This window comes from Streptomyces melanosporofaciens, from assembly GCF_900105695.1.
Classification (GTDB): Bacteria; Actinomycetota; Actinomycetes; order Streptomycetales; family Streptomycetaceae; genus Streptomyces; species Streptomyces antimycoticus.
In genome coordinates this window covers 3485460-3599937 of sequence record NZ_FNST01000002.1, presented here as the reverse complement: position 1 = coordinate 3599937, position 114478 = coordinate 3485460, and the positions used below count along the sequence as shown (strand labels likewise).

The window sequence follows — 114478 nt, the reverse complement described above, 5'->3', positions numbered from 1 at the left end:
GCTGAAGCGGTGCAGATAGGTGCGGCCGAGCCGGCGGTCCCGCAGCAGGGCGCTGACATCCGCATGCCGCGGGATCAGCCACTGGCGGGAGGGCTCGAACCAGTGCGCGCGGCCGCGCTCGCGCAGCGCGGCGTACGCCGGATACGGGTCCGCGACGAACGACGGCTGCCACGGGTCGAAGGCGGGGGCTTCCGCGCTGCTGCTGCTCATCCCCGGACGGTACCGCCGGGCCCGCCCTGCCTCCAGGGCACGCTCGGCCTCCAGGGCACGCTCGGCCTCCAGGGCACGCTCGGCCTCCAGGGCACGCTCGGCCTCCGGGGACGCCCCAGCGCCCGCTCAGCCTCCAGGGGTGACCAGGCGGGCCTCGTACGCGAACACCGCCGCCTGGGTGCGGTCGCGCAGCCCCAGCTTCACCAGGATCCGGCTGACATGCGTCTTCACCGTCGACTCGGCGACGATCAGCCGCTCGGCGATCTCGGCGTTGGAGCAGCCCTGGGCGACCAGCACCAGAACCTCGTTCTCCCGCTCGGTCAGCTCGGCCAGCCGCCCCTGCGGGGAGGGAAGCGGGCCGCCGAGCCCGGCGGCCTCCCCGATCCGCGAGAACGTGGTGATCAGACGCTTGGTGATGGTCGGCGCGAGCAGTGCCTCGCCCGCCGCGACGACGCGTACCGCATCGCCGAGCTGACGGGCGGAGGCGTCCTTGAGCAGGAAGCCGCTCGCTCCGGACCGCAACGCCTGGTAGACGTACTCGTCCAGGTCGAAGGTGGTCAGGACGAGCACCTTGGCGTCCGCGTCCGCCGCGACGATCTCCCGGGTGGCCTCGAGGCCGTTGACCTCCGGCATCCGGATGTCCATCAGGACGACGTCGGGGCGCAGGGCGGCGACCTGGGCGATGGCCTGGCGCCCGTCGATCGCCTCGCCGACGACCTCGATATCGGGCTGGGCGTTCAGCAGCACGGAGAAGCCCTCGCGGACCATCACCTGGTCGTCGGCGATCAGCACGCGGATGGAAGCGGTGACATCGGTCGTCATGGCTTCATCGTCCCTGCTTCCGGGGCGGGCCCCTGCCGCGGGGGCGTCGCGGTGTCCGGAGTGGAGGCGTCCGCCTCGGGGACCGCGGCGGCCGGGATGAAGACCGCGACCTCGTAGCCGCCGTCCTCCGCCACCGCTCCCGCCGTCATCTCCCCGTTCAGCATCGCCACGCGCTCCCGCATCCCGAGCAGCCCATGGCCCATGCCCGGCGAGGGGCGTACGGGCTGGGTGGGCGGGCCGTTGACGATCCGCAGGCCCAGACCGCCGAGGACGTACGCGATCTCGACGCGGGCGGTGGATCCGGGGGCGTGGCGCAGTGCGTTGGACAGCGCCTCCTGGATGATCCGGTAGGCCGACAGCTCCACACCGGAGGGCAGCGGGCGTACGGCGCCGGTGATGACGTGCTCGACGGTCAGCCCGGCCGCCCGGACCCCCGCGAAGAGCGTGTCGAGCGTGGCGAGGGTCGGCTGGGGCGCCTCGGGGTCGGCGTCGGCGTAGGCATCGGGGTCGTCGGCGCGGACGACGCCGAGGACGCGGCGGAGTTCGGTGAGCGCGGCGACCGCGTTCTCCCGGATGGTCGCGAAGCTGGTGGCCAGCTCCTCCGGCGGGTTCGCCACCCGGTAGGGCGCCGCCTCCGCCTGGATGGCGATCACGGACATGTGGTGCGCGACGACATCGTGCAACTCACGGGCGATGGTGGCGCGCTCCTCCAGCAGGGTGCGGCGGGAGCGCTCCTCGTAGGTGGCCGACTGCTGCACGGCGACCTGCTGCTTGGTCTCGCGCAGACTGCGCCGGGCGACGACGGCGCCCACGATGCCGCAGGAGGCGACCACCATGGGGAAGGCGTTCGTGTGCCCCCCATCGGCGCTGAAATCGCAGGCGATCCCCAACGCTGCCGTGAGCAGCAGCATCTGCCCGGCCACCCGCGGGCGGTTCTGGCTCGCGACGATCATCATCACCGCGATGTGCGAGGCGAAGAGGGTCGCCGGCCAGGGCCACATGCTGCTCGCGACCGGTTCGGGGACGCCCAGGCCCCAGAAGACGCTCGCCGCGAAGGACAGCCACCAGGCGCCGATCGGCCGGTAGAGCGCCACCAGCAGGGGTACGGCGCTGAGCAGGGCCAGCCCCATGCTCTCGGTCTCACTCGCCACGGCCATGAGATAGAAGGCGCCGACCACGATCGCGGCATGCGGCAACCACGGCGCGTACGGCCGCACCGTCCGGGGCATGTGGCGCACCAGCAGATGCGTGGCGGCCAGCGGCGGCACCGGGCGGAGGGCGAAGGCACCGGTGATCAAATCCTTCCGCAGATCGGAGAACGCCTGGCGGATGGTGCGGAGTTCGGTGTGCGGAATCGTCTGGGTCACGCCGCCCACGGTAGAGAGCGCCTGCGGCGCCGTCGTCCCCGGGAATGTGGATTGCGCGGCGTCCGACTCAAGTACTACGCGGCGGGGCGCGCGCTGCGGTGGGGCGTGGCCGGGTGCGCTGCGGTCGGGCCTGGTCGGGTGCGCTGCGGTGGGGCGTGGCCGGGTGCGCTGCGGTGGGGCCTGGTCGGGTGCGCTGCGGCGCTACGGGGTGTCCGGCGGGCCTTTCCCCTCCCCGCCCCTTCCCGTAACCAGGGGCTTCGCCCCTGGACCCCAGGGGTTTGGCGGAGCCCCACCACGCGCGTCCAGCGCCAGGTTGTGCCGCGGGTTGCGCGGCCGGGCGCGGGCCGGTAGCAGGGCGCCGAGTGCGCCGCGGTGCTGCGCGGTCGGGAGCGCTACGGCCGACGGCGCCCCGACTACCTTGCCGGGCCTGTCCCGGCCACGTGGGCGATCTCGTCCGCGACGGTGTGGGCGACGGGCATGGTGGGGTCGATGGGCGGGAAGTGTCCGCCCTCCGTCCTGACCAGCCGTACGTCCTGTCCGGCGCGGGTCGCGGCCGCCGCGAAGGCGTCCGCGACCGCCGGTGGCACGTCGATGTCGGTGCCGCCCTGCACGATGGTGGTGGGGATCGCGGTGGGCAGCAGTGCGGCGGGGTCGGCGAGGGCGAGCCGGGCCGTCAGTTCATCGCCGTCGCCGCGCACTTCACCGAGGAGTTCGCCGACGGCGCCGGAGCACACGTCCAGAGCGCGGGCCGTGGCGAGGTCCGCGATGGGGGCGAGGGCGACGACACCGCGGAGCGGGGAGGAGGAGGGCAGATGCCAGGGAGTGCCGGACGGCAGCCGATGCCGGGCCGCCGCCCACAGCACGGCGTGCCCGCCCGCGGAGTGCCCGGTGAGCACCACGCGGTCCGGGTCCGCCCCGGGGAGCCCGAGTTCCCGGGCGAGGCCCGGCACCGTATCCACGGCGGCCGCGATGTCGTCGAACGTCTCCGGCCACCGCCCCGCCCGCGCGGGGTCCGCCCCGCCGCGGCGGTATTCGACCGACGCCACCGCGAACCCCCGCCCCGCCAGGAAGGCGGCGAAGGGGGACACATGACGGCGGTCGTAGGGGGCGCGCCAGGCGCCGCCGTGGAAGAGGAGGACCAGCGGGGCGGGGCGGACGGCCCCGCGCGGCCTGGACGGAAGGTAGAAGTCCGCCACCTGGTCCGGGTGTTCGCCGTATGCTGCGGTCCGGTCCGGAGCCACGGGTGCGAGCCCCAGGACGGACGTCTCCTCGGCCGCTGCCCCGCCCATCGGTCAGCCCTCCTTCGGCAGCACGTCGGCCAGCACCCGCGCCGCCCGCTCCACCTCGGCGAAGCCCGTGTACAGCGGGGTGAAGCCGAAGCGCAGCACATCGGGGCGGCGGAAGTCGCCCACGACACCGCGCCGCGTCAGCTCCGCCATCACCTCCCCCGCGTCCGCGCACCGCAGCGCCACCTGGCTGCCGCGCTCGGCGTGTGCGGCGGGGGTGAGGGACTGCACGCGGCCGGCCGGGACATAGTCCTCGACGCAGCGGAGGAAGAAGTCCGTCAGGGCCAGGCTCTTGGCCCTGACGTCCTCGATCGTCACGTCGTCCCACACCTCGAGGGCGGCCTCCAGCGCCAGCATCGAGAGGATGTCCGGGGTGCCGACGCGGCCGCGGGCCGAACCGTCGGCCGGGGTGTAGGCGGAGGCCATGCCGAACGGGTCGGCATGCGAGTTCCAGCCGGGCAGCGGCGAGTCGAAGCGGGGCTGATGCGCACGGGCGACGTACAGATACGCGGGCGCGCCGGGCCCGCCGTTGAGGTACTTGTACGTGCAGCCGACCGCGAGGTCGACCCCGTGGGCGTCCAGCCCGACCGGCAGGGCGCCCGCGCTGTGGCACAGGTCCCAGACGACGAGCCCGCCCGCCGCGTGTACGGCGGCCGTGGTCCCGGGCAGGTCGTGGAGGCGGCCGGTGCGGTAGTCCACGTGGTTGACGAGCGCGACGGCGGTACGCGCGCCCACGGCGGTGGGCATGTCGCCCGCCGCCACCTGCCGCAGGGTGCAGCCGGTCATCCGGGCGGCGGACTCGGCGATATAGCCGTCGGTGGGAAAGGTGGTCTCGTCGACCAGGATCTGATCGCGGTGGGCGCCGCGCTCCTGGGCGATCCGTACGGCCGCGACGACCGCCTTGAAGACGTTCACGCTCGTCGAGTCGCCCACCACGACCTGGCCGGGGGCGGCGCCGACGAGCCGGCCGACGCGGTCACCGATCCGCTCCGGCGCGGTCCACCAGCCGCTCTCCTCCCAGGAGCGGATGCGCAGCTCGCCCCATTCGCGGGCGACCACCTCGGCCAGCCGGTGCGGGACGGCACGCGGGAGCGCGCCCAGCGAGTTGCCGTCGAGGTAGATCACGTCGTCGAGGGTGAAGGCGTCGCGCTTGGCGCGCAGTCGGTCCGCCGCGTCAAGTGTGGTGGCCTCGTCGCTCAGCGCGGTCCGGGGCGGACGGGGCTCGGCCGCCCCGGACTCGGCCGCACCAGGCGCGGCTGGACCGCGCTCGGCCGCCCCGGTCTCGGCCAGACCGTGCTCGGCACCGGTCGGCTCGGCCCCAGTGCCGGTCGGTTCAGCCCCCGTGCCGGTCGGTTCAGCCCCCGTCGCCCCGGACTCGGCACTCCTCGGCGCGGCGCCCGCCGACTCCGTCGGGATCGTCGCGTCAGACATGGCTGCGCGCCGTCCACAGCTCGGGGAAGACCGTCTTGCCCGCGCGCTTCTCCAGCCAGGCGACCCCGGCCGAGCCGCCGGTGCCGGTCTTGGCGCCCATCGCCCGCCGGGTCGCCACCAGGTGGTCGTTGCGCCAGCGCCACACCAGCTCGGCGACCTCGGTGAGCGCCTCACCGAGCCGGACCAGCTCATCCTCGCGCGGGCCGGAGTAGATCTCCTCCCAGACCCGCTCCACCCCCGGGTCGGGTTCATAGCGCAGGGCGGGATCGCGGTCCAGCACGGCGGCCGGGACGGCGAGGCCGCGGCGGGCGAGATAGCGGAGCACCTCGTCGTAGAGGCTGGGCTCGGTCAGCGCCTTCTCCAGCTCGGCGTGGACCCGCGGCGCGCCCCGGTGCGGGACGAGCATGGACGCGGACTTCTCGCCGAGCAGGAACTCCAGCCGCCGGTACATCGCCGACTGGAAGCCGGAGCCCTCGCCGAGTGCGGAGCGGTATGCGTTGAACTGGCCGGGGGTGAGATGGGCCAGCGGCTTCCAGGAGGCGTTGAGCGACTCCAGCTCGTAGGCCGAGCGCTGGAGCGCGGCCATCGCCGTGGGCAGATCGTCCTCGCGCAGCGCCTGCGCGGCGGTGTGCCACTCATGGACGATCACGGTGAACCACAGCTCCATGACCTGGGTGGTCACCAGGAACACCATCTCGCCGGGGTCGTCGGAGAGGGGACGCTGGAGGTGGGTGAGCACGGACGCCTGGACGTAGTCCTCGTACGGGGTGGTGCCGTCGAAGTCCAGATGGGGGGCCTCGAGCTCGGCCCCGCCCGGTGCGGTCCGGCTTGATGTGGTCCCGCTCGGCGTGGTCCCGCCCGGGGCGGTCCGGCCTCGAGGGGTCCCGCCTGAGGTGGCCTGGGCCGGGGCGGCGTGGTCAGGGACAGGTTGCTGCGGCATCGCATCTCCTGAGTACTGCTCGCTACCGGGTAGCGGTCCGCCCCATCCTTTCGGTCTCGGAGCCCCGGTCCCCTCGGGGCCCACAGCCGAAGGGGCCCCGCACCGCATCATCCGCGCCGCACGGACGATCGGCAAGTACGGAAGGGGCCCGTGGGGCGTACGACACCCCACAGGCCCGGTACGCCTCGTTACGTCTCGTTGCGTCTCAGGAGAGCGTGTCCGCCGCGGTCGGGGAGCTCTCGCGCAGGAAGGTCGAGCAGCGCTCGTACTCCTCCTGCTCGCCGATGGACTGCGCGGCGCGCGCGAGCGCGTACAGGGCGCGCAGGAAGCCACGGTTGGGCTCATGCTCGAAGGGCACGGGACCGTGGCCCTTCCAGCCGCTGCGGCGCAGGGCGTCGAGTCCACGGTGGTAGCCGGTGCGGGCGTACGCGTAGGACTCGACCACCCGGCCGGCCTCGAACGCCTCGTCGGCGAGCTGGGCCCAGGCGAGCGAGGAGGCCGGGTACTTCGCGGCGACCTCGGACGGGGCCGCGCCGGAGGCGAGCAGCTCCCGTGGCTCCGGGTCGTCGGGCAGATGGGTCGGGGGCGGTCCCCCGAGCAGGTTCTCGTGAATGGCCATGGGTTCCAGTCTGCCTGGTCCGGGGCCCCACCCGACACGCTCAAGCCACGTGGTCCGCAGATCGAGGGGCACGTCCAGGGGCGCGTCCGGCGCGGAGAAGGGTGAAGAGGGCGTGGGTCAGGTCCCGGAGCGTCGCTCGTCCGGGTCCAGGGGCGGTGGCGCTGACAGGTCGCCCGGGTCCAGGGGCGGCGCCGCCACACCGCAGTGGTACGCGCACTCAGGGCGGCACAGCAGCCCCTCCGGCCGTACGGCGCCCTCGGCACGTTCCGCCGGCACGGCGGCCTCGCCTCGCTCCGTGCGCGCCGCGGCCTCGGCCCCCGCCGGCGCGCCCGCCGCGGCCTCCGCCCCCACCTCCTCGCCCACCTGCTCCAGGGCGTCCGAGCGCACCGTGTACCAGGCGAGGATCGCCCCCAGCACCAGCACCCCGGCACAGATCGGCATCGCCCGCCGGAAGGTGTCCCCGAACGCGTCCGCCGACCGGTATGCCTCCGGGCCCATCCCCGCGAGCAGCGGCAGCGCCGCCACCGCGATCAGGCCCGCCGCACGGGCCGCCGCGTTGTTGACGCCGCTGGCCAGACCCGCGCGGGCCACGTCCACCGAGGCCAGGACGGTCGCGGTGAGCGGGGCGACCACCACCACCATGCCCATGCCCAGCACCAGCAGCGCGGGCAGGATGTCCCGCCAGTAGACCGCCCCCACCCCGGCGCGGGTCATCAGCAGCATCCCCGCCGCGCACAGCAGCGGGCCCACGGTCAGCGGGATCCGCGGGCCGATGCGCTTGCCCAGCTCTCCCGAACGGGCCGACAGCAGCAGCATCAGCGTGGTCGTGGGCAGCAGCGCGGTACCGGCGGCGAGCGCGGAGTAGCCCACGACCACCTGAAGGTCGAGCACCGAGAGGAAGAAGAAGCCGCCGAAGGCCGCGTAGACGCACAGGGTCACCGCGTTGACGGCGCTGAACTGGTGGGAGGAGAAGATGGAGAGCGGCAGCATCGGCTCGCGCCGCCTGCGCTCCACGAGGACGAAGACCACCCCCAGCGCCAGCCCGGCGACGGCCGGGACCACCACGGCGGGCGAGGCGCCCTTCTGCGGCGCGGCGATCAGCGCATAGGTGATCAGGCCGAGGGCCGCCGCCCCCAGCAGGGCACCGAGGACGTCGAACCGGCCGTGCGCCCGTGGATTGCTGGTCTCCGGTACATGGCGCAAAGCGACCGGCACACACACCGCGGCCAGCGGCACATTGATGAAGAACACCCAGCGCCAGCCGGGCCCGTCCACCAGCCAGCCGCCGAGGAACGGCCCGATCGCCGCCCCGACGCCGCCGAAGCCGGACCACAGCCCGATCGCCCGCGCCCGGTCGTCGTGGTGGATCACCGACTGGATCAGCGCGAGCGACCCGGGGGTGAGCAGCGCCCCGCCGATGCCCTGCAGCGCCCGCGCGGCGATGAGCACCCCGGCGTTCGGCGCCAGTCCGCACGCCAGTGAGGCCAGCGAGAACCACACCACCCCGGTGACGAACACCCGCCGCCGCCCGAACCGGTCCCCGAGTGCCCCGCCGAGCAGGATCAGCCCGGCGAGGGTGAGCATGTAGGCGTTGACGGTCCACTGCAGTACGGGGAGATCGGCACCCAGGTCGAGCCCGATGCGCGGCAGGGCGACATTGACGACGGTGCTGTCGAGCAGGGCCATGGCGGAGCCCAGCACGGTGGTGAACACCAGCCACCGCCCGGCCGGCACGGAGAGCCGCACACCTGCCATACCTGGATCATGCCTCGGGGCGGCCCGGCAGGGCCAGCCCCGGAACGCAAACGGGCCCGGCGACTCGCCGCAAGGCGAGCGCCGGGCCCGTGAGAGCGAGCCGGAGAACGAACTACTTCAGCTTCGTCCCCGTGGACCGAAGGTGCGAACAGGCCGCGGTGACCCGCTCTGACATCCCCTTCTCGGCCAGCTTGCCCCAGCTCCGCGGGTCGTACTGCTTCTTGTTGCCGACCTCGCCGTCGACCTTCAGCACCCCGTCGTAGTTGCGGAACATGTGGTCCGCGATCGGGCGGGTGAAGGCGTACTGGGTGTCCGTGTCGAGGTTCATCTTCACCACACCGTTCTCCAGCGCGGTGCGGATCTCCTCCTCCGTGGAGCCGGAGCCGCCGTGGAAGACGAAGAAGAACGGGTCCTGCTTGCCGTACTTCGCGGCGACACCGTCCTGGAGCTCACGCAGCAGCTCCGGGCGGAGGACCACATTGCCCGGCTTGTAGACGCCGTGGACGTTGCCGAACGAGGCGGCCAGCAGGTAGCGGCCCTTGTCGCCCAGGCCGATGGCCTCGGCGGTGCGCAGGGCGTCGTCGACCGTCGTGTACAGCTTGTCGTTGATCTCGTGGGTGACGCCGTCCTCCTCGCCACCGGTCGGGGTGATCTCGACCTCGAGGATGATCTTCGCCTTGACCGCCTCGGCGAGCAGCTCCCGCGCGATGCGGAGGTTGTCGTCGAGCGTCTCGGCGGAGCCGTCCCACATGTGGGACTGGAACAGCGGGTTCTGACCGTTGGCGACGCGCTCCTGGGAGATCTTGAGCAGCGGACGGACATAGCCGTCCAGCTTGTCCTTCGGGCAGTGGTCGGTGTGGAGGGCGATGTTCACCGGGTACTTCTCGGCGACGACATGCGCGAACTCGGCGAGACCGACGGCACCGGTCACCATGTCCTTGCTGTACTGGCCACCCAGGAACTCGGCACCGCCGGTGGAGATCTGGACGATGCCGTCGCTCTCCGCCTCGGCGAAGCCGCGGAGGGCGGCGTGCAGAGTCTGCGTCGAGGTCACGTTGATCGCGGGGTAGGCGAACTTGCCTGCCTTCGCCCGGTCGAGCATCTCGTTGTAGATCTCAGGGGATGCGATGGGCATCTGACCGCTCCTTGTATGTGCGGGTTAGTCGTACTCGGCCCTGACCTAGGGGCGACGTCATCGTCGGGGCCATAATCCCAGACTCCGTCGATTGCTCCACACGGCGCACGCGGAGACCACACGGACGGGGGTGGGTGGTTTCACGTGAAACGTCCGACCGCCCCACCCGCCACGATTCAGCTCAGCTCGAGGTCGGCAAGCGAGTACGCCGGGAGGTACGGCAGCCCGGCGTCCGCGATCGCCGGAGCGGCGCCGCGCTCGACGATCGTCGCGACCGCGACGACCTCGGCACCCGCCTCGCGCGCCGCCTCCACCGCGGTCAGCGGCGAACCGCCGGTGGTGGAGGTGTCCTCGACCACCAGCACCCGGCGGCCCGCGATGTCCGGGCCCTCGATCCGCCGCTGCATCCCGTGCGTCTTCTGGGCCTTGCGGACCACGAAGGCGTCGAGCCGACGGCCGCGCGCGGCGGCCGCGTGCAGCATGGACGTGGCCACCGGGTCGGCGCCCAGCGTCAGACCGCCCACCGCGTCGTACTCCAGATCGGCCGTGGCCTCGAGCATGACCTGCCCGACCAGCGGCGCGGCCTCGGCGTCCAGGGTGATCCGGCGCAGGTCGATGTAGTAGTCGGCCTCACGCCCGGAGGAGAGGGTCACCTTGCCGTGGACCACGGCCTTGTCCTTGATCTGCTGCAGCAGGGCGTCACGCGCATCGCTCATGCGCATGAGCTTAGGCGGTGGCCCTCGGAACCCCTCAAGGCACTCCGTTCCCTCAGGCCGAGCCGCCCCGCTCGCCGCCAGGCCAAGCGCTCCACTCCCTCAGGCCAGCGTGCGCCAGCTCCAGGTCATGGAGAGCTCCAGCGGATCGATGGGGGTGACCAGGCGCGGCAAGAGGTTGAGGCCGTTGGGCGGACCGGACTGCGGTTCGACGCACACCGCCTCCGCCTGCTCGTCGTAGACGACCACCCACTCCGTGCGGCTGGTGACCTTCAGCTCGAGTTGGCCGGGCCAGGTGAGCGTGACGTCCACCCCCTGCGGCATGCCGAAGCAGTCGTCCCAGGGGCCGGGCTTCGGCGCGATCCGGCGGCCGGTGGGGAGGTGGTCCTCCCCGCGCTCCTCCTGCCATGCGGCGTCGAAGGCGATCTCGGCATCGGCGCCGCCGTCGCCCAGGTTCCGCAGGAACCACGGATGCCAACCCGCCTGCGCCGGGAAGGAATCGCCCTCGGTCTCCACGCTCATGGTGACGGTCGCGCTGTCCGGGGAGAGCTCGAAGGTCTGGGTGACCCGGCCCTCGTACGGCCAGGGGTCGGCGAGGTCGTAGGTGAAGGCCGCGCTGGACTGGCCGGTCCGGACCGGGCTCCAGGCGACGTTCCGGCCGGTCCCGTGGATCGCGTGCGGCGGGGAGTTGATGGGCAGTTGGTGGGTCTGCCCGCCGTTGCGGAACCGGCCCAGCCCGGTCCGGCCGCACCACGGCACCATCGGGAACGCCCCGAACCGCGGGCCCTGTCGCAGCAGCTCCGTACCGCCGATGCGCAGTGAACCGATACGGCAGCCGTTCTCGGGTGAGACGGTCAGCTCGGCGTCCCCGGCGGTCAGCCGTACGCCCTTGGTCTCCGGTGTCTCTTCGGTGGTCACAGCTACCGACCCTATGCGCACACGGTCATCGGCGGCGGCGAAGTACGCGACGGCCCACGACGACGACGGAGGCGATCACCACCGCCGCGGCGGGCGCGGCCCAGCGCAGGGTGGCGCTGGTGGAGACGGTCTCGGGCGCGGGGACGGGGGCGTAGCGACCGCGCGGCGGGGCGTGGTCGACCTCCTCCGTCGAGCGGCCGATCATCGTGCGGCGGGCGTGGGCGGCCTCGGCCGGGGGCTCGTCGTCCAGGTCGTCGAGATCGGCGAGGTCGCCGAAGCCGACGGGCTCCTCGACGGCGTCCGCGTCGTCGACGTCCTCGAGGTCGCCGACGTCGTCGATGTCCATGTCGTCGGCCGAGAGCGGAAGCTCGGCCTCGGTCGGCAGCCCGGACTCCTCCGCGGCGGCGCCCTTACCTGCGTCAGTGGCCTCGTCGCCGGCCTCGTCCTCGGTGGCCTCGTCCTCAGTGGCCTGGTCAGTGGGCCCCTCGGTGGGCCTGCCGGGGGCCTCGTCCTCGGTGACCGCGGTGATCGGGGACTTCTGCAGCCCGGCGGTGAGCGCCGAGGCGAACCGGTCCAGCATGCGGCGGGCCACGGTCGTGGACGCCTCGTCGTCGAACTCGGCCAGCCGCCCCTCGCTGTGGACCGTCCCGGCGCAGATCAGCCGCGTACCGCCCTCGACGGGCTTGGGCGTCACGGTCAGCGCCAGCTTCACCGAGCCGCTGCCGCGGGCCTCGGTGCCCTCGCCCTCGATCTCGAAGGCATCGGCGCGCCGACCGACGCGCAGCACGCCGCGGTAGGTGATGGTGGACCCGCCGATGCGCAGCCGCAGCCGACCGGAGAGCGGCCCGGCGGCCTCATCGGCGTCCCGCTGGAGCCCGGGAACGCAACGTGCGACGCGATCGGGCTCCGCGAGCGCCAGCCGGACGGTGTCGACGGGAAACGGAACGAACACCTCATGCTCCATAGCTCAAGACACTACCCATCGCTCGTTACCTGAGACCCGTTCCCGGTCAACTTTCCGCACCGGGCGCGCCGCCCACGGACTGGCTAACGGCGGCCTTGGCCTCGCAGCCCTGCCCCCTGCGAGGGCCTGCCGCGGCTGACGGCGCGCACCCCACCAGGCACGCGCCGACGACGCACGCCCCCGGCGTACGGACGGGCACTCGCGCCGGGCCCGGAGGCCCAGTGCGGGGCGTCTCACTCCCCGTACCGCGGACGCATCAACGTGGAGGGCGGCAGCCCCGCCTCCCGATGCCGCTCGGCAGCGCGGCGGGCCGCCCGTAGCCCCTCCTCCGTCAGCGAGCGCGGCCGCGGATCGTGCGGGGCCAGCCGCACCCCCACCGGGGAGCGCGCCGCCAGCACAAAGCCCCAGTCGTGCGGGGAGCCACGGCCGGGACGCGGGGAGCCACGGCCCGGGCGCGGGGTGTCGATCACGTAGGGCGCGGTCCGCAGCCCGACCGAGCGCATCGTCGCGTCCACCGTCCAGAACGCCCGTGGCTCGGGCCGCAGCGGCCCGGCGTGCACCACCAGCCGGCCGCCGGGCGCCAGCGCCCGCTCGGCCAGGCCGTAGAACTCCTGCGAGTAGTACTTGGTGCTCGGGGTGAGCTCGGGGGCGGGCAGATCGCAGACCACCACGTCGTACGCCATGGACCGGCGCAACCAGTCGAAGGCGTCCGCCGTCACCGCCCGCACCCGCGGATCGCGGTAGGCGCCGCCATTGAGCGCGGACAGGCCCGGATCGCGGCGGGCCAGCCGCACCACCTCCGCGTCGCGCTCCACGACCGTCACCGACCGGACCCCCGGGTACCGCAGGACCTCGCGCACCGCGAGCCCGTCGCCCCCGCCCAGCACCAGGACCCGGCCGTGCGGTCCGGCGGCCATCGCCGGATGGATCAGCGCCTCGTGGTAGCGGACCTCGTCGCGCCCGCTGACCCGCAGCCGCCCGTTGACGAAGAGGGCCAGCGGCCGCCCGCTCGCCCCGCCGCCCACGAGCACGATCTCCTGCTCACCGGTGCGCAGCGCGACCCGCACCCCCGGTCCGTAGACGGCCTGCCGGGCGGCCCGCTCGAAGGAGGGGGTCAGCACGGCACCGGCGGTCAGCGCGGCGAGCACCAGCCCATTGGCGACGATCAGCGTCCACCGCGCCCGTACGCTCAGGTCGCGGCGGAAGAGCCAGAGCACCAGCGCCCCGCCCGCGACCGCGTTGACCGCGCCGGTGACCAGCGCGCCGGTCAGCTGCCCGAACGCGGGCAGCAGCAGAAAGGGAAAGGCGAGCCCGCCGACCAGCGCGCCCACATAGTCCGCCGCGAACAGATCGGCCACGGCGCCGCCCGCGTCCTGCCGGCGCACCCGCTGGATGAGGGTCATCAGCAGCGGCACCTCGGCCCCGATGAGCACCCCGATCGCGAACGAGAAGCCGACGAGCGCGGAGCGCGAGTGACCGCCCCATGCGAAGCACGCGTACAGCGCCATCGCCGAGCAGCCGCCGACGAGCGCGAGCACCGCCTCGACCGCGCCGAAGCCGACGGCGGCCCGGCAGCGCAGCCGCTTGGCCAGCAGCGAGCCGACGCCCATGGCGAAGACCATCACGGACAGCACCACGGATGCCTGAGTGACCGAGTCACCCGCCAAGTACGCGGCCAGCGCGACGAGTTCGAGCTCGTAGACGAGACCGCAGGCGGCGCAGACGAAGACGGCGCCGAGAACGAGGAAGCGGCCGAGCGTCGCCCTCACGGGCAGCCGCGCCGGAGGGCCGGACTCCGGCGACGGCGGCACATCCGAGACGGCGGACATCGGCGAATCGATCACAAAGGGAACGCTACGTTACATATCGCTTACGCCTCGTCCCCCACACGAGTGCATTGCCGTTCACGCATCGGGCATCGATGGCCTCGCGAACGCACTGGAACCCTTTAGGCACACGGCACTTGGGGCGACCGCCCATCGGGCAGGCCACCTATCTCGAGGCCGCCCGCGCCCGGCGGCCGGAGCGCGGCCGGCACCCGGGCCCCCACACAGGTGCGGGTGGTGACCAACCGCCCCTCCTGGGGGTAGGCATGCCAGGTCCGCCAGCCCACCGTGCCCTCGTGCCACTGCGCGAGCAGCGCGGTGAACGCGTTCGGACTGCCGGGAAAGGTGCCGGCCAGCCCGTGCGGGTGGTCGGCCACCAGCGCGAGCAGCTCCTGCGCGCGCCCGGCGAAGGCACCTTGTGACAACTCCTCGACGCGCGCCGCGAATTCGTATTCGCGGCCGTCGACGAGCGTGGAAACCCCCAGCGGAAGCGCGGTGCTGTTGCCGGACATACAGGCCACGGTCTCCGAGCAACGGCTGCCCTCCCCTTCGAGGAGGACCTGATGCGAGGCTCCCAGGAGCCTCAACTGAACGTCGAAACCATGAAGTTGAAGATCAAGCACGGCGAGGGCGGGAAGCGGTTCCCGTCCCAGGCCCCAGGCGAGGTCGGCGGCGCGGGTATCGGTGTAGGCAGTCTTGAGGGTCGTGAGCATGGATCGGCTCCGCAAGCACGCAATGGAAAAAAGATGGGCCGACTCGCCCCGCGGTGAACCAGGGGCATGCGCATACGCCGGCTCGTGCCCACGTGGGGCCGTAAGGTCGATGGTGGTATACGGAATCATGAAATGCTGGGCGCCACATCGTTTTTACCCATCTTCGCCGGGTTTCCACCCCCTAGGGCGCCTTCTAGGTCAAGTGTTCAACAAGCCCGCGCCCGGCGCACGTTGGCGCGCCGGGCGCGGGCTCATTGCTTCACAGCCGTAAGGACGGCATAGCGACCGTAAGGACGGCGTGACCATAAGGACGGCGTGGCGACCGTAAGGGCACCCTGACCGCACGAGCGGCATGGCGACCGTAAGGACGCGTGGTGGCCAGGGGTCAGGCGCCCCCTCCGCAGCCACCGCCGCCACCACCGCCGCCGCCACCGCAGCCACCGCCGCCACCGCAGCCGCTTCCGCCGCCGCAGCCACCGCCGCCGTGGTGGCCACCCCCGTGATGGCCACCACCGCCGTCGCCACCGGCCCACCAGCTGCCACCGGCCGCCCCGCCGGACCCGGCGCTCCAGGACCGCCTGCGCCGCCCGCTGTTCCCCTTCGACCGACCGGCGCCCAGCGCGGCGAGCGCCGCGAACGTGAACGCCACCACGACCAAGATGACAACAGGACCCATGGTCCTCACTCTCCTTCCCATCCCCCGTAGCGAGGTACCGCTTCGTACCTGTCGTCTCCCCTGCCCGACCTCACCCGGGTCGAAAGCGAAGTTGAGGAAGTCCAGAGGTTCGGCGCGGCGCGACTGGCCGTGGGCTCAGCGGGGTAATTTGCCGTGCATGCACAGGAGCCGTGTGTACGCCGTTTTGATCGACGCGCCCCAAGCCGAGGCCGCCCGGGCGACCGCCTTCTGGTCCGCGGCCCTCGGCGTCACCGCCGAGCCGTTTGCGCCGGAGCCACAGTTCACCACGCTCCATGAGGCTCTACCGGGGCTGGTCACCGCCGTCCAGGCGGTGGACGACGCGCCTCGTATCCACCTGGACTTCGAGACCGACGACGTCGAGGCGGAAACCGCGCGCCTGCTCGCCCTCGGTGCTGAGCAGATCGCGCAGTGGCAGGAGTGCCGGGTGCTCCGCGTTCCCGGCGGCCATGTGATGTGCGTACTGCCCCTGGAGACCGACCCCGAGACCTTCCGCGCACAGGCCAACGTCTGGCCCTGACACTGCTGCGGCAGGGCGTGCCGCTAGCGGTGCTCCCAGTGATGCGGGTCGGCTTCCAGGACCGCGCGATCCCAGTCGGCCAGTTCGGCGGCCGCCTCGTAGGTGCTGTGCAGGAATTCGGTCAGCATCCGGTCCGGATCGGCCGCGGTGGCGACCGTCTCGTAGGGCAGCACGAACTCACCGACGTCCCGCCGGTACGAGGCCACCGCGGGCTGGACCGGCTGGTCGGCGAAACCGGCGGGCTCGGGATAGGCGTAGGAGTAGAAGCCGCCCTCCTCGCCGCCGCCGGGCCAGAAGCCGCAGCTGGAGAGCTCGACGGAGTACGCCTCCTGGGTCACCCGGTCCGGCAGATTCGGCACCCCGCCGGGGGGATGCGGCGGTGCGGTGCGGCCGGAGAAGCGGGTGACGGCCAGGTCCATCGCTCCCCAGAAGAAGTGCACGGGGCTGGCCTTGCCGACGAAATGCGACCGGAATTCTCCGAACACCCGGTGTGCGCTCAGCAATTGACCCCAGAAGAGCCGGGTGGCGTGTGGGTCGTACACCGCGTGCCGGTGATCCTCCGGGAAGGGGATCGACACGGGCACCTCGTTCGGGCGCGGGTACACCCGGGTCTGGATGCCCAGGTCTCCCAGCACACCCATGATCTCGGAGTAGAACTGGGACACCGGTTTGGACTCCAGCGCCAGCTCGCGCCGGCTCCCGTCACTGACCCGAATCCCCAGCCGCTGATCAACAAAGTCGAACTCGATATCGAACGCCCCGCTCCGATACGGAATCGTGGACGTGCTCAGCCCGCGCGGGGTGACATACAAGGTCACCTGCCACCACTGGTTGGCCGGTGGCGCATGATCCAGCCGGATCTTGCCGACGATCTGGGTCCACATATGCAGCGTGTCCCGCGCCTCGGCCCAGTCCTCCAGCCGAAGCCGCGGCCAGGCCCCCGCCTGCTGTGTCTCGCGCATGGCCATCTCGCCTCCCGCGGGGCCTCACGACTCCGGCAAAACGCGCAATCGATCACATTACATACATTCCGACCCGGCCGGGTACCCGCGTATCGCGCCGATGAAAACGACGACAGGTCGACGACAGCCCGGCATGGGAGAGATCCATCGCCTGGAGCGCTGTACCAGCAGGTCGCCATCCGCAACGGCATCGCTATACACGAGTACAAGCCGGTGCCCCGCTCACCTCAGAAACCCAGCTCATCGAGCACTACATGGTTAGCCAAACCAACCATCCGCAAGACCATCACCGTACTCCGCACGGAAGGACTCATCGAGGTCGCCGAGCAGCTGGCCGAGGCTCCGGACACCGAGCCGGAACAGATCTACGCGATCCTCACCGCCACCGGGAACAAGCACACCCGGCACGAGACCGTCAGCGCCCGTATGCCTTGCCCGACGAACGCAGCGCCCTGGAGATCCCCGACGAGACCACGCCCCTCCACACCCACCCGTGTCACCCACGGCACGGATGAACGGCCGCTGATCCTCGAAGAATTCCGCACACCAGCGCCAACCACGCCCAACTCGCCTGCCGCAGCACCACCGACAGCCCCGGCCAGCCACGAACCGTATAAACCCGACCGGCGAACTGTCGAAATCTGTCTTCACTTACTCAAGGCGACTCGCTCCGCTCACCGCACGCCGCCCAGCCCCGCCGGCCCTGCGCCCCTGTCTCCGCCCCGCTCCACCCCGACCGGCGTCCATGCCGCGCGCACAGCGATCAGCCGCCCAGCGTTAGAGAAGGGGATACTCGTGGCTGGGACGGTCGGCTCCACGGCTTTCGGCAGCCGCTTCGGGGCGAGCCTCGAAGATCATGGCCCCAACGTCGTGCCTTAGCGGGCAGGTCCGCAGACTGCCCGACGCACCGCAAAGCTTACGAGGCCATGATCACTCGACCCAAAGCTGCTCCGCCGATCTAGTCGTACCTCCTTGCACCTAAAGGTTGTGCCGCAATTGGGCTGCGCACGATCGGTGGCTCACCTCCGGCCGCCGGTCGCTGGGTGCGTCAGTTAGGTTCTTGGTCCGTAGCGGCGCGCGAATGGGGGAGAAGCCATGGCCCAGCTCTTGGGACCTCTGGAGCTGACGGGGGACAGGTGGGTGCTCGGGGACCCGATGCGGAAGGACGGCCTGTGTGTCGTGCTCACCACCGAGGGTCTGGAGCACCGGCGGCACGGGGAGGCGGCACCCCAGCTCACTGTCCAGTGGTCCCGGTTCGTCGAGCTGAACGTGCGGGCCGCTTACCGGAAGTGGCAGGCCGCCCCCGGCCTCCCTTCTCGGCCCGGTGCCGACATGGGCCGCGACGGCTGCTCCCTGCGCGGCATCGTGCGCCATCCGTACGATCTGTGGAGTGTGCGGTACACGCATCACAAGCGCCGCTATACGGGCGGCCACATCATCATGCTGAAGGCCCTGTTCGGCCAGCTCACCCAGGCGAAAGCGCTGGACCGGCTCGGTGATTCCGAGTGGCTGGGTGCGGTGGTCGCTCAGCTTTCGGCCTACTCCTCGTGGAACGCCATCAAGGGGAACCAGCTGGTGGAAGCGACCATCCAGAGCCTTGGCACTTGACCAGCCCACTCGCGCCCGACCAGCCCGCCGGGGCGCGGCCTGGCAACGCGCGCGCTCCTCAGTGATTACGGGACAACCCTTAGCTTATTTTCTCGACATTGCAATAAATGCCTGCCATAGTCATGTCTCATGGATAATTTTCCAGGCCCTTCTTTGGAATGATCGCAGAATATTTCCCCGATTACGAAATTGGCGACTTTATTGCGCTTGTTCGACAATGCGGCTACATGACTGCTGGACTCCTCGACCAGTGGGCGGAGAGGTGCTAGGGATCCAATGTCGATCCGCCGACCGCATGAGCATTGGAAGGTGAGTTCGGGGGAAACGCAGCCGCATTCCGGCTGTCTCCACGCCGACGAGCCTCAGTGCCTCGCCCAGCTAGGCCGCGGCATGATCGATCCCCAGCCGGACCACCCCGGTGTCCAGGTGGAGGGGTAGTCCGGCATTGGGGTTTGCGTGAGTCATGCCCGAGCTGACCTCAGTACCGCTGTCGGCCGCCGGAGTAGCGGATCGGCTTACGACACTCGGGGCGCCCACGGGTGGGGCTTCTTGACCAAGCGCGAAGCACAGGCCCGCGTGCAGTTGCTCCGCCTCGTCCACCGTCAGCACAAGAGGCGCCAGAGCTACAGGCTCTCCGAGGCGGGTGATTCGAAGTGTCACCGTGAGTCGATCGTCTCCCTCTCGGTGTACGCGCAGGCCCGCCGAGGTAGCTTCGATCTTCCACTCCGAGATGGACCGCCGGTTCGTGCTCATTCGCGCGCCCCGCTCGATTGATCCGGTCCGTCGTCGTCGGACATGGGAAGACGCCTGCCGCGACTCTCCGCGATCCGGAGCGCGTCTTGTAGCGCCTCGATCAGGCGGCCCGAGAGGTAGCGGAGCTCTCGCACGTCCGCCTTCCGGTCGCCGAGCAGTAGACGGGCGTGACCGATGATTTCAGCGCCCATCTGGAGCTGAATCGCTTCCATCTCGTCAGCCAGTCGCGACAAGTACCCCTCACCGTCCGCGTCCGACACCAGATAGCACGGCTGCCCGGCAAGGCCGGGCCACGGCAGCAATCGTGGTTGTGTACTCACCTGACCACCACCATCCCGTGCGGCGCGCACAGCAGTTCCACACGGGGCACGTCCTTCCGACGCTCATGCGTCACCGGATACGGCCGGACAAGCCGCACGTCCTCACCACGCAGCAGTGGACGTTCCGACATCCGGTGCACTTGATGTACGCGCGGGAGGCGTAGCGTCGACGTGTCCGCACAGGTCACCGAAGTGCTTGTCCCGCCAGCGCGATGACGACCGGCGCCGGGCAGCAGTGGTCGCAACAGCCACCGTACGAATCGGGGGATATGGTTTTGCACGTTGACGCTCCTACACAGCGTTGACCACGCCCCCGGGCCGTTCGCATCGGTCGCGGGGGTCTCTTGTGTCTGCCAACTGTGCTGCGGGGAAATGGCGGTGGCTTCCCGTCCCTGGCTACCCCCATCATGGGTAGGCTTTCGGTCACGACTGTGCGACACACTGTCACCAGCAGGCGCAACGGGGCACACCATGACCGCTTACCAACCGCCGACCGCACTACCGCGAGAACTTCTCAACCACCCAGAGATGCGCGCCGCGATCGTGACTCACGACTTCGGCGCCGTCTTCTCCCTTGCCCGTGACTTAGCCAAGATCAGCTATTCGAAGATTGCCGCCGAGTGTGACATCAAGCCCGAACGAGTCGGCACTCTGGCTCGTGGCCAGGGCCGCATCACGTCGTTCGAGAAGATCGCGACGATCGCCGACGCCTTACGTATCCCCGGACATCTCCTCGGCCTGCCTCGCACCCCGCGACTGGGAAGCGGCCACCGCGCCCGGTCACGCCCCTACCGCCTCAGCACGCACCACACCCACGACCCGAGAGGGAAGCGAAACAGTGCTGCGCAGGGAATTCTTCCGAGCCACCGCCGGGACAGGCTTGGTCCTCGGCCTGCCCGAGCTGGCCCAGATCAACACGGGCCGCCGGATCGATCGAGACGTGCCCCACCAGTTACGGCAGCGCACAGCGCGACTACGACGGCTCGATGACGTGCTCGGCGGAGGAGACACCTACCGCGTCTACCTCGGCGAGTGCCAAGCGACGAAGACGATGCTCCGAGAGGGAAGCTACGCCGAGGAGACCGGCCGCGCGCTGCTGTCGGTCCTCTCCGAGCAGGCGCAGCAAGCAGGTTGGGCCGCATTCGACGCGGGCAAGCACGCCGATGCCCGAGGCCTCTACGAGGACAGCCACAAGGCCGCCGTCGAGGCGAAAGACGCCGCCCTGGCCGGGAACGCCCTCGCCTTCCTCGCCTATCAGGAGATCAACACGGACCGCTCCGCCGGGATAGAGACCGCCCGCCAGGCCTGCCGCACGGCAGGCCCCGACGCCCCGCCCAGCGTGCGCGCACTGCTGCATGAACGACTCGCGTGGGCTTACGCCGTAGCCGGAAACCCCAACGAGACCGAACGCGCGCTGAGCATCGCGGAAGCCGCCCTCAGCGAGAGCGACGGAAGCCCCCAACCCGACTGGTCAGCATGGGTCGACCGAAACGAACTCCAGATCATGACCGGCCGCTGCTGGACCGAACTGCGCCGACCGTTGCGCGCCGTCCCTGTCCTGGAAGACGTACTCACCCGCTACGACGACACCCACGCCCGCGACAAGAGCCTCTACCTGTCCTGGCTCGCCGACTCCTACCTCACCGCCGGAGAGGTCGAGCAGGCCACAGCCATCACCAGCCGCGCCCTCGAACTTTCCGCCGGAGTGGCATCCGTCCGCCCACGCCAGCGCCTCGCGCCGATCCTCCACCAGCTCAAGGCCCACAAGGAGCTTCCGGCCGTGGCCGACGTCCTGGAGAAGGCCAGGGCCTAAGAGGTCAGCTCCCAGGCTCCGGCTCAATGGTCCGCTCCACCCACCGCAGATAGGCATCCGAGCCCGCGACGATCGGCACGGCCGACACTTCGGGGTTCTTCCACGGGTGGTGCTGCAAAAGGTGCGTTTCAAGCTCGGCGTAACGGTCGGCCCGGGTCTTGAACAACAACTGCCACTCTTCCCCCGTCCCGAACTCGCCCCGGTGCCAGAAGACCGAAACCACCGGCCCCACGATCTGCGCCCCGGCCGCGAGCCGCGCCGTCACCACCGACCCCGCAAGCTTCTCGGCTTCCTCACGGCTCTCCGTCGCCGTCGCCACCTGAAGGAAATCAGTCATAGCGCGAGCGTAGCCCTGAGCCCGAAACCGTCAGTGCCCGCCAGAGTTGATGAAGGCCGGCGCTTCGGCGGAGTATGGGCGCCATGGGACGACCGCCGCTCAATCGCCGACTGGCCGCCTTCGGGACCACGATCTTCGCCGAGATGTCCGCCCTCGCCGTGCGCACCGGCGCGATCAATCTGGGCCAGGGCTTCCCGGACACCGACGGGCCCGAGGGGGTGCGCGAGGCCGCCGTCCGGGCGCTGCGGGACGGGCGGGGTAATCAGTACCCGCCCGGGCCGGGGGTGCCGGAGCTGCGTACCGCCGTCGCCGAGCACCAGCGGCGCTGGTACGGGCTGGGCTTCGATCCCGATACCGAGGTGCTGATCACCGCGGGTGCCACCGAGGCCATCGCGGCGTCGCTGCTGGCGCTGGTGGAGCCGGGGGACGAGGTGGTCGCGCTGGAGCCGTACTACGACTCGTACGCCGCCTGCATCGCCATGGCGGGCGGGGTCCGCGTCCCGGTCACCCTCCGCCCGGACGGGGACACCTTCCGGCTGGATCTGGACGAGCTGCGCGCCGCCGTCACCGATCGCACCCGGCTCATCCTGCTCAACACCCCGCACAACCCCACCGGCACCGTGCTCACCCACGATGAGCTGGCCGCGGTCGCCGAGCTCGCCGTCGAGCGCGATCTGCTGGTGGTCACCGACGAGGTCTACGAGCATCTCGTCTTCGGCACCGCGCACACCCCGCTCGTCTCGTTCCCCGGGATGCGCGAGCGGACCGTCACCATCAGCAGCAGTGGCAAGACGTTTTCGTTCACGGGCTGGAAGGTCGGGTGGGTGACCGGCGCTCCCGAGCTGGTCACGGCGGTGCGCTCGGCCAAGCAGTACCTCACCTATGTCTCGGCGGGTCCCTTCCAGTACGCGGTCGCCGAGGCGCTGCGGCTGCCCGACGCCTATTTCCACGGCATCCGCGAGGATCTGCGCGCCAAGCGCGATCTGCTGGCCGATGGTCTGACCGACGCGGGCTTCCAGGTCTTCCGCCCCTCGGGCACGTACTTCATCACCACCGACATCCGGCCCCTCGGCGAGACCGACGGCTTCGCCTTCTGCCGCTCCCTCCCCGAGCGGTGCGGTGTGGTCGCCGTCCCGAACGCGGTCTTCTACGACCACCAGGACCAGGGCTCCCCGTTCGTCCGCTTCGCCTTCTGCAAGCGCGATGAGGTCCTTACGGACGCCGTCGGCCGCCTGAAGACGCTCGGCGCCGGCTGACGCGGCGCCTCCGGTCACCTGGGTAGGTCCGGCGGGCCTCCCCCGGATGGGCCTTCCGGGTCGCGGGCGTCCGCGGTCCGGCGGATGGTCGATGTGTCCGCCGAGCCCCCTGGTCCGTCCCCTCCCGGGGGCTCGGCGCATGTCCGTCGGGTGCCCGTACCGGAGGTTTCCGTGTCCGCCGACACCACCGCGTCCACCCGGGCCCCCGAACCCCCAGGACGACCGGCCACCCGGCGGGGGGTGCGGGCGTCGCTGGAGCGGGCGTGGCTCGCGCTGGCGGTGTACGCGACGGTGCGGGCCGCCGGGATCGGGTGTGTGGCGGTGGGGGCCTGGCGGACCGGGAAGCATCCGCGGACGCAGCTCGGGCACTACTGGGACAGCCTCTGGTACGTGGGCATCGCCCAGCACGGCTACGGCACCAGCCGGCCCTCCGTCACCCACCCGAGCCTGGCCTTCAGCGATCTCGCGTTCTTCCCGCTCTACCCGGCGCTGATCAGGGCCGTCACCAGCGTCGTGCCGCTGAGCGCGGTGACGGCGGGGCTGCTGATCACCTGGGTCACGGCCGGGCTGGCGGCCTGGGGCATCCACGCGGTCGGGGAGCGGCTGTACGGGCGGCGGGCGGCCCTGATGCTGGTGGCGCTGTGGGGGCTGCTGCCGCATGCGGTCGTGGAGTCCATGGGGTACACGGAGTCGCTGCTGACGGCGCTGGCGGCCTGGTCGCTGTACGCGCTGCTCACCCGGCGCTGGCTGTGGGCCGGGGCGCTCGCCCTGTGCGCGGGGGCCACGCGGCCCAACGGGATCGCGGTCGCGGCGGCGGTGTGCGCGTACGCGGCCGCCGAGGTCTGGCGGCGCCGTGGGCGTGTGTCCTGGCGGGTGTGGGCGGGCGCGGCGCTGTCACCGCTGGGCTGGCTCGGCTACACCGGCTGGGTGGCGGTGCGGCGCGGCACCTGGCGCGGCTATCTGGACGTCCAGGACCGCTGGGGCACCTCTTTCGATCTCGGTGCGAGCGGCTTCCGTACCGCCCGCGGCCTGATCATGGGGAGCGGCTCGCTGACGCACTACATGTCCCTGATCGTCATCGGCGCCTCGCTGATCTCGCTGGTCTGGCTCGCGCTGCGCCCGCCGCCGCTGCCGCTGGTCGTCTACACCCTGGTCCTGGTGGCCATCGCGCTCACCGGCTCGAACTACTTCGCGTCCAAGCCGCGCTTTCTGCTGCCCGCCTTCCCGCTGCTGTTCCCGGCGGCGCTGGCGATGGCAAGAGCCCGGCCCCGCACCGCCGTCCTGGTGGGCGGCGCGCTGGCCGGGCTCTCCTGTCTCTATGGGGCGTATCTGCTCACCGCGGCAACCAGCCCGGCCTGATCAGCGCTCCGGGCTTGGGGCCGACCGCGCACCAAGCCCTGGGCCCGCCGCGAGTCGCCTCGATCCAGCTCGATACGGCCGGCTCGATCCAGCTCGATACGGCCGGCTCGATCCAGCTCGATACGGCCGGCTCGATCCAGCTCAATACGTCCAGCTCAATACGGCTCCCGGCTCAATACGGCTCCCGGCTCAGGCCTGGCCGTCGCCGTCGTCCGGCTTGTCGTCGCCGTCGGACTCGATGTCGGCCTCCAGACCGAGCTGTTCGACCAGCCAGCGGTCGAACTCGATCGAAGCCCGCACCCAGCTGACCGTGCTGGATACGAAGTGCTCAAGGCTGACGCCGGTGCCGATCAGCATCTGCGCCTCACCGATCAACCGGACCGTGCCGTCGTCATTGGTGTGGGTGTAGACCTTCGGCCACAACGTGCGGCGGTTCCAGTCGTCGAGCGCCTCGAGCAGCCGCGGCTTCTCATCGATGCCATGCGGCCGGTCGTAGAACGTACGGACGGAGAAGACCTGCTGCTCCTCCTCCCCACGGAACATGAAATAGGTGCGGAACTGCTCCCACGGCGCGGCGAGGTCCCCCTCCTCGTCGACGACGTACTTCAGCTCCATCTGCTCCAGCAGCTGCTTGACCAGATCCTGGTCGGGCAGCACGGGGCCGCTCGGACCCGTCGGTTCGGGCTCGGGCTGACCCCCGAAATTCGGAATCGAGGACGGGTCGATGCTCACCGTGGATTTCCCTTCGTATGGAATACCGCCATCCTCCCTCACACCCGCCCCCGCCGTGCAACCCCGGCCGTACATTGCCCGATCCGGCCGAACAAGGACCGGCGGGACTATTGCCGGGGCGTGCCGGGACCCATTGCCAGGACCTGCCCGGGCCTATTGCGCGGGGCCCACCAGGAGCTCGTCGCCGACCCGGTCCACCCGGACCTTGTCGCCGTCGCGGATCTCCCCGGCGAGGATCTCCTTGGCGAGCTGGTCGCCGATCGCGGTCTGGATCAGCCGGCGCAGCGGGCGCGCCCCGTACGCCGGGTCGTTGCCCTCCTCGGCCAGCCATTCCAGCGCGGCCGGGGTGACGTCGAGGGTCAGCCTGCGGTCGGCGAGGCGGCGGGCCAGCCGGGCGATCTGGAGCTCCGCGATCCGGGCCAGCTCCGGCCCGCTGAGCGCGGAGAAGACCACGAGGTCATCCAGGCGGTTGAGGAATTCCGGCTTGAAGGAGGCCCTTACGGTCTCCAGGACGCTCTGCTTCTTCTCCTCCTCGCCGAGCAGCGGATCCATCAGGTACTGGCTGCCCAGGTTGGAGGTGAGCACCAGGATGGTGTTGCGGAAGTCCACCGTCCGGCCCTGGCCGTCGGTGAGCCGCCCGTCGTCCAGGACCTGGAGCAGGACGTCGAAGACCTCGGGGTGGGCCTTCTCCACCTCGTCCAGCAGCACCACGCTGTACGGGCGGCGGCGCACCGCCTCGGTCAGCTGGCCGCCCTCCTCGTAGCCGACGTACCCGGGCGGGGCGCCGACCAGCCGGGCCACGCTGTGCTTCTCGCCGTACTCGCTCATGTCGATGCGGACCATGGCCCGCTCGTCGTCGAAGAGGAAGTCGGCGAGCGCCTTGGCCAGCTCGGTCTTGCCGACGCCGGTGGGGCCGAGGAAGAGGAACGAGCCGGTGGGCCGGTCCGGGTCGGCGATGCCCGCGCGGGTCCTGCGCACGGCGTCCGATACCGCCCTTACGGCTTCCATCTGGCCGATCAGCCGCTTGCCCAGCTCCTCCTCCATGCGCAGCAGCTTCTTGGTCTCGCCCTCCAGCAGCCGGCCGGCCGGGATGCCGGTCCAGGAGGCGACCACATCGGCCACGTCGTCCGGGCCCACCTCCTCCTTGACCATGGTGGGGCGGTCCTGCTGGACCTCGGCCTCGGCCTCCGACGCCTCGGCCAGCTCCCGCTCGACGGCCGGGATCTCCCCGTACAGCAGCTTGGAGGCGGTGTCGAAGTCGCCGTCGCGCTGGGCGCGCTCGGCCTGGCCGCGCAGCTCGTCCAGCCGCTCCTTGAGCTCACCGACGCGGTTGAGGCCCTGCTTCTCCTTCTCCCAGCGGGCGGTGAGCCCGCGCAGCTCCTCCTCCTTGTCGGCGAGGTCGCGGCGCAGCTTGTCCAGCCGCAGCTTGCTGGCCTCGTCGGTCTCCCGGGCCAGCGCCATCTCCTCCATCCGCATCCGGTCCACCGACCGCTGGAGCTCGTCGATCTCCACGGGGGAGGAGTCGATCTCCATCCGGAGCCGGGAGGCCGCCTCGTCGACCAGGTCGATGGCCTTGTCGGGCAGGAAGCGGGAGGTGATGTACCGGTCGGAGAGGGCCGCGGCGGCCACCAGCGCGCCGTCGGCGATCTGCACCTTGTGGTGGGCCTCGTAGCGGCCCTTGAGCCCGCGCAGGATGGCGACGGTGTCCTCGACGGTCGGCTCGGCGACCAGCACCTGCTGGAAGCGGCGCTCGAGCGCGGCGTCCTTCTCGATCCGCTCGCGGTATTCGTCGAGGGTGGTGGCGCCGACCATGCGCAGCTCACCGCGGGCCAGCATCGGCTTGAGCATATTGCCCGCGTCCATCGCGGAGTCGCCGCCGGCGCCCGCGCCGACCACGGTGTGCAGCTCGTCGATGAAGGTGATGATCTGGCCGTCGCTGGACTTGATCTCGGCCAGAACGGTCTTCAGTCGCTCCTCGAACTCACCGCGGTACTTCGCGCCCGCGACCATCGCACCGAGGTCGAGGGCGACCAGGCGCTTGTCGCGCAGGCTCTCGGGGACGTCGCCCTTGACGATCCGCTGGGCGAGCCCCTCGACGACGGCCGTCTTACCGACGCCCGGATCGCCGATCAGCACCGGGTTGTTCTTGGTGCGCCGGGAGAGCACCTGCACCACCCGGCGGATCTCCTGGTCCCGGCCGATGACCGGGTCCAGCTTGCCCTCGCGCGCGGCGGCGGTGAAGTCCGTGCCGAACTTCTCCAGGGCCTTGTACGTGCCCTCCGGATCGGGCGTCGTCACCCGCTGTCCACCCCTGACCTTCTCGAACGCGGCGAGCAGCTTCTTGGCGCCCGCCCCCTGCTGGTCGAGCAGCTCCCCGGCCTGGCCGCCCTTGGCTGCGATGCCGATGAGCACATGCTCGGTGGAGACATAGTCGTCCCCCAGTTCCCTGGCCCGCTGGGTGGCGTCCGCGATGACGGCGAGCAGATCGCGGCTGGCCTGCGGCGGGGCCACGGTGGAGCCCTGGACGCTGGGCAGGGCGGCGAGCAGCCGCTCGGCGCCGCTGCGCACGAGGGCCGCGTCGGCCTCGACGGCTGCCAGCAGATCCATGACGTTCTCGTTGTCCTGGCCCTCCAGCAGGGCGAGCAGGAGATGCGCGGGCGTCATATCCGCGTGCCCGGAGGACACCGCCCGGTCATTGGCGGCGCTCAGCGCCGCCCGGCTCTTGTTGGTCAGCTCGGCATCCACGTCCCTGTGCTCCTCCTCGCTGCGGTCTTCCCATCCTGCCCTACCCAACCTCCGCAAAGTTGAGTCTATTCCACTCAACCTCGCTCACGCCACTCCCCTGGCCTGAGGTTCCGGGCCCTGTCTGTAGGTTCTGGGCCATGTCTGTCGATCCCCACAACCCCGATCCCGGGTACCTCGATTTCTGGCGCGAACGCCATCTGTGCACCCTGACCACGCCGCGCCCGGACGGCACCCCGCATGTCGTCCCGGTCGGCGTCACCTACGACCCCGAGGCCGGGCTCGCCCGCGTCATCGCGAACCGCCACAGCCGTAAGGTCGCCCATGTCCGGGCGGCGGGCGAGGACGGTGCGCGGGTCGCGGTCTGCCAGATGGCGGGCAAGCGGTGGGCCACGCTGGAGGGGCTCGCGGTCGTCCGCGAGGACCCCGAGCTGATCGCGGAGGCGGTGCGCCGCTACGCCGAGCGCTACGAGCGCACCCCGCGCCCCAACCCCGACCGCGTCCTCATCGAAATCACCCTCACCCGCGCCATGGGCAGGGGCTGAGGCCGCGCCCTGCGCAAGGGCTGAGGCCGCGCCCTGCGCGAGGGCTGAACCCGGGCCCGGTCACTCCTCGTCCTCCTCCCGGTGGCCCGCCCCCGCCCAGGGGTGGCGCAGCCGGATCCAGACGTCGCGGGCGTGCCGCCCGGCCTCCGTACGGCTCTCGGCCACCGTCGTCCGCGCCTCCTCCTCGGTCTCCACCATGGGCCCCGAACCGCGCAGCGGCTTCCCCGCCGTCTCGTGCAGGAACAGCGTGGCGATCAGCCCGATCACACCCGCCGCTATCAGGTAGAAGGCGGGCACCAGCGTGTTGTGGGTGGTGGCCACCAGCCACGAGGCCAGCAGCGGCGTCGTGCCGCCGAACAGCGACACGGAGAGGTTGTACGAGATCGACAGCGCGCCGTAGCGCAGCCGGGTCGGGAACAGCGCGGGAAGCGTGGCGGCGCTCGTCCCCGCGAAGGTGACCAGCATCGCGCCCAGGAGCAGACAGCCGATCGCGGGCATCAGCACGCCGCCCGCTCGGATCAGCAGCACCGCCGGAATGGCCAGCGCCACCAGGCCCAGACTGCCGAACAGGAACAGCGGCCGCCGCCCCCAGCGGTCGGAACCACGCCCGACCACCGTGATCGCCAGCACCACGAACAGCATGGTGCCCAGCACCAGCACCTGGGCCGTGGTGGCGTCCTGGCCGAGCGTGGAGGTCATGTACGTCGGCAGATACGACGTCACCATGTAGTTGGTGACGTTGTACATCAGCACCAGGCCCATGCAGATCAGCATCGCCTCCCAGTGCCGGGTGAAGATCTCCTTCAGCCGCCCCCGTCCGGACTGGCGGGCCGCCTCGACCGGCACGGTGTCGCCGTGCGCCTCCGCCGCCTCCGCCGCCTCGGCCGCCCGCTCGGCCTCCTGCTGGAACGCCGGGGTCTCCTCCAGCCGCAGCCGCATATACAGACCGATCAGCCCCAGCGGCCCCGCCACCAGGAACGGCACCCGCCAGCCCCACTCCACCATCCCGGTCTCGCCGATCGCGGCGGTGAGCACGGTGACCAGACCGGAGCCCAGCGAATAGCCGATGAAGGTGCCGAAGTCGAGCCAGCTGCCGAGGAAGCCACGGCGCTGATCGGGCGCGAACTCGGCGATGTAGGTGGTCGCCCCCGCGTACTCACCGCCGGTCGAGAAGCCCTGCACCACCCGGCAGGCCAGGAGCAGCAGCGGGGCGGCGAAGCCGATCTCGGAATAGCCGGGCAGCAGACCCACCGCGAAGGTGCCGGCCGCCATCATGATCATGGTGGTGGACAGCACCCGCCGCCGCCCGATCCGGTCGCCCAGCGGCCCGAACACCAGCCCGCCCAGCGGCCGCACCAGGAACGCCACGGCGAAGGTGGCGAACGTGGAGACCACCTGGGTGGCGGGGTCGTCGGCGGGGAAGAAGACCCTGCCGAGGGTGACCGCGACATAGGCGTAGACACCGAAGTCGAACCACTCCATGGTGTTGCCGATCGCGGTCGCGGCGACCGCGCGGCGCATCCCGGGCTTGTCGACGACGGTGACGTCCTCGATCGCCAGCGGCTCCTTACGGCGCCGCAGCAGCGTCCGGATCAGCTGGTCGGTACGGGCACTCCCGCGCGGCCCCCGGCGGGGTCCACGCGGTGGTATCCGACCGGTACTCATCTCGTCCCCTGCCGACGGCTGAACCGCTACAGGACGCCGCTGTCGCCCCCCGCGTCAGGCCCCGGCCTCACTCGACTTCGCATACGTCAACGCCATCTGCCCGGCGACGTCGTACACCACGACCTGCTCATCGCCGACGACCCACGCGTCATGGCCGGGCGCCACCACATACACATCCCCGGGCCCCACCTCGGCCTCCGCGCCATCGGCCGTGCGCAGCCGCATCCGGCCCCGGACCACGACCCCGCTGTGGTGGACCTCGCACAGATCGGTCCCCACGATCGGCCGCACCGACTCCCGCCAGCGCCATCCGGGCTCGAAGGTGCCTACGGCGAAATCCAGCCCGGTCAGATGCAGGGCTTCGATATGGCCTCCGGGAAAGTCACGCCGTTCATCCGGCTTCTCGATCGTCTTGACTTCCACCATGGCGATACCTCCTCCCATATCTCCATGGTGCGCCCGGGACGCCCCATCGGCGCGCCCGGCCGGGAGCCCCAGCGGGCAAGCACCGGGCAGGCGCTGGAAGGCACCGGGCAGGCACCGGGCAGGCACTGAGAAGGCACCGGGCACGCTTCGGGCGCGCGAAAGGCCCGGTGGCCGTAAGGACGGTCACCGGGCCTGCGATCAGCGGCGCGCCGGGCGCTACTCCGGGCGCTTGGGGCGCCAGACCACCAGGGCGCTGCTCTGCTGGACGTCCTGGTAGCGGACCAGGTCGCGGCGGTAGGAGGCGTGGACCTGGGCCTCGCGCTGCTGCATGGCGGTCGCGGCGCCCTCGACCGCGGCCTGGAGCTCGGCGACACGGGACTGGAGAGCCGCGACCTGGTTCTCCAGTTCGATGATGCGCTTGATCCCCGCGAGGTTGATGCCTTCGTCCTGGGACAGCTGCTGGACCTGGCGGAGCAGCTGGATGTCGCGCGCGGAGTACCGCCGACCACGGCCGGCGGTACGGTCGGGGGAAACCAGGCCGAGGCGGTCGTACTGACGCAGGGTCTGCGGGTGCAGTCCGGAGAGCTGAGCCGCCACCGAGATGACGTACACCGGCGAATCCTCGGTCAGCTCATAAGGGTTACGGGGCCGGCCGGCGCCCCTGCCTCCGATGCCTCCTCGGCCGTGCGACTCCATTGGGGTCACGCTCCCTTCGCGGCCTTGAACAGCTCCGCCCGTGGGTCCTCTCCCACGGTCGCCTCGCGATACGACTCCAGCGCGTCCCGCGCCGTGTCGCTCAGCTCCTGCGGCACCGTGACCTCGACGGTGACCAGCAGATCTCCGCGCGTACCGTCCTTACGGACCGCACCCTTGCCACGGGCGCGCATCGTCCGTCCGTTGGGCGTGCCGGGCGGCAGCTTCAGGGTGACCGGCGGGCCGCCCAGGGTCGGGACCTTGATCTCGCCGCCGAGCGCCGCCTCCGGAAGGGTGACGGGCACGGTGACGGTCAGGTTGTCGCCCTTACGGCCGAAGACCGGATGCGCGTCCACGTGCACGACCACATACAGATCGCCGGCCGGGCCGCCGGTCTCGCCCGGGGCGCCCTTGCCGCGCAGCCGGATCCGCTGGCTGTCGCTGACGCCCGCGGGGATCCGGACCTGCATGGTGCGGGCGGAACGGGCCCGTCCGCTGCCCTTGCAGGTCTCGCACGGGTTCTGAGCGATCAGGCCGCGGCCACGGCACTCCACACACGGGTCGGTGAGCGAGAAGCCGCCCCCGCCGCCCCGGCTGACCTGGCCGGTGCCGACACAGGTCGGGCAGACCCGCGGGGTGCCGTCCCGGTCGCCGGTGCCCGAGCACGCCTTGCACGGGGCCTGGCTGGACATCCGCAGCGGGACCGTGGCCCCCTCGACGGCCTCGGTGAAGCTGAGCGTCACCTCGGACTCGATGTCCTGGCCCCGGCGCGGCTGGGCGCGGGTGGCGCCGCCGCGGCCGAACAGCCCGCCGAAGACATCCCCGAGCCCGCCGCCGAAGCCGCCGGCGCCACCGCCACCGGCACCGCCCTGGGCGCCGCCGAAGAGGTCGCCCAGGTCGAAGTTGAAGCTCCCGGTGCCGCCCGGACCGCCGGGACCGGGACGGAAGCCGCCGTTCCCGAAGAGCGAGCGGGCCTCGTCGTACTCCTTGCGCCGCTTGGGATCGCCGAGGATGTCATTGGCCTCGGAGATCTCCTTGAAGCGGTCCTCCGCCTTGGCGTCGCCCTTGTTGGCGTCCGGGTGGTACTCGCGGGCGAGCTTCCGGTACGCCTTCTTGATCTCCGCCTCGGTCGCGTCCTTGGGGACGCCGAGGACTTTGTAGTAGTCCTTCTCCACGAAGTCCTTGGTGCTCATCCTCGACGTCCCTCCTCTCCTGCTGCTCCCGCGATCACCGTCACGTCAGCCCTCTTCCGGGCCACCGCTCTCCTCGTCCGGCGCCGCGGCCTCGCCTTCGCCGCCCTTTGCGGGGGTGGCTCCCGGCTGGGGCTCGGCGACCGCGACCCGCGCCGGGCGGATCGTGCGCTCGCCGATTCGATACCCCGGCTGCAGAATCTGCACGCACGTGGTCTCGGTGACATCCGGCGCGTACGAATGCATCAGGGCCTCGTGCACCAGCGGGTCGAAGGGCTCGCCCTCCTTGCCGAACTGCTGCAGACCCAGCTTCGCCGACACCGCCTCCACCGATTCGCCGACCGACTTGAAGCCGCCGACGAGCTCGCCGTGCTCACGGGCGCGGCCGATGTCGTCGAGCACGGGCAGCAGCTCGGACAGGAGGCTCGCCACGGCGATCTCCTTGACCGTCACCCGGTCCCGCTCGACCCGGCGCCGATAGTTCTGGTACTCCGCCTGGAGCCGCTGGAGGTCGGCCGTCCGCTCATTGAGGGCGGTGCGAACCTGGTCCAGCTGTGCCTGAAGGGCTACCTGCTCGAGGTCCCCGGCCGGGGCTGCCGGGCCCGCCTTGTCGGCGGACCCGGCGCCCTTCGCCGCGTCGTCGGGGGTCTGCGCGGCCTCGGAGGGGACGTCGGGCTGCTCCTCGAAGCCCGGGGTCTCCTCCGTCACGCGGCACCACCCTGGCCCTTGTCGGCCTTGTCGTCGTCGACGATCTCGGCGTCCACCACATCGTCATCGGCCTTGGCCTGGCCCGCGCCGCCGGCGTCACCGGCGGCGGCACCGGCCGCGTCCGCGCCGTCCGCCTGGGTGTTGGCGTACATGGCCTGGCCCAGCTTCTGGCTGACCGCGGCGACCTTCTCGGTCGCGGTGCGGATCTCGGCGGTGTCCTCACCCTTGAGCTTCTCCTTCAGCTCGGTGAGGGCCTCCTCGACCTCGGTCTTGACCTCGCCCGGGACCTTGTCCTCGTTGTCCTTGAGGAACTTGTCCGTCTGGTAGACGAGCTGCTCGGCCTGGTTGCGGGTCTCGGCGGCCTCGCGGCGCTTGTGGTCCTCCTCCGCGTACTGCTCGGCCTCGCGCATCATGCGGTCGATGTCGTCCTTCGGCAGCGCGGAGCCGCCGGTGACGGTCATCTTCTGCTCCTTGCCGGTGCCGAGGTCCTTCGCACCGACGTGCATGATGCCGTTGGCGTCGATGTCGAAGGTGACCTCGATCTGCGGCACGCCGCGCGGGGCCGGCGGAAGGCCGGTCAGCTCGAACATCCCGAGCTTCTTGTTGTACGCCGCGATCTCGCGCTCGCCCTGGTAGACCTGGATCTGCACGGACGGCTGGTTGTCCTCGGCCGTGGTGAAGATCTCCGAGCGCTTGGTCGGAATGGTCGTGTTGCGCTCGATCAGCTTGGTCATGATGCCGCCCTTGGTCTCGATGCCGAGGGACAGCGGGGTGACGTCGAGCAGCAGGACGTCCTTGACCTCGCCCTTGAGGACACCGGCCTGGAGCGAGGCGCCGATGGCGACGACCTCGTCCGGGTTGACGCCCTTGTTGGCCTCCTTGCCGCCGGTCAGCTCCTTGACGAGCTCGGCGACGGCGGGCATACGGGTCGAGCCACCGACCAGGACCACGTGGTCGATCTCGGACAGCGAGATGCCCGCGTCCTTGATGACGTTGTGGAACGGGGTCTTGCAGCGCTCCAGCAGGTCGGAGGTGAGCTGCTGGAACTGGGCGCGGGTGAGCTTCTCGTCCAGGTGCAGCGGGCCCTCGGCGGACGCCGTGATGTAGGGCAGGTTGATGGTGGTCTCGGACGAGCTGGAGAGCTCGATCTTCGCCTTCTCAGCGGCCTCGCGGAGGCGCTGCAGGGCCATCTTGTCCTTGGACAGGTCGACGCCGTGGCCATTGTTGAACTGCTTGACCAGGTAGTCGACGACGCGCTGGTCCCAGTCGTCACCACCGAGGTGGTTGTCACCGTTGGTGGCCTTGACCTCCACCACGCCGTCGCCGATCTCCAGCAGCGAGACGTCGAAGGTGCCGCCACCGAGGTCGAAGACCAGGATGGTCTGGTCGTCCTTCTCCAGCCCGTAGGCGAGCGCGGCGGCGGTAGGCTCGTTGACGATACGCAGGACGTTGAGGCCCGCGATCTCACCGGCTTCCTTGGTCGCCTGGCGCTCGGCGTCGTTGAAGTACGCCGGGACGGTGATGACCGCGTCCGTGACCTTCTCGCCGAGGTACGACTCCGCATCCCGCTTCAGCTTCTGCAGGATGAAGGCGCTCATCTGCTGCGGGTTGAAGTCCTTGCCGTCGAGGTTGATCTTCCAGTCGGTGCCCATGTGGCGCTTGACCGAGCGGACGGTGCGGTCCACGTTGGTCACCGCCTGGCGCTTGGCCACCTCGCCGACCAGCACCTCGCCGTTCTTCGCGAACGCCACAACGGACGGCGTGGTCCTGGCGCCCTCGGCGTTGGTGATGACGGTGGGCTCACCGCCCTCGAGAACACTGACGACGGAGTTCGTCGTACCCAGGTCGATGCCGACCGCACGTGCCATTTCGGGATCCTCCAGCTACAGCATTGAGTGGAACAGGCTCAAGCGTGCATCAGCCCGATCGCCGCTGTCAACAGACCTGAGTCGCCAGGGCTCAAGTTTTATATGAGGCTTATGCCCAACCAAGCGTGGAAGAGGTGGAGGAGGGCCAAGTGAGCGACACAGATCACCGGCTCGTCGACTACATGCGCCCCCGTCCGGGCGGGTAATCTCGGTCAAGCCACATTAAGTTACTGCTTAGTAATCCAGCTCGCAGGTTCGAGGAGCCCCATATGCAACTCGCCGCGATCATCGTGTCGCTGGTTCTCACCGCGGTCGGCGTTGCCCTGCTCGGCCGGGCCGTCGCGCAGTTCGTGCGCTTCTTCAAGCTCGGCGCGCCGGTCCCAGCGGGGGCCAGGATCGACAACCCATACCAGCGCAGCGTGACCCTGGCCCGGGAGTTCCTCGCGCACACCCGCATGAACAAGTGGGGCGTGATCGGCGTCGCCCACTGGTTCGTGGCGATCGGCTTCCTGACCCTGCCGCCGACCATCATCAACGCCTACGGCCAGCTCTTCCAGGCGGACTGGACGCTGCCGATCCTCGGCGGCTTCCTCCCCTACGAGCTGTACATCGAGTTCATCGGCACGATGACCACCCTGGGCATCCTGACGCTGATGGCGATCCGGCTGCTCAACCTGCCCAGCCGGGCCGGCCGCAAGTCGCGGTTCACCGGCTCCACCGCCTGGCAGGCGTACTTCGTCGAGTACGTCATCCTCATCATCGGCGTCGCGATCATGGCCCTGCGCGGCACCGAGGGCGCACTGCACCACGTCGACCACTACGAGCCCGCGTACTTCGCCTCGTATCCGCTGGTCCAGCTCTTCGACGGACTCAGCGTGGACACGGTGCAGAACCTGACCTACCTGTTCGCGATGATCAAGCTCGGTACGACCATGATCTGGATGATCACGGTCAGCACCAACCTCGACATGAGCATCGCCTGGCACCGCTTCCTCGCCTTCCCGAACATCTGGTTCAAGCGCAACGCGGACGGCGACGTGGCCCTCGGCGCGCTGCAGCCGATGGTGAGCGAGGGCAAGCCGATCGACTTCGAGGACCCGGACGAGGACGCCCAGTTCGGCGTCTCGCAGATCGAGCACTTCTCCTGGAAGGGCATCCTCGACTTCTCCACCTGCACCGAATGCGGCCGCTGCCAGTCGCAGTGCCCCGCCTGGAACACCGGCAAGCCGCTGTCGCCCAAGCTGCTGATCATGGCGCTGCGCGACCATTCGCACGCCAAGGCGCCGTATCTGCTCGCCGGTGGCGGCAAGACGGTGGAGGGCGAGGAGAAGGCCGGCGAGGCGCAGTTGGCGGACGTGCCCGCGTCGGCGCTGGCGGAGGCCGAGCGCCCGCTGATCGGCACCCTGGAAGAGAATGGCGTCATCGACCCGGACGTGCTGTGGTCCTGCACCACCTGCGGTGCGTGCGTCGAGCAGTGCCCGGTGGACATCGAGCACGTCGACCACATCGTGGACATGCGCCGCTACCAGGTGATGATCGAGTCCTCGTTCCCGTCCGAGGCGGGCACGATGCTCAAGAACCTGGAGAAGAAGGGCAACCCCTGGGGGCTGGCCAAGAAGCAGCGCCTCGCGTGGACCAAGGAAGTCGACTTCGAGGTGCCGGTCGTCGGCAAGGACATCGAGGACCTCACCGAGGTCGACTACCTGTACTGGGTCGGCTGCGCGGGCGCCCTGGAGGACCGGGCGAAGAAGACCACCAAGGCCTTCGCGGAGCTGCTGCACATCGCGGGCGTCAAGTTCGCGATCATGGGCGGCGACGAGGCGTGCACCGGTGACTCCGCCCGCCGCCTGGGCAACGAGTTCCTCTTCCAGCAGCTCGGCCAGCAGAACGTCGAGATGCTGAACATGGCCTTCGGCGAGGACGATGAGGACGAGTCGTCGAAGAAGCCGAAGTCGGCGAAGAAAATCGTCGCGACCTGCCCGCACTGCTTCAACACCATCGCGAACGAGTACCCGCAGCTCGGCGGCGAGTTCGAGGTCATCCACCACACCCAGCTGCTGCAGCACCTCATCGACGAGGGCAAGCTGATCCCGGTCACCCCGGTCGAGGGTCTGATCACCTACCACGACCCCTGCTACCTGGGCCGCCACAACAAGGTCTACACCCCGCCGCGCGAGATCATCGCCAAGGTGCCGGGGCTGCGGAACGAGGAGATGCACCGCCACAAGGAGCGCGGCTTCTGCTGTGGCGCCGGCGGCGCCCGGATGTGGATGGAGGAGCGGATCGGCAAGCGCATCAACAACGAGCGTGTGGACGAGGCGCTGTCCCTCAACCCGGACATCGTCTCCACCGCCTGCCCGTTCTGCCTGGTGATGCTGACCGACTCCGTCAACGGCAAGAAGAATGACGGGAAGGCGAAGGAAGAGCTGCAGGTCGTGGACGTGGCGCAACTCCTCCTCGACTCGGTGCGGACCCCGGCCGCACCGGAGGACGGTGGCAAGAGCGCCGAGGAGCCGGAGCCGGCCCCGGCCAAGTAACGCCGCAACGGATGCGATGCGCTGAAGCCCGCCCACGAGGTCCGTGGGCGGGCTTCTCGCTGTTGCCGGGGGCCGTAAGGCGGCCGCGTTTCGCTTACCGCCTTACGGCTCTCATGAGCGCCTTACGGCCTCCATGCGGGGGCCGGGGCCCTTACGACCGCGGCTTGCCGCTCTTCGACAGCGGCAGCGCCTGCTCGGTCCAGATGACCTTGCCGTCCGAGGTGTAGCGAGTACCCCAGCGCTCGGCGAACTGCGAGACCAGGAAGAGCCCCCGGCCGCCCTCGTCCGTCGTCCCCGCGTACCGCAGATGCGGGGAGGTGCTGCTGGTGTCGAAGACCTCGCAGATCAGGCTGCGGTCGCAGAGCAGCCGCACCCGGATCGGGCCGGTCGCATAGCGGATCGCGTTGGTGATCAGCTCGCTGAGGATGAGCTCGGTCGTGAACGCGACATCGCCCAGATCCCACTCCGCCAGCTTCCGGGCCACCGCGGCCCGCACCGCGGCCACCTGCGACGGGTCGGAGGCCACCTCCCAGTCGGCCGTCAGACCGGGCTCCAGCACCCGCGTACGGGCCACGATCAGCGCGATGTCATCGCTCGGGCGGTCGGGCAGCAGCGCGTCCAGCACCGCCGTACAGGCGTCCTCGGGTGTCCGGCCGGGGTGGGACAGGGCATCGCGCAGCATCTCCAGACCGGTGTCGATGTCCCGGTCGCGCTTCTCGATCAGCCCGTCCGTGTAGAGCACCAGATGGCTGCCCTCGGGCAGGTCGAGCTCCGAGGTCTCGAACGGCAGCCCGCCCAGGCCCAGCGGCGGCCCGGCCGGCAGGTCGAGGAACTCCACGGAGCCGCCCGGACGCACCAGCGCGGGCGGCGGATGACCGGCCCGCGCCATCGTGCACCGCCGCGTCACCGGATCGTAGATCGCGTACAGACACGTCGCCCCCGTGATCCCCTCACTCCCACCACCGTCACCGTCCAGCCCACCAGGGCCCTCGTCCTGGTCGATCCGGGCGATCAGATCGTCGAGATGGGACAAGATCTCATCGGGCGGCAGGTCGAGGGTGGAGAAGTTGTGCACCGCCGTCCGCAGCCGACCCATCGTCGCCGCCGCATGCAGCCCGTGGCCGACGACATCGCCCACCACCAGCGCCACCCGCGCCCCCGGCAACGGGATGACGTCGAACCAGTCGCCCCCGACCCCCGACTCGGCCGGCAGATAGCGGTACGCCACATCCAGCGCGTTCTGCTCCGGCAGCATCCGGGGCAGCAGGCTGCGCTGCAGCGTCACCGCCATCGTGTGCTCGCGGGTGTAGCGGCGGGCGTTGTCGATGCTGACGGCGGCCCGGGTGACCAGCTCCTCGGCGAGGGAGATGTCGTCCTCCTCGAAGGGCTCCGGCTTCTCCGCGCGCATGAAACTGGCCACGCCCAGGACGACGCCCCGGGCGCGCAGCGGGACCGTGATCATCGAGTGGATGCCGTAGTCGACGATCCTTCGGGCGTGCTCGGGGTCCTGGTCCTGCCAACCGGTGAAGTCGCTCAGGACCGGCTCGACCGTCACCGCTCCGCTGCGGAAGCCGCGGGCCTGGGGCGCGCTCGGGCCGAATTCGATCAGCATGCCGAGGGGGTAGAGCGGGCCGTCGTCGCGGATGCCGCTGAGGGCCGTACGGCGCAGGACGGTACGGCCGCCGTCGGCGACCGCGACGGCGGCCCACGGGCCCGCGTCCGGGGCGCCGGTGCCCGCCGCTTCGTCCGGGGGCTCCTCGCCGCGCAGCACCGAGTCCGCGAGGTCCACCGAGACGTAGTCGGCGAACCGGGCCACCGCGTACTCCGCCAGCTCCTGGGCGGTGCGCACCACGTCCAGCGTGGTGCCGATGGAGACGCCCGCGTCGTACAGCAGCTTGAGCCGGTTGCGCGCGAGGTCGACCTTGCCGGACAGCGCGCGCAGCTCCGTGGTGTCGCGCAGGGTGGCGACGCTGCCGGGCGGGCCGCCGTCGCGGTCGGTGGGGCGGTGGCTGACGGACAGCAGCCGCTCACCCGCCGTATGGACCTCGTCGGTGGCGGGGCGCCCGGACACCAGGAGCGCGGCGGTGTGCGGATCGAAGCCGAGCTCGGACACCAGCCGGCCCTCGGCGTCCGGCGGGAGATCGAAGAGGCGGCGCGCCTCGTCGTTGGCGAGCACCAGCCGCCGGTCGCCGCCGACGATCAGCACGCCCTCGCGCACCGAGTGCAGCACCGCGTCATGGTGCTCGTACATCCGCGTCATCTCGGCCGGGTCCAGCCCGTGGGTCTGGCGCCGCAGCCGCCTGCTGACCAGGGCCGTGCCCGCCGTGGCGAGCGCCATCGCGGCCGCGGCCGCGCCGAACAGCAGCGGCAGCTGATGGTCGGCCGCACCGCTGACCTTCTTGATCGTGATACCGGCAGCGACCAGGCCGACGACCTTTCCGTGGCCGTCCTTGACGGGCACCACGGACCGCACGGACAGGCCGAGGGTGCCGGTGAAGGTCTCCTGCACCGTCCGGCCCTCCGCCGCCGGGCGGATGCTGCCCATGAAGTGCTTGCCGATCCGGTCGGGGTTGGGGTGGGTGAAGCGGATGCCCTGGGGCGTCATGACGACGACGAAGTCGACCCGGGAGCCCTTACGGGCGCGCTCGGCGAGCGGCTGCAGCACGGCGCTCGGATCGGGCCCGCGGATCGCGCTCACCATCCCGGGCGCGCTGGCGAAGCTCTCGGCGACCGCCATGGAGCGGTTACGGGCCTCCCGCTCGCTGTCGTAGCGGGACTGCAGGACGAGCGCCACCACGGCCGCGACGACCAGCAGCAGCACGACCCCCACCTGCAGGACGAAGACCTGGCCGGCCACGGTGCGCACGCCGCGCACCGGATTTCGGCGGGGCCGCCCATAGCCGCGGCCGTGAGCGGTGCCGTGACCGGAGCCCGGACCGGATCCGTGGCCGGTCCGGCCGGTGCGCACCGGCGACCGCTCCTGCGGGCCCCGCTGGGCGTACGCGTCCAGCCGGCCCTGCGGATCCCAGTGGTCATGGGCATCCGGCGAGCCCTGCGGATCGGATTGACCGCGCTGATCCCGCTGATCCTGCTGGTCCTGCTGAACGCGCCGCCCACGTCGTTCCGACGCCGAGCGGGGCCCCTCACGCCGACCGCGTGGGCGCCAGTCGTTCATCGTGCGGGCCAGCGGAACCCGTGGTCGGCCGAAAAGTCCGGCCATGTCGTTATTTCTAGCACCCTCGCTCAGCGGCGGGCGAGCGGCATCCGCCGCTGGGCGCCGAGCGCTCCCGTCCGACATCGCGACTACACCCCGCCCGAGCCCTCTTTCGCCGGTCTCGCCGCTTCACCCGTCACCCGCACACCGTGCGTTAAGCACATGACTGCCCCCGCTTTGCCGCGTTGAAGTTCCGCGTCGATCGACTACCGATACTGGCCGTGAAGTATCCCTTCTCACAACGAGGTTGCGAATTCCCTACAGGATCATGCCCGACGGCGCATAGGTAAATGTCCTGGACAGACCTTGTGCTCAAAAGGTCATCTTTACAGCCAAGCGGACTGATCGGTCCCGCGCCCTTCTGTACAACCATCGAGCTGCACGACCACCGAGCTGTACAACCACCGAGCTGTACAACCATCGAGCGGACATGGACGAAACGCCAGGCATCACCCTCGTAACGAAGTGCCGCGCCCCATGGCCTCGGCCGCCCTGATGGGTTGAGGTGGCCCGATGACGCCCGCACCTCCCCCCACCGCACCACCCGGCCGCGTCCCGGGCCCCCGACTCCGCTCCCTCCTCCGCGTCCCCACCGCCTCCATCGCCGCAGGTACGGCCTGTCTGGCGCTGCTGCTCACCGCCTGCGGCCCCGAGGACGGCGGCGCCCAGGGTGGGCGCGACGGCTCCGCCTCCGCCGGCGGGTCCGTCATCACCCCCACCGCCACCGCGCCCGTCCCCCACGGCAAGGGCAGTCGGCTGCCGGATGACGTCAACGGCGACGGCTACCCCGATCTGCGGCTCCCCGTCCCGTCCGGCAAAGGGGGGCTGCCCAGCCGGATCGCGTTCGTCCACGGCTCGTCCCACGGTCTGAATCCCGCCACCCGCACCGTGCTGCGCCACCGCGACCTCGGCCTGCCGTCCCAGGACGTCACCGTCGCGGGCGCGACCGAGGTGGCCACGGCCGACCTCGACGGCGACGGCTACGCCGACGTCACCACCACGGCGGGCGAGGCGCTCGACGAACGCGAGACGGAGCGCACCCAGGCCACCGTCCGGACCGTCCCCTACATCTCCTGGGGCGGCCCCGGCGGCCCCCAGAGGACCCACTCCGCCGCCCGCGTCCAGCTGACCGGCCCGGAGGACGGCGTGGACGCCCAGCGCCCGACCGTCGGCGACTTCAACGGCGACGGCCACCACGACCTGGCCCTGATCCGCGAGGACCGCCGCTCGCTGCTGGTGCTGTACGGGCCGTTCAACCGGGCGGGCAAGGCCGCCCGGACCGTTCCGTACGCGAGCCCGCTGGACGGCCACGGCGAGATCGGCGATCTCATCGCCGACACCATCGCCGACACCGGCACCGCGGACGGCACCGGCACCGACACCGGCGCCGACACCGACACCGGCACCCACGCCACCGACGGCCACCGCGCCACCGATCTGGTGGTGCACGCGGTCAACGACAACGACCAGTCCGGCTCCACCCTCCTCACCGCCGGCTCCCACGGCCTCAGCCCGGAGGGCCGCAGGCTGCGCGAGGGCAACGCGATCACGTTCGGCGACTTCGACGGCGACGGCCGCCGCGATGTCGCGGTCGGCGACAGCGGCACCCGTAATGACGAGCCGGGCGTCGAGACGGAGCGGCCGGACATCGGTAAGACGGTGAGCGTCTACTACAAGAGGGCGGCGCGCCCGGGGCGCGCCGATCCGCGCCCTCTGGAACCACGCCCCCTCAAGATGCCGGGGATGTCGGGCAAGCTGGCCGCCGCCGACACCAACGGTGACGGCACCGATGAGCTGGCCGTCTCGCTCGGCCGGGGCGGCGTCGAGCTGCTCACCCTGCGCCGGGCCTCCCACACCGCCACGCCCCGCGTCGCCGGGCGTCACCTCCTGACCCGCGCGGCATCTTCCGTCGTGGACGGCAAGACGGTCCGTAAGGGCGAGCGCGCGGCCCGGCTCTACGACGTCGCGGACTTCGATCATGACGGTAAGGACGAGGTCGTCCTGGCGTGGGGCCCCGGTCTGGCCTTCTCGCGGTACGGCGAACGTCCCGAGTGGTGGTGGATCACGGACGGCACGAAGGACAAGACGGCCTTCAGCAGCAAGCCGTTCGGGGCGGACGCGGATTAGGACGGCGGGTTAGGACGGCGGGTTAGGACGGCGGGCCGGGGAAGCGAGGGCGGGCGAACGCCGGGGGAACCCCGGACGGGTGCACCCGATACCCTCAGGAACCGCCGGGGGAAAACCCATAAGGGACCCCCTAAGGGATGTCACAGCTCGGCCGCAAAGCCTGGTCCGCCACACAGCTCCCGCACCCGGCCCGCTACGACCGGGTACGTTCGAATGGTGGCTGGATTCAGGATCGGACGCGGACGGGACTCCCACTCCGCGCAACAAGGGCAGCAGCAGCGGCCGCCGCAGTCGCCGTACGGACAGCAGGAGCCGTACGGCGGTCAGCAGCCGCCGCAGTGGCAGCAGCCCTCCTCACAGGGAGAGCCGGAGTACTTCGGCGGCCAGGACCCGCACTACGGCCCCGGGCCCGGGCACGGCCCTGGCCCCGCAGGCCATGGTCAAGGGCAGAGACCGTACGGACAGGGCGGCGGCTACGCCGACAACAACGCGGGCCATACACAGCAGTTCAGCATCGGCGAGGCGCCCGACGCGTACGACCCGTACGGCCAGGCCCCCGGTTCGTACGACGACGGCTACGGCGGTCAGACGTACCGCGCCGGCTCCTCCACCGCCCCGCCCGCCGGCCCCCGGCTGCACTGGCAGCAGCTGCTGAGCGGCATCGTGCTGCGCCCGTCGGCCACCTTCTGGCAGATGCGGGACTACGCGGTGTGGGGCCCGGCGCTGATCGTGACGTTCATCTACGGTCTGCTGGCGGTCTTCGGCTTCGACGACGCCCGTGAGGACGTTCTCAACGCCCCTATGGCCAACAGCATCCCGTGGGTGCTCACCGCGGGCGTCGCCATGGTGATCAGCGGACTGATCCTGGGCGCCGTCACCCACACCCTCGCCCGCCAGTTGGGCGGCGACGGCACCTGGGCACCGACCATCGGCCTGTCGATGCTGATCATGTCGATCACGGACGCGCCGCGACTGGTGTTCGCGCTCTTCCTGGGCGGTGACAGCTCGCTGGTGAAGGTGGTGGGCTGGCTGACCTGGCTGGCCGCGGGCGCGCTCTTCACCACGATGGTGAGCAAGTCGCACGACCTGCCGTGGCAGAAGGCGCTGGGCGCGTCGGCGCTCCAGCTGATCGCCCTGCTGAGCCTGCTGAAGCTGGGGACGCTGTAAGGCAGCCACCGCATTCCGCACGACCAAGGGGCCCGCACCGCGGGCCCCTCTTCCTCATCTCACGCACCACGTCGCAGGCTTGGCACCCGTAAGGTCGTCGTCGCACCCTCAAGAGGCTTCCCGCCCCCGCCAGGCGCGCGGCCCCGTCAGGCGCCCGGCACCCGTCAGGCGCCCGGCGCCCCTCAGGCGTCCCGTACCTGCCCCTCCCGCCGCACGACGGGCGGTTCGACGCTCCACGGGAAGTTGATCCACTGATCGGTGCGCTTCCAGATGTACTCGCACTTCACCAGCGACTGCGGCTTCTCGTAGATCACCGCACTGCGCACCTCGGCGACCGAGCCGAGGCAGAAGTCACGGACCAGCTTCAGCGTCTTGCCGGTGTCCGCCACATCATCGGCGATCAGCACCTTCTTGTCGGAGAAGTCGATCGCGTTGGGCACGGGCGCGAGCATCACGGGCATATCGAGGGTGGTCCCCACGCCCGTGTAGAACTCCACGTTCACCAGGTGGATGTTCTTGCAGTCGAGCGCGTACGCCAGTCCGCCGGCCACGAAGACCCCGCCACGGGCTATGGAGAGCACGATGTCGGGCTCGTACCCATCCTCGGCGATCTTCTCCGCCAGCTCGCGGACCGCGACCCCGAACCGCTCGTACGTAAGGTTCTCGCGCTGCTCACCCATGCCACTCACACCTTCGTCCGATGGAACCTCTGGAACGACCGCGAAGGCGTCGGCCCGCGCTGCCCCTGATAGCGGGAGCCGTAATGGGCGGAACCGTAAGGGTGCTCGGCGGGCGAGGTCAGCCGGAACATGCACAGCTGCCCGATCTTCATCCCCGGCCACAGCTTGATCGGCAGCGTCGCGACATTCGACAGCTCGAGCGTGACATGCCCGGAGAACCCCGGGTCGATGAACCCCGCCGTGGAGTGCGTCAGCAGCCCCAGCCGCCCCAGACTCGACTTCCCCTCGAGCCGCGAGGCGATGTCGTCGGGCAGCGATACGACCTCGTACGTCGAGGCGAGCACGAACTCCCCGGGATGCAGGATGAACGCGTCCTCGCCCTCGGGCTCCACGAGCCGCGTCAGATCGGGCTGCTCCACCGCCGGGTCGATATGGGGATAGCGGTGGTTCTCGAACACCCGGAAAAACCGGTCCAGCCGTACATCGATACTCGACGGCTGCACCATCGCCGGGTCGTACGGATCAATCCGCACCCGTCCGGCGTCGATCTCGGCCCGGATGTCCTTGTCAGAGAGAAGCACCCGAAGAGGATACGCACATCGGACCCACCCCCACGGCACAGGCCCGGTCCCACCGGACCGGGCCCGCACCCTGCGGCTTCATCGACTACCGCTTACCGCTTATCGGCACCCACCGGCACAGCGTGCCGGAGCCGGGCGCAACGCGGACACCGCAGCAACCGGCCGGGACCAATGCGGTCGACGGTGAGGTGCTGCATCGGGAACGAGGCGGTGCTGAATACGTGCCCTTCAGCACAACGGACGACGGTGCGCTCCATTGAGTCCCTTCCCCAAGAACGTGGACGGCGTGGACGACAAAAGCCACATTAGGGGATGAACCACACACCGCTCCACGCGGCACTCCGGACCCCCACCGTACGCCCAACTCCCGCACCCCCACAGCCGCTTCCGCCCCGCCCCCACGCCGGACATCCACCCCAAAACCGCCCCGAAACCCCCGCGAATCCCCACCAACTCGCCCTGCCCCCACCCCGGACTCGCCTTAGCCTTGGCCCCGCTTTGACCCCGCCCCGGCCCCGCCTTGACCTCGATCCCACCCGAACAGCACGAAGACCCCACGACGAATGCGCCGGGGGTCAGCCATGGGGTAAAGTATCCGACGATGCGGCGCCAGAAATCGGGCGCCTCTCGCGGGTGTAGTTTAATGGTAGAACATGAGCTTCCCAAGCTCAGAGCGCGGGTTCGATTCCCGTCACCCGCTCCACGACGAAGGCCCAGGTCAGCGACCTGGGCCTTGTTTGTTGTCTAGACCTCTCTAGGCGTTCCGTGCCCTCCGCGTGCCCTAACTCAGCAAGAACAGCCACCCGAATGGAGCCGCCGCACCACTTCTGGGTGACGCGGCGGCGATTCGCCTCACATTCAGAGACGCACTTTTAGTGACCTGCGTCACCAAGATGACTTTCCGCACTTCATCGCGATCGCAAAACGGCAAGCACCGAGACAGCTCACCGCACCACCGAAAGCTGTGGACGACTCTCTGGTGTCGTAGGTCGGCGGCTACGCCCCTCACCCTCTTGAGCGGTGACAACGAGCCCGAAGATGAGGTCGTTAAGGTCCACAGGGCGGAGGTGGAGGTCAGCTGCTACATCAGCCAAGCGCGTGCCTTCAGTTCGTAGCGCGGCGAAGACCTTGCCGAGTACCTGCGAGGTCTCCCTCGCCAGGCGGCTCTGCGGCTCCGCCTTGCGGTACCCGAGTCGACTCAGCTCTACGCAATGGGTCCGGTACTGCCACTCGGTGGTGAGGTTCAGCTCGCGCAGCCGGTGAGCAAGAGCCATTGCGGCGACCTTCCAGCGCCGCTTGGCCTGAAGGATCCAATTGGTGCTGGGGTTGCGAGGTACGTGTGCGAGTACATCTGCCATCGGCATCAGCAGGGCGGCCGCGAATCGGTGGGCTTCGGCCTCGGCCTGGGGGCCGTGCGGGATCTGCTCTTCACCGTGCAGCACGAGATGCCCCAGCTCATGAGCCGCATCGAAGCGTGCGCGCTCCGCGGTCTTCTCGGTGCTCAGGAGGACGAACGGAACGCCCCGGTCCCAGAAGGAGAACGCATCGACCTCTGGGCAGTCTCGCGATAGCGAGAACACTCGCACCCCGTGGGCTTCCAGCAGATGAACCACGTTGGGGATGGGAGTGACGCCCAAGCCCCATCGCGCTCGGACGAGTTCTGCGGCGCGTTCAGCCGAGCAGTCTTCGCCTCCAGCCTCTCCCGGCTGCGGAACCTGTTCCCCTCGTCCCAACGACTGAAGGAGGTTAGAGACGGCAGGTCGGGTGCCGGCAGCCGGAACCGCGCCGCGATCCAGTCCTGCAGGAGTCGGGCCAGACGGCCACCACTGAGGGCCGTGTCCCGCTGGGAGGCGGTCATCTTGCTCAGTGCCCGGAAGCTCACCGACTCCGCGGGCAGATCGGCGACCTCCTCAGCGCTGAAGAATGGCTCAGGGAACTCAAGGGCCTCCGCAATAGCCGTCAGAGAGGGCGGACTGGGATGCGCCCGCCCGTTCTCGAAGTCCGACAGCCTTCGCGCCGTGAGCCCGGCCAACTGGGCGAGGCGGGTCACGGTGAGCCCCCGGCGCCTGCGCGCCAGAACGAGCCGGGATGCGGTGGTCATTGGTGTGCGCCAAAAAGGTAGATGGGGAACGGATCAGCCCAGACGTTCAATGGGGATGTCAATGCCGCCCTCGTCGTCGTCAGGGAACGGATTGAAGCCCTCGAAGTCGATCCAGGGCAGGACGATCCGCTCGTGCCAGCTGTCGATCTTGCCACGACTGCCTGCGTTGTTGGGCAGCGACAGCTCCGAGTACAGCCTCGTCCCGGCCTCTGTGTTCACGTGCTGGTAGAGCAAGAACCAGGTCGGGATGCCGTCACCAACATCCTGCGGCTCAGGCTCCTCTTCGTAACCGAAAATCGTCAGTTGCCGGTTGGTCTCTACCCTCCGGATCACGGCAGAGCCCTTGGGGTAGCGGGTCGACGGCGTGAGTGCGGCCAAACCGGTTTCCCTGCTCCCGCTGGAAGCAGTGACGGCGAAGTCGTCAGTTGGCGCAACGAGGAGAGGCACATTGCTAGGGCTGGCGCTGCGCCACCCCTTCGGGACGTAGGTCTCCCTTAAGAAGCGAACCGTCCGCCCCCAGAAAATGTTGCCTGGGAGCGAGACGGGGTCGAACGGGGTACAGAAGTTCCGCTCCGCTTCGGCACGTCGCAGAACGACCTCGATCTCCTCGAACGACAGCCCGAGTTCAGCGAGCATCTTGTCAACACGAGAGTCCCCAACGTGCACAGCCATGCCCACCCCACCCAAACCTGAGTTGACTTCCGGAAATCCTTCCTCATTCGAGGGGGAAAATCAAGAAATTAGGCTGGTCAAGCGCCAACCCACAGCTGGTCGGGCACATCGGCTGGATGAGATAGCGATGGCAGCACTCAGGCCAGCGAGGCAGGCGGTTCGTCCCGCCCGCCTCACCGCCCGTGCGTCACGTCTCCCTCCGTGCGCCCTTCTCGGCTGCTCGAGATCGCTGCTCACGCACCCTCGCTTCGATGCCCTCCGCCACCTCCTGCTGCCGCTCGTCGTCGGAGTGCTGGTAGATCAGCGCGGCCTTCTCCGAGGACTGCCCAGCCCGGACCATCGTGTCCTTGAGCGTTGCCCCGGACTGGGTGGACAGGCTGTGACCGGTGTGGCGGAGGTCGTAGAAGCGGAAGTCCTCCGGCAGACCGGCCTTGACTCGGGCCCTGCGCCACTTGCGGCCGAAGGAGGAGCGCCGGAGCCGCCCGCCAAGCCCAAGGGCCGACAGCCCAGCGCCACCATGGACGAACTCGTCGGCATCGGACGCACCGCTCCTCCAGGACGCGACGGCCGCATCTCACGCCGCGCCGTCGAAGCGGCGATTCGAGCCAAGGGACACAGCGTCGGCCGAGCCCGCCTGGACGAAGCCACCCACATCCTCCAAGCCGAACTCGACACAGCCCGCTCCAAGGCCGACTGACCTCGAAGGACCGCACTCGTCCCGCACGCCGCTGACCCGTCCCACCCGTCCCCGCGCAGGTCAGCGCAGGGACGGGTGTCCGGCCCGTGACGAGTCCACCCGACATCAACCCCCGCTACCCCGCCTGCGGAGACGCTTCCATGCACACCCCGTACAACGAGCCCGCCACCAACCAGCCGGAGATGTCCACCACCGCAACCAGCGCAGCAAGGTATGGCGTTGGACCGTCCAAGGGCCGGTCCAACGCGGATGCCTCCGCCCCGGGGGTGGCGGAGGACCTCGGGCACCAGGGGGTGCCCGAGGAGGAGCAGCCCGCCGAAGCGCCCGAGCAGTCGCCCGTCGCCCGCGCTGACGACGCTCTGCACCGTGTCGCCCGCCGTCGTGCCCGCGAAGACGTCCAGCGCAAAGAGCGTGTCGATGTCCGCTACAGCGTCGACGAGAAGCACGCGATCACCACCAGGGCCCGCCAGATGGAGATCGCCGGTGCCCACCTCGTGGGCGCCGTGGTCATGGCCTACCTCGAAGGCGGCTTCCACCTCCCCGGCCAGCGCGCCCAGTTCGACGACGTGATCGACGAGCTCTCCACCCTGCGCACCCAGGTCGCCGCGATCGGCAACAACGTCAATCAGATCGCGTTCCGCCTCAACGCCGGTGGCGATCCACACCCTGTGGACACCAGCGTCCTGGCTCGGGCAGAGCGCACCTTGGAGACCGTCCGCGTCACGATCCAGGACATCGCGGCGGTCATGAATCATGCCGTCTCCGCGAAGGCGGCCGGATGATCGCGAAGATCAGCAGCGGCAAGGACACCGCCGGCCTGATCAGGTACCTCTACGGCCCCGGCCGAGCCAACGAGCACACCGACCCGCACCTGGTCGCCTCCTGGGACGGCTTCGCCCCCGACCCCGGCCGCAGCAACGACTTCAACGTCACCAGGAAACTCCTCGTCCAAGACCTCGACCTACGCGTCCACCAGGCCAAGCGCCTCGGCCGAGCGCCGAAGCAGCACGTGTGGCACTGCTCCATCCGCGCCTCCCCCGAGGACCGGCTCCTCAGCGACGACGAATGGGCCGTCATCGCCCGCCGCATCGTGGCCGCCACCGGCATCGCCCCCGAAGGCGACCCGGACGGCTGCCGCTGGGTTGCCGTCCGCCACGCGGAGGACCACATCCACATCGCTGCCACCAAGGTCCGCGGCGACCTGCGCACCGCCCGCCACTGGAACGACTACCTCACCGCCGACAAAGAACTGGCCGACATCGAGAAGGACTACGGCCTCCAGCAGGTCATACGCGGCGACCGCACCGCCGCGAAACGCCCCACCCGGGCCGAGCAGGAGAAGGCCCTCCGCACCGGTCACCAGCGGGCCGCACGCGAACGCTTGCGCTCTACCGTCCGCACCGCGGTCTCCGTCGCCACCAGCCCCGAAGAATTCCTGGACATCCTCACCCGCGCCGACAACGTGCACGTGGACATCCAGTACTTCCCGTCCGGCGACATACGCGGCTACAAGATCGCCCTCGAAGGCGACACCAACGCCGCAGGCGACCCGATCTGGCACTCCGGCTCCAAGCTCGCCCCCGACCTGTCCTTCCCCAAGATCCGCGAACGCCTCACCGACCTCGACATCCCACCGACCACGGCGCCGGAAAAACGTCGCCGTCCCAACCCCTGGCATCAAGCCACCGCAGCCGCCGAACGCATCCCCACCCGCCTCGCACAGTCCGACGACGCAACCGCCCAGGCCCACATCGCCGCCTTCGGTGAAGCCCTCGACGCCCTGCCGATACTCGCCCCCAAGAACCTCCGCCCCCAACTCCAGCAAGCCGCCATAACCTTCGAACGCGCCACCCGCTCCCGCATCCGCGCCCAGCAGGACCAGGCCCGAGCCCTGCGCAGCGCCATCCGCTCCCTGCGCACACCCGTCGCCGAAGGCGGGTCCGGCCTCGCGATGTTCCTCGACGTCGCCCTGCTCGTCGTCACCGCCGCCACCCACTGGCACCAGCTCCGCCAACACGACCAGCAGGTCACCGCCGCCCACCAGGCCCTGATCCATCTGCACGCCGCCTACGAGCAAGCCGCAACAGCGCCCCTGGCCACCCTCGCCCTGCGTAAACCGCCGGCACAGACGGTCGACCGACTCGTGCGTCGGATGTGGGAGACGGCGCCCTCCCAGGCTCAACAGATCCTGGGCGACCGTGGCTGGGATGCCCTGACCACCGTCCTCACAGAAGCCGAGCGCTTGGGACACAACCCGGACACCCTGCTTCAGCAAACCATCCATCAACGGCCGCTGGATGATGCACGCCACCCCGCCGAAGTGCTGACCTGGCGCATCCGCCGTCTCGGCGAACGCCGAGCCCCCAGCACCCGAGCTCTGGCGGCCCAGGCACGGTCTGCCATGGTGCGGCCTGCCCCGTCAACGCAGGTGTCGCCGACCAATGCCATGCGTGAAGCAACTGCCCCTCGTAGGCCACGGCGGTAAGACGGCAGCAAGGCAACGCTTGGAGATGACGAAGGTATGGCGGAAGTTGGCTACGCGGCCATCTCGCTGCGTATCTGATCAAGAGACTGGGAGGCGGCGGCATGCTGGGCAGGCAGCCGGGTCCCTGCAGTGCGCACGATGCGCTGGAGTTGGTGAGGCAGGCGTTGCATGGCCGCCTCCTGGATCGCGGTATCCAGCGATTGGGCGGCACCGCTGCGGTCTTCGGCGAGCAGCTGCACGTGCGCGACGGTGATCAGCTCGATGACACGCCACTGCGGAGCCACGACCGTCGTGGGCACCGGACTGCGCTCCACCAGCCGCATGGCCACATCGGTTCGTCCGGTGGAAACGAGACCGCGGAGGCGGATCTCGTGGAGCGAGAACGGATTGAACAGGCTGGTGTGGTCGACATGGGAGAGCAGGTCGTCGGTCTCCCGCATCACTTGGTCGAAGAGTTCGCCGTTGCCCAGGGCACCGGCTGCCCGGGCCAGGAGTGGCAGAGCTGCGGCTTGGGCGTTGTCGTCCGGTGCTGTAGCCGCAGCGCGGCTCAGCCGCTGGACGGCCGCGCCCCTCAGGTTCGCCTTGCGCAGCTCGTTTCCGTGCATGCGCAGTACGTACGAGGTCATACCCCGGTCCTGGAAGTACTCGGCGACCTCCAGGCTTTTGGCGGTCCAGTGGGCAGCGGTGGCCAGTCGCTCCTCAGGGAGCACGTTGCCCAGGGCGACGCCGAGTCCCACACGGGCCCGGGCGAGCAGATGCAGCACGTCGCGCTCGGTGTGACCGTCGTCGATGCGTGCTTCGAGCCGGGCGACGAGCGGCCACAGTTCGGAGACGGCTTCGGAGGCATGGCCGGACTGCCGAGCGATCTCGGCGAGCCGGACGGTGGACTCGCCGAACTGCAGCATCGCCCGGTGGTCCGTGTCCGCGGAATCGGTGATCCCCAGGACATGCGGAGGCAGTTCCAGACAGTCACAGATCCGGCGGCGGGAGCCGACGTCGTCCAGGGCGCGCTTCCCGAGTTCGAGGGCGGAGATGTAGGTCTTGTCGTAGCCGACGAGTGCGCCGAGCTCGGTCTGGTTCATGCCATGGACCCTGCGGTAGAACCGCAGGATGCTCGGCAGGTCTCCGGTGCTGAGAATGAGCTGGGCCTGTGGGGTCGCCCAGTGCCACTGGGCATGCCGACTCGAAGGCCGTGGACTGGGGAACCGGTTCGTTTCCGCTCGCTGTGCGATCTCGCCCCCGCCCATGGTCGGCTACATCCGCTCGTAGTCGTCCAGGCCCGCGTCCCTGCGGCCGTACCAAGCGGCGATGGCCTGCTTGTAGCCGTCGGGCATGTTCAGCCTGGGTACCTCGTCGGCGGTGAACATGCCGAGCTGCTTGTGCTCGTGGCTGACGACTGGAGGCCGGTCGGGGGTCAGTACGGTGCAGCCGTAGGTGACGATCAGCACCCTCCGCCCGGGGATGGGCTGGTAGATCCACACACCGCCGTCGATGAGGGGGCCGGCCTTGACCTCCCAGCCGGTCTCCTCCTGGATCTCCCGTTCCAGCGCGGCTTCGGGACTGGCGTCCGGCAGTACGGCTCCGTCCGGGCTGCCGATCTCCAGACGGCCGCCGGGCAGTTCCCACTCGTCGCGCTCGTTTTTCAGCAGCACCACGCGGTCCTGGGCATCCAGTGCGACGCCTTTCACGGAGACGGGCCAGAGCGGCGGCGTGTACGTCATGACGATCCTCGTCCCGCGGTGTGCGACCGGGCTCACGGAACGTAGCACGCCCCGCTCGACCCGCATCCGCGCTGGGCGATTTGCCCGAGTCGACAATCAGTCGCTTTACCCCGCACAACGCGACTGCCCACCCTGAGCACACCGACCTCGATCGAAGGAGTACGGCGAGGCGCCACGCCGCAGCCGGCCCCGTGGCCCTCTTCTCGGGCCACTACGTCAACATTCGTGCCCCTCATGCCAGCGACGCGATCGCCGCACAGCTCCGCGAGACCGGCCTCGTCACCATCGACGGACTGCAGAATCGTCAGAACGTCCTGACTTTGGCCGCACGGCTGATGGCCATCACACCGCACCCGCACAGTGCACCGGACGGCCTGACGCTGATCCGCGAAACCGGCAGCCACGCCCACCGCGCGGGCTTCGCCGGGCTCGGCAGCGGCGACCTGCAAGCACACACCGAGCGGTCCGGCGTCCCCAGGCCGCCGCGCCTGATGCTCCTGGTGTGCCTACGGCCCACACCCACGGGCGGCGACGTCCTCCTCGCCGACGGACGCGATGTCCACGCCCGGCTCGTGCGCAGCTGCCGCGAAGCAGCGATCACCTTCTCCCAGCCACGGACCGCGTACTTCGGCTCGGGGGCCGGCCACGCCACCCAGGTCATCACCGCCCAAGCCGACGGACGAATTTCTATACGCCTACGCCAGGACGGCCTGGCCCGGTGGAGCCCGATCGCCCAGCCATACCTCCCCAGCCTGCGGGGCGCCATCACCGATAGCCAGCACCGCATCATCCTCCAGGCCGGGCAGGGGTACCTGCTCGACAACCACCGCTGGCTGCACGCCCGCACGCGCTTCTCCGGGGACCGACAGCTCCTCCGCGCGCTCGGCGAGCCCCTCTTCTCCCTCCCCGAAGGTTTCGTTCCGCATCCCCCGGCAGCACCAACACACGCCAACCAACCTCGGGGACCTTGATGGTCGATAAGCGCACGGGCGACATCGGCCTTGTCATGGGAAGTGCAGGGCCGTGCCTCCAGCTTCGGCCGCCTCAGGGCGGCGAGAAGTGGGACGTACCGCCGGATGCCCTGCGCGAGCCAACGGCCGCGGAAACTCTGCGTGCCAAGGTCAGCGTGGCAAACGGACGGTGGGGCCGATGAACGCCTTCCAGAGCCAGAGCGCCCGGCGATAAGGGCGTGCCACAAGCCCCCGGACCACGGGAGTTGCGCAGGAAGTTACCCGGCGCGCTCAACGACAGCATCTCCTTGCCCACCCACAGCAGAGGACTCCGCAAACAGACGCTCCGGAGAGCCGCATGGACTATCCCGGCCGTTTCGTCATGTCCTGCACCCGCAGTCCTGAGCGCGTCGCCCAGATCCGGCGCATCAGCGCGGCGCACTTGCGCCTGTGGGGACTCGGCGACTGCATCGAGACAGCGACCCTGCTCCTCAGCGAACTCGTCACCAACGCCGTCCGATACGGCGAGAGAGACGAGATCAGCTTCTCCCTTTCCCACCTCAAGGGAGAGGTGCGGATCGACGTGGACGACGGATCCCCCGGCCACCCCAGGGTGAAGGGCCCTGCCTCTTACGAAGAGACGGGACGCGGAATGCTCATCGTCGACGCCCTCGCCGACGAATGGGGGACGACCAACGACGGCAGCAGGACCTGGGCCACTATCGCAGTCCCGGCACCGATGCAGATCACGCCCGGTTTCTGGTGTGAATGGCGCGGGGCAGACGGAGAACGCCTCACCGCATGCGCATCTCCCCTGCCTGACTCAGCGATCAACTGGGCTCGCACACAGATGCGGGTCATCGCCTGCGCCCTCGGAGAACCTCTCCTCGCGGATCTCTGGGACTGGCTGTCCGAGGGATGGCGCGATGCCGCCGCAGCACTGGAACGTGGCGAGGACTTCGCCCTCCACCTCGTCGCCGGGCCGCACGCCTTCGTCTGGCACGCGCACCCCGTGCGCTTCCTCCCCATGGCCCTCGCAGACCCAGAGGGGAGTGAATGCGAGTGCTCCGTTACTGGGTAGAGGCGATCGGGGAGGGGCCGGTGGATGGCCACGTCGTGCGCGTCGTACTCGGCCATCACGACGCCGGGAACCGCCGACTCGCCCTTCGCCGCGTCCGTGGACATGCACTCCATATCGCCAACGGGCTCGACCCCAGCCCCGGGGCGTCCTGGCTCGGCAGCGTCCGCATGCAACGGGTGAGCGACGACCTGCCTGACGTGCCAGCGTTCTTCCGCACCTGGTGCGACGACGAGGTGCAGCAGGAAGCCGCCCTCAATCGACTTGCCGCAGGCAGGCCCTTCAGGCTCACTGCCGCCGACCACACCGGGCACTACTCGCTGACCGTCTGGCCCGTAACCCTCCCGACCCCGCAGGAGGACACGCTCGGTGCCACGGCAACGAACCCCGTATGCCCCCGCTCCGACCGCCGACGCCACAGGAAGCCTCGCCATGCGGTGAGGAAGGCACGTTGGTGGCCGGGGCGGGTCCCGGGTCCCGTCTCCGCTGTGTGAACTGGAGGCTCCCCCGACCTCGCAAGGGCAGGTCGACAGCGCGAGGCGGGACCCGCACAAAGCCACCACAAGGAGAGGTGCGTTGACAACACCCCTGGATGACGGCGACGAAGTGTTCGACCTGATCGGCGCCATCACCGCCCAGCACCAGCAATGACCAGCGCGTCCGCGCGCCCAACGAGACGAGGGACAGATGACCGTTACTGCGACGCCACCGGCACGAAGTCGCAGCACCACAAACCCGCTTCGAAGTCGTCCGGCCGTCCGCCGCTTCCTGGAAGGCCCGGCACTCACCCCCGCCGACCTGTCCATGGTGCTGCTCGTCACCGAGAAGCACGCCGACCGCCCCATGCCGACCCTCACGGTCCCGGAGATCCCCGCAGCGATGCGCGAGGCCATTACACGGCATCCGATCGGTCAAGATCTTCGCCGAGTCCACCCGGCGGGACGCCACAGGGGAGATCTCGCTCGTGCCCGACGCGCTCATGGCCCGGGCCGTCCGCGCAGCGAAGGACGCGGAACCGGACCTCGCGGTCATGACGGAGACGTGTCTGTGCTCGTACACCGACTCCGGGCTCTGCTACGTCACCGACGTGCACGGTCGCCCGGACATCCCCGCCACCATCGACGTCACCGCCCGGCAAGCCGTCGCACACGCGGCGGCAGGAGCCGACATCGTGGGCCCGGCCTCCATGGTGCTCGGCACCACCCAAGGCGCCCGAACCGCGCTGAACGACGAAGGCTTCAGCAGTGTCTCCGTCATGCCACACGTGATCTTCTGGAGCAGCCTCTACGACGGCTTCCGACGCACCATGGGTGCCACACCCAAGGCAGGGGTCGACCGCGAGTTCCAGATCAACCCCGGCAAGCCCGAACAGTTCATCGACGCGGCACTCCAACTCGTCCTAGAAGACGCCGACATGCTCCTACTGGAGCCCGCCATGTTCACCGCCGACGTGCTGGCCCACCTCAAGCGGCACACCCGGACACCGCTCTTCCCGTTCTCGGTGTCCGGCGAGTACACCGCACTCTCGTCCCTCGACCCCAAGACCGGCAAACGAGACGTGCAGAGGCTCATCGAGCTCTTCACCATGCTCAAGCGAGCCGGAGCCGATGCCAGCGTGACGTACGCGGCACTGGACATCGCCCGACAGCTCAGCAGCTGAACCGCAGCCTCGAACCGTATCTCGCCGAGGATGGAACGCGCGCCCTGGCCGATCAGCTCTCCGGCCAGGGTCTCCCCGAGCTTTTCCGGTTCGCTGAGCGGCCCGGAAAGCGAGCCGGAAACCTGACGGGTTCCGTCGAGCGACGTCACCTGCGCATAAAGCGAAAGCGATCCATCCGGGCGGACCTCCGCAAACGCGCCTACGGGCACACTGCATCCGCCGTGCAACTCGGCAAGGAGTGCACGCTCGGCCCGGACCTGAGCGTCAACCGCGAGATCTCCAGCAGTGGAAATAATCTCCTGAATCGCCGCGCTGTCCTCACGCACCTGAATACCGAGGGCCCCTTGGCCCGGCGACGGCGGAAAGAGATCGACGGGCAAAACCTCGCCGATAGCATCGCCCAACCCAAGACGTCGAAGCCCCGCGACCGCCAGAACCACGGCGTCAAGCCCCATGGTCTCGATCTTCTTCAGTCTCGGCGGGACGTTACCCCGAATCGGTACGACCTCAATATCAGGCCGAACCGCCAGCATCTGGGCGATGCGCCGAGGAGCCCCGGTCCCCACCCGGGCCCCTTTGCGCAGCCCAGCTAGGGTGCTCCCACACAAGGCGTCGCGTGCGTCCTCCCGGCCCGGCGGGGGCATCAGAATGAGACCCGGCGGATTCGCCGTAGGCAGATCCTTCAGGGAATGGATGACCACATCCACATCTCCCCGAGCCAGCGCGGCTTCCTGCTCAGTGCTGAATGCACTGCCGCCACTCACGGCCGAGACGTCCGAAACCAGCGACTTCCGATCCCTGTCACCTCCTTCGAGAATCACTCGGTGGGTAAAGGTGACCTCAGGGAATCGCTCACGCAAGGGGCCAAGGTATTCGCGCACCTGAACCTTGGCAAGGTTACTTGCACGCGAGCCTACGAAGTACGTATCCACGGCAATCAACTCCCGACAGGCGATGGGCCGTCAAGTCATCGTACTCGCCATGGGAATGCCATTATGCCGACCCATTGTCGGGGTAATCGACGTTGACTTCTTCTCGAAATGTTAGGGCACGCTGGAGCTGGGCCTACTCGCCCAAGATCAGTCACGCGAGCTCTCCACCCCCCGGGCCCTCCAGCCACAGGCCGGAAGTCGCATGAGAACACGGCTGGATCAGGCCCACGCACAGCCAACCGAAGCTGACGCGCGCAACGCCGCTGGGTAGCGGACGCCGACCGCCGCCCCCGTTCTCACCCTCCTGGACGTTTTCGCCGCCTCGTCGCTCTAACAGTTCGACAGCAAGAACACTGGCGGAGAGGCACAGAGTTGAGTGGGATGTGGCTGTCGCTGGCCATCGTGGTGGCCAGCGCGACGGGGACCATGACGGCGGCGCTGGCGTACAAGGTCCGCGAGCGGGCTCGTCTTCGGATGATGACGGAGTCGGCACGCGCGCTGGCGCGGGGCGGTACGGTGCGCTACCGATCGGTGGACCAGCGCATGAAAGCGACGGCAGAGTGGGAGTTGACCGTTCCCCGACCTGAGGCCGATCCCTCACACGGTGGGACCGGCAGGGGGGAGGACCGTGGTGAGTCCGGCCGGTGACGAATGGGAAACGCTGTACCGCAAGCACGGACGGAAGGTGCTCCACGTCGCGACACTCGCCGCCGGCGGGTCGGCGCATAACGGCTGGGACGGCGTGCAGCACGCGTTCTCCCAGGCATGGCTCCATCTCACCGATCCGTCAAAGCCGCCCGTGGGCAACTGGGCGGGCTGGCTGCGCAAAGCGGCCGTCCGCCATGTGGTCGAGGCGGCCAAGGGTGAGACACGCGCCCTTCCCCTGCTCGACCGTGATCGACAACAGGACGGTCCGTTACTGGAGAGCTGGGTTGCCGTGAAAGAGGAATATCAGGGCATCCTGAAAGCGGTCGCGGCCCTGCCGGCACGTCAGCGTCAGGCGATGGCCCTGTGTTGCATCGCAGGATTTTCGGTCAAGGAGACCGCGCTGATCATGGATATCGAGGACGGGACCGTACGCAGCCTGATCAGCCAGGCACGCCAAGCTCTGCCCCCGCGCCGCGGAGAGGAGACCGGCGATGAGCAGTGACCAGAACGCTCCAGAACCCGACATCTCGGCGCTGCGTGACCTCTTCGCCGACGCCGAGGACGCAGTCGCGCAAGCCATTGACCCGCTCTTCGACGAAGAAGCCGGGCTAGGGCAGATCCGCCGCCACATCGCCGCACAGCACCGCACTGCCGATTCCGCCGGCTCCACATCTCAATCCCCCCACACAGGCGGTCCACGGAAGGCCCCGGAGCCTCACCCCGGCTTCTGGACCGGAGGCGGCTCCCACCGTGCCAACACGCCGGACACGCAGCACGCCCAGGGGAACCTCGCCCGCTCAGCCGCAACACCGGAAAGCGCACAACCGCTGGTACGGCCCTACGCCATGACCGGGGGCAGCACTCGACCGCGCCAACTCGCCATCGAGGCGCTGGTCAGCACGAGCGCGGCCCCAAGCGCCCTCCAGGGGTTGCTCCCGGAGCATCAGCGCATCTGCGCTCTGTGCCGTGAGATCAAGTCAGTGGCCGAAGTCTCCGCGCTGCTGCAGATGCCGCTCGGCGTGGCCCGAATCCTGGTGGCCGACCTGGCAGAAGCAGGAATGGTCATCGTCCACGAGCCAAGTGCCAGTCAGCCCGGTGCGCGACCAGACACGACGCTCCTGGAAAGGGTACTCAGCGGGCTTCGCAAGCTCTGACATGCCGGTCTTCGTACGCGACGACCGCCTGCGACTGAGCAGGCGGCCCTAGGCCAGGTCACTGTTTCGGGCTGCGGGAGGGTTGTCGGCGTCACGGGGCGGTGGTCCCGGTCTGGTGTGACGGGCGGTGTCTGGTGGTGCGGGTGACGGTGACGACGACGGTGACAGGTCCGGGTATGCCGTGGCGGGTCGCATATGCGTCGACCGCCGATCGGACGCTTTCGCGAACGTCGCGTGCGGTGTCCAGAGCGCGGCGGTCTTCGTCGAGCACACAGCGGACTTCGACGTGCCAGGCGCCCGTTCGGGGAGCGCGTTCGGCGTGGATGCCGCTCTCGGGGGACGGTGCGACGGAGCCGGGGGTCCGGCGGACCCGGGTAGCGGCTTCGGCCAGGGCCTGACGGAGGCTGGGCTGCAGTTCGGACACGCCCGGGACGGCCAGCGCCGCTCGGGCGGCGATCCGCTCGACGCTGGTCGTGCGGACGGCGGTCACCGTCCGCTCCCGTCTCGAGGCGTGGGTTCGCCGGAGGCTGTGGGCTCCAAGGGCCGCAAGGGCTTCAAGGGCTCCAGGACGGACACGATTCTCAGGTCGATGGTGCTGACGGCGAGGCCGAGCCCGTGCTCAGCGGCATGAGCGACGGCCCGGCGCACCTCGGCGGCCCTGCCGGGCAGGGGTCGGTCGAGAGTGACGGCGAGGGTCATGGCGATGGTCACCCTGGTGCTCCCCTCGGCAGGGGTCAGGCGGCAGCTCGCGGCACGCACTCCGGGGACCCGGTCGGCGGCCCGGCGCAGGACCTTCGCCGCCGCCGTCTCCGCCATCCGCAGTTCTCGTGTGGGATCGTCCAGGGGCAGCATTCGGCCGAGCCGTACCTCGGCGCGTACCGCGTGCATGACCCGGTCGGCGACAGTGCGGGCGCTGGGGCGTTCCGCGCAGAGGGTGCGGGTGGTGCTGTCCAGGGCTGTCAGCCCCTCGACCGCCTGCCGGCAGAACGCGCAGCCGTCCATGTGAGGGTCGGGCTGATCGCCGGCGGCGCGGGCCTGCTCCCAGGCGTGGCTCACCAGGCGCCCGCAGGGCAGCCTTTCGTCCCCGATGAGCCATGCCGCGTCGGCGTCCCGGGCGGTCGGATCGTCGGGCGGGGGCGTGGCACGCGGGTCGTCTAGCGCCATGAGGCCATCTCCTTCATCAGGGTGCGCCGGGCCCGGAACAGCCTGCCGCGTACGGTCTGTTCGCTCTCGCCCACCACGTGCGCGATCTCCTCGTACGACAGCCCGTGCAGCTCCCTGAGGACCCAGCAGGCACGCTGAGCGGGGTGCAGGTCCCGGAGCGCTTGTGTCAGCGCCGCCGCGGCGGCCGCGCTTTCGACTGCTCGGGCGGGTTCGCCACCGGCATCGTGGGCCGCCGGCTCGGAAACCGCGTCCAACGACACGGAAGGGGCCCGCCCGCGCCGGACATTGAGGCATCGGTTGGTCACGATGCGGTACATCCAGGTGCGGAACGAGGCGTCCCCGCGGAACTCGGGAAGCCGCCGCCACGCGCTGATGAGGGCGTCCTGGACCGCCTCCTCGGCGTCCGAGAGGTTGCCCAGCATGTGGTACGCCAGTGCCAGCAACGGTCCGCTGTGACGCTGGACCAGTACGGCGAAGGCGTCGTCGTCACCTTCAGCGGCCCGGGCCACCAGCAGTCCGTTGTCCAGATCACGGAGGTCGTCTCCGGTCTCGCCCATCCGCTCGGCCGGGGGCGGATCCGACCCGGTGGGCTGGTACGGAGCCGCGCACCGGAGTGGTGAGAGTCCTCCCTGCTTTGCATCCACTGTTCGCTTCCCGCACAGATTCGCGTCCTGGACGGCGTCGCGGCTGCTTCCCACCCCCGGCCTGCCCGATGGCGGGTCCGACCAAGCCGGCCCCCTTGACCAGCCTAGTGACACACCACAGAAAAGTGTGACGATTTCTCCTGTTTTGTGTCCTTTCTTATGACGGGCGCTGCTCCGGTGTCCGTCTCCCCCACTAGGAGAACGTCATGACGGACACGACGCCCCGCCTGGGCACTGAAAGGCACTGGTCCGCCGATGAGACAGCGGCACAGCACAGTCCGAAGCACAGCCTCGACGCACCGGACAGCCGTGGGCGGACCACGATCGCGGACACCGTCGCGGAGAAGATCGCCGGAATGGCGACCCGTGAGGTTCCGGGCATCCACAACCTCGGCTCCGGCATGGCGCGGACCATCGGGGGCGTCCGTGAGCGGATGCCCGGCGGACAGCCCAGCATCACCCGCGGTGTACACGTCGAGGTGGGTGAGCACCAGACGGCTGTGGACCTGGACGTGGTCGTCGACTACGGATTCCCCATCGTCGACGTCGCCGCGGATGTCCGCACCAATGTCATCGCGGCTGTGGAACGCATGACCGGTCTGGAGGTCGTCGAGGTGAACGTGGCCGTCGACGACATCCACCTACCGGAGGACGAAGGCGAAGGCGACGAACACCGGGTGGAGTGATCTCCCCCGCCTTTGCCCCTTCCCGTGCGGCTACACCGCGCACGGGAAGGAGGGAAACACATGAGACTGGTGAATGAACGATGAACACAACTGTGGTCGGACTCCTGACCGGCCTGGCACTGGGTTTCGCCGGTTACTTCGGCGGCTTCGGGGCCTTCATCGTGGTCGCGGCCCTGGGCTTGGTGGGTCTGATCGTCGGCCACCTCGCACGCGGCGATGTCCATGTCACCGACTACGTACGCACCCGCGAAGGTGATGGACACCGGGCGGAGACCTTCCAACGCCGTCGGAGCAGCCACGGACCCGCCCCCGGCGCCGAGCACAGGGGGCGTGTGCGGTGAACACCCAGCCCCCGTCGCGTCCCCGCCGAGGCGGTCCGGGAAGCGGCGAGAGCACGGGCACATCTCCCCTTCCGTCGCCCGCCCGGCGCGGCGCGACACTGATCCCCGACACCGTGGTGGCCCGCATCGCGGTCCGCGCGGCACACGAAGCCCTTACTCGGCAAGGAGGCGAGCCTCCGCCACGGCTCGGCCTGGGAACGCCCCGCACCACGGCCACCGTGCACGGCGGTTCGGTCCGCCTCGGTGTCTCCTTGGAGCTGCCCTATCCCGTCGACATCGCCCGCGTCGGCGGCGAGATTCGGCACTACATCGCCGAACGGGTGTCCCATCTGACCGGCCTGCGTATCGACGGCATCACCGTGTCCGTCCAGCGACTCGTCGTTGGTCGAAGCCTGCGACGAGGACGAGTCGAATGACCCGGCGGCACGCGCCCGCGACAGGAGGATCATGACTTCCCGCACCCCGAACACCCCGCCGGACCCCGGCGGCGATCCCCCTCGACCGCGGCCGGACACCACGGCGGCTCCGGCCGGGAACACGCCGCACCACGATCCGCCGCCCGTTGAACCGCCGCCCCGACAGACAGCGCGGGAAGAACGGTCCCCCCGCCCCTGGGGAACGCGCCGGGCCCCCGCCGTCCTGGCCGCCGCACTGATCGCGCTCGGAACGGGCGTGCTGCTCTTCGAAGCGGTCTGGATAGGCACCGGACACCCGGCCACTGCCTGGTGGACACGGTTGACCCACGAACTCGCCTCCCGCCCGGTGGACGACGTCTGGGTCCTCACCGGCGCCGCCGTCGCAGCCGCCCTCGGTCTGTGGCTGGTCCTCCTGGCCCTCACCCCCGGTCTGCGTCCGCAATTGCCGTTGCGGGTTCCCACCGACGGCCACGGGCGGATGCGTGCCGTGCTCGACCGCAAGGGCGCGGCGCTGATCCTGCGCGACGCCGCCCTGCGTGTCCCCGGGGTCAGCGCGGCGCGAGTCAGGGTGCGCCGCCGCCGGGTCACGGTCCGTGCCGACGTGCGCTTCCGCGACACAGCCGACGTCAAGGACGAACTCACCGACGCCGTCCGGCGCGAGGAACGCGACCAACTCGCCCTGGCCCGGACCCCGCGCCTGGCGGTCCGCGTACACCGGAGCCCGACCTGACGGTCGTGGCGCCAGGGCCCCGATACGCACCGGAGAAGACGATGAGGGAACACACCACGACCAACCGCGTGCTTCTGGCCCTGCTCGGACTCGTACTGCTGGGCGGTGGCCTCCTGGTGCTCGCCGGCGGCGCCGACATCTACCGTCGCCTGCACCTCACACCGCCCGCCGGCTGGCCGCTCACCACTCCGCACAACGTCCTGATCCCGCGTGCCGACCAGATCCGGTGGACTGTGCAGGACTGGTGGTGGCTGTCCGCCATCGCGGCACTCACCCTGCTCATGCTGCTCGCCCTGTGGTGGCTGCTGTCCCAGCCCCGGCGACGGCACTCCCGCCGGCTGTCCGTAGGACACGCCCCCCGGGGAACCGTGACGGTCAACGACCACGCGCTGCGCGACGCCCTCACCACCGACCTCGACGCGCTGCCCGGCGTCCGGCGGGCTCGGGCACGCTTCCTCGGGCCTCCCACTCGCCCGCGGGCCCGTATCGGTCTCGTCATCAACCCCGGCAGCACTCCGGGGCACGTACTCGAGGACCTGCGCGACGCCGCCGATCGAGCCCGCCAATCAGCTGGTTGGGACCGCCTCCCCACGGATGTCCGCCTGGGCGTTACCCGCCATGGCCCGCACCGTGCCGAATGACGTCAGGTCCGGCTCCACCCCACGCTCAGGTGTCGAATGACGTCAGGTCCGGCTCCGCCCCCACGCTCAGGTGCCGGCGTCGCGGCATGCGGGGGGCCGCCGTTCCTCCGCCCGACCGGCGGCATAGCCGACGTTCATGCTTCGTCTCGCCCAGGTCCGCGCCTTCCCATCACGATGATGCCGACCGAACGGGGCGGCAACGCTGTTCGACCCGCCTGGACAGGCGCAGGCGCATGAGGCATCAGGACGTGCTGCGGCGTTCCTGGCCTGCCTGCGGGCCTTCCGCGCCGATCGGGCGGGCTCGGCCGGTGCCGGTTCCGGTGTCGATGAGGATCTGCTCGGCCGGCGCGAGGTTGTCGGCACGGACGGCCCGCGCCATCGCCGCGCGTGCTGCGTCCGGCGGCGCGTGCGGCGGGACCACCAACAGGGAGAAGAGGTCTCCATCGCCTCGGCTGATGAGGATGGTGTCATCACCCACCGGGAACGAGTCGATGTGCACGATCCGGTCGTCGATGATCAGTCGTGTCGGCAGTTCTTCCCAGGCGTCGGAGTCCAGGCCGACGCGCACGACGGGCCCGAGGTACTCGGTCAGCGCGGTGACCAGGGCGGGAAGCTCGGCGCCTATGTCTCGGGAACGTGGCCACCACGCACCGTCGAGATTGCCCTCACGGGTATGTGTGGTCACCAGTCGCAGCAAAGCTGTTCCAGGTTTCACGGCGCGGTGGATCGCGTCCGGCAGAAGATTCACTTCACGCGGGGTGTCGGCGTCGGACATGGTCTCCTCACCCTCCGCGGGGTTCGGTGTGCGGTGGGCCACCGGTTTCTCCGTATGCCGCCGGTTTCTCCGTATGCCGCCGGTTTCACCGTATGCCGCCGGTTTCACGGTACTCCGAGAGCCCGCGCCCAGGCTCATCCGCACCCTGCGGACCTAGACCGGGATTCCCGAGGAAGTGGCTGATCACACGGAGCCTCAGCGGGGCCTCGCCCCGGAGTAGAGTGAAAACACCGGGAGTACTTCGCACACCGGCTTCCACGCGGGTGTCGTTCTCGGCGAGCAACAACACCGGGACGTTGCAAGACGCACCCGGGGACAGGTCCGCGCCATGACCGTGGCCATCGACCGTACGACCCCTGATGAGCGCGTGCCCTCCCCACCGGCCCGCCTGTCACTGACGCCCACCAGACCGGTTCCAGGTGCTCTGGACGGTGCGTGGTGGCCTCGCTCCCGCGATCTCCTCCGCGAGCTGCCCACCCTGACGGACGTGTTGGACGCCCGCTGGGGCCGGATCACGCGCGTCTCCGTGAACCCGGCCCACTGGCCCGTGATCCCGCGCAAGGTGCCTGCGACCGGGCACACGGTGAACGTGGGCTGGTTCACCGATGAGCAGGACCCGCACAAGTTGATTCTGCTCTCCTACACGACAGGCCGCTGGGATCTTCTGGTGATCCCGCCGGAGACGAGTGCGGCAGCCGCCGCCCGGCTGATGGCCGCCGCAGCCACCGTCGGCAGCCTCCTCACCGCGAGCAGTCTGATGGCGAGCGAGACCGCCACCCGTGCCGCCCGGGCGGATCTCAGCCGGGAGGAGGAGTGGGAGACCGATGGCGGGCTGCCTCGGTGGCGGCCGGAGGCCGAACCCGACCGGACTCCTGAGCTCCACCGGACTCCTGAGCTCCAAGGGAGGTGAGGATGTGGAGACCGTCATCACCGTGTCCGTGATCATCGCCATGATCATGCTAGTAGTGCTGCTGATCCATCTGCTCAATGGCCGGCACAACGAGCGGATCGCAGCATTCCACTACAGCGATGCCCTGCCCGGAGTCGACCGACGGAGCCGGAAGAGCCGATGGCCGGCAAGCCCGCCAGCTCCACCTCTCGCCCCCTCCTCGCCCCGAACACCGCGACGGGGCCGCGAATGACCCATGACCTTCTACCGACCTGGGCAGGTGTGCACGACGCGAGGGCCCGCGCCCACCGCCCCGTCTTTCTGATGAACGAGGTCACCATGCAGCCACCGAAATCACCCTCGGCAGGGCGCGCCGAGGTGCGTATTGTCGCCGCGTCCCCCGATGTCGCCCGTCAGGTCGCGGAGGTGCTCCGTCGTTGCTTCGCCGGCACCGAACAGCGGAGCTACCCGGCCAGCGCGGACGGCGGAACCCTCCTCCATCTCACCGTGGACACCACGCACACGGCAGAGCCGGCACGGTCCTGGCTGGTGGCAAGTCGGTCCTCCGGGCAAGACCCCGCGCAGACGGACCACGCCTGAAGGGTTCAGGGCGCCGCCGGCCCGCGTCGGGCGCCCGGCGCCCGGCGGAAGAACTTCTGGACCCGAAAAGTCTCTGATGCCGGAAAAGCGCACCAGACATAGCATGGTGAGTGGGCCGGTGCACTCTCACGTGCAACCGACCCGAAAGGGCGGCCCCGGTGTTTCTGCGCCGGGGCCGTTGTGCCGACTCCGGCGCAACGCCAGGGAGCACGTACGACAGCTTGGGCATGATCGGCAGCGTCACCGGTCGCGCCACCGGTGCGCTCCAAGAATGTCCTGTGGATCAAGGCCATGCCGGGGTCATGCCCGACGTTCGGCCCGCAGTGGGGCCCCCACCGCGTGGAGATGGCGCAGCACCTGCCGGTACGAGTCCACCAAGCCCGTCTGTGCGTAGGGCAGGGCGAGCTCGGCACAGTAGGCACGGATCAGGGGCTGGGCCGCCGGCAGAGCGGCTCGGGGCATGCTGGGGAACAGGTGGTGCTCGATCTGGTAGTTCAGGCCGCCGAGCACGAAGTCGATGGCACGCCCGCCCCGTACGTTGCGCGAGGTGAGGACCTGGCCGCGCAGGAAGTCCGGTCGGTCATGCTCCCCCGGCATCGCCATCCCCTTGTGGTTGGGGGCGAAGGAAACTCCCATGTACAGGCCGAAAAGGGCCTGCTGGACCACGACGAACGCCAGCGCCTTCAGCGGCGAAAGGACCATGAGCACAACAGTGAGATACGCCGCCACGTGCACGAGCAGAGCCAGTACCTCGACCGAGAGAGGAGCGGGAGCACTCGTCCGGCCCCTGCGCAGCGCCCGGAACGTGGCCACATGCAGTGCCCAGCCCTCCAGCAGCAGCATGGGGAAGAAGAGGGGGGCCTGGTGGCGGGTGACGAAACCGGCCACGCCCGTACGCCCACGAGCCTCGTGATCGATGAAGACCACGGCGCCGGTCTCGATGTCGGGGTCGCGGCCGACCTGGTTGGGATGGGCGTGGTGACGGTTGTGCTTGGCCACCCACCATCCGAATCCGAGGCCGATGAAGAGATTGCCGAACACCAGCCCTGTCGCGTCGTTTGCCCGCTTGCCATGGAACAGCTGGCGGTGGCCCGCTTCATGGCCGCGGAACCCGCACTGAGTGAAGGCGAAGGCCAACACCGCGGCGACGGTCAGCTGCCACCAGGAGTCGCCGATCAGGAGGAAGGCCGACCAGCCACCGGTCAGGAGGAGCAGCGTGACAGCCAGCGCCGTGACGGAACGCAGTGGCCGGTGCCGCAGCAGTCCCGCGCTTTTGACCTGGCGGGAGAGTCGCGCGTAGTCACTGCCCGGGGATCGATCACGGATCGTCGTGGACCCGCCCGGGATGTTTCCGGAGGACTCGGCCCGCGGAGCCGAAGGGCTTGAGGAAGTCGAGGAGGTTTCAGCCGACCCCACGCCGACAACGGGGGGTTGAATGAAGTCTGAGGACGCCATGGATCTCGATTCTGATCGGTGTCAGCTGTCAGCGGCACGCGGATGCGGGCTGTTCGTGCGGTGCGATGCGGTGCCATCGGAGCGGCAGCCCTCGCAGGTCACCACGGAGGGGACGACAACCATCGTGCGGATCAACCGGTTCGCTCGGCCGGTGCTCGGACCACGTCGTCCGTAACCTGACGCGGACGAGGTGAGCTGTGTACACGCCCTCTCCGAGCCCGTGGGTCCGGACCGTGTCGTGAATCGCGAAGGATCGTGAATCGCAAAGGACGGCTGGCTATGGCAGGGCAACCACCATTTCGGATCGCCCTTCTTCCTCTTCACCGTACTCCCCGCGCGCCGAGGAGACATGTTCCGGTGCGGCCCGGCGGCCGCAGACGCGCTCCAGCGTCCGGACGAGAGTAGGGTGGCGCTACCCACACGCATATCGGGTGGCGTCATCGCCGCGGCGTCGGCCTCGGGAACGGTAGGCCGGACAGCCACCGCCGGGATGAGAGCCCGACCACCGGTCGCCACACCGCGTGCAGCGAATCGTCGGGGCCCGAGCGCCGACCGACCGCCGGGCCCGCAACGGCCCAGAGCAGATCAGTAACGCTCCCTGACCACTACGGAACCAACCGCAACACACCCGGCCCTTGCCACGGGCCCCTTGGGCCCACTGTCGCGCCATGAGCAAGAGGAAATGGTTCACATGTATTCACCTGACGCCATCTCAAGCCGCCGTCGCAGTCACTCCGAACCGACCGAGGAGATGGTGGCCGGACTGGTCTGCGTCGTCTGCCGCGCCGACTACCGGCGTGCACCGGAAAAGGACGCGATGGTGGTCGCACACCACAGCGGCAAACAACTACTCGCTTGCGAGGGTGTCTGCGTGCGTATGGCCGGCGGGTCCGTCAACGGTTCCGACGGGACGCCTCTTCCACTGGTCGAGCGCATGCACAGGTATGAGGCTGAGCACTGATGCCGTACCCAGCGCTTCGCCGGGGCGCTCGATCCGGTACGACACGCCACGGCGCCTGGGCCAGACTGATCTCTGACGAAGATCTCTGACGAAGATCGCCGTACGCAGATGCCTCCGGCGGGGTGGGCACATCGCTCTTCGCCCGCCTCAGGCACCATTCCCGCCCTCCCGGCGGCTCAGTCGCGTGCTCCGGCGGCCTGGCACCAGGTGTCGCGGGCTCCCATGTGCGCGATGCTGGAGTGGCGGAGGCAGCAGGGCCACAGTGCGGCGAACAGCACCAAGGACCGCCTCCGCGCGAAGGCTGTGCGGCGAGATGAGGTCGCCATGGCAGACGGTGAACAGGACTTCCGTAAAGTCACAGTGGACCGGTCGGAGGGGTTCGGTGAGCGGCTGCTGGGTGCGCTGCTGGACCGGGCTCACGAGATGCCACCCCAGCTGATCGCCCCGCTCGTCGCCGAGGAAGTGGGCAGAATCGGCGGGCGTGACGTCTCGATCCTCCTTCAGGACTACGACCAACTGGTGCTGGCCCCGCTGCCGGGCATGGGACTCATGGTCGGGGAACCCGAACGGATCGACGACACTCAGGCCGGCAGGGCTTTTCTGAGCGGCACGACAGTAGAACAACCGCAGGCCGACGACGTACGGATGTTCCTGCCGCTGCTGGACGGCAGCGACGTGGTGGGGGTACTGGCCGTCACCCTGAGCACTGTCGACGACGACGACCGGCGCTTGCTGCGGCGCCTCGCCGGCCTGATCGCCGACATGCTGGTCACCAAGAACAGCTATACCGACCAGTTCTTCCGGGCCCGGCGCCGTGAGCCGATGACCCTGGCCGCGGAGATCCAATGGTCGCTGCTGCCCCCGCTGACCATGGTCACACCACAGGTGGCGGTGGCCGGAATCCTCGAGCCCGCCTACGACGTCGCGGGTGACAGCTTCGACTACGCCCTGAACGACAACATCCTGCACGTGGCCATCATCGATGCCATGGGCCACGGGCTGGACGCCGCCGTGCTGGCCACCGTCGCCATCGGCGCCTACCGGCACGCCAGACGCGCCGACGTCGGCCTCGCCGAGCTGTACATGTTCATGGACACGGCCATCGACCAGCAGTTCGGGCCCGACCACTTCGTCACCGCGCAGATGATGCGCCTCGACATCGGAACCGGCCACCTGCAATGGGTCAACGCCGGCCACCCGGCGCCCCTCCTGATCCATGACCACCGCGTCGTCCAAGCACTGGAGAGCCCTGGCACCCTGCCCGTCGGCTTCGGCGGCGCCGTCCCTCAGATCAGCGACCAGGCCCTGTCCCGCGGCGACCGGATCCTCTTCTTCACCGACGGTCTCATCGAGGAGCACCGCACCGGCGAAGAGCAGTTCGGCGAGGAACGGATGCTCGAATTCGTGGACCGAACGGGATGCGTGGGAGAAGGCGTACAGGAAATGGTGCGCAGCCTGTCCCACACTCTGATGCGAGAACGCGGCGGGGTCACCACCGACGACGCGACGCTCTTCATGGTCGAATGGTGCGGCGGCACCGCCGACCGCCTCGTCACGCTATGAGCAGCACCAGCAGAGTCCCCGGGCTCCTGGGCGTGGCATGCCGTCGACAGCGCCCCCGCCGGGCTCATCGGCGGCGTCGCCCCACGTCACCGCACCCAACCCCACGCTGCTTCGGCTCCCGGCGTTGGTCTCAGCGGCTGCCGAAGCCTACGCCGCTGGACACCCGACCCGGAGACAGCCACCGTTGCTGGACGAGGCGCGCTCGGGCTTGCATCCGCAAGGCCGGCCTCGGGGCGGGAGGGCTCGCAGACGATGCAGCCTGCTGAACAGGCGGAAGCGAATAATCGCCTGCGCACCCCCCTGACCTCGTGCCCTGTCCATGCCCTTCCCAGCAGTCAGCGACGGTCAAAAACGGGGCAAACAAGCCCCCGCACACACGCCGCATTGGCTACGTTTTCCCTGGTCAGGCGCACCACATCCCCGGAGAGCGCCCTTGATTCCCAAGCTCAGAGCGCGGGTTCGATTCCCGTCACCCGCTCCATAACGCAGGTCCAGGTCAGAGACCTGGACCTTGTTTGTTGTCTAGTACTCCAGCCGTAGATCGTTATGGCGAGTGAAGTGTTGCTTCTTGGCGTCGGTAGTGGCTGGTGCGGGCTCAGTGTTGGTGGCATCGGCGCCAGGTGGACCAGGCCCCGGGGCAGGCCAAGATGCGGGCGGGTGTCAGGACTCAGGCTGGTGAGCAGCCGTTGAACTTCGTTGCAGGTCAACGCGAACAACCCGGCCGGTGCCGGTCGTGTGGCATCGTCGTGGGCGGCGATCACGGCGAGCAGAGCGTGGGCGAGCATCGCGAACACCGGCCAACGTCGCCAGGAGGTCCAGCGGCGGACCTGGTGCTCGTCGAGTCCGACCAGGATTTGCCAGGCGCCGAGGACTTCGCGGAGGGGTCGCGGCGCTCCAGGCCAGGCAAGGCAGGGCGGATTTCACTGTCGGTTGGACGGTCGGGCAAGCCGGTCGGCGTCGGTAGACTAGGTGTTAGGCACCAGACGAGGGGCGGCGGGCGTGGACTACGGCGACAAGCTCTTCTGGCTCTCGGTCCTGATCCAGCGCAGGTACGCGCAGCTCTGCGCCGAGTACGACCTGACGCCCTCACAGGCCACGCTGCTGTGCGCGGTCAAGGACGAGCCGCGGCAGATGGCGTACCTCGCCGCCTCGCTCGGCATGACCAAGAACGCGCTGAGCCAACTCGTCGACCGCACCGAGCGGCGCGGCCTGGTCAGCCGGGCGAGTTCAGAGCAGGACCGGCGGGTCATCATGCTCGGCGTGACGCCCGCGGGGAAGGTGCTCGCCGAGGCGGTGTTCGCCGAGACCGTCAAGCGCCTGCCCGATGTCGCGGGGAACCTCGACGCCGACGGCCAGCGCGACCTCGAACGCCTCGCCACCGCCATCGTGGACGCGTCAGGCGTCTCGGCGTCCACCTCGTCCTGACCTACCGCGCAGTCCTCCTCGACACCCCCATGCCTGGCGTAAGTTCACGGCATGAACTAGTCTGGTTCACGGCATGAACTAGTCGAGGTTCATGGCATGACCTAACGAGAGGTGACGACATGGCCACGCGGGAGAACGGCGCGATCGCGGTCTTCGGTGCGACGGGGCAGCAGGGCGGGGCGGTCGTCGACGCGCTCCTGGCCCGAGAAGCGCGGGTGCGGGCCCTCGTCCGCACCCCCGAGTCCGACCGGGCGCGGGCGCTGGCCGCCCGAGGCGTCGAGCTGTCGACTGTCCGGATCGACGACCCGGCGTCAACGGTCGCCGCGCTGGAGGCGGTCGATGCGTTCTACTTCATGACCCCGGAGGCGAACAGCCTCGAGGAGATCGAGGAGGAGGTCCGAGTGGGCACCGCCCTCGTCGATGCGGCGGCCGCGGCGCGCGTGCCACACGTCGTGTTCAACTCGGTCTTCGGAGCGGATCGCGAAACGGGCGTGCCGCACCACGACTCGAAGCACCGGATCGAAGAATATCTGAAGCTTTCCGGCCTGAGGGCCACGATGGTTCGCCCGACCGCCTTCATGGAGAACTTCGCGACCGTGATGGCGCCGAGCCTGGAGGACGGAACGATCGTGCTGAGGCTGCCGCTGCCGGACGACATCGCCCTGAAGATGATCTCGATCAAGGACATCGGTCAGGTCGCCGCCGCGATCCTGCTCGACACCGCGGACGTGCCCGGCGGAGCCATCGAGGTCATCGGCGACGAGCCGACGGGCCCCCAGATCGCCGCCGCGTTCGGCGCGCGCGCCGGGCTACCGTCACGCTACGAGGCCCTGCCACTGAGCGTCCTCGGCAACGACCTCGACAAGGCGATGTTCCGCCAGTTCGCCAAGGCGTCCGAATACCCGTCGGACCTCGCAGCGGTGCGGGCGATCGAGCCGACCACCTGGGACCTGGCCGAGTGGATCCGCTCCACCGGCTGGACCGCGCCCGCGGACCGGGTCCGTTCCTAATACTCCAGCCGTAGGCCGTGATCTTGCCGGCGTGGCGGTCCCGGACATGGCACGGTCACCGCCTGATCCTCGTCCGTTGTGTCGACATAAGATGATCAAGCGGTGGCCGTGGTCACAGCGTAGAGTCCGACCGCTGGCAGGCAGAGACCGACAGGCTGCTCGGCCGGATAGCCTCCAGGTTCCCCCGGATCGAGACCCGCCGCCGGGCCGGCCGGTTCCTGCTCGGGCTGCTCGCTGAGCTGCCCCGCAAGAACTGCTGGAGCATCGCCGAACACGCCGGTGACACCGACCCGCATGGCATGCAGTACCTCCTCGGGCGCGCCAGCTGGGACACCGACGGAGTCCGGGATGACCTGCGTGACTACGTCACCTCCAGCCTCGGCGACACCGACGCGGTCCTCGTGGTCGACGAGACCGGGGACCTGAAGAAGGGCGTGTGCACCGTCGGGGTCCAGCGCCAGTACACCGGCACCGGGACGGATTGAGAACGCCCAGGCCGCGGTCTATCTGACCTACGCCGGTGCGCGGGGGCACGCGATGATCGACCGCGAGCTCTACCTGCCGCGGTCCTGGGCCGACGACGACCAGCGCTGCGCCGACGCGGGAGTGCCCGCCGACATCGAGTTCCTGACCAAGCCCGCGCTGGCCACGGGCATGATCTGCCGCGCCTTGGACGCGGGGGTGCCGACGCGGTGGGTCGCCGGGGACGAGGTCTACGGCGCCGACCCCGCCTTGCGGGGCGAACTGGAGATCCGCCGGGTCGGCTACGTCCTGGCCATCGGCTGCGACCGCCGCGTCCCGACCGCGTTCGGACTCATCCGCGCCGACACCTTGACCGCTCGCCTACCGAAACGAGCGTGGCAGCGGCTCTCCGCCGGAGCCGGGGCGAAGGGCCAGCGCTACTACGACTGGGTCCTGGTTGCGCTGCTCCCACCCATGGAGTCCGCGGGCGATGGCGGCGACACCCAGTGCTGGTGGCTGTTGGTGCGTCGTCACCGCGGCACCGGGGAGCTGGCGTTCTATCGCTGCTACAGCCCGGAACCGGTGCCGCTGCGTGAACTGGTCCGCGTCGCTGGGCGCCGCTGGACCGTGGAGGAGTCCTTCCAGGCCGGCAAGGGCTTGGCCGGACTCGATGAGCACCAGGTCCGCCGCTGGACCTCCTGGCAACGCTGGACGGTGTTCGCGATGCTCGCCCATGCCCTGCTCGCGGTCATCGCCGCGAACGAGCACAATGCCCGGCCCGTACCGGCCGGGCTGATCGCGTTGTGCCCGCTGCGTGCCCGATGCGGCGGGGAACCACGGTCGCTGGGGGTCTTCGTCGAGCCCAGCCGCAGCCGCGTAACCCGGTCGTCCTTGCAGGTCAGAGTCGGTACACCGCTTGCCAGGCTCGGGATTCCCAAGCTCAGAGCGCGGGTTCGATTCCCGTCACCCGCTCCACAGCGAAGGCCCAGGTCAGCGACCTGGGCCTTGTTTTTTGCCCAGACGCTCAAGGCCACTGTGCCCGTTCCGTGCCAGTTAGCTGTCGCACATGTCCGGCTGCCACGTTCCCCCCTCGGTGCCCCGATCCGCGCTGTCGATGCGCTCGGCAGTCCCCATCAGGCATGCTGGATCCATGAGCAGGTATGCAGCGGCGAAGCCTTACGTACTGCCGGAGTCGCTCGACGAGCTGGGCGGACCGACGGCCGGCAGTGTCACGCTGCCGCGCCACGTCGACTGGGGACCGCGCTACGTTTACGACCTGACCGACGAGGCCGACTTCCGGCTGATGTACGAGCGAGTCATCCGCGAGGCCCAGACACGCCAGGACCTCGACGCATACCTGAACGCGATGTCCCTGCGGAAAGTGTGGCGCGAGCTGTTCCTCCCCCTCCCGGTCAAGACGGCGTGGGAAACCCGCTTCCCCGAGCTCCGCGAACCGGGCGCCACGACAGCGGCCGCCTAGTGGACGAGCTGCACCGCCGACTGATCCGCATTGGCCTGGACGCGCTCGCCAAGGACTACGGATACGCCCTCGCGGGCGGCTACGCCGTCCAGGCCCACCACATCGTCAACCGAATCAGCGACGACGTGGACCTCTTCGCCCCCTTCGAGAGGGCGAGGCGGGAGATGAGCCAGGCTGCGGAGCGGATCACCACCGCCTACGAAGCCGCCGGATACACAGTCGAACAAGCCCACCTGGCCCCCACCTACACCAGGTTGAACGTCACCGACCCTGGCTCGGGGACGCAAAGCAAGGTGGAGCTTGTCGCTGAATTCCTGCACCACACACCAGTCGACTCCGACCTGGGTCCAGTCCTTCACCGCGACGATGTCGCCGCAGGCAAGACCAGCGCCCTGTTCACCCGAGCCGAGGTCCGCGACGCCATCGACGTCGCAGGGCTGTTGAAGGTCGGCTACACCCGCGAACAGCTCATGGACCTCGCCGCTCAGAACGACGCGGGCTTCGACCACCGCATGTTGGCCGACTCACTCGCCCGCATCCAGAGGTACACCGACAAGCAGTTCGCCGCCTACGACCTCAATGCCGAGGAGGCCGCCGCGATCCGCGACACCTTCGCCGACTGGCAGCAGCAACTCCTTTGAACCGGCTCCCTCTCCCCCCGGCAGCACGGGCCACCGCTCCTTTCTCCGCCGCGCTCCAACGCGGCCTCCATGCCTCGCGACAACAGCCAGCACCTTGGCTATGGCTCGCATCGGGCAAGGCCAGGGGGCCGCTCGCCACAAAGCAGGCAGGCCCAAAGCCTGCCCATGACGCCAAGCAGCGTACGGCCTTTGGCCATGCCCGGCCCAAAGCGGACAGGTCACCGCCCAAGCCCACTCCGCCGACCTCAACTGCGCCGCCCCGAGCAGATCACTTGCCGAGACCCCTTCGGTCTATAAAGCATGACCTTTATGGAGGCGGAGGTAGTAGCAGGGTGGATCGCTGGTCTGGCAGGACTGGGCGGAGCAGTCGTCGGCGCAGCGGGGGCACTAGCAGGCGGATGGTTGCAACAGCGCCAGCAAGAAAAGGCAGCGATCAAGGAGAGACAAGAAACATACGGCAGGGATGCAGCAAAGGCCGCCCTGACTAATTTCATGCAGTTGGATTACGAGCTCAGTGATTACATAGTGGGAACAGTAACGCCAGAAGAATACTGGTTGCACGATACCCTACAAAAGATACGAGCCGCATAAGTAGCCGCTTTACAGGTGCCCAGCGGGGATGGCCTGAGAGAGCGACTCGACTCCGCATTCGACACATCCAGGAAATACTATAAGACCGGCTGGAATCCAGTTACTCAACAGACCTGGTTCTCCAGCATGACACGTGAAGCCATAGAATTGCTTGCTGCGTTCCTCCGCGGGTCCCGCTTCCCCCAGTGAACGACACATTTAAGCAAGCATTTTATATTGCAAATGGAAACTCTACTCGGGACCCTCAGCGAGAGGGTCAGCCACCGTAGCGGAGGTCGCTGATCAGCCAGGCGAAAGCGCAGCGGTAACCTCTCCGTGCCCGACGCGTGCCCGACGGGGCGGTCAACCAGGGTCAATCTAGGCCCCTGAGGAACCCTGGCGTGCGTCCTGCTAGGAGACCGTTCCATCAGGTCAGAGCACGTTTGGTGCTTGCCAGGCTCGGGGATTCCCAAGCTCAGAGCGCCGGTTCGATTCCCGTCACCCGCTCCATAACGCAGGTCCAGGTCAGAGACCTGGACCTTGTTTGTTGTCTAGACCGCGCCAAGCGTCTTGCACCAGATCCGCGCCAAAGGCCTCGTCTCTCCAACCGAGTGGGCACACCGACCCGGCACGAGTCGACAACTCCGCACGGGAGAGGGCGGACTGTCCTTCGAGGCCCTCCGCAGCGCGTGTGGGACTTCAGAGGGGTAGATCGTCAGGCAGGACGCGGAAGGTCTTGTGATGGCCGAGGGGGCGTACGGCGCGGAAGTCTCGGCGATCCAGGGTGAGGATCGCGTCGGTGTCGTAGTCGGCCGCCAGGGCGACGTTCACCACGTCGGTGAGATCCAGGTCGAGCGCCAGGTAGCGGGATCGGACGGTCTGGGCGATGCCGAGGTGGCCCTCAGTAATCTCCGGTACGGATACCCGGCCGCGTCGCATCCAGCCCCGGATGTCGTCGATCGCGCTCACTGCGGCCTCGCGGCCGAGTTCGCGGGTTGCCACGTGGTCGAGCTCAGCAAGCAGCAGTGGAGACATGACGAGCAGCCCGGCAGCCATGATGGCCTCCTGCGCCGCGTCATGCTCCGGGTGCGTGGAATCGAGCGCTGCCAGCAGGCCGGAGGTGTCAGCGATGACGACGATCACGCAGCAGTTCCTGAACCGGTTTCGCGCTGGGCAGCGTCAGCAACGACATCACGCACCTCGTCCTTGGTAAGAGTGCGCCCAGGGCCGGGGAAAGTGCGAGAGAACAACGGCTCGTCCCACACGCGATTGGCCATGGCAGCAAGATGGATGCCCTGCCGGATGATCTCGGCCTCACTGATACCGCGACGCTTGGCGGCCTCCTTGATGATGGCGAGGTCTTCCGGGTCGGCATAGACGTTGGTGCGCTTCATGGACATGTACCTAGAGTAACACATACACCAATTCGGCGTATGTACCAAATTGGTGTATGTCAGGCGTTCGAGCCCCTCGGCGTAACACGCTGGTCGCCCCGTCTCGGCCGTGCCCGATGTGTTGCCCGCTGGAGCGGCGAACCACGGTCAACGACGGCGTGGGGCCGGCCCGGACGTGACTCGGCACAGCGCCCCTTCCAGCAGGTGAGAGCCGGTTCCGCGCCCACCACGCCCCGTGATTCCCAAGCTCGGAGCGCGGGTTCGATTCCCGTCACCCGCTCCACCACAAAGCCCCAGGCCACCGGCCCGGGGCTCATGTGTGCTGCTCCCCTCCACTCCTCCCGTGCCCGTTGCGTGCCCTGTGTGACGCCTTCGGGGGACTCCATGGTCGAGGGCTATCGTGGCGGTAGAGACGGCCGCTGCACCGACAAGCAGTTCGCTGCCTAAGACCTCACCTCTGAGGAAACCGCAGCGACGCGCGACACCTTCGCCGACTGGCAGCAGCAACTCCTCTGAACGGCGCTTCGCCACCACGCCTGACCAGCAAAGAACCGGCTCGCCAAGATCCCCGACAACACCCGGGGCAGGGAGAAGAACCCCACACGAACAAGCCCCCTCCGCGCGGTTGTTCGCAGGCAGGGGGCTTTGTGGGGTATCTGGGCCGTCGGGGCCAGACGAGGCGGGTAGTCACGCGGACGGACACGATGAGGGCCACCGGCAGCGCGAGAGCGGGCGACTCTGCGGGTCACAGGCCCGGCGGGAGTTCGGGCCCCATGTAGCGCTCCAGGAAGGCGCGCGCGTAGGCCGGGTCGTCACGCAGCCGGAACAGCCGGGCCCGCCGCAGCTTTTCGAGGTACCCCGCGTCCGGGGCACCGGGAAGCGGGCCGTGCTGGAGGTGGAGCATGAAGTGGCTGAACTCCTGCACCTGCCACACGTCGGCGAGGCGCCGCCGTGAGTAGGCCGCCAGCACCTCACCGAGGTCCCCCGCGGAGTCTTCGCAGAAGTGCCGGCCCAGGGCGGCCGCGAGATCGGCCGCGTCGGCCATGGCCAGGTTCATCCCCTTGCCACCGGAGGGCGGCACGATGTGCGCCGCGTCACCCACCAGCGCGACCCGCCCGAGGTGCATGGGTTCCACCACCCAGGTCCGCATCTCCACGAGGGACCGCTCGAGCACCGGCCCCCGTCGCAGCGCTCCCGGCGGTAGCGCCAACCGGGCATCCAGCTCGCGCCAGATGCGTGCTTCGGGCCAGTCCTCCAGGCTCTCGCCCGGGGGCACCTCCAGATACAGGCGCGTCACCTCCGCGGACCGCAGCATCTGCCCCGCAAACCCGTCGCGGTGCTGACCGTAGACGGTATGGGGCGCGAAGGGCGGAGTCTGCGCCAGGACGCCGAGGAGCCGCACACCATGCCGGACGTCGTACTGGGTGAAGGCGTCGGCGGGCAGGGCGGCGCGCACGGGACCGTACTGGCCGGCTGCCTCCACCACCACCTCGGCCCGCACCACCGTGCCGTCCGCGCACCGCACCACCGGCAGCGCCCGCTCGGTGCCGAGGCCGACGACGGGGCGGCCCAGCAGTACCGCTCCGCCGTCCGAGACGTACCCGTCCAGCAGATCGGCCACCAGCTCGTGCTGCGGGTAGACGAAGCTCGGGATGCCTCCGCACAGGTCCGCGTAGTCCAGCCGCACAACCTCGCCGTCACACCGGAACTCGCACGCCGTGTGTGGCAGGCCCTCAGCGTGTAGCCGCTTCGAACGCCCGAGGTGGTCCAGGAGCCGCGCGGTGCGGCGTTCCAGGAAACCGGCACGGGACCTGGCCACCAGCTGGTCGCGCCGGAACTTGTCGATCACCACGCAGGCGACGCCCCGCTGGTGCAGCAGCGTTGCCAGTGTCAGGCCGGCGGGCCCGGCCCCGACGACAGCCACCTGTGTTTCGATAGTTCCCACCACAGTGCTCCTTCGTCCGTGCTAGGCGAAAGGATAGGGAGGCGCCGCTGCATCGCCGACGGTGTCCGGCACCAACGGATGGGTCCACGAGCCTGCCGGATTCGCGGGCCGGCGTATGGGCGACAGCGCCGGAAGCGGCCCGCCGCGGTGCACGTTGTACGAGGACGGCATAAGCGGTCGGCGTGCCGTACAGACCTGTGGATCCTCGTGTTCGCCACCCACCCGGACCGCGCGATCACGCTGTTTCACGATCAAGCCGAGGCCCTCGCCGACCGGGCACCGCGGCAGCTCTTCCTCGACTACGGCCACTGGCAGCGGCTCGACGCACTCATTCGCGCACAACTGAACGCGTGACTCAGCGCATACGGACGCACGGACCCCGCTTGCGTGCGGAAATCAGCCGACCCGGCCGTGCATGGAGTCAAGCCTGCTTCCGTCCTGGCCCTGGTCCTGGGCGAGGGCGAGGGGCAGCGTCGATTCATGGCGTGCGGTATGCCGCAGCCATCATGCCCAGGCCCGGTCGTGGCAACAACCGGTCGCGGCAACAACCGCATCCCGCAGGCCAGTTCCCTGAAGCCCGCTAGCCGCGGTCCGGGCTTGGTGCGGCAGGGCTGTCCGGGGTCGTCGATTCGGCGTTCGGTTCGGCGTTCGGTTCGGCGTTCATGTGGAGGATGTCGCGGGCCTGTTCCGTGGCGCGGGCGAGGCTTTCGGCGACGAAGTCGAGGAAGCGGGCGACGTTCTCCAGACGGATGGCGGCCGGGGTGCCGGGGCCGAGGATGCCGACGCCCTGGCGTGAGATCTCGACCTGCTGGGTGAGGGCGCGGACGCTGGCGGCCATCGACTGGTACCAGAGGTTGTCGTCGATGACGTAGCGCTCCCGGCGGCGTTCGTCGCGTTCCCTGCGGACGAGGGACTGGCTCTCCAGGAAGGCGATCGATTTGGAGATGGACGCCGGGCTGACCTGAAGGCGCTGGACCAGTTCAGCGGCGGTCATGCTGCCGGAGTCGGTGGTGAGGAGGCAGACCATCACCCGCGCCATCATCTTGTTGGACAGGCCCGATTGCATCATGACGGTGGTGAACCGCTCTTCGTACTCGGCCACGGCCTCGGGGTCGCGGCCATGCGGCAGGGTGGCCGGCTCCGCTCCCCGGGACGAGGCGGGCTTGCGCCGGTGGGCGCGGCGTTCGGTGGCGCGGTGGGCCAATTCCGCGCGGTAGCCGGTGGGGCCGCCGTTGCGCATCACCTCACGCGTGACCGTCGAGGTCGGACGCTCCAGACGGCGGGCGATCTCGGCGTAGGGGAGGTTGTCGGCCAGCCCCAGCGCGATCTGCTGACGGTCCTTCTGGGTGAGCCTGCCGCCCGGCATCGCGCCCTCCTTCACATGTTGTCCGATGCCCCAGCATAGCGTTCACGCGCATTCCATTGCAACGTTCGGGCGAGCTCGCGTTGCATTATCTTCAGAACCATCGCAACGATTATTGGGTTTCTAGCTGCGGCAATGCCATTTCTATGCAACGACTTCGTTGCCAACTTCATGAACGCAACGTAGCTTTTCCAATGTTGGAAACAACGAGTCGCAAGGAGAGCACGATGCGAAAGTTCGAGACCCCCGCCCCGATCGCCGCCGTCCTGGACATCCCCGCGGGGCGCGTGCAGATCATCGCCGCCGATCGCGCCGACACCGCGGTCGAGGTCCGGCCCACCAACGCCTCGAAGAGCCGCGACGTGAGGGCGGCGGAGCAGACCACCATCGGGTACGCCGACGGAGCGCTGCGGATCGAGGTCCCGGTGAAGAACCCGTCCCTCGGCCCCTCCGGATCCATCGAGGTGACCGTCCAACTGCCCGCCGGTTCCCGGGTCGAGGCGAAGGCGGCGAGCACCGAGTTCCGGGCCGTCGGCCGCCTCGGCGACATCGCCTTCGACGGCGCGTACCGCCAGATCAAGATCGATGAGGCCGCGAGTGTCCGCCTCACCGCGGTCGACGGCGACGTCGAGATCGGCCGGCTCAACGGACCCGCGGAGATCAGCACCGCGAGGGGTGACATCCGGATCGCCGAGGCCGTGCGCGGCAAGGTCGTGCTGAGCACCCAGCAGGGCGACATCTCGGTTACCACCGCCGCCGGCGTCTCGGCCTCCCTGGATGCCGGTACCTCCTACGGCCGCGTCAGCAACGACCTCAAGAACCACGGCACCACCGAACTCGACATTCACGCGACCACCTCTCAGGGCGACATCGCCGCCCGCAGCCACTGACCCCACAACCTCTGACCCCGAGCCTCCGATCCGCGGCTTCCCGAAGGAGCACCCCTCATGACCAGCTTGGCCATCGCGGCGAACGGGCTGCGCAAGTCCTACGGCGACAAGGTCGTGCTCGACGGCATCGACCTGGCGGTGCCGGCCGGCACGGTCTTCTCCCTGCTCGGCCCGAACGGTGCCGGCAAGACCACCGCCGTCAAGATCCTCTCCACCCTCATCAGCGCCGACGGCGGCGAGCTGCGCGTCGCCGGCCACGACCTGGCGGCCGACCCGCAGGCGGTGCGGGCCGCGATCGGTGTCACCGGGCAGTTCTCCGCCGTCGACGGGCTGATCACCGGTGAGGAGAACATGCTCCTCATGGCGGACCTGCACCATCTCCCCAGGCGCGAGGGGCGGCGGGTCGCCACCGAGCTGCTGGAGCGGTTCGACCTGGTCGAGGCCGCGAAAAAGCCCGCCGCCGGCTACTCCGGCGGGATGAAGCGCCGCCTGGACATCGCCATGACGCTGGTCGGCAGCCCGCGGATCATCTTCCTCGACGAGCCGACCACCGGACTGGACCCGCGCAGCCGCCACACCATGTGGGGCATCATCCGCGCGCTGGTCTCCGACGGCGTCACCGTCTTCCTCACCACCCAGTACCTGGACGAGGCCGATGAACTCGCCGACCGCATCGCGGTGCTGAGCGACGGCAAGATCGCCGCCGAGGGCAGCGCCGACGAGCTGAAGCGGCTCATCCCCGGCGGGCATGTGCGGCTGCGCTTCACCGACCCGGCCGCCTACCACTCCGCCTCCGCCGCGCTGCGCGAGGTGACACGGGACGACGAGGCGCTGTCGCTGCAGATCCCCAGCGACGGCAGCCAGCGCGAACTGCGCTCCCTTCTCGACTGGCTGGACTCGGTCGGCGTCGAGGCCGACGAGCTGACCGTGCACACTCCCGACCTCGACGACGTGTTCTTCGCCCTGACCGGCTCCACCGTGCCCGCCCAGAACAACCAGCCCAAGGAGAACGTCCGATGAGCGCCCTCTCACTTGCCGTCCGCGACTCGGCCACGATGCTGCGCCGCAACCTGCTGCACGCCCGCCGCTATCCGTCGCTGACCCTGAACCTGCTGCTCACACCGGTCATGCTGCTTCTGCTCTTCGTCTACCTCTTCGGCGACACGATGAGCGCGGGCATCGCCGGCAGCGGCGCCGACCGCTCCGACTACATCGCCTACGTCGTCCCCGGCATCCTGCTGATGACCATCGGTTCCACTGTCATCGGGGCCGCGGTGTCCGTCGCCACCGACATGTCCGAAGGGATCGTCGCCCGCTTCCGCACCATGGCCATCCACCGCGGATCCGTGCTCATCGGGCACGTCATCGGCAGCGTGCTGCAGTCCATCGCCAGCGTGGTCCTCGTCGGCACCATCGCCGTGGCCATCGGCTTCCGCTCCACGGACGCCACCGCCCTGGAGTGGCTCGCGGCGTTCGGACTGCTGGTGCTCTTCGCCCTGGCCCTCACCTGGATCGCGGTCGGGATGGGCATGGCCAGCCCGAACGCCGAAGCGGCCAGCAACAGCGCGATGCCGCTGATCCTGCTGCCGCTCATCTCCAGCGCCTTCATCCCGATCGACTCGATCCCGGGCTGGTTCCAGCCCATCGCCGAGTACCAGCCGTTCACCCCGGCCATCGAGACCCTGCGCGGTCTGCTGCTCGGCACCGAAATCGGCCACACCGGGTGGCTCGCCCTCGCCTGGTCCATCGGCCTGACCGGGCTGGGCTACCGCTGGTCGACGGCGTCGTTCAAGCGCGACCCGAAGTAACCGGCATGAGCCCGCGGGCCATCTCCCGCACCTCGTCCCACCAGGGGCGGCGTCCACCGACACCATGTCGCGGACGCCGCCCCTTCGGCGTTCCCGCCCTCGGCCGGGTGCCCTCGGAAGGGCCCGTGAGGGGCAGGCCACTGTGGGGCCCGGAGAGGGTTTTGCCCACCCTGAGGCGGCTGATTCTTTTCGACGACACGTTCGGTCACCCCGAGCTGGCCAGGAGTGCACCATGACCACCTCCACCGATGTGGAGCCCCGCCCGGCGGAGGCCCCCATGGGAGGCCGTCTGCGGGCCTGGCTGCTGCGGGGCCTGTCCGATATGGCCAAACAGCAACCCGGACCGCATGCCCAGGTCCCCGGGGGCACCGGGGGCAGCGCTGGTGGCGGGTGATGTGCCTGACCGGCGTGGACTACTTCTCCACCTCGGCTACCAGCCCGGTATCGCCGCCCTCGCCGCCGGGCTGCTGTCCCCCGTCGCCACCGTCGTGCTGGTGGCCGTGACCCTGGCCGGGGCGCTGCCGGCGTACCGGCGGGTGGCCAAGGAGAGCCCGCATGGCGAGGGGTCGATCGCGGCCGGACCACCGGGACGCGGCCGAGTACCGCGACAAGATCCAGCAGATCCGGGCCGACAACGACATCCCGGACGACGAGGACCTGATCTTCGTCGAGGTCACCGTCCGCGACCCGTCCGACTTCGAATCGGCGCCGCGCGTGCATGGCGAGGTGCTGCACGGCCGCTACCGCGTCCTGACCCTGGACGGCTCCAGCATCCCCGACTCGCTGGCCGCGCTGCTGCTGCACGTACGGGAGGTGACCGGATGCAGGCCGCATATCTACGTCGACTGGACCGAGGGCAGCCCCTTCGCCCAGTTCCTGCGGTTCATCCTGTTCGGCCGGGGAGAGGTCGCCCCCGTCACCCGGGAAGTGCTGCGCGAGGCCGAGCCCGACCGGGCCCGGCGGCCCCACGTCCATGTCGGCTGAGCGCCGGGGTTCCGTCACACGGGCGAACGGCGCGCGTGGCGGATCGTTCGCCGGGGTTCCGTCACACGGGCGAACGGCGCGCGTGGCGAATCGTCAACCGGCCGAATCCCATGGTCCCGGAGATCCGGATCCTCGGCCCGCCGGGGCCGGAGTGCCGCCGGGGCTTGTAGCGCGTGTCCTTCCACCCGGTGTGCAGACCCTCGAGATCGACGATCGCGTCCCGCGGCACCGTGATCTTGGCCCTGCCGGTGCCGAGTTGCAGCTCGATGTCCACGACCGGATGGTCGATGACCGCCCGGGACAGGTCCAGGCGCACCCTTCCGAACGCGGACGCGACCTTGAGGACCCGAGGCACGTGCCAGGCGCCGCGCCGCTTGATCCGCCCGCCGGCGGCGGCAATCGTGGACGTCCTGCCCGCGTTCTCCTCCGGGAGCGAGGCCAGAGCCGACGCCAGTTCGCCGCGCGTCTTGGCGGTGAGCACCCGCTGGAGGCGCTCGTCCATGTCCTCGTGCGCGATGTGCCCTTCGGCGTACGCCTCCTGCACGCGCCGCACGGCCGCGTCGCGGTCGTCTTCGCTGACGAGTAACGGCGGGTCTTCCGGCAGGGAAGTCACCGTTTCACTCTACTGGCGCGCCGTCGATACGCAGGTGGGTCAGCCGGTTTGTGATCGCGTCAGCGCTTCGTTAGCGGAGCGCCAAGGGAACGGTAGCGGCCACCGGCAAGGTGAGTGGCACACCGAGCGAAACGTCGCCGGGAGCACGACACCACTGATGACGAAGAAGGTCTTCCCATGCTTATCAGCCGCCCCCGGGTCCGTATGTTCGCCGGTGCCAGCCTGCTGGTGACTGCCGCGATGTTCGCCACCGCCTGCCAGTCGGACGAGACGAGCAGTGGGTCCGGTGACTCGTCCGCCTCCGCCAAGGCCACGACCGGGGCCACGGCCGATGCCGCGGGCGACAAGGACAGCGCCGGCGGCTCGTCGGCCAAGACCCCCGGTGCGAAGGACAAGGGAGCCCAGGACGGCTCCGGTGCCGACACCGGCAACGGCGAGCGCGGCAAGGTCGGGCAGGTGTGCGGGGCCAACGACATTTCCTGGAGCACCCGGGACGAGTCGCAGGCCGGCGGATACATCCTGGTCATGGCGAAGGCCAAGGCGGGGATCACCTGTGTGCTGCCCGCCGCGCTTCCCACGGTGGCCTTCGGGTCGGACGGCACCGAGGCGGGCCCCGCGGAGCAGTCCGTGGGACCCGCGGTCACGTTGAGCGGGAGCACCACCGCCTATGCCGGGGTGAACCCGAAGACCACCAACGACAACAACGGCAAGGAACTGGACAGCATCATCGTCGCCGTCGGCGATGAGGACGCCAACCCGGTCTCCCTGCCGGTCGGCACCATCACCGTCGACAGGCCCGTCGTCACCAACTGGCACACCTCCCCGGCGGACGCCGTCCCCTTCGGCGGCGGAACGGACCAGTAACCGGCAGGCCACCCCATGCCGGTGAAGGTGACCCTCGCACTTCGCAGTAACGACGTCAGGAGTTCGCAGATGCTTCGCAAACGGTCACGTCTGATCGCCGCGCCGATCGCGGCTGTCGCTCTGACCCTGACCATCGCCGGATACCACGCCAGTGCGGCCGGGTCGTCGCCTTCGGGCGGCGCGGAACGGTCCGGCAAGGTCAGCGAGGCGACGGGCCCCTGTCTGGCCGACGCCACGACGCTGATCGGCGATCTCGACGGCGACGGCCACCCGGACAAGATCTCGAACCCCGGGCACACCGGCACCAAGATGACCATCCAGTGGGGCGCCGCGGACGGCTCGTTCGGCGAGAAGCAGGCCGTCAGCGCACTTCTCGGCGCGAAGAAGGGGGAGGTCGCGACCGCCGCGGTCGCCGACTTCCGCGACGACGGCACCCTGGACATGGTCGTCAACATCGTCGAGCCGGCCGACGGGGACGACGCCTCGACCGCGCGCGTCGCGGAATACCGCCCCGGCCCGCTCGCACGGACGGACCTGAGCTCCGCCGACGCCCGGCACTCCGACATCGGCGACCAGGGCGAGGCCCAGCAGCTTCGCATCGCCAACTACGGCGACGACCCGTACCCGGACCTCGCGATCCTCAACAACCCCGGTGACGGGCAGCTTGATCGGGACGTGCGCCTGTCGACCGCGGGCAGCGGCCCGGGGGACTACGACTACGCGACGCAGCAGAAGTACGGGGAGTTCGGCAGCACGGCCGAGCCGCCGGCCATGCCCGGCGACGGCTGGAAGCACTTCTACAAGCCCTGCGCCTGACCCCACCCCGGCGCACGCTCCAGGGCCAGGTCCCGATCCCGGGACCTGGCCCTGTCCCGTCCACCGATCGGTGGACGGGAAGTTCAACCGGGCACCTCTGTCGGCCAACCGCGTCGGCCAGCAACGCTTTTGGCCATGAACTCATTCACTGTGCGCATGGCGCGTTGGAGCGCTCGGCACCCCTGGCGGGCCACCGTCGGCTGGCTGGTGTTCGTGGCGCTGTGCCTGGGGATCGGCAGTGCCGTCGGCACCCACAGCGCGACCACGGCCGACTACCGGGTCGGCGAGGCCGGGCGGGCGGAGGCGATGGCCGTCGAGGGGGGTCTGGAGCGCAGGGCCGCCGAACAGGTGCTGATCTCTTCCCGGTCGGGCCCCCTCGGCCGGGACGCGGCCGAGGCCGCGGCCAGGGACCTGACCGCGCGGATGCAGCGGCTACCCGAGGTCGCGGGCGTCGCCGATCCGCTGCTCTCCGAGGATCGCCGGATCCTCATGGTCGAGGTGGCGCTGAAGGGCGAGGAGCGGGACGCCAAGGACAAGGTCGACGCGCTGGCCGAACAGACCGACGCGGTGGGGAAGGCGTATCCGGCGCTGCGGCTGGAGGAGACCGGGAGTCCCTCCATCAGCAAGGGAGTCGACCAGCAGCGCGGCGACGACCTGGCGCTCTCCGAGAAGATCACACTTCCCATCACCCTGATCACCCTGTTGGTCGTCTTCGGATCCGTGACCATGGCGGGGGTGCCGCTGCTGCTCGCGCTGTCGTCCATCGCGGCGGCCGTCGGGCTTTCGATGGTGGCCTCACATGTCTCCCCCGACGCCGGGGTCGGCACGAACGTCATCCTGATGATCGGCCTCGCGGTCGGCGTCGACTACACGCTCTTCTACCTCAAACGGGAGCGCGAGGAGCGCGCCCGCTCGGGCGGCCGGCTGAGCTCCGAGGCGCTGGTGGACATGGCCGCGGCGACTTCCGGCCGGGCGGTCGTGATCTCCGGACTCGCGGTCGTGGCCTCCACCGCGACCCTGTATTTCGCCTCCGACGTCATCTTCTCCTCACTCGCCACCGGCACGATCGTGGTCGTCCTGGTCGCGGTGGCCAGTTCGCTGACGGCGCTGCCCGCGCTGCTGGTCAAGCTCGGACAGCGGGAGGAGCGCAGGGCGCGGCGCCGCGTTGAGCGGGGAAAGCCCGCGCGCCGGACCCGGGGCGACAGCGGGGGCCGCGTATGGGCCGCTCTGCTGCGCCCCGCGAGCCGGCATCCGCTGGCCACCCTGTGCGTCTCGGTTTTCGCCCTACTCGCGCTCGTCACCCCGTTGGCCGGGTTGAAGATCACGGAGATGAGCCGGGACACCCACTCCCGCGACATCGCCGCGATGCGGGTGTACGACCGGCTCAACGCGGCGTTCCCGGAGCAGCGGGTCACCCACCAGGTCGTCGTACGGGCCGACGCCGCGCGCTCCGGCGAGGTCGGCGGGGCGCTGCGCGAGCTGGCCCGGCGCGCCGACGCCGACCCGCTGTTCGCCGGCGCCGACCCGAAGTCCGGCGGCACCGACCCGAAGCCCGCCGCCACCGACCCGAAGTCCGCCGGCGCCTCGCGCATCCGGACCTCCGCCGACCACCGGATCAGTGTGCTCGAGTTGAAGGTGCCGTACCTGGGCAACTCCGACCAGGCGTACGACTCCCTCGACCACCTGCGGGAGGACTATCTGCCCGCCACCGTCGGCCGGGTCGAGGGGGCGGAGTTCGGAGTGAGCGGGGACGTCGCCCGGTACGCCGACTATCCCGCTCACCAGAACAGCAAACTCCCGCTGGTGCTCGGGGCGTTGTTGCTGGTGACCTTCGCGATGACGACGTACGCGTTCCGCTCGGTGGTGCTGGGCCTGATCGGTGTCGTACTGAATCTGCTGTCCGCGGCGGCGGCGCTCGGACTGCTCGTCCTGGTCTTCCAGGGGACCTGGGCCGAGGGGCTGCTGGACTTCCACTCCACGGGTTCGATCGGATCGCGCGTACCGCTGTTCCTCTTCGTGATCCTCTTCGGGCTCTCGATGGACTACCAGGTGTTCGTAGTGAGCCGGATCAGGGAGGCCGTCCTCGCGGGCGTGCCCACACGGCAGGCCGTGCTCGAGGGGATCCGCAGGTCGGCGAGTGTGGTGACGAGTGCTGCGGTGGTGATGACGACCGTCTTCGTGAGTTTCGTCTTCCTCCACATCATCGAGATGAAGCAGATCGGCTTCGTCCTCGCGGCGGCCGTGCTGCTCGATGCCTTCATCGTGCGGATCATGGTCCTGCCGTCGGCGATGCTGCTGCTCGGTGAGGCGAGCTGGTGGCCCTCGCGGACGGCGGGGCGGACGGCGGCGGCCTCGGCTCACCTGGCCGACGGGCGACCGGTGGTCGACGTACGTTGATCGGTATGACCGCTCTCGCCAGCCCCCTGGCCGACGCCTTCTGGGCCACTTCGCTGCGCCGGTGGAACGCCGTGTGCTGGGTCCTGTTCGCCGCGATGGCCGTCGGGCTGGTGACGACGGCTCCGGCCGGGGGGAGCAAGTACCGGGCGGTCGCGCTTCTGGGCTGTGTGGTGCTGTGCTACGCGGTGCTCGACCGCTTCCCGGGGAATCCTGTCGTACGTCCGCGGGTCTACCTCTCGGTACTCGTGCTCGGGCTCGGCGGGCTGGCCTATCTGGGCAGCAGCTATGCGGCGCTGTTCATGGTGACGCTGCCGCACTACTGGATGTTCGGGCGCACACCGCGGGCCTCGATGGGGTTCCTCGGGGTGGCCGCCGCCGCCACGCTGGCGGGGAGTCTGGTCCGGCAGGGCTGGTCGGCGGAGTTCTTCGGCGAGACGCTGATGTCCACCCTGATCGTGGTCGCGGTGGGCGTGCTGATCGGCCTGTGGGCGCACTCGGTCGTCGCGCAGAGCAGTGAACGGGCCCGGCTGATCGAGGAGTTGGAGCGCACGCAGGCACAGCTCTCCGAGGCCCACCAGCGACAGGGCGCGGCGGACGAACGGGAACGCATCGCACGCGACATCCACGACACGCTCGCACAGGGCTTCGCGTCGATCATCGTGCTCGCGGAGGCGGCCCAGGCGGGCATTGACCACGCTCCGGCGACCAGCGCCCAGCAACTGCGGTCGATCGAGTCCACCGCCCGGGAAAACCTCGCCGAGGCGCGGGAGTTGGTCGGCTCGGCGGGGCAGCCGGGTCCGGGCCAGGTGGCGGCCGGTTCGGTGGCGCTGACGCTGCGCCGTACGCTGGACCGCTTCGCGGAGGACACCGGACTGACGGTGGACGCCGACCTGGCCGACCTGGAGTGCGACCAGCAGACCCGTATCGCGCTGCTGCGCTGCACCCAGGAATCCCTGGCCAACGTGCGCAAACACGCGCGCGCGTCCATGGTCGGCGTGGTGCTGGTACGGCGTCCGCACGGAGTGGAGCTGGAGATCACCGACGATGGAACCGGGTTCCGGGTGGCGGAGTCGACGGGCTTCGGACTCGACGGCATGCGCAAGCGACTGGCGGAGCTGGGCGGGAGGCTCACGGTGACGAGTTCGGTGGGCGACGGGACACGGATCCTGGCGATGCTCCCCATGGCGAGCGAGGTGGAGGCATGAGCGAGGCAGGTCTGCGCATCGTCGTGGTGGACGATCACACCGTGATGCGGGCCGGAGTGATCGCCCTGCTCGCCGCCGAGGACAGCATCGAGATCGTCGGCGAGGCGGGCGACGGACGCGCGGCGCTCGATCTCGTCGAGCGGTACGACCCCGATGTGGCCCTGGTCGATTTGCGGATGCCCGTGCTCGACGGGGTGGCGACGACGGCCGGGATCGTCGCCCGGTATCCGCGTACCCGGGTGCTGATCCTGACGACGTACGACACCGACACGGAGATCGAGCGCGGGGTGGAGGCCGGTGCCATCGGCTATCTGCTCAAGGACACCACCCGTGAGCAACTCGTCGACGCCATCCACGCGGCGGCGCGGGGCGAGACGGTGCTCGCTCCCCGGGTCGCCGAGAAGCTGGTCGGGCGGCTGCGGCGGCCCGTTCAGGAGCCGCTGACCGACCGCGAGACCGAGGTCCTGGGCGCCGTGGCGGACGGCCTCACCAACGCCGAGATCGGACGGCGCCTCGTGATCGCCGAGGCCACGGTGAAGACGCATCTGCTGCGCCTGTTCGCCAAGCTCGATGTGAACGACCGGACGCGGGCGGTGGTGGTGGCCATGGAGCGGGGGCTTCTGCGGCGGCCTTAGAGTGCGCCGCCGTCCTTGTACGTCGCGGCGCCCTGCGGCAGCGGGCCCCCTCACCGCTCGTCGGGCGTTGCCTCAAAGATGCGCTTCCGGTAGTGGATCCGGTCGTACGCGCCGTCCTGGCGGCGCTCGGTCACCTCGTACCCGTACCTCGGGTAGATCTCCTGGTTCTCCCACATGGCGGCGTTGGTGTAGAGCCGGATCTCCGGGAGGCCGAGAGCGCGGGCGTGCAGGTCGGCGAAGGCGAGCAGGCGCCTGCCCACGCCCTGTCGGTGCGCGCCCGGATCCACGGCGATGCTCTCCAGGACGAGATGGTCGGGCTCGGCCACCAGGACCAGCACCCCCACGACCGGGTCGCCGGTGACGAAGACGCGCCCCGCCGCGATGTCGGCCGCGTGGTCCGCGTCCATGGGCGCGGGGCGGAGGCCGATCCGGGCGACGTAGGGACGGTACGCCGCGTCGGTGACGGCCCTTACCGCGTCAACGTCGGCTGGGGTCGCGGGGCGGATGCGGTCGTCCATGCCCCACAGTCTGGCGCACGGCTCAGCCCGGCTGGGCCTGGGTGCCCCGTCGGGTCTGGGCCAGCCACTCCGGCGCCGGCGCGGCGTCGTCGTACGCGTCGTGCCAGTTCCACCATTCGTACGGCGGAGTCTTGGGGTAGTCCTTCGGCGAGTCCTCCCACTCCTCCTGCCGCCCGAGCGCGGTCATGTCGAGGTAGCTCCAGGTGCTCCCCAGCGCCTCGTCACCGCGGGCGTTGATGAAGTAGGTGCGGAATACGCGGTCGCCATCGCGGATGAACGCGTTCGTGCCGTGCCACTCGTCCACACCGAAGTCGGCGTCGAAGTCGTCGGTGATCGTGTACCAGGGCATCGTCCAGCCCATCCGCGCCTTCACCTGCTCGATCTCCTGCTGCGGCGCGCGCGAGGCGAAGACGAGGGTGGTGTCGCGGGCGTTGAGATGAGCGAGGTGGCCCACGTGGTCGGCGACCATGGAGCAGCCGCGGCAGGCGTGCTCGGGCCAGCCGTAGACGACGGGCTCGAAGAAGGCGCGGTAGAGGATCAGCTGACGACGCCCCTGGAACAGGTCGAGCAGACTCACCCGGCCCTCGGGACCCTCGAACGCGTACTCCTTCTCCACCGCCAGCCACGGCATCCGCCGGCGCTTGGCGGCCAGTGCGTCACGGGCGCGGGTGAGCTGCTTCTCCTCCCCGAGCAGTTCCTGACGCGCGGCCTCCCACTCCTGCGACGAGACGATCGGAGGTGTTTTCATCGTGACGTTCACCTTCCAGTTCGGTCCGAGCTCCTGCGCTGGGCCAGGGGAACGTGAGCCGGGTGCTGCTCAGCAGGCTCCCCGCGTCCACCCTCCAGGGTCGGCCGTCACCGGCGAGGGCGCACGCCGGTGCACCAGAAATCAAACGTACGATCGATATCGATCGAGCGCATGACTCCCGGCGCTCATAGCAGAGCCCCAGGCCGGCGGCCCGGGGTTGCTTTGCTGTCGGTTGTCTACTTGCCGGTGCCGACGGGGTCCACCTTGATGTCGGAGGCGGAGCCGTCGGTGACGGGGACGTTGATGCTGACGGGCAGGGAGTGCGAGTGGGTCTCGTTGGGCGGGGTGACGACGAGCGTGGTGAAGGTCTCGCCGGAGCCACCGGAGGTGTTCGGCGGGTAGTAGAGCGTGAAGCGGGTCTCCGCACCCGGCTTGACGCTCGTCTTCGGCGCCGCGAGGTCGCTGCGCTTGGCGCTCAGGGTGCCGTTCTTGCTCTTCAGGTCGACGCCGGGGAAGCCCTGCAGCGTGCAGGTGGCCGACCCGGTGTTCTTGAGGTCGACGATCAGGGTGCCCTCACCCATGCCGTGGGTGCTGCGGAAGGCGAGCTGCGAGGTCGCGCAGGCATCGGAACCGGCGTTGCCGCCCCCACCGGAGCCCGAGGAACCCGACCCGGAGGAACCGGAGGAGCCACTGTCCGAGGAACCCGAGGAGCCCGAGTCGGAGGAGCCCGAACCGCCGGAGCTGGACGAGGCCGCGGAGGACGAGTCGCCGCCGCTGGCGTCCGCGTTGTCCTGGCACGCGGTCAGACCGAACGCGGCGACTGCGACGACCGCGGCGGCGGCGACCTTGCGAGCGTGACGAAGAGTGATGCGGTGCGACATGAGTCCCTCAGCTGTCGTGAACGTCGTCCCCGTCCCCCGGGGCCGTGACACCAAGTCTGTCCGGCGCCGCTGACGATCGACTAACGCCCCGTTAACGGCCTGGCAACGCTGTGACCTCGGACTTTGTCGTCTGACCGGCTATGGGGCCGTTGTGCCCGCTGCGTGCGCTTTGACCGTCGGAGGCCGTTGGAGGGCCTTTCTCCGGCAGCTCTTCGTCCGCATGAGCGAACCAGGAGAATACGAGCGTGAGTTACAGCGTGTACTGCACCTTCCTCTTTATCTGACCGGGCCCCACAGCCCCCGTGCCTCCCACCACGGTTGAGGCGACGGGCGCCGTGATGCTGCCCGAGGCCCCCCGTTGTGACGGGCCCGGCCGCCGTCAGTTCTCGGAGGCCACTCTCATGCCCGCCACGGGAGAAGTGCGCCGGGCGGGCAAGGTGCGGTCGCACCTCCTCGGACAGGAGTCGTCACCGGCGACGGACCGGCGGGCCCGGGACCTCTACGAGGCATCTCCACGCCTGGCCGCGGCTCGCGCTGTCCCCTCATCGAACAGGCGCGGGGCGCCGCCGGGACGGCGGGGTGGCGGTTTCCTGATCGGGGGGGTGTCGCCGGCACCACCATGCATCCGCCGCCTGACCCCATCGATCCGAAGATCGTGGCGCGAGAGGCTCAAGGAGCACTCACCGCACTCACCGCACCACCCCCAACGGCATACGCCACACGCCACACAGGCCCGATGGCCGCAAGGAGCCCCCCGTGTTCACTCGCCGCAACTCCACCGCCCGCACCAGCACCTCCACCCCGCCGAAGCGGCGGTCGGCACGGTCCATGGTGGCCGCCATGGCGGTCCTCGGCAGCCTCGCCGTGGGTGGCCCGCTCGCATACGCCGGGTCGCAGGACGCGAAGGACGCCAAGCACCACGACGCCGTACAGCAGGACGCGGTGCAGAAGGCCGCGGACAGCCTGGTGCGCGAGGACGGTTTCCCCGCCGCGCTGGCCGCCGTCGACAACGGTGACGGGCGCGTCCGCGACTACACCGCCGGGGTCGGCGACCTCACGACGGGCGAGGACGTGCCGGTCAACGGGCGGGTGCGCGCGGGCAGCAACACCAAGGCGTTCGTCTCGGCGGTCGTGCTCCAGCTGGTCGGCGAGGGCAAGGTCACGCTGGACGCCCCCATCGAGACGTATCTGCCCGGCCTGGTCCGCGGCGAGGGCATCGACGGCAACAAGATCACCGTCCGGCAGCTCCTCCAGCACACCTCCGGCCTGCCGGACTTCGTCCGCCACATGGAGCCCAACGCCTTCACCGCCCGCAACACCTACACCGAACCCCGTGAACTCCTGGACACCGCGCTGGCCCACAAGGCCGACTTCGCCCCCGGCGAGAAGTGGCAGTACAGCAACACCAACTACGTCCTCGCCGGTCTCCTCGTCCAGAAGGTCACCGGCCGCCCGCTGGGAGAGGAGATCACCCACCGGATCATCCGCCCCCTCGGCCTGCACGACACCTACTGGCCCACCACCGGCGAACGCGGCATCCGCGGGCCCCACCCCAAGGGCTACGACACCGCCCGGCCGGGAGCCGAGCTCGCCGACATCACCAAACTGGACCCCTCCAAGGCCTGGGCCGCAGGACAGCTCGTCTCCACCCCCCGCGACCTCAACCGCTATTTCTCCGCCCTCCTCGGCGGCAAGGTCCTGCGCCCGGCCGAACTCGAGGAGATGAAGACCACCGTCAAGGCGGACGGCCCGGCCCCCAACTCCAGCTACGGGCTGGGCCTGATGAAGACCGAGCTGTCCTGCGGCCGCGTCCTGTGGGGCCACGGCGGCGACATCAACGGCTACGAGACCCGCGGCGGCGTCACCGAGGACGGCCGCGCCGTCACCGTCGCCGTCACCGCCCTCCCCACCGCCGTCATCAACGACCAGGCGGAACTCCCGAAGGTCATGCGGCACGTCATGGGTCTGGTGGACACGGCGGCCTGCAAGTAACACCACGACCGCGCGCCGACGCGTCGCGTCCGTTCCGAGCCCCAGGCCGACCGCCTGGGGCTCTTTCTTGCCTGCCATCGACATCCTCTTCCGGGCCACCCGGCCGAGCTCTATCCGTGTCGTGACGGAGAGCATCGCCATGTTCTTGGGCGCGTGGCCCGCCAACCGGCCGGTTCGGTCCCTGCAAGCTTTCCGCAAGGGGTCGGCAAGCCTTCTGTCCGTCGGGCCGGGCAGAGGACGGACGCGAGACCCACGAAAGTCGATGCCCGAAATCCGCATGAGAGATCAACCGGGGGGCGCCATGTCGGCGTTGAGCACGATCGCAGAGTCTTCGTCAGACGAGCCACGCCAGTGGTTCACACTGGTGGAACGCAAGAAAGTACTGGCCGTCGTCCACACCGTCACCTACGCCAAGCGACTTCTCGAGGTCCTGTCGCTGCTGGAGGCCGACTTCCGGCTCCAAGTGGTATTCACCACGCCACCCCACGTCTTCGGGGACGAAGTACCGCGTTTCCTCCAACAGCTGGGAAGCCCCGTACTTCCCTGGACAGAGGCCACCCACATGACGTTCGACCTCGCGGTGGCAGCAGGACCGCGTGGGGTGGAGCAGGTGCAAGGACCCCTGATCACGATGCCGCACGGCGCCAACTACCTGAAACGCCTGCCGGGGATGTCGGACGCCGGCGTGGCGGGGCTCCGCAGGCGGGACCTCATGCCCGGCGGCAAGCCGCCAGCTGCCGTAGTCGTACCGCATCACGCTGACCTGCGAGAGCTGGGCCGTCATTGCCCCGAGGCGCTTGAGCTGGCGCATGTGGTCGGCGACCCCGCGCACGACCGGATCGCCGCGAGCCTGTCGCGGCGCACCTCATATCGTCGTGCGCTGGGTCTCGCAGACGGGGAGCGGCTGGTGCTCGCCGTCTCCACCTGGGGTCCTCACTCGTTCTTCGGCCGTTTCGAGATGTTGCTGCCACGCATGGTCGGAGAGCTTCCCTCCGGGCGGTTCCGTACGGCCATCCTTGTCCACCCCAACGTTTGGTCGGGCCATGGGCCGTGGCAGGTCAAGACGTGGTTGGCGTGGTGCAGTCGGCTGGGGGTCAGCGTGGTGCCACCGGAGGCAGACTGGCGCAGCGTCTTGATCGCCGCTGACTACATTATCGGCGACCACGGCTCGGTCACCCTCTACGGAACGCTCACCGGAGTGCCGATTCTTTTGACCGGGTCCCCGGAGCCGGAAATCAACCCGAGCTCTCCGGCCGCCACCCTCGCCGTCACCGCGCCGGCGCTGTCCCCAGCTCATCCGCTCCCCGAGCAGCTCGACTACGCCGCAGCCGAATACCGCCCGGAGGAGTACGCCGCGATCGCCGCGCGCATCACCTCCGAGCCCGGCCGCTTCCATCGCAATATGCGGCGGCTGATGTATCGGCTGATGGGATTGGGCCAGCCCGCCCACGAACCGCGGGCGATACCGCTCCCGGAGCCGCCGACACTGCGAACGTGGTCGTCCGATCGTGGGGAGGCATCGGCATGAGGCGCCCGGCCGGGTGTTTCGTCACCGTGGAGTGGTGGGAGGAGGCTCCACCGGATCCAGCGCCGACGCCGTCCCTGTGCCTCTGGACGGGCCGGGCAGCGGGCGGAGGCGTCTTGCTGGCTCATACCGGTCTCGCGGGCACCCGCCGGGCGACCGTCCTCGACGAGCATCTGACGGTGGACGCTGATGCCTGCGCCGACGCACGCGGGTTGGACTGCGCCGACGTGCTGCGTGGAAGCCGCCCGCGGTCGACCGCCGAGGCGGTGCGGTGGCTGGCGGAGGTCGGACCCGCCGGACCGGGGTGCCGCCTGGCCGCCGTACCGCTGACCGGCGGCGGCTGGGTGGCGCGCGGCGGTACTGGCCCGGACCTGATGGCCCTGCCCTGCCGGGTGCCACCGGAGCAATGGCTCTTCGCGTCCTGCCTGCACGCATGGCTGGTGGCGGGGCTCCCGCTGAGCGGTATGTTGGAGGCACGCCCGCGGATCACGTACCGCTCGGCGATTCCCTGAGTCGACGCGCGTCGGAGGGGCTGGTGACCTCGAACAGCGCAAGCGCCCGGGCGCGGAAGTTCCGTGCCGCCGTCTCTTCCCCGCGTTCCCGGGCGCTGTCTCCGAGCATCTCGAGAGTACGGGCCTGCCAGTGAGCAGCCCCGGATGAGGTAAACACCGTGAGGGCCTCTTCCATCGCCGACACGCCCACAACGTGTTCACCGGCGCGCGCACGGGCACGCCCCAAAAAGACCAGGGCGCGCGCCGCGTCATGGGGGTCGTTGACGGCCAGCAGACCAGCGCGCGCGTGCGTGAAGTACTCGACGGCCCGGCCAGTGTCGTCCTGGACGAGTGCGATCTCACCGAGGACGATCCTGGCCAGGTCCACACCGCGTGGGTAGCCGCAGGCTTCCCACAAGGTGATGGCCTGGTGGAGATACTCCACGGCAGCCACCATCCGCCCGGCCTCCCGGTGGCAGCCGCCGAGGCCCAGTAACGCCTGTCCCTCGTCACGTACATCGCCCGCCTCGCGCGCCGCCCGGCGGGACTCCTCGTACCACTCGGCCGCGTCGTCGACGCGACCGGCGGCACTCAGGCCGATGGCGCCGGAGTTGAGCATCTGGCGCTCGGCCTCGGCGTTACGGTCTCTTCGGGCCGCTTCCAGCCCGATCTCGTGAGCCTCGATCCACAGGTCGTAGTAGCGCAGCCGAAGGAAGACCGGCCACATAGCGTCCACGAGCTGCCAGGTCATCGCATGCCACTCGGATACCGCGGCAGCGCGTACCACCGCCATGAGGTTCATCCGGTGGGCATCGAGCCAGGCGAGCGCGCCCGGATCGTCAGTGAAGGGGATGGGAAGCCCGGAGGGGTGGGCCACGTCCCTGTCGAGGGTGAACTGCGCGGGTGTGATCAGCTTCTCCGCTTCGGTGGCCGTCTCCAGATACCAGTCGCAGACCCGCCGCAGTGCCTCCGCGCGAGTCGTAGCGCTCTCCTCCGCGATCGCTCGGCCGTGGGCGTGGACACGCACCAGGTCGTGGTGGCGGCAGATGCCCGGGCCGATGTCCTCCATCAGGTTGGCCTCGACGAGCTCGTCCAGTCGCGATTCCGCCCACGCAAGGGAGGCGGCGCAGGCCGCGGCGGCGCTTCTCGCGTCGAAGGTCCGCAAGGGCAGTGGGCCGAGCCTGCGGTAGAGGAGGGCGGCGCCCTCGGTGAGTACGGCGTAGGAGGCGTCCAGGGCGTTGCTCACTGTGGTCTCCCCTTCCACTTGCAGCGCGGCCAGCCGCTCGGTATCCCGGGTCAGGGCATCGGCCAGTGTTTTTACGGACTGTCGTGGCCTCGACGCCAGGCGCGCGGAGGCAAGGCAGACGGCAAGGGGCAATCCTGCACACAGCGCGACGACCTGGCGCGCCGCGTGCGGCTCGTTCGCAACGCGGTCGTCGCCGATCGCACGGCTGAGCAGCTCGGCCCCGGCGGCCGGTTCCAGCGCCTTCAGCTGGTGCATCGCCGCTCCATCCATGCGGAGGCCGGTCAGTCTGCGGCGGCTGGTGACCACAGTGAGGCCACCCGGTCCCGCGTGCAGCAGCGGGCGGACCTGCGCAGCGGTGAACGCGTTGTCCAGGACTACCGCGATCCGGGCATCAGCCGTCCAAGACCGCCACAGCGACGCCTTTTCGGCCATATCAGCGGGCACGGAGCCGGCACCGAGCGCCCGCAGGAACTGGCTCAGAATCTCGCCAGGGCTCGCGGGGCCCTCGGTGGAGTGCCCCCGCAGGTCGGCGTAGAGCTGTCCGTCGGGGAAGTCGGGCGCGAGCGAGTGCAGCCAGCTGCACACCAAAGTCGTCTTGCCGATACCAGCCGGGCCGCTGACCACGATCAGCGAGCGGGCCGGGCCGCCAGGCCCGCGGCCGGTCATCAGTCCATCCAGCGCCGTCAGATCGTCGCCGCGGCCGGTGAAGTGGGCTGGGACCGGCAGGAGCTGCCGGGGTGGCGGCACCGCAGCGGCCGCTCCAGTGTGCACATGGATGCCGCCGTGAACGTCGCGCGCCTGTACCGCAGGACCAAAAATCCGGGCCTGGCCGCCGATCAGATTCTCGTGGGCATCCCCGTGTGCCTGGCTCATCCGTCTGCCCCCCGGTCAGTCGGTTGCCGTTTGTGTGGATCAGCCCGGTTCTACCCTCGACGAGGCTTCGGCGATGCACCCAGGAACGCCCGATGACGTGATTCGGCCAGTGCGCCGCGAACGGCGTATGGCGGCTCTCGATGCCCCATGCCATGCTCACTGAAAAAGGACAGACCAGCGGGAGGACGCTGGTGGACATCCATTTACTCGGGCCGGTGGAGCTTCGGCTGGAGGGCCGGCAACTGAAGCTCGGTTCGGACAAGGAACGGGCTCTGCTGGCCGCTTTGGCTCTGGAAGTGGGCCGCCCCATTTCCATGAACGCGCTCCTGGAGCGGCTCTGGGACGGCAAGGCTCCACCACGCGCCCGCGAGAACGCACACACGTACATCTCGCGAGTTCGTAAGCATCTACGCCTCGCCGGCACCGGGCCGAGCGCCCCGCGCATCACCAGCCAGGCCCACACCTACGTGCTGAACACCGACCCCGACTCGGTCGACTTGAACCGCTTCCAACGCCTCACCGATCTGGCCGGAGCGGTGGCGACAAGCGGCGAGGACGAACGCGTCGTGGACCTCCTTACTCGCGCCGAACACCTCTGGCAGGGTGAGGCCCTGGCCGGACTCCCCGGCACCTGGGCCGAAACCGTACGCAGCACGCTCGCCGAGCGCCGTCTCCAGGCGACCATTTCCCGAATGGCGGCTCTGCACCGGCTCGGCCGTTTCGCGGACTCGATCGGGGAGCTGGCGGCCATGGTGCGCCACCACCCGGAGGACGAGACGCTGGCAGGCCAGCTGATGCTGGCTTACTACGGCAGCGGCCGATACACGGACGCCTTACGGGTGCATCAGCAGGCCCGCCGACTGCTGATGTCGGAATTCGGCTCACGGCCGGGGGACGAACTGGATCGACTACACCGCGGCATCCTTGACCGGACACCCGTGGACCGGCTCCTCCGAACCGCCGCAGCCGCGGCGTCCTCCGGGCCTTCTCCGGGGGACATTCCGCCGCGCAGCCTCCGCCACGCAATCTGCCGTACCAGCCCCCGCTCATCGGCAGGCGCTCCGAACTCGACGCCTTGATGGCGTCCATCGACACGGAGCCGGGGGAAGGGGCTGTGCTGACGCTGGAAACGGTCAGTGGCATGGCCGGGGTTGGCAAGACAGCGGTCGCGGTGGACACGGCTCGGACACTCGCTCCTCGATTCCCTGCCGGTCAGGTCTTCCTGGACTTGCGGGGCCACTCCCCGTCCCAGGAACCGCTGAGTCCGGGCACGGCCCTTGCCATGCTCCTGCGGCTGTTCGGCGCGCCCGCCGATTCGATCCCCGTCCGGTTGGACGAGTTGATCGCCCTGTGGCGGACCACCATCGCCGACCGCAGAGCCGTGATCGTGCTGGACGACGCGGCAGGGCCCGATCAGGTCGCACCGTTGCTGCCCGGCAATTCGCCGTGCCTGACCATCATCACCAGCCGTCGGCATCTGACGGGGCTTCCGCATGCGGTGCCACTTGCCCTGGACGTGCTGCCGACCGATGACGCGATCACCCTTTTCCGGAGTTTCGCAGGTGCGGCACGGACCCAGGACATCACAGAGACCGCCCGTATCGTGCGCCTATGCGGGCATTTGCCGCTTGCCATCGAATTGGTGGCCAACCGCTTCCGTTCCCGCCCCTCTTGGAGCCTGACCACCCTGGGGGAGCGCCTGGCGCGCAGCCCTGGCCCCCTCGGCGAGATCCGCAACGCAGATCAGGAGATTCTACGCGCCTTCTCACTTTCCTACCGGACCCTCGACGCCACGCAGCGCACCACGTTCCGGTGCCTGGGGCTGCATCCGGGCCCCGACTTCACGGCCGAATCGGCCGCCGCGCTACTCGACCTTCCCCACAAGGAAACCGAGCGGCTGATTGAATCCCTGCTGGAGTGTCATCTCCTCCGGGAACCTGCGCCCGACCGGTACCGGTTTCATGACCTGCTGGGGGAATACGCCCGGATGCTTGCTCTTGCGGAAGACAGCGCGCGGGAGCGCGAGCAGGCCCTGGAACGGCTCATCGCCTGGTACCTACGGAACGCGGAGCAGGCCGACCGAGTGGCGTACCCGCGGAGAATCCGGCTCGCGCCGAACGGTGCGCAGGAGCTTCCGGCCCTCTCCCACATGCCGAACACCCATGACGCGCGGGCCTGGTTCGCCGCCGAGTACGGCAACCTCCTGGCTGTCGAGCGCCACGCCCGCACCCACGACTCCCGGCCGTCCGCGGCCCGGCTCGCCCACGCCTTGGCGGGATTCCTGGAGTCCGAGTGTCACTGGCAGGACGCCATCGACATCCTCCAGTACGCCGCCGACCACTGGTCACGCACCGGCGACCAACCGGCCCAGTGCCACGCACTGCTCTGTCTCAGCTCCAACCACGCCAACACGGGCCGATATGCGCAGGCCGTGGAGGCGGGCGAGCGGGCACTGGAGATCGCGCGGGCGACCGGGGACCGGGAGGCGGAGTGGGAAGCATACCGGATTCTCGGGGTGATTCATTGGCATATAGGCGAGAATGAGACCGCCGTGGTGATGCACCAGAGAGCATTCGCGATCGGTATCGCGACCGGAAACGTCCTGAACCAGGCCAGATCTCGAAACAACACCGCGATATCCCTTCTCGCCCTCGGAGAACTGGAGCGCGCACTGGACCACTTCCAGAACGCGATATCCGGTTTCCGGTCCGCAGGCGATGAGGCCGGGGTTATTAGAACACTCAACAACGTAGGGGACCTGTACGCACACCGAGGTGACTACGTACAGGCCCGGAAGACTTTCGAGGAATTACTTCCCCTGACGGAGTCCACCGGAAATGCCTACACCCAGGCGATGGTGCGTACCAATTTGGCCGCGAATCTTGCCGAAACCGGCGAAATCGACCGGGCGCTGGCGCTCCACCATCGGGCATTGACGGAATTTCGCATACTCGGGGACAGAAAGAGCCAGGCGACGGCGTACAACGGGCTTGGGGAAGCGTACTTCAAGGAGGGCTCTGTTGACGCATCCATCGAGAACCACCTGAAGGCCCTGGACATCGCCCGCGACATCAGAACAAGCCAGGAAGTCACGCGCGCCCTGCGCGGGCTGGGTCAAAGCGAACTCGCCAGTGGCCGACTCGAGGCCGCGGCCGAGCACCTGGAAGCGGCCATAGCTGCCGCGAACAGGGCTAACGCCCGCGACGAGGAAGCCAGAGCGCAAGCGATCCTCGCCGAGGTACGCGCGACTACAGGTGATGCCATGGAAGCCAAGGAGCTGCTGCGGCGGGCAATTTCCACGCTACGCGGTCTGAACGATCGAGAAGCGAACAGATTGCACAAACTCCTAACCAGAATCGATCATGGAGAAACAGACTTTTGAACTGGCGAGTAAGTTAACCGTCGGTAGCACTTAGACTGGCAACCGAACACTTGTCCTTCGCTTTCCTGTTTTGATCTTTCACCTGACGATCAGTACTATCCTCGCCAGGGGTCGATCTTGGCGCCCCCACCGAATCCGCGAGGACAGGTGCAAAATTGAAAACCCGTACCGGCTGGCTTCGAGCAGTGACGTTTCTCTTGGCAGTTATGGCATGCATGCCGACTCTGCTCAGAGTATGGACATCTAGCAATCCGGTAACCCCGGCGAATGACATAAGTCAGCACAGTGTGGTGCGGCATACCGAAGACATCGCCGCCGTAACCATCGCCCACCGGGAATCCTCCACAGAGGACTAGGGTCGCCAGCTAGCCACGATGATTCAAGGCCCAGGTCACCGACCCGGGCCTCTCGTGCCGGTACCGTCGGACATGCGCTCCTGTCGGTGCTGCGGTTCTCTCCCCCGGCAAAAACCGCGCGCCGAAGGCGGCCTCGCGTCGTTAGGATCCGGCGCATGGCCACAGCCGACCACGCAGTCACCCATGTCCTCACGGGCTACCGGCCGAAGACCACCGCGGAATGCGTCGACCTCGAGCAGGTGCTCGGCGTTGTCGAGGCGGGCGACGCCCCCTGGGACCGGTCGACGCCTCTCCACATCACCGCATCCGCCCTGATCGTGCACCCCGACAGCGGCCGTGTGCTGCTGCGCTGGCACCAGCGCCAGCAGTCGTGGCTGCTGGTGGGCGGGCATGGCGACCCGGGCGAGTACGACCCGCTCGCCATCGCCCTGCGGGAGGGGCGGGAGGAGACGGGGCTGCCCGATCTGGCCCCGTGGCCGGATGCGGACGTACGGCATCTGGTGATCGTCCCGGTCCCCGCGAGCAGCCGGGAGCCGGCGCATGAACACGCCGATGTGCGCTATGTGCTGGCCACCAGCGTGCCCGAGGCGGTACGGCCGGAGAACCCGGACGCGCCGCTGCGCTGGCTGACGCCGGACGAGGCGCGGATGGCGATCACCGAGGCCAACGTTCTGGACACGCTGTCCCGGGTGGAGTCCCTGCTCGCGGGCTGATCCCCAAAGGCACTGATCCCGGGTATCCCCGAGGGCACGGCGCAGTGGTCAATTGTCCTGTGCCGTGCCCTGCGGGGTGCTGAACGCCTGGGCCACGGCGAGGCTGTCCTCGTAGACGTGGTGCCGGGTGACGAGGCCGCCTTCGAGGGTGAGATGCAGGGCGAACCGCGCACGATAGGCGCGTCCGGTGGCCCGGGCGGTCTGGCGGATCTCGCCCAGCACGACCGCGTCGTCACCGTCGACGAGGATGCGCTCGACCTCGGTGGCCGCCTGCTCGGGCACATGGTGGTGGGCCAGCTCCCGGAAGTGGGCGGCCACGTCCGCGCGGGTGGAGCGGTGGCGAATCCACGGGGTGGCGGGACGGCCGTGCTCGGCCTCCGGCCAGTCCAGCTTCCAGTCGCTGCGCTCGGCATACAGCTCGGCGATGCGCTCGGGGTCACCCTCGCCGATGCGGTGCAGCAGTTCCGCCACCAGGGCGCGGGTGGTCGTGGGTGCGGCCGAGGACATGGTGATCCCTCCAGATCGGAAGCCTTGCGGGAAGCGATCACCATGCTGCCGGGGGCCGCGGCGCGGTGCGATTACGTCCCAGGTAATGCCCCCCAAGGGAATGGGGTGCGGCCGACCGTTTTGTCCGGGGGGTCAAGCCCGGCCGGATCGATTCGACCCGAGCGCACGTGGCGGCCCCGGGCGGTGGCGTCCACTGTGGGACGGGTTGGCACAGCAGAGGAGCACTGGAGGAGCGGAGGGAGGATCGACGATGGCCGGTTCCACAACGTTCGATCGCGGGGAGTGGCGGACCACGCTCGATCAGGTCACGGCCGAGCACGAGGGGGAACTCGCCACCATCGAGGTGCTGGACCCGTCGGTCGGGCATCAGTACGAGGCCGAGCGGCTGCCCTTCTCCTCCCTCAGCTACGACCCGAAGGACGACACGGTGATCGGTGCCGTCGGCGGGAAGTCGCCCCGGTATCCGGTGGTGCTGCGGCACATGGTGTGGCATCCCACCGAGGTCGATGTCACTACGGAGGACATCCCGGAGGCGGCCGTCCGCGTCGTCGCGCCGGACGGGAGCACCACCTTGATCACCTTCTATCCGGAGGAGTCCGGGACGTAGGCGCCATCCTCCGGGTCGAGAGGTGGCCGTCTAGCGCCACAGGCCGCCTAGCGCCACAGGGAGATGGCCAGGCCGAGGCCGCCGAGGGCGATGGCGATCCGGAGCGGGGTTTCGGGCAGCCGGCGGACGACCAGGGGGCCGAGCCAGCTGCCGAGGAGGGCGCCGAGGCCGAGGGATACGGCGGCGGCCCAGTTCACGGGGGCGACGGCGACGTAGGCGACGGCCGCCGTCACATTGGCCGCGCCGGTCGCGATGTTCTTGACGGCGTTGGTGACCGGGAGGGGCTCCGTGGCGGAGAGCGAGAGCACCGCCAGCATCAGGACGCCCGAGGCCGCCCCGAAGTAGCCGCCGTAGAGGCCGACGAGCAGGACCGCGCAGGCGAGCGGGAGGGTGGGCCGGGCCGTGTGGGCGAGGGAGGGCGAGCGGGAGGCCACGAGCCGGCGGAGTGGATCGCGGACCAGGATCAGCACCGAGCCGAGGGCGATCAGCCACGGTACGACGGTCTCGAAGGCGGAGGACGGGGTTCCCAGCAGCAGGGCGGCCCCGACCGCGCCGCCCAGCGCCGCGATGACGCCGAGTCGGAGGAGACGGTCGCGCTGACCGCGGAGTTCGGCGCGGGATCCCGCCGCGGTGCCGACGGTGTTGGAGAACAGGGCCACCGTGTTGGTCACATTGGCGGCCACCGGCGGCAGGCCCACCGCGAGCAGTGCCGGATAGCTGAACAGCGAGGCCAACCCCGCGATCGAACCGGCGAGCCCGGAGGCCACCCCGGCCGACACCAGCAGCGCCGTCGAGTCGATGCCCATCCGTTCCCCTGTTCGCCGGCTCGGCGACGCCGCTGTTCCTTCTTCACGCCGGCGACGTCGCTTCATACTCCAGGGGTGCTGTCTCCTATGCAAGACAGCGTTCATGTATGTGGACTCAATTACTCCTGGGCCTACCAGGTCAGGGCGTCCTGCGCGGTCGTCTGCCAGTACGTGACCTGGGCGGCGCTGTCGATGTAGACCGAGCCGCCGGGCAGCTCGACGCTCGCGGGGTCCTCGCTGCCGTCGATGAACACCTCGAGCGAGTTGACGTCGCTGCCCTCCGAACCCGAGCCGTCCCCCGCGGAGGTGGTGATGCCCGCATAGGCGCTCTCGCCCGGGGCGAGCATGACGACGGACTGCGGCTGGCTGTCCTCGTTCACCGGGGTGGCGGACTGTGCGTTCTCGCCGAACTTCAGGCCGGGGTAGCCGACCAGCTTGCAGTCCACGCCGGCCCCGTTGGTCGCCTTGAGCAGCAGGTGGTTGATCGGGTTCTTGACCTTCTGGACGGAGAGGACCGTCTTGTTGATGTCGCAGTCGCCGATCGGCTCCTCGTCGGACCCTGCCCCGGCCTTCTGGGCCTGCGTCTTCGCGTCCTTGGCGTCCTTGGCGCCCCCGTCGCCCCCCTTGGCCGTCTTGTCCGCCGAGGCCGAGGCCGACGAGTTCGCCTTGCCCGCGTTGTCCGAACCTCCGTCTTCGCTACCGCCGCACGCCGCGGTCAGGCCGAGCGCGGCGACGGCCAGCATGGAGGCGGCGATGGTACGGACGGTGCGGCCGCGGCGGTAAGCGGTGACGTTCATGGTGGTTTCTCCTTATGGGTCGGATCGGCGGTCCGGCCGGTGTTCCTCTCCGGCCCTCGGTATGGCTATGAGCCTGCCGTGATCCGCTGGCGTAAAGCTGCCGCCGCAACGCCGTCCCGCTAACGCGCCACTAACGCAACCGCACGGCCCTCACCTCCAGTTGGCCGACCCGCCCGCTCGCCGGTCCGACCTTTTGTCCCCCCGCCGGCCGACGCTCCGCTGGTAACCGTTCCGCCACGCCCCGGGCCACCTGGTCCGCCGATGCACCCGCCGACCTAATCTAGGAGTCCGGTACGGCCGTTCAAGACGCGGAGACAGCGCGGGAAAGGGGATCGGCGATGCCGCTGGCCACCGGGGATCCGGAATCCATAGGCGGCTACGCCCTGGTCGACCGGCTGGGGTCGGGCGGCATGGGCGTCGTCTATCTCGGGCGTTCGGCGTCGGGGCGGCAGGTCGCGCTCAAGCTGGTCCACGAGCAGTACGCGCAGGACGAGGAGTTCCGGACCCGATTCCGGCAGGAGGTCGCGGCGGCGCGCCGGGTGAGCGGGGCGTTCACCGCCCCCGTCGTGGATGCCGATCCGGAAGCCGACCGGCCGTGGATGGCCACGCTGTATGTGCCGGGGCGCACCCTCTCCGAGGTCGTACGGAAGAACGGGCCTCTGGACGGGCACACCTTGCGGACGCTCGGCCTCGGGCTGGTCGAGGCGCTGCGCGAGATCCACCGGGCCGGGGTGGTGCACCGGGATCTGAAGCCCGCCAACATCCTGATGGCCGAGGACGGGCCGCGCGTCATCGACTTCGGCATCTCCCGCGCCGTCGACAGCCAGACGCTCACCGTCACCATCGGGCGGGTGCTCGGCACCCCGCCGTTCATGTCGCCGGAGCAGTTGCGCAGTCCGCGGGATGTCACGGCGGCGTCGGATGTGTTCTCGCTGGGGTCGCTGCTGGTGTTCGCGGCGCGGGGCAGCAGTCCGTTCGAGTCCGACAGCCCCTATCTGTCGGGCTACCAGGTGATGTACGAGCATCCGACGCTGGACGAGGTCCCGGCGCCGCTGCGGGGCATCGCCGAACGCTGTCTGGCCAAGGAGCCGGAGGCCCGGCCGAAGCTGGACGAACTGCACCATATGCTGCGTGCGCTGCCGGACTTCCCCGCGGCGGAGCGCTTCGAAACGGCCGGTGGTCCCGGGGCGGTCGGTGGTCCCGGGGCGGGCGGTAACCCCGGAGTCGCCGCCCCTGTACGTCCCCCCGCCCCCTCGGCCCACGCTCCCCAGCCCGGATCGCAGCCCGCTCCCCAGCCCCCCGGATCGCAGCCCCCCGGACCGGGGAGCACCGCACCGAGGCGGGGAGCTCGGCGGCGGCTCGTCGTCACCTCCGCCGGGGTGGCCCTGGCCGTCACCGGGCTGACCGTCGCGGCGGCGGTCTTCGCCCCGGACATGACGGAGTCGTCGGGCGACGCGTCCGCCGCCTCCGCCACCGCGCCGTCCCAGAAACCCGCCTCGCTCCCCAAGGGCTGGAAGCCGTGGCGGACGGATCTGCGGGTCGAGACCGAGGGGCCGCCCCTCGTCTACCAGCAGTCCGGATGTGTCCCGGACAACGGCCGGACCCTGTACTGCGGCGGAAACGGGTTCACCATCGCCAAGGTCGACGCCGCCACCGGCCGCGTCCTGTGGCGCTGGGGCACCCGCCCCCAGGCGGCGCGCCCGATCGGGGTGCGGGACGGAGTCGCCTACGCCTACAAGGCGTCGGAGGATGGCCACCGGTGGCTGGTGGCCCTGGACGCCGCCACCAAGCGACAGCGGTGGGAGCAGCGGATCAACGGCTCCGCGCCGGCGCAGCTGTTCCGCGGCGGGGTGCTGACGTTGTCGCCGGACGGCGGTCAGCTCGTCGCCTACGGGACGTCGGGTGAGCGTCTGTGGCAGTCGCCGGCGCCCCGGGGGAAGTACTGCGAGCCGACGGTGCTGGGCGGCGAACCGTACGGCCTGTGCTCACCGGTGTCCTCCAACGGCCTGGCCGCCGAGGGCCCGTACGAACTGCTGCGGTTCGACGTCTCCGACGGCAAGCAGCACGAACTCACCACTCTTCCGAAGAAGACGCTGACCATCGGCGCGGCCACGGGCAAGCCGCTGTTCCTGATCCCGCAGACCGCGAAGGAGGTGTACGACTCGGGGTACGAGCGCCCGTACACATCCATGCTCCGGGTGGATCCGAGCACCGGCGAGACCAAGCGGATCCCGCTGCGCCGCCCCGTGCTGGGTGAGCCGACCCTGCTGCGCGGTGTCGTCTACTTCGTCCGTGCCAACGGCACGGTCACCGCGGTGTCCGCGGACAGCGGCCGCGAGCTGTGGCAGCGGTCGACGGAGACGGAGAGCCTGTCCGCGCCCGTGCTGTCGAGGCGGTACGGGCAGTTGTACTTCTCCAACCGCTTCGGCCGGCTGCTGGCGCTGAACGTGGACGACGGCACGGAGGCGTGGCGCACGGCCGCGCTGGACAACCCCGGGACGGCGGCGCAGGACACGGAGCCGAGGGTGGTGCTCGTCCAGGACGCGATCGTGGGGACGGCCGGGGACACGGTGTTCTCCGTGCGCCCGGACCGTCCCTCGGCGCGGCCCCCGTCCTGATCGACGCGGCTGCGGTCGACACGGCTGCGGTCGACACGGCTGCGGTCGACACGGCTGCGGTCGACACGGCTGCGGTCGACGCGGTTACGCCGGGGCCGGGCCCACGAGTTCGTCCAGGACGTCCGTCATCGTGACGAAGCCGAGGACCGTCGTACCGGTGTCGGCCGTCACGGCGGCCAGGTGGGTGCCGGTGGCGCGCATGGTGGTGAGGGTGTCGTCCAGCGGGGTGTCGGCGCGGACCCGAGGAATGGTGTGGACGGCGGTACGGGGGAACGGGCGGTCCCGGTCGATGGCCCCGAGGGTGTCCTTGATGTGGAGGTAGCCCAGGATGACGCCGCCGGGGCCGGTGACCGGCAGGCGGGAGTAGCCGGAGGCGGCGGCCGTGCGTTCCAGTTCGGCGGGGGTGACGCGATGGTCGACGGTGACCATCGCGTCGAGGGGGACGAGGATGTCGCCGACCCGCCGGGTGCCCAGTTCCAGGGCGTCGCGCAGCCGGTCGCCGCCGGACTTGTCGAGCAGTCCGGCGTCGCTGGAGTCCCGTACCAGCCGGATGAGTTCGGCGTCGGTGAAGACCGCCTCGACCTCGTCCTTGGGCTCGACCTTCAGCAGCCGCAGTACGGCATTGGCGAAGGCGTTGACGCCGAAGACGACGGGGCGCAGGAGGTGGGTGAGGGCCACCAGGGGCGGGCCGAGGAGGAGTGCGGTGCGCTCGGGCGCGGCGAGGGCGATGTTCTTGGGGACCATCTCGCCGATCAGCATGTGGAGATAGGTGGCCGCGGTGAGCGCGACGACGAAGGCGATCGGATGCACCAGGGCGTGCGGCATGTGGACGGCGCCGAAGACGGGCTCCAGCAGATGGGCGATGGCCGGTTCGGCGACCGCGCCCAGGGCGAGGGAGGAGATGGTGATGCCGAGCTGGGCCGTGGCCATCAGCGCGGACAGGTGCTCAAGCGCCCACAGCACACCGCGCGCCCGCTTCTCCCCCGCCTGCGCGCGCGGCTCGATCTGGCTGCGGCGCACGGAGATCAGGGCGAATTCGGCGCCGACGAAGAAGGCGTTGGTGAGGAGGGTGAGGACGCCGATGGCGAGTTGCAGGACGGTCATCGGGTGGCCTCGGTGATCTCGGCGGACTCGGTCGCGTCGGTGGCCTCGGTGATCCGTACGCGGTCGGCGCGGTGGTGGTCGACCTTCAGGACCGTGAGCTGCCAGCCCTCGGTCTCGATGGTGTCCCCGGCCGCCGGGATGCGCTCCAGGGCGGTGGCCAGGAGGCCCGCCACCGTTTCGTACGGCCCCTCGGGGGCGGTCAGGCCGATGCCGGTGAGCTCGTCCAGCCGTACGCTCCCGTCCGTCTCCCAGGCGCCGGGGCCGAGGGGCACCAGGCCGGGGGCCTCGTCGGTGTCGTGTTCGTCGCGTACGTCGCCGACGATCTCCTCGACGATGTCCTCCAGGGTGGCGACCCCCGCCGTGCCCCCGTACTCGTCGATGACGACGGCCATGGTGTGCGCGCTGCGCAGCCGGTCCAGCAGCCGGTCCACCGGGAGGCTGTCGGGGACCAGGAGCGGGGGTGTGGCCAGATCGGTGACGGGGGTGGTGGCGCGGTCGGCGACGGCCAGGGCGAGGACGTCGCGGATGTGGACGGTGCCGACCACCTCGTCCAGGGTGTCGCGGTAGACGGGGAAGCGGGAACGCCCTGTGGCCAGGGTGAGGTTGGCGGCGTCGGCGGCGGTGGCGTGGGCCTCCAGCGCCTGGACGTCCACACGCGGGGTCATCACGTTCTCGGCGGTCAGCTCGCTCAGATGGAGCGTACGGACGAACAGCTCGGCCGCGTCCTGCTCCAGCGCGCCCGCGGCGGCCGAGTGGTGGGCCAGCGCGACCAGTTCGTCCGGCGTACGGGCGGAGGCCAGCTCCTCGGCCGGCTCCAGGCCCAGACGGCGCACCAGGCGGTTGGCCGTGTTGTTCAGGTGGTGGATCAGCGGGGCGAAGGCGGCGGTGAAGGCGCGCTGCGGGGCGGCGACCGCCTTGGCCACGTGCAGGGGGCGGGAGATCGCCCAGTTCTTGGGCACCAGTTCCCCGGCGACCATCAGCACCACCGTGGAGAGGGCCACGCCCAGCACCAGCGCGGCCGTCGACGCCGCGCCCTCGGACAGGCCGAGCGCGGTGAGCGGGCTCTGCAGCAGGGCGGCCAGCGAGGGCTCGGCGAGCATGCCGATCACCAAGGAGGTCACGGTGATGCCCAGTTGGGCCCCGGAGAGCTGGAACGTCAGCCGGCGCACCGCCATCAGCGCGCTGTCGGCCCCGCGCTCACCGGCTTCGGCGGCGCGCTCCAGGTCACCGCGTTCGACGGTGGTGAGGGAGAACTCGGCGGCCACGAAGAGCGCGCAGGCGAGGGTGAGGGCCAGCGCGAGGAGAAGCAACAGGATCTCGGTCACCGTGCCACCGCCGTCTGCCCACGGAGTGGGCGGGGGGTGGCACGGGTGGTACTGGGAGGGTCAGGGTCGCCCATCGCGGGTCTGGTGCTCCTTCATCGCTGGTCGGTGGCTCGCCGGGACGTCCGGTGGATCCGCACATGTCCGGGGAAGGCAGTGTCCCCGCATCCATAGTAAAGGGACGGTAAAGGTGCGGGCCACCCGGCCCGCGCCCCGGTCCGCGTCGAGATGCGCTCCGCATAACCTGCGGCTTTTCCCTGTCGGCTCGATTGGGGACGGGGTTGCCTGTCGTCGGCACAGGTTTATCGGCAATACTTCCCGCCGTGGAGCAGAGCACTGGACCGATCATCCCGCCCATGCACACAGCCGGGACGGATCCGGGGTATGTCCCCGGCCTGACGTCCCCGCGCCCTGCCGATGTGGAGGAGGACGCACCGGACAACGCAGCAGAGCGGCCGCCCGAGGAAGTCACCGCCGAGGACGAGGTCGACGAGGCCGACGAGGTCGAAGGCGCCGAGGGAGAAGGCGTCGACGCCGAGGCGGAGTCCGACGACGACGCCGATACGAAGGGCGACGTCGCGTCCGACGGGGAAGCGGAAGAGGACCGCGAGGAGGAGGACGGCGGCGTCGTCTTCGACGTATCCGACCGGCGCGGTGCGATCCGGGCCGGGCGCCATGGCGTCGCATTCGAACTCGACGGCGAGAAGGCCGAGTTCGAGTGGGACGAGATCGGCGCGGTGGAGGTCGACACCCCGCGGTTCGGGAAGCGCTTCGGGATCACGGTCTACATGACCAACCGGCGTTGGTACACGGCCGATGTCGAGGCACCCGCCCGCAAGCTCCTCAAGGAATGGACGGCGGAGCTCGACGCGGTGCTCGACGCGTATTTCGAGGACTCGGCGGAGGACGAGGCCAAGGACGACGCCGACGCCGACACCGACACCGAAGCCAAGGACGCCACCTCGTAGCGGCCATCCGCGCGGGTGGCGGTTCATCCGGTCCTCGCTGCGCACAACCGTATCCGGCGCCGGGAAAACGGTCTAACGTCGGGTTTCAGCAGCGGAACGACTGGGGGGCGGCCGCCGTATGACACCGGATGATCCTGTGATCGGTTGCACCGGGGTGCTGGTACTCGGCACCCGGGGGGCCGGTGGTCCCGGTGAGGTCCTGGTGCGGGTCAGAGGCGGTTCGGAGACGTTCCTCGCCTGGTCTGCCGACCCGTTGCCCCCAGGCGCGTCCGTCCTCGTGATCGACTTCCGCGGCTCCCGCCAGGTCGACGTCATCGAGTGGACCGATCCATTGAACGCGTCGTCCGGCATGGCCGACGGCGCCGGCTGAGGAGACGAAGGATGTTCGGTTACCGCGTGCCCGCACCCGACCAGGCGATGCTGATCTCGGGGGGCAGGCGTGGTCAGGGGGGTGCGCCGTTTCGCGTGGTGACCGGGCACGGCAAGTTCGTGCTTCCGGTCTTCCGCAAGGTCCGTTTCCTGACGCTGGCGATGTGTGAGGCGGAGGTCGAGGAGAAGTGCGTCAGCCGGCAGGGCATCACGCTGACGGTGCGCTCGGTGATCGCGTTCAAGGTGGGCAATGACACCGAGTCCATCGTCAACGCGGGGCAGCGGTTCCTCTCCGACCAGGAACAGATGGCGGTGCTGACGGGGCGGATCTTCGCGGGCCATCTGCGGTCCATCATCGGCTCGATGACGGTCGAGGAGATCATCACCGAGCGGCAGAAGCTGGCCACCGAGGTGCTGGACACCTCCAAGGCGGAGATGGCGAAGATCGGTCTGATCGTGGACTCGTTGCAGATCCAATCGATCGACGACGGCGACACCGGCTATATCGACGCGATGTCCGCCCCGCACAAGGCCGCCATCCAGCGACAGGCCCAGATCGCCCAGGCGCAGGCCAGCCAGGCATCGGCCGAGGCGGAGCAGGAGGCGGCGCGTAACCAGGCCGAGTACGCACGGCAGACGGCGGTGGTCCAGGCCCGGTACACCGCCGAGGTGGACCGCGCCCAGGCCGAGGCCGCCCAGGCGGGGCCGCTGGCGGAGGCGCACGCCCAGCGGGAAGTGCTGGCCGCGCGGACCGAGTTGGCCCAGCGGGCGGCCGATCTGCGGCAGCAGCAGCTGGTGGCCGAGATCGTGAAACCGGCGGAGGCGGAGGCCGAGCGGATCCGGGTGGTGGCGCTGGCCGAGGCGGAGCGGATGAAGATCCAGGCCGAGGCGGCGGCCTCGCACGGCCGGGTGGCGCTCGACCGCATGCTGATCGACCAACTCCCGCAGATCGTCAAGGAGGCCGCCTCCGGGCTGTCCGGGGCGAACGTCAATGTCCTCAACGGGGCCGACGGGCTGGGCGAGATCGCGGCGGGCCTGGTCGGCCAGGGACTGACCATCCTGGACGCGGTGCGGCGCAACATGGGCACGCCGGGTCCGAAGGACGAGCCGAAGCGCCCGGGCGGGGCGGACGACGGCGCGGTCGAGGTCCGTTAGGGGGTGTCCGGCCGGTCGTGACGCCTGCGGCGGGCTGCTCCCCTGACCCCGGACGCCCTTCGGGCGTGTCCTCAATCACCGGACGGGCTGCATGCGGCCCGTCCGGCGGTTGCTACCGTGAGAAACCCAGCCAGCCGAGAGGGCCGAGGAACGTGACCCCTGACCGCCCGCACCGCGTCAGCGTCGCCGGAGTCATCGTGGACGAGCGCGGCCGAGCGCTGCTGATCAAACGGCGCGACGGCGGCACCTGGGAGCCGCCGGGCGGTGCGCTCGACCCCGACGCCACCCTCCCCGACGCCCTGCAGCGCGAGATCCTCGACGAGACGGGCGTCAAGATCGCGCTCCCGGCCGCGCTCACCGGGGTCTACAAGGACATGAACGACCTCACCGTCTCCCTCGTCTTCCGCTGCGAGGCCCTCGACGGCACCCCCGCCACGGGCCCCCGCACCCGCGCCTGGCGCTGGGCCACCCGCGCCGAGGTCCCCGACCTCGCCGACGAGGCGTACGCCGTGCGCATCCTGGACGCCCTCGACGCCACCGCCCCACCGGCGGTCCGCGCCCACGACGGCGTCACGCTCGTCTGATCCGCGACGCCCGCGCTCACGCAGGAAGCAGCCGCGTCAGCTCATCCGCCACCGCCCGCGCCGCCGGGCTGGTCCAGCGGCGGCGGTGGCGGGTGAGGTGGACCGGGACCGGGGGGATGGCTGGGCCGTGGACTTCGGCGAGCTGGCCGTCGGCGAGCTGGCGTTCCACCGTGGCGCGGGGCAGCAGCGTCAGGCCGAGCCCGGCGGCGACGCAGGAACGGGCGGCCTCGATGCTGCCGAAGCGGGTGAGGCGGG

106 protein-coding genes, 1 tRNA gene and 5 pseudogenes (2 of these 112 only partly in view) are annotated in these 114478 nt (G+C 69.7%); 56 read left to right on the top strand and 56 right to left on the bottom strand.

Annotated elements, in window-relative coordinates; translation table 11 throughout:
- From BLV72_RS18050 to BLV72_RS17980, 15 genes are all read right to left on the bottom strand, one after another.
- Positions 1–210 carry the beginning of a cytochrome P450 gene (locus BLV72_RS18050; RefSeq protein ID WP_093463460.1) on the bottom strand. The gene continues 1017 nt to the left of window position 1, outside the view, so the window shows 210 of its 1227 coding nt (coding positions 1–210); it begins with the start codon at positions 208–210; its stop codon lies beyond the left edge, outside the window.
- A gap of 126 nt (positions 211–336) precedes the next feature.
- Positions 337–1032, bottom strand: coding sequence for a response regulator (locus tag BLV72_RS18045; RefSeq protein WP_093463459.1), 696 nt, complete (start codon positions 1030–1032; stop codon positions 337–339).
- Positions 1029–2408, bottom strand: a complete 1380-nt coding sequence (locus BLV72_RS18040) for a sensor histidine kinase (protein WP_093463457.1) — start codon at positions 2406–2408, stop codon at positions 1029–1031. Before BLV72_RS18040 ends, BLV72_RS18045 begins: the two co-directional genes overlap by 4 nt.
- A 404-nt stretch (positions 2409–2812) precedes the next feature.
- Complete coding sequence (locus BLV72_RS18035) at positions 2813–3688, bottom strand: alpha/beta hydrolase (RefSeq protein ID WP_093463456.1); 876 nt, start codon at positions 3686–3688, stop codon at positions 2813–2815.
- 3 nt (positions 3689–3691) lie between these two features.
- Entirely contained in the window at positions 3692–5116 is a 1425-nt protein-coding gene (kynU, locus tag BLV72_RS18030) for a kynureninase (protein ID WP_244320829.1), read from the bottom strand.
- A complete protein-coding gene (locus BLV72_RS18025; RefSeq protein WP_244320827.1) occupies positions 5109–6056 on the bottom strand; it encodes a tryptophan 2,3-dioxygenase family protein in 948 nt (315 codons plus the stop codon). The genes kynU and BLV72_RS18025 overlap by 8 nt, the downstream gene beginning before the upstream one ends.
- Positions 6057–6261: 205 nt before the next feature.
- Entirely contained in the window at positions 6262–6675 is a 414-nt protein-coding gene (locus BLV72_RS18020) for a DUF3151 domain-containing protein (protein ID WP_093463454.1), read from the bottom strand.
- Positions 6676–6792: 117 nt separating this feature from the next.
- On the bottom strand, positions 6793–8430 hold the full coding sequence (locus BLV72_RS18015) for an MFS transporter (protein WP_093463453.1): 1638 nt from the start codon (positions 8428–8430) through the stop codon (positions 6793–6795).
- A gap of 112 nt (positions 8431–8542) precedes the next feature.
- Positions 8543–9565, bottom strand: coding sequence for a class II fructose-bisphosphate aldolase (gene fbaA, locus BLV72_RS18010; protein WP_093463451.1), 1023 nt, complete (start codon positions 9563–9565; stop codon positions 8543–8545).
- 176 nt (positions 9566–9741) lie between these two features.
- The gene (gene pyrE / locus BLV72_RS18005; RefSeq protein ID WP_093463450.1) at positions 9742–10287 is read right to left on the bottom strand and encodes an orotate phosphoribosyltransferase; all 546 of its coding nucleotides are present in this window, start codon (positions 10285–10287) and stop codon (positions 9742–9744) included.
- 93 nt (positions 10288–10380) lie between these two features.
- Positions 10381–11196: an aldose epimerase family protein gene (locus tag BLV72_RS18000; protein ID WP_093463448.1), complete on the bottom strand. Its 816-nt coding sequence runs from the start codon at positions 11194–11196 to the stop codon at positions 10381–10383.
- Positions 11197–11221: 25 nt separating this feature from the next.
- A complete protein-coding gene (locus tag BLV72_RS17995) occupies positions 11222–12160 on the bottom strand; it encodes an SRPBCC domain-containing protein (RefSeq protein WP_093463447.1) in 939 nt (312 codons plus the stop codon).
- A 233-nt stretch (positions 12161–12393) separates the two neighbouring features.
- Positions 12394–13989 (bottom strand): polyamine aminopropyltransferase, encoded by a 1596-nt coding sequence (locus tag BLV72_RS17990; protein ID WP_093463446.1) that lies wholly within the window; start codon positions 13987–13989, stop codon positions 12394–12396.
- Between the two features lie 119 nt (positions 13990–14108).
- Positions 14109–14699, bottom strand: a complete 591-nt coding sequence (locus BLV72_RS17985) for a DUF2617 family protein (RefSeq protein ID WP_014053793.1) — start codon at positions 14697–14699, stop codon at positions 14109–14111.
- 385 nt (positions 14700–15084) lie between these two features.
- Positions 15085–15375 carry a hypothetical protein gene (locus tag BLV72_RS17980; RefSeq protein ID WP_093463444.1) on the bottom strand — a complete coding sequence of 97 codons (291 nt, stop codon included), beginning with the start codon at positions 15373–15375 and terminating at the stop codon, positions 15085–15087.
- Positions 15376–15532: 157 nt separating this feature from the next.
- Between BLV72_RS17980 and BLV72_RS17975 the strand changes: the two genes are divergently transcribed.
- Complete coding sequence (locus BLV72_RS17975) at positions 15533–15913, top strand: VOC family protein (protein ID WP_093463443.1); 381 nt, start codon at positions 15533–15535, stop codon at positions 15911–15913.
- A gap of 23 nt (positions 15914–15936) precedes the next feature.
- Here BLV72_RS17975 and BLV72_RS17970 read toward each other — a convergent pair whose 3' ends face one another.
- Positions 15937–16881 (bottom strand): DUF5996 family protein, encoded by a 945-nt coding sequence (locus tag BLV72_RS17970; RefSeq protein ID WP_093463441.1) that lies wholly within the window; start codon positions 16879–16881, stop codon positions 15937–15939.
- A gap of 1089 nt (positions 16882–17970) precedes the next feature.
- Here BLV72_RS17970 and BLV72_RS17960 point away from each other — a divergent pair.
- Positions 17971–18483, top strand: a complete 513-nt coding sequence (locus BLV72_RS17960) for a hypothetical protein (RefSeq protein ID WP_093463440.1) — start codon at positions 17971–17973, stop codon at positions 18481–18483.
- 749 nt (positions 18484–19232) lie between these two features.
- Here BLV72_RS17960 and BLV72_RS17955 read toward each other — a convergent pair.
- Entirely contained in the window at positions 19233–19556 is a 324-nt protein-coding gene (locus BLV72_RS17955) for a hypothetical protein (protein WP_093463438.1), read from the bottom strand.
- Positions 19557–20178: 622 nt separating this feature from the next.
- Here BLV72_RS17955 and BLV72_RS17945 point away from each other — a divergent pair.
- On the top strand, positions 20179–21369 hold the full coding sequence (locus BLV72_RS17945) for an NsdA family TPR-like regulatory protein (protein ID WP_483153930.1): 1191 nt from the start codon (positions 20179–20181) through the stop codon (positions 21367–21369).
- Positions 21370–21373: 4 nt separating this feature from the next.
- Here the strand turns inward: BLV72_RS17945 and cutA are convergent, their stop codons facing one another.
- Entirely contained in the window at positions 21374–21706 is a 333-nt protein-coding gene (gene cutA, locus BLV72_RS17940; RefSeq protein WP_093463435.1) for a divalent-cation tolerance protein CutA, read from the bottom strand.
- 74 nt (positions 21707–21780) lie between these two features.
- Between cutA and BLV72_RS17935 the strand changes: the two genes are divergently transcribed.
- Both BLV72_RS17935 and BLV72_RS17930 read left to right on the top strand, forming a co-directional pair.
- Positions 21781–22962 (top strand): pyridoxal phosphate-dependent aminotransferase, encoded by a 1182-nt coding sequence (locus BLV72_RS17935; RefSeq protein WP_093463433.1) that lies wholly within the window; start codon positions 21781–21783, stop codon positions 22960–22962.
- Positions 22963–23133: 171 nt separating this feature from the next.
- Complete coding sequence (locus BLV72_RS17930) at positions 23134–24321, top strand: hypothetical protein (protein WP_208905669.1); 1188 nt, start codon at positions 23134–23136, stop codon at positions 24319–24321.
- 189 nt (positions 24322–24510) lie between these two features.
- Here the strand turns inward: BLV72_RS17930 and BLV72_RS17925 are convergent, their stop codons facing one another.
- A complete protein-coding gene (locus tag BLV72_RS17925; RefSeq protein WP_093463432.1) occupies positions 24511–25053 on the bottom strand; it encodes a type III secretion system chaperone family protein in 543 nt (180 codons plus the stop codon).
- 153 nt (positions 25054–25206) lie between these two features.
- Positions 25207–27798, bottom strand: coding sequence for an ATP-dependent chaperone ClpB (clpB, locus tag BLV72_RS17920; RefSeq protein ID WP_093463430.1), 2592 nt, complete (start codon positions 27796–27798; stop codon positions 25207–25209).
- A 137-nt stretch (positions 27799–27935) separates the two neighbouring features.
- On the opposite strand from clpB, the gene BLV72_RS17915 reads away from it, so the two are divergent.
- Positions 27936–28340: a pyridoxamine 5'-phosphate oxidase family protein gene (locus tag BLV72_RS17915; protein WP_093463429.1), complete on the top strand. Its 405-nt coding sequence runs from the start codon at positions 27936–27938 to the stop codon at positions 28338–28340.
- Between the two features lie 60 nt (positions 28341–28400).
- Here BLV72_RS17915 and proP read toward each other — a convergent pair whose 3' ends face one another.
- From proP to dnaK, 6 genes are all read right to left on the bottom strand, one after another.
- Positions 28401–29936 (bottom strand): glycine betaine/L-proline transporter ProP, encoded by a 1536-nt coding sequence (gene proP / locus BLV72_RS17910; RefSeq protein ID WP_208906037.1) that lies wholly within the window; start codon positions 29934–29936, stop codon positions 28401–28403.
- Between the two features lie 123 nt (positions 29937–30059).
- Positions 30060–30431 carry a cupin domain-containing protein gene (locus BLV72_RS17905; RefSeq protein WP_093463425.1) on the bottom strand — a complete coding sequence of 124 codons (372 nt, stop codon included), beginning with the start codon at positions 30429–30431 and terminating at the stop codon, positions 30060–30062.
- A 216-nt stretch (positions 30432–30647) separates the two neighbouring features.
- Complete coding sequence (locus tag BLV72_RS17900; RefSeq protein ID WP_093463424.1) at positions 30648–31127, bottom strand: heat shock protein transcriptional repressor HspR; 480 nt, start codon at positions 31125–31127, stop codon at positions 30648–30650.
- A 5-nt stretch (positions 31128–31132) separates the two neighbouring features.
- Positions 31133–32317 carry a molecular chaperone DnaJ gene (gene dnaJ / locus BLV72_RS17895; RefSeq protein WP_093463422.1) on the bottom strand — a complete coding sequence of 395 codons (1185 nt, stop codon included), beginning with the start codon at positions 32315–32317 and terminating at the stop codon, positions 31133–31135.
- Positions 32318–32362: 45 nt separating this feature from the next.
- Positions 32363–33022, bottom strand: coding sequence for a nucleotide exchange factor GrpE (gene grpE / locus BLV72_RS17890; RefSeq protein WP_093463421.1), 660 nt, complete (start codon positions 33020–33022; stop codon positions 32363–32365).
- The gene (dnaK, locus tag BLV72_RS17885) at positions 33019–34890 is read right to left on the bottom strand and encodes a molecular chaperone DnaK (protein ID WP_093463419.1); all 1872 of its coding nucleotides are present in this window, start codon (positions 34888–34890) and stop codon (positions 33019–33021) included. The genes grpE and dnaK overlap by 4 nt, the downstream gene beginning before the upstream one ends.
- A gap of 269 nt (positions 34891–35159) precedes the next feature.
- On the opposite strand from dnaK, the gene BLV72_RS17880 reads away from it, so the two are divergent.
- The gene (locus BLV72_RS17880; RefSeq protein ID WP_093463418.1) at positions 35160–37427 is read left to right on the top strand and encodes a (Fe-S)-binding protein; all 2268 of its coding nucleotides are present in this window, start codon (positions 35160–35162) and stop codon (positions 37425–37427) included.
- A gap of 151 nt (positions 37428–37578) precedes the next feature.
- On the opposite strand, the gene BLV72_RS17875 is transcribed toward BLV72_RS17880, so the two are convergent.
- Complete coding sequence (locus tag BLV72_RS17875; RefSeq protein ID WP_244320823.1) at positions 37579–40647, bottom strand: SpoIIE family protein phosphatase/ATP-binding protein; 3069 nt, start codon at positions 40645–40647, stop codon at positions 37579–37581.
- 507 nt (positions 40648–41154) lie between these two features.
- On the opposite strand from BLV72_RS17875, the gene BLV72_RS17870 reads away from it, so the two are divergent.
- Both BLV72_RS17870 and BLV72_RS17865 read left to right on the top strand, forming a co-directional pair.
- Positions 41155–42768 carry an FG-GAP repeat protein gene (locus BLV72_RS17870; RefSeq protein ID WP_093463415.1) on the top strand — a complete coding sequence of 538 codons (1614 nt, stop codon included), beginning with the start codon at positions 41155–41157 and terminating at the stop codon, positions 42766–42768.
- A 213-nt stretch (positions 42769–42981) separates the two neighbouring features.
- Positions 42982–43935, top strand: a complete 954-nt coding sequence (locus BLV72_RS17865) for a Yip1 family protein (protein WP_093463413.1) — start codon at positions 42982–42984, stop codon at positions 43933–43935.
- A gap of 182 nt (positions 43936–44117) precedes the next feature.
- Here BLV72_RS17865 and BLV72_RS17860 read toward each other — a convergent pair whose 3' ends face one another.
- Positions 44118–44615: a phosphoribosyltransferase gene (locus BLV72_RS17860; protein WP_059146486.1), complete on the bottom strand. Its 498-nt coding sequence runs from the start codon at positions 44613–44615 to the stop codon at positions 44118–44120.
- A gap of 5 nt (positions 44616–44620) precedes the next feature.
- On the bottom strand, positions 44621–45196 hold the full coding sequence (dcd, locus tag BLV72_RS17855; RefSeq protein WP_078642588.1) for a dCTP deaminase: 576 nt from the start codon (positions 45194–45196) through the stop codon (positions 44621–44623).
- A 629-nt stretch (positions 45197–45825) separates the two neighbouring features.
- Here dcd and BLV72_RS17850 point away from each other — a divergent pair.
- Positions 45826–45899: transfer RNA gene (locus tag BLV72_RS17850), tRNA-Gly, on the top strand.
- A gap of 241 nt (positions 45900–46140) precedes the next feature.
- Here BLV72_RS17850 and BLV72_RS48795 read toward each other — a convergent pair.
- The 4 genes and pseudogenes from BLV72_RS48795 to BLV72_RS17835 form a co-directional block, all read right to left on the bottom strand.
- Positions 46141–46809, bottom strand: a complete 669-nt coding sequence (locus tag BLV72_RS48795; RefSeq protein ID WP_208905668.1) for an ImmA/IrrE family metallo-endopeptidase — start codon at positions 46807–46809, stop codon at positions 46141–46143.
- On the bottom strand, positions 46698–47297 hold the full coding sequence (locus tag BLV72_RS52030; protein ID WP_208905666.1) for a helix-turn-helix domain-containing protein: 600 nt from the start codon (positions 47295–47297) through the stop codon (positions 46698–46700). The genes BLV72_RS48795 and BLV72_RS52030 overlap by 112 nt, the downstream gene beginning before the upstream one ends.
- Positions 47298–47330: 33 nt before the next feature.
- Positions 47331–47969: a hypothetical protein gene (locus BLV72_RS17840; RefSeq protein WP_143059788.1), complete on the bottom strand. Its 639-nt coding sequence runs from the start codon at positions 47967–47969 to the stop codon at positions 47331–47333.
- A gap of 187 nt (positions 47970–48156) precedes the next feature.
- Positions 48157–48456: pseudogene (locus BLV72_RS17835) on the bottom strand (tyrosine-type recombinase/integrase); the annotation flags it as partial.
- Positions 48457–48486: 30 nt separating this feature from the next.
- Between BLV72_RS17835 and BLV72_RS17830 the strand changes: the two are divergent.
- From BLV72_RS17830 to BLV72_RS17820, 3 genes are all read left to right on the top strand, one after another.
- The gene (locus BLV72_RS17830) at positions 48487–48666 is read left to right on the top strand and encodes a hypothetical protein (RefSeq protein ID WP_208905664.1); all 180 of its coding nucleotides are present in this window, start codon (positions 48487–48489) and stop codon (positions 48664–48666) included.
- A gap of 140 nt (positions 48667–48806) precedes the next feature.
- The gene (locus BLV72_RS17825) at positions 48807–49448 is read left to right on the top strand and encodes a MobC domain-containing protein (RefSeq protein ID WP_093463411.1); all 642 of its coding nucleotides are present in this window, start codon (positions 48807–48809) and stop codon (positions 49446–49448) included.
- A complete protein-coding gene (locus BLV72_RS17820) occupies positions 49445–51151 on the top strand; it encodes a relaxase/mobilization nuclease domain-containing protein (protein WP_093463409.1) in 1707 nt (568 codons plus the stop codon). The genes BLV72_RS17825 and BLV72_RS17820 overlap by 4 nt, the downstream gene beginning before the upstream one ends.
- A 50-nt stretch (positions 51152–51201) precedes the next feature.
- Here the strand turns inward: BLV72_RS17820 and BLV72_RS48785 are convergent, their stop codons facing one another.
- Positions 51202–52233: an XRE family transcriptional regulator gene (locus BLV72_RS48785; protein ID WP_208905663.1), complete on the bottom strand. Its 1032-nt coding sequence runs from the start codon at positions 52231–52233 to the stop codon at positions 51202–51204.
- A gap of 171 nt (positions 52234–52404) precedes the next feature.
- Entirely contained in the window at positions 52405–52872 is a 468-nt protein-coding gene (locus BLV72_RS17810) for an NUDIX hydrolase (protein WP_093463408.1), read from the bottom strand.
- 191 nt (positions 52873–53063) lie between these two features.
- Between BLV72_RS17810 and BLV72_RS17805 the strand changes: the two genes are divergently transcribed.
- The 3 genes from BLV72_RS17805 (at position 53064) to BLV72_RS17790 (ending at position 56560) form a co-directional block, all read left to right on the top strand.
- On the top strand, positions 53064–53843 hold the full coding sequence (locus BLV72_RS17805) for a TauD/TfdA family dioxygenase (protein ID WP_167746373.1): 780 nt from the start codon (positions 53064–53066) through the stop codon (positions 53841–53843).
- Between the two features lie 337 nt (positions 53844–54180).
- Complete coding sequence (locus BLV72_RS17795; RefSeq protein ID WP_093463403.1) at positions 54181–54903, top strand: ATP-binding protein; 723 nt, start codon at positions 54181–54183, stop codon at positions 54901–54903.
- A 694-nt stretch (positions 54904–55597) separates the two neighbouring features.
- On the top strand, positions 55598–56560 hold the full coding sequence (locus tag BLV72_RS17790) for a hypothetical protein (RefSeq protein WP_093463402.1): 963 nt from the start codon (positions 55598–55600) through the stop codon (positions 56558–56560).
- A 107-nt stretch (positions 56561–56667) separates the two neighbouring features.
- On the opposite strand, the pseudogene hemC reads toward BLV72_RS17790, so the two are convergent.
- Positions 56668–57441: pseudogene (hemC, locus tag BLV72_RS17785) on the bottom strand (hydroxymethylbilane synthase); the annotation flags it as partial.
- 682 nt (positions 57442–58123) lie between these two features.
- Here hemC and BLV72_RS17775 point away from each other — a divergent pair.
- A complete protein-coding gene (locus tag BLV72_RS17775) occupies positions 58124–58642 on the top strand; it encodes an RNA polymerase sigma factor (protein ID WP_167746372.1) in 519 nt (172 codons plus the stop codon).
- A 127-nt stretch (positions 58643–58769) separates the two neighbouring features.
- Positions 58770–59294 (top strand): DUF742 domain-containing protein, encoded by a 525-nt coding sequence (locus BLV72_RS49930; RefSeq protein ID WP_425288524.1) that lies wholly within the window; start codon positions 58770–58772, stop codon positions 59292–59294.
- Between the two features lie 91 nt (positions 59295–59385).
- Here the strand turns inward: BLV72_RS49930 and BLV72_RS17765 are convergent, their stop codons facing one another.
- From BLV72_RS17765 to BLV72_RS17755, 3 genes are read right to left on the bottom strand one after another with little or no spacing between them, the layout of a single operon-like run.
- Positions 59386–59784, bottom strand: coding sequence for an Asp23/Gls24 family envelope stress response protein (locus BLV72_RS17765; protein WP_093463397.1), 399 nt, complete (start codon positions 59782–59784; stop codon positions 59386–59388).
- Positions 59781–60458 carry an Asp23/Gls24 family envelope stress response protein gene (locus tag BLV72_RS17760; RefSeq protein ID WP_208905660.1) on the bottom strand — a complete coding sequence of 226 codons (678 nt, stop codon included), beginning with the start codon at positions 60456–60458 and terminating at the stop codon, positions 59781–59783. Before BLV72_RS17760 ends, BLV72_RS17765 begins: the two co-directional genes overlap by 4 nt.
- Positions 60449–61015, bottom strand: a complete 567-nt coding sequence (locus BLV72_RS17755) for an RNA polymerase sigma factor (protein ID WP_093463396.1) — start codon at positions 61013–61015, stop codon at positions 60449–60451. Before BLV72_RS17755 ends, BLV72_RS17760 begins: the two co-directional genes overlap by 10 nt.
- Before the next feature lie 293 nt (positions 61016–61308).
- On the opposite strand from BLV72_RS17755, the gene BLV72_RS17750 reads away from it, so the two are divergent.
- The 5 genes from BLV72_RS17750 to BLV72_RS17730 all read left to right on the top strand — a co-directional run bounded on the left by BLV72_RS17750 (position 61309) and on the right by BLV72_RS17730 (position 63916).
- On the top strand, positions 61309–61788 hold the full coding sequence (locus BLV72_RS17750; protein WP_093463394.1) for an Asp23/Gls24 family envelope stress response protein: 480 nt from the start codon (positions 61309–61311) through the stop codon (positions 61786–61788).
- An 80-nt stretch (positions 61789–61868) separates the two neighbouring features.
- The gene (locus tag BLV72_RS17745) at positions 61869–62129 is read left to right on the top strand and encodes a hypothetical protein (RefSeq protein ID WP_107417431.1); all 261 of its coding nucleotides are present in this window, start codon (positions 61869–61871) and stop codon (positions 62127–62129) included.
- Between the two features lie 113 nt (positions 62130–62242).
- Positions 62243–62545, top strand: coding sequence for an Asp23/Gls24 family envelope stress response protein (locus tag BLV72_RS17740; protein WP_244320818.1), 303 nt, complete (start codon positions 62243–62245; stop codon positions 62543–62545).
- A 31-nt stretch (positions 62546–62576) separates the two neighbouring features.
- A complete protein-coding gene (locus BLV72_RS17735) occupies positions 62577–63275 on the top strand; it encodes a DUF6286 domain-containing protein (protein WP_093463393.1) in 699 nt (232 codons plus the stop codon).
- A 41-nt stretch (positions 63276–63316) separates the two neighbouring features.
- Positions 63317–63916, top strand: a complete 600-nt coding sequence (locus BLV72_RS17730) for a hypothetical protein (RefSeq protein WP_093463391.1) — start codon at positions 63317–63319, stop codon at positions 63914–63916.
- A 241-nt stretch (positions 63917–64157) separates the two neighbouring features.
- Here the strand turns inward: BLV72_RS17730 and BLV72_RS17725 are convergent, their stop codons facing one another.
- Positions 64158–64691, bottom strand: coding sequence for a DUF5994 family protein (locus tag BLV72_RS17725; RefSeq protein WP_093470411.1), 534 nt, complete (start codon positions 64689–64691; stop codon positions 64158–64160).
- A 328-nt stretch (positions 64692–65019) separates the two neighbouring features.
- Between BLV72_RS17725 and BLV72_RS17720 the strand changes: the two genes are divergently transcribed.
- Positions 65020–65601 (top strand): DUF5994 family protein, encoded by a 582-nt coding sequence (locus BLV72_RS17720; RefSeq protein ID WP_107417428.1) that lies wholly within the window; start codon positions 65020–65022, stop codon positions 65599–65601.
- A gap of 318 nt (positions 65602–65919) precedes the next feature.
- Complete coding sequence (locus BLV72_RS17710; RefSeq protein WP_093470410.1) at positions 65920–66180, top strand: hypothetical protein; 261 nt, start codon at positions 65920–65922, stop codon at positions 66178–66180.
- 300 nt (positions 66181–66480) lie between these two features.
- Here the strand turns inward: BLV72_RS17710 and BLV72_RS17705 are convergent, their stop codons facing one another.
- On the bottom strand, positions 66481–67596 hold the full coding sequence (locus BLV72_RS17705; RefSeq protein WP_244320816.1) for a fatty acid desaturase family protein: 1116 nt from the start codon (positions 67594–67596) through the stop codon (positions 66481–66483).
- Positions 67597–68326: 730 nt separating this feature from the next.
- Here BLV72_RS17705 and BLV72_RS47340 point away from each other — a divergent pair.
- The 8 genes and pseudogenes from BLV72_RS47340 (at position 68327) to BLV72_RS47335 (ending at position 75768) form a co-directional block, all read left to right on the top strand.
- A complete protein-coding gene (locus BLV72_RS47340; RefSeq protein WP_143059787.1) occupies positions 68327–68596 on the top strand; it encodes a hypothetical protein in 270 nt (89 codons plus the stop codon).
- Positions 68597–68920: 324 nt separating this feature from the next.
- Entirely contained in the window at positions 68921–70159 is a 1239-nt protein-coding gene (locus BLV72_RS17700) for a PP2C family protein-serine/threonine phosphatase (protein ID WP_093470409.1), read from the top strand.
- Positions 70160–71158: 999 nt separating this feature from the next.
- Complete coding sequence (locus BLV72_RS17695) at positions 71159–71584, top strand: MarR family winged helix-turn-helix transcriptional regulator (protein ID WP_093463388.1); 426 nt, start codon at positions 71159–71161, stop codon at positions 71582–71584.
- A 119-nt stretch (positions 71585–71703) separates the two neighbouring features.
- Complete coding sequence (locus tag BLV72_RS17690) at positions 71704–72594, top strand: NmrA/HSCARG family protein (protein WP_093463387.1); 891 nt, start codon at positions 71704–71706, stop codon at positions 72592–72594.
- A 155-nt stretch (positions 72595–72749) separates the two neighbouring features.
- Positions 72750–73860: pseudogene (locus tag BLV72_RS47975) on the top strand (IS701 family transposase); the annotation flags it as partial.
- 346 nt (positions 73861–74206) lie between these two features.
- On the top strand, positions 74207–74536 hold the full coding sequence (locus BLV72_RS47970) for a hypothetical protein (protein WP_167746268.1): 330 nt from the start codon (positions 74207–74209) through the stop codon (positions 74534–74536).
- Positions 74536–75177 carry a nucleotidyl transferase AbiEii/AbiGii toxin family protein gene (locus BLV72_RS47965; RefSeq protein ID WP_167746267.1) on the top strand — a complete coding sequence of 214 codons (642 nt, stop codon included), beginning with the start codon at positions 74536–74538 and terminating at the stop codon, positions 75175–75177. Before BLV72_RS47970 ends, BLV72_RS47965 begins: the two co-directional genes overlap by 1 nt.
- A 300-nt stretch (positions 75178–75477) precedes the next feature.
- Entirely contained in the window at positions 75478–75768 is a 291-nt protein-coding gene (locus BLV72_RS47335; RefSeq protein WP_143059786.1) for a hypothetical protein, read from the top strand.
- 678 nt (positions 75769–76446) lie between these two features.
- Here BLV72_RS47335 and BLV72_RS17680 read toward each other — a convergent pair.
- The 3 genes from BLV72_RS17680 to BLV72_RS17670 form a co-directional block, all read right to left on the bottom strand.
- The gene (locus tag BLV72_RS17680; protein WP_093463385.1) at positions 76447–76890 is read right to left on the bottom strand and encodes a PIN domain-containing protein; all 444 of its coding nucleotides are present in this window, start codon (positions 76888–76890) and stop codon (positions 76447–76449) included.
- Complete coding sequence (locus BLV72_RS17675; RefSeq protein ID WP_093470407.1) at positions 76887–77147, bottom strand: ribbon-helix-helix domain-containing protein; 261 nt, start codon at positions 77145–77147, stop codon at positions 76887–76889. The genes BLV72_RS17680 and BLV72_RS17675 overlap by 4 nt, the downstream gene beginning before the upstream one ends.
- Positions 77148–77886: 739 nt before the next feature.
- Positions 77887–79086, bottom strand: a complete 1200-nt coding sequence (locus BLV72_RS17670) for an FAD-dependent monooxygenase (protein WP_167746371.1) — start codon at positions 79084–79086, stop codon at positions 77887–77889.
- A 207-nt stretch (positions 79087–79293) separates the two neighbouring features.
- Here BLV72_RS17670 and BLV72_RS17665 point away from each other — a divergent pair, with 207 nt between their 5' ends.
- Positions 79294–79440: a hypothetical protein gene (locus BLV72_RS17665; RefSeq protein ID WP_244320814.1), complete on the top strand. Its 147-nt coding sequence runs from the start codon at positions 79294–79296 to the stop codon at positions 79438–79440.
- A gap of 226 nt (positions 79441–79666) precedes the next feature.
- Here the strand turns inward: BLV72_RS17665 and BLV72_RS51075 are convergent, their stop codons facing one another.
- Positions 79667–80452, bottom strand: a complete 786-nt coding sequence (locus tag BLV72_RS51075) for a helix-turn-helix domain-containing protein (RefSeq protein ID WP_093463382.1) — start codon at positions 80450–80452, stop codon at positions 79667–79669.
- 224 nt (positions 80453–80676) lie between these two features.
- Between BLV72_RS51075 and BLV72_RS17655 the strand changes: the two genes are divergently transcribed.
- The 5 genes and pseudogenes from BLV72_RS17655 to BLV72_RS17635 all read left to right on the top strand — a co-directional run.
- Positions 80677–81339 (top strand): DUF4097 family beta strand repeat-containing protein, encoded by a 663-nt coding sequence (locus tag BLV72_RS17655; protein WP_093463381.1) that lies wholly within the window; start codon positions 80677–80679, stop codon positions 81337–81339.
- 57 nt (positions 81340–81396) lie between these two features.
- Complete coding sequence (locus BLV72_RS17650; protein ID WP_093463379.1) at positions 81397–82359, top strand: ATP-binding cassette domain-containing protein; 963 nt, start codon at positions 81397–81399, stop codon at positions 82357–82359.
- On the top strand, positions 82356–83147 hold the full coding sequence (locus BLV72_RS17645) for an ABC transporter permease (RefSeq protein WP_093463378.1): 792 nt from the start codon (positions 82356–82358) through the stop codon (positions 83145–83147). Before BLV72_RS17650 ends, BLV72_RS17645 begins: the two co-directional genes overlap by 4 nt.
- A 232-nt stretch (positions 83148–83379) precedes the next feature.
- Positions 83380–83722, top strand: a pseudogene (locus tag BLV72_RS52025) (amino acid transporter); the annotation flags it as partial.
- Positions 83718–84131 (top strand): annotated as a pseudogene (locus BLV72_RS17635) (amino acid transporter); the annotation flags it as partial. The pseudogenes BLV72_RS52025 and BLV72_RS17635, both read left to right, overlap by 5 nt.
- A gap of 61 nt (positions 84132–84192) precedes the next feature.
- Here BLV72_RS17635 and BLV72_RS17630 read toward each other — a convergent pair.
- Positions 84193–84744 (bottom strand): DUF1707 SHOCT-like domain-containing protein, encoded by a 552-nt coding sequence (locus BLV72_RS17630; RefSeq protein WP_093463376.1) that lies wholly within the window; start codon positions 84742–84744, stop codon positions 84193–84195.
- A 177-nt stretch (positions 84745–84921) separates the two neighbouring features.
- On the opposite strand from BLV72_RS17630, the gene BLV72_RS17625 reads away from it, so the two are divergent.
- The 5 genes from BLV72_RS17625 (at position 84922) to BLV72_RS17605 (ending at position 90661) form a co-directional block, all read left to right on the top strand.
- Complete coding sequence (locus BLV72_RS17625) at positions 84922–85608, top strand: DUF4232 domain-containing protein (protein ID WP_093463375.1); 687 nt, start codon at positions 84922–84924, stop codon at positions 85606–85608.
- 69 nt (positions 85609–85677) lie between these two features.
- Positions 85678–86424, top strand: a complete 747-nt coding sequence (locus BLV72_RS17620; RefSeq protein ID WP_093463374.1) for an FG-GAP repeat domain-containing protein — start codon at positions 85678–85680, stop codon at positions 86422–86424.
- A 135-nt stretch (positions 86425–86559) separates the two neighbouring features.
- A complete protein-coding gene (locus BLV72_RS17615) occupies positions 86560–88821 on the top strand; it encodes an MMPL family transporter (protein WP_093463372.1) in 2262 nt (753 codons plus the stop codon).
- Positions 88822–88826: 5 nt separating this feature from the next.
- On the top strand, positions 88827–90026 hold the full coding sequence (locus BLV72_RS17610; RefSeq protein ID WP_208905658.1) for a sensor histidine kinase: 1200 nt from the start codon (positions 88827–88829) through the stop codon (positions 90024–90026).
- Positions 90023–90661 (top strand): response regulator, encoded by a 639-nt coding sequence (locus BLV72_RS17605; protein ID WP_093463371.1) that lies wholly within the window; start codon positions 90023–90025, stop codon positions 90659–90661. Before BLV72_RS17610 ends, BLV72_RS17605 begins: the two co-directional genes overlap by 4 nt.
- Positions 90662–90711: 50 nt before the next feature.
- Here BLV72_RS17605 and BLV72_RS17600 read toward each other — a convergent pair whose 3' ends face one another.
- The 3 genes from BLV72_RS17600 to BLV72_RS17590 form a co-directional block, all read right to left on the bottom strand.
- On the bottom strand, positions 90712–91179 hold the full coding sequence (locus BLV72_RS17600) for a GNAT family N-acetyltransferase (RefSeq protein WP_093463369.1): 468 nt from the start codon (positions 91177–91179) through the stop codon (positions 90712–90714).
- Between the two features lie 22 nt (positions 91180–91201).
- Positions 91202–91927: a DUF899 domain-containing protein gene (locus tag BLV72_RS17595; RefSeq protein ID WP_093470405.1), complete on the bottom strand. Its 726-nt coding sequence runs from the start codon at positions 91925–91927 to the stop codon at positions 91202–91204.
- 236 nt (positions 91928–92163) lie between these two features.
- On the bottom strand, positions 92164–92808 hold the full coding sequence (locus BLV72_RS17590) for a DUF4232 domain-containing protein (protein ID WP_093463368.1): 645 nt from the start codon (positions 92806–92808) through the stop codon (positions 92164–92166).
- An 828-nt stretch (positions 92809–93636) separates the two neighbouring features.
- Here BLV72_RS17590 and BLV72_RS17585 point away from each other — a divergent pair.
- The 3 genes from BLV72_RS17585 (at position 93637) to BLV72_RS17575 (ending at position 96837) form a co-directional block, all read left to right on the top strand.
- The gene (locus BLV72_RS17585; protein WP_093470404.1) at positions 93637–94800 is read left to right on the top strand and encodes a serine hydrolase domain-containing protein; all 1164 of its coding nucleotides are present in this window, start codon (positions 93637–93639) and stop codon (positions 94798–94800) included.
- Between the two features lie 301 nt (positions 94801–95101).
- Positions 95102–96328: a hypothetical protein gene (locus tag BLV72_RS17580; protein WP_208905655.1), complete on the top strand. Its 1227-nt coding sequence runs from the start codon at positions 95102–95104 to the stop codon at positions 96326–96328.
- 113 nt (positions 96329–96441) lie between these two features.
- Complete coding sequence (locus BLV72_RS17575; RefSeq protein WP_093463366.1) at positions 96442–96837, top strand: hypothetical protein; 396 nt, start codon at positions 96442–96444, stop codon at positions 96835–96837.
- Here BLV72_RS17575 and BLV72_RS17570 read toward each other — a convergent pair.
- Positions 96812–98935, bottom strand: coding sequence for an NB-ARC domain-containing protein (locus tag BLV72_RS17570; RefSeq protein WP_093463365.1), 2124 nt, complete (start codon positions 98933–98935; stop codon positions 96812–96814). The two genes, BLV72_RS17575 and BLV72_RS17570, sit on opposite strands and share 26 nt — an antisense overlap.
- 140 nt (positions 98936–99075) lie before the next feature.
- Between BLV72_RS17570 and BLV72_RS49905 the strand changes: the two genes are divergently transcribed.
- From BLV72_RS49905 to BLV72_RS17560, 3 genes are all read left to right on the top strand, one after another.
- Entirely contained in the window at positions 99076–100014 is a 939-nt protein-coding gene (locus BLV72_RS49905) for an AfsR/SARP family transcriptional regulator (protein ID WP_244320810.1), read from the top strand.
- Positions 100015–100049: 35 nt separating this feature from the next.
- Positions 100050–102317, top strand: coding sequence for an ATP-binding protein (locus BLV72_RS17565; RefSeq protein ID WP_244320809.1), 2268 nt, complete (start codon positions 100050–100052; stop codon positions 102315–102317).
- Positions 102318–102828: 511 nt separating this feature from the next.
- A complete protein-coding gene (locus tag BLV72_RS17560; protein ID WP_093463363.1) occupies positions 102829–103386 on the top strand; it encodes an NUDIX hydrolase in 558 nt (185 codons plus the stop codon).
- A 48-nt stretch (positions 103387–103434) separates the two neighbouring features.
- Here the strand turns inward: BLV72_RS17560 and BLV72_RS17555 are convergent, their stop codons facing one another.
- Positions 103435–103893, bottom strand: coding sequence for a nuclear transport factor 2 family protein (locus tag BLV72_RS17555; protein WP_093463362.1), 459 nt, complete (start codon positions 103891–103893; stop codon positions 103435–103437).
- Positions 103894–104143: 250 nt separating this feature from the next.
- On the opposite strand from BLV72_RS17555, the gene BLV72_RS17550 reads away from it, so the two are divergent.
- Positions 104144–104500: a DUF5335 family protein gene (locus BLV72_RS17550; protein WP_093463360.1), complete on the top strand. Its 357-nt coding sequence runs from the start codon at positions 104144–104146 to the stop codon at positions 104498–104500.
- Between the two features lie 47 nt (positions 104501–104547).
- On the opposite strand, the gene BLV72_RS17545 is transcribed toward BLV72_RS17550, so the two are convergent.
- A complete protein-coding gene (locus tag BLV72_RS17545) occupies positions 104548–105306 on the bottom strand; it encodes a sulfite exporter TauE/SafE family protein (protein ID WP_093463359.1) in 759 nt (252 codons plus the stop codon).
- A gap of 131 nt (positions 105307–105437) precedes the next feature.
- Entirely contained in the window at positions 105438–106103 is a 666-nt protein-coding gene (locus tag BLV72_RS17540) for a DUF4232 domain-containing protein (RefSeq protein WP_093463357.1), read from the bottom strand.
- Between the two features lie 338 nt (positions 106104–106441).
- Here BLV72_RS17540 and BLV72_RS17535 point away from each other — a divergent pair, with 338 nt between their 5' ends.
- The gene (locus BLV72_RS17535) at positions 106442–108721 is read left to right on the top strand and encodes a serine/threonine-protein kinase (RefSeq protein WP_093463356.1); all 2280 of its coding nucleotides are present in this window, start codon (positions 106442–106444) and stop codon (positions 108719–108721) included.
- Between the two features lie 84 nt (positions 108722–108805).
- On the opposite strand, the gene BLV72_RS17530 is transcribed toward BLV72_RS17535, so the two are convergent.
- Together BLV72_RS17530 and BLV72_RS17525 are read right to left on the bottom strand one after the other, a co-directional pair.
- Entirely contained in the window at positions 108806–109825 is a 1020-nt protein-coding gene (locus BLV72_RS17530; protein WP_093463354.1) for a hemolysin family protein, read from the bottom strand.
- Positions 109822–111150, bottom strand: a complete 1329-nt coding sequence (locus BLV72_RS17525) for a hemolysin family protein (protein WP_093463353.1) — start codon at positions 111148–111150, stop codon at positions 109822–109824. Before BLV72_RS17525 ends, BLV72_RS17530 begins: the two co-directional genes overlap by 4 nt.
- A 353-nt stretch (positions 111151–111503) precedes the next feature.
- Here BLV72_RS17525 and BLV72_RS17520 point away from each other — a divergent pair, with 353 nt between their 5' ends.
- From BLV72_RS17520 to BLV72_RS17505, 4 genes are all read left to right on the top strand, one after another.
- Entirely contained in the window at positions 111504–112115 is a 612-nt protein-coding gene (locus BLV72_RS17520) for a hypothetical protein (RefSeq protein WP_093463351.1), read from the top strand.
- Between the two features lie 118 nt (positions 112116–112233).
- A complete protein-coding gene (locus tag BLV72_RS17515) occupies positions 112234–112485 on the top strand; it encodes a hypothetical protein (RefSeq protein ID WP_086710545.1) in 252 nt (83 codons plus the stop codon).
- 11 nt (positions 112486–112496) lie between these two features.
- A complete protein-coding gene (locus BLV72_RS17510) occupies positions 112497–113639 on the top strand; it encodes an SPFH domain-containing protein (RefSeq protein ID WP_093463350.1) in 1143 nt (380 codons plus the stop codon).
- A gap of 152 nt (positions 113640–113791) precedes the next feature.
- Positions 113792–114223: an NUDIX hydrolase gene (locus BLV72_RS17505; protein ID WP_093463348.1), complete on the top strand. Its 432-nt coding sequence runs from the start codon at positions 113792–113794 to the stop codon at positions 114221–114223.
- Between the two features lie 16 nt (positions 114224–114239).
- On the opposite strand, the gene BLV72_RS17500 is transcribed toward BLV72_RS17505, so the two are convergent.
- Positions 114240–114478 carry the end of a LysR family transcriptional regulator gene (locus BLV72_RS17500; RefSeq protein ID WP_093463347.1) on the bottom strand. 661 nt of this gene lie beyond the right edge of the window, so 239 of the gene's 900 nt are visible here — the last part of the coding sequence; its start codon lies off the right edge, out of view; the stop codon is at positions 114240–114242.

Coding starts and splice junctions, on each gene's coding strand:
- BLV72_RS18045 (WP_093463459.1), bottom strand. CDS start 1,032: ATGACGACCGATGTCACCGCTTCCATCCGCGTGCTGATCGCCGACGAC.
- BLV72_RS18035 (WP_093463456.1), bottom strand. CDS start 3,688: ATGGGCGGGGCAGCGGCCGAGGAGACGTCCGTCCTGGGGCTCGCACCC.
- kynU (WP_244320829.1), bottom strand. CDS start 5,116: ATGTCTGACGCGACGATCCCGACGGAGTCGGCGGGCGCCGCGCCGAGG.
- BLV72_RS18025 (WP_244320827.1), bottom strand. CDS start 6,056: ATGCCGCAGCAACCTGTCCCTGACCACGCCGCCCCGGCCCAGGCCACC.
- BLV72_RS18020 (WP_093463454.1), bottom strand. CDS start 6,675: ATGGCCATTCACGAGAACCTGCTCGGGGGACCGCCCCCGACCCATCTG.
- BLV72_RS18015 (WP_093463453.1), bottom strand. CDS start 8,430: ATGGCAGGTGTGCGGCTCTCCGTGCCGGCCGGGCGGTGGCTGGTGTTC.
- fbaA (WP_093463451.1), bottom strand. CDS start 9,565: ATGCCCATCGCATCCCCTGAGATCTACAACGAGATGCTCGACCGGGCG.
- pyrE (WP_093463450.1), bottom strand. CDS start 10,287: ATGCGCATGAGCGATGCGCGTGACGCCCTGCTGCAGCAGATCAAGGAC.
- BLV72_RS17995 (WP_093463447.1), bottom strand. CDS start 12,160: ATGGAGCATGAGGTGTTCGTTCCGTTTCCCGTCGACACCGTCCGGCTG.
- BLV72_RS17990 (WP_093463446.1), bottom strand. CDS start 13,989: ATGTCCGCCGTCTCGGATGTGCCGCCGTCGCCGGAGTCCGGCCCTCCG.
- BLV72_RS17985 (WP_014053793.1), bottom strand. CDS start 14,699: ATGCTCACGACCCTCAAGACTGCCTACACCGATACCCGCGCCGCCGAC.
- BLV72_RS17980 (WP_093463444.1), bottom strand. CDS start 15,375: ATGGGTCCTGTTGTCATCTTGGTCGTGGTGGCGTTCACGTTCGCGGCG.
- BLV72_RS17975 (WP_093463443.1), top strand. CDS start 15,533: ATGCACAGGAGCCGTGTGTACGCCGTTTTGATCGACGCGCCCCAAGCC.
- BLV72_RS17970 (WP_093463441.1), bottom strand. CDS start 16,881: ATGGCCATGCGCGAGACACAGCAGGCGGGGGCCTGGCCGCGGCTTCGG.
- BLV72_RS17960 (WP_093463440.1), top strand. CDS start 17,971: ATGGCCCAGCTCTTGGGACCTCTGGAGCTGACGGGGGACAGGTGGGTG.
- cutA (WP_093463435.1), bottom strand. CDS start 21,706: ATGACTGATTTCCTTCAGGTGGCGACGGCGACGGAGAGCCGTGAGGAA.
- BLV72_RS17935 (WP_093463433.1), top strand. CDS start 21,781: ATGGGCGCCATGGGACGACCGCCGCTCAATCGCCGACTGGCCGCCTTC.
- BLV72_RS17915 (WP_093463429.1), top strand. CDS start 27,936: ATGTCTGTCGATCCCCACAACCCCGATCCCGGGTACCTCGATTTCTGG.
- BLV72_RS17905 (WP_093463425.1), bottom strand. CDS start 30,431: ATGGTGGAAGTCAAGACGATCGAGAAGCCGGATGAACGGCGTGACTTT.
- BLV72_RS17900 (WP_093463424.1), bottom strand. CDS start 31,127: ATGGAGTCGCACGGCCGAGGAGGCATCGGAGGCAGGGGCGCCGGCCGG.
- dnaJ (WP_093463422.1), bottom strand. CDS start 32,317: ATGAGCACCAAGGACTTCGTGGAGAAGGACTACTACAAAGTCCTCGGC.
- dnaK (WP_093463419.1), bottom strand. CDS start 34,890: ATGGCACGTGCGGTCGGCATCGACCTGGGTACGACGAACTCCGTCGTC.
- BLV72_RS17880 (WP_093463418.1), top strand. CDS start 35,160: ATGCAACTCGCCGCGATCATCGTGTCGCTGGTTCTCACCGCGGTCGGC.
- BLV72_RS17875 (WP_244320823.1), bottom strand. CDS start 40,647: ATGGCCGGACTTTTCGGCCGACCACGGGTTCCGCTGGCCCGCACGATG.
- BLV72_RS17870 (WP_093463415.1), top strand. CDS start 41,155: ATGACGCCCGCACCTCCCCCCACCGCACCACCCGGCCGCGTCCCGGGC.
- BLV72_RS17865 (WP_093463413.1), top strand. CDS start 42,982: ATGGTGGCTGGATTCAGGATCGGACGCGGACGGGACTCCCACTCCGCG.
- BLV72_RS17860 (WP_059146486.1), bottom strand. CDS start 44,615: ATGGGTGAGCAGCGCGAGAACCTTACGTACGAGCGGTTCGGGGTCGCG.
- BLV72_RS52030 (WP_208905666.1), bottom strand. CDS start 47,297: ATGACCACCGCATCCCGGCTCGTTCTGGCGCGCAGGCGCCGGGGGCTC.
- BLV72_RS17840 (WP_143059788.1), bottom strand. CDS start 47,969: ATGGCTGTGCACGTTGGGGACTCTCGTGTTGACAAGATGCTCGCTGAA.
- BLV72_RS17830 (WP_208905664.1), top strand. CDS start 48,487: ATGGACGAACTCGTCGGCATCGGACGCACCGCTCCTCCAGGACGCGAC.
- BLV72_RS17825 (WP_093463411.1), top strand. CDS start 48,807: ATGCACACCCCGTACAACGAGCCCGCCACCAACCAGCCGGAGATGTCC.
- BLV72_RS17820 (WP_093463409.1), top strand. CDS start 49,445: ATGATCGCGAAGATCAGCAGCGGCAAGGACACCGCCGGCCTGATCAGG.
- BLV72_RS48785 (WP_208905663.1), bottom strand. CDS start 52,233: ATGAACCAGACCGAGCTCGGCGCACTCGTCGGCTACGACAAGACCTAC.
- BLV72_RS17810 (WP_093463408.1), bottom strand. CDS start 52,872: ATGACGTACACGCCGCCGCTCTGGCCCGTCTCCGTGAAAGGCGTCGCA.
- BLV72_RS17795 (WP_093463403.1), top strand. CDS start 54,181: ATGGACTATCCCGGCCGTTTCGTCATGTCCTGCACCCGCAGTCCTGAG.
- BLV72_RS17760 (WP_208905660.1), bottom strand. CDS start 60,458: ATGGCGCTAGACGACCCGCGTGCCACGCCCCCGCCCGACGATCCGACC.
- BLV72_RS17755 (WP_093463396.1), bottom strand. CDS start 61,015: ATGGGCGAGACCGGAGACGACCTCCGTGATCTGGACAACGGACTGCTG.
- BLV72_RS17750 (WP_093463394.1), top strand. CDS start 61,309: ATGACGGACACGACGCCCCGCCTGGGCACTGAAAGGCACTGGTCCGCC.
- BLV72_RS17745 (WP_107417431.1), top strand. CDS start 61,869: ATGAACACAACTGTGGTCGGACTCCTGACCGGCCTGGCACTGGGTTTC.
- BLV72_RS17735 (WP_093463393.1), top strand. CDS start 62,577: ATGACTTCCCGCACCCCGAACACCCCGCCGGACCCCGGCGGCGATCCC.
- BLV72_RS17730 (WP_093463391.1), top strand. CDS start 63,317: ATGAGGGAACACACCACGACCAACCGCGTGCTTCTGGCCCTGCTCGGA.
- BLV72_RS17725 (WP_093470411.1), bottom strand. CDS start 64,691: ATGTCCGACGCCGACACCCCGCGTGAAGTGAATCTTCTGCCGGACGCG.
- BLV72_RS17720 (WP_107417428.1), top strand. CDS start 65,020: ATGACCGTGGCCATCGACCGTACGACCCCTGATGAGCGCGTGCCCTCC.
- BLV72_RS17710 (WP_093470410.1), top strand. CDS start 65,920: ATGCAGCCACCGAAATCACCCTCGGCAGGGCGCGCCGAGGTGCGTATT.
- BLV72_RS47340 (WP_143059787.1), top strand. CDS start 68,327: ATGTATTCACCTGACGCCATCTCAAGCCGCCGTCGCAGTCACTCCGAA.
- BLV72_RS17700 (WP_093470409.1), top strand. CDS start 68,921: ATGGCAGACGGTGAACAGGACTTCCGTAAAGTCACAGTGGACCGGTCG.
- BLV72_RS17690 (WP_093463387.1), top strand. CDS start 71,704: ATGGCCACGCGGGAGAACGGCGCGATCGCGGTCTTCGGTGCGACGGGG.
- BLV72_RS47970 (WP_167746268.1), top strand. CDS start 74,207: ATGAGCAGGTATGCAGCGGCGAAGCCTTACGTACTGCCGGAGTCGCTC.
- BLV72_RS47335 (WP_143059786.1), top strand. CDS start 75,478: ATGACCTTTATGGAGGCGGAGGTAGTAGCAGGGTGGATCGCTGGTCTG.
- BLV72_RS17675 (WP_093470407.1), bottom strand. CDS start 77,147: ATGTCCATGAAGCGCACCAACGTCTATGCCGACCCGGAAGACCTCGCC.
- BLV72_RS51075 (WP_093463382.1), bottom strand. CDS start 80,452: ATGCCGGGCGGCAGGCTCACCCAGAAGGACCGTCAGCAGATCGCGCTG.
- BLV72_RS17655 (WP_093463381.1), top strand. CDS start 80,677: ATGCGAAAGTTCGAGACCCCCGCCCCGATCGCCGCCGTCCTGGACATC.
- BLV72_RS17650 (WP_093463379.1), top strand. CDS start 81,397: ATGACCAGCTTGGCCATCGCGGCGAACGGGCTGCGCAAGTCCTACGGC.
- BLV72_RS17645 (WP_093463378.1), top strand. CDS start 82,356: ATGAGCGCCCTCTCACTTGCCGTCCGCGACTCGGCCACGATGCTGCGC.
- BLV72_RS17625 (WP_093463375.1), top strand. CDS start 84,922: ATGCTTATCAGCCGCCCCCGGGTCCGTATGTTCGCCGGTGCCAGCCTG.
- BLV72_RS17620 (WP_093463374.1), top strand. CDS start 85,678: ATGCTTCGCAAACGGTCACGTCTGATCGCCGCGCCGATCGCGGCTGTC.
- BLV72_RS17615 (WP_093463372.1), top strand. CDS start 86,560: ATGAACTCATTCACTGTGCGCATGGCGCGTTGGAGCGCTCGGCACCCC.
- BLV72_RS17610 (WP_208905658.1), top strand. CDS start 88,827: ATGACCGCTCTCGCCAGCCCCCTGGCCGACGCCTTCTGGGCCACTTCG.
- BLV72_RS17605 (WP_093463371.1), top strand. CDS start 90,023: ATGAGCGAGGCAGGTCTGCGCATCGTCGTGGTGGACGATCACACCGTG.
- BLV72_RS17600 (WP_093463369.1), bottom strand. CDS start 91,179: ATGGACGACCGCATCCGCCCCGCGACCCCAGCCGACGTTGACGCGGTA.
- BLV72_RS17595 (WP_093470405.1), bottom strand. CDS start 91,927: ATGAAAACACCTCCGATCGTCTCGTCGCAGGAGTGGGAGGCCGCGCGT.
- BLV72_RS17590 (WP_093463368.1), bottom strand. CDS start 92,808: ATGTCGCACCGCATCACTCTTCGTCACGCTCGCAAGGTCGCCGCCGCC.
- BLV72_RS17585 (WP_093470404.1), top strand. CDS start 93,637: ATGGTGGCCGCCATGGCGGTCCTCGGCAGCCTCGCCGTGGGTGGCCCG.
- BLV72_RS17580 (WP_208905655.1), top strand. CDS start 95,102: ATGTCGGCGTTGAGCACGATCGCAGAGTCTTCGTCAGACGAGCCACGC.
- BLV72_RS17570 (WP_093463365.1), bottom strand. CDS start 98,935: ATGAGCCAGGCACACGGGGATGCCCACGAGAATCTGATCGGCGGCCAG.
- BLV72_RS49905 (WP_244320810.1), top strand. CDS start 99,076: ATGCCCCATGCCATGCTCACTGAAAAAGGACAGACCAGCGGGAGGACG.
- BLV72_RS17560 (WP_093463363.1), top strand. CDS start 102,829: ATGGCCACAGCCGACCACGCAGTCACCCATGTCCTCACGGGCTACCGG.
- BLV72_RS17555 (WP_093463362.1), bottom strand. CDS start 103,893: ATGTCCTCGGCCGCACCCACGACCACCCGCGCCCTGGTGGCGGAACTG.
- BLV72_RS17550 (WP_093463360.1), top strand. CDS start 104,144: ATGGCCGGTTCCACAACGTTCGATCGCGGGGAGTGGCGGACCACGCTC.
- BLV72_RS17545 (WP_093463359.1), bottom strand. CDS start 105,306: ATGGGCATCGACTCGACGGCGCTGCTGGTGTCGGCCGGGGTGGCCTCC.
- BLV72_RS17540 (WP_093463357.1), bottom strand. CDS start 106,103: ATGAACGTCACCGCTTACCGCCGCGGCCGCACCGTCCGTACCATCGCC.
- BLV72_RS17535 (WP_093463356.1), top strand. CDS start 106,442: ATGCCGCTGGCCACCGGGGATCCGGAATCCATAGGCGGCTACGCCCTG.
- BLV72_RS17530 (WP_093463354.1), bottom strand. CDS start 109,825: ATGACCGTCCTGCAACTCGCCATCGGCGTCCTCACCCTCCTCACCAAC.
- BLV72_RS17520 (WP_093463351.1), top strand. CDS start 111,504: ATGCACACAGCCGGGACGGATCCGGGGTATGTCCCCGGCCTGACGTCC.
- BLV72_RS17515 (WP_086710545.1), top strand. CDS start 112,234: ATGACACCGGATGATCCTGTGATCGGTTGCACCGGGGTGCTGGTACTC.
- BLV72_RS17510 (WP_093463350.1), top strand. CDS start 112,497: ATGTTCGGTTACCGCGTGCCCGCACCCGACCAGGCGATGCTGATCTCG.